Annotated in this window: 92 protein-coding genes, 2 pseudogenes and 1 riboswitch (1 of these 95 cut by a window edge); of the genes and pseudogenes, 47 read left to right on the forward strand and 47 right to left on the reverse strand. The window is 65.4% G+C overall.

Annotated features, from left to right (window positions below; genetic code table 11):
* From B4383_RS03545 to B4383_RS03585, 9 genes and pseudogenes are all read left to right on the forward strand, one after another.
* Positions 1–963 carry the 3' portion of an alpha/beta hydrolase gene (locus B4383_RS03545; RefSeq protein ID WP_078288334.1) on the forward strand. It extends 129 nt beyond the left edge of the window, so only the last 963 of its 1,092 coding nucleotides appear in the window; its start codon lies off the left edge, out of view; it ends in the stop codon at positions 961–963.
* Complete coding sequence (gene tsaE, locus B4383_RS03550) at positions 960–1,427, forward strand: tRNA (adenosine(37)-N6)-threonylcarbamoyltransferase complex ATPase subunit type 1 TsaE (protein ID WP_078288333.1); 468 nt, start codon at positions 960–962, stop codon at positions 1,425–1,427. Before B4383_RS03545 ends, tsaE begins: the two co-directional genes overlap by 4 nt.
* Positions 1,424–2,047, forward strand: a complete 624-nt coding sequence (tsaB, locus tag B4383_RS03555; protein WP_078288332.1) for a tRNA (adenosine(37)-N6)-threonylcarbamoyltransferase complex dimerization subunit type 1 TsaB — start codon at positions 1,424–1,426, stop codon at positions 2,045–2,047. Before tsaE ends, tsaB begins: the two co-directional genes overlap by 4 nt.
* Complete coding sequence (gene rimI, locus B4383_RS03560) at positions 2,044–2,511, forward strand: ribosomal protein S18-alanine N-acetyltransferase (RefSeq protein ID WP_078288331.1); 468 nt, start codon at positions 2,044–2,046, stop codon at positions 2,509–2,511. The genes tsaB and rimI overlap by 4 nt, the downstream gene beginning before the upstream one ends.
* A 12-nt stretch (positions 2,512–2,523) precedes the next feature.
* Positions 2,524–3,558 carry a tRNA (adenosine(37)-N6)-threonylcarbamoyltransferase complex transferase subunit TsaD gene (gene tsaD / locus B4383_RS03565; RefSeq protein ID WP_078288330.1) on the forward strand — a complete coding sequence of 345 codons (1,035 nt, stop codon included), beginning with the start codon at positions 2,524–2,526 and terminating at the stop codon, positions 3,556–3,558.
* Complete coding sequence (locus B4383_RS03570; RefSeq protein WP_078288329.1) at positions 3,555–4,013, forward strand: nuclear transport factor 2 family protein; 459 nt, start codon at positions 3,555–3,557, stop codon at positions 4,011–4,013. Before tsaD ends, B4383_RS03570 begins: the two co-directional genes overlap by 4 nt.
* Before the next feature lie 183 nt (positions 4,014–4,196).
* Positions 4,197–4,496: a co-chaperone GroES gene (gene groES / locus B4383_RS03575; protein WP_070952100.1), complete on the forward strand. Its 300-nt coding sequence runs from the start codon at positions 4,197–4,199 to the stop codon at positions 4,494–4,496.
* 108 nt (positions 4,497–4,604) lie between these two features.
* Entirely contained in the window at positions 4,605–6,224 is a 1,620-nt protein-coding gene (gene groL, locus B4383_RS03580; RefSeq protein WP_078288328.1) for a chaperonin GroEL, read from the forward strand.
* Between the two features lie 90 nt (positions 6,225–6,314).
* Positions 6,315–6,645, forward strand: a pseudogene (locus tag B4383_RS03585) (DUF4333 domain-containing protein).
* A 72-nt stretch (positions 6,646–6,717) separates the two neighbouring features.
* Here B4383_RS03585 and B4383_RS03590 read toward each other — a convergent pair.
* Positions 6,718–7,008, reverse strand: coding sequence for a WhiB family transcriptional regulator (locus B4383_RS03590; protein ID WP_030096777.1), 291 nt, complete (start codon positions 7,006–7,008; stop codon positions 6,718–6,720).
* Between the two features lie 348 nt (positions 7,009–7,356).
* Between B4383_RS03590 and B4383_RS03595 the strand changes: the two genes are divergently transcribed.
* The 3 genes from B4383_RS03595 (at position 7,357) to B4383_RS03605 (ending at position 10,233) form a co-directional block, all read left to right on the forward strand.
* Positions 7,357–8,202, forward strand: a complete 846-nt coding sequence (locus tag B4383_RS03595; protein WP_286143872.1) for a hypothetical protein — start codon at positions 7,357–7,359, stop codon at positions 8,200–8,202.
* A gap of 89 nt (positions 8,203–8,291) precedes the next feature.
* Complete coding sequence (locus tag B4383_RS03600; RefSeq protein WP_078288326.1) at positions 8,292–8,870, forward strand: sigma-70 family RNA polymerase sigma factor; 579 nt, start codon at positions 8,292–8,294, stop codon at positions 8,868–8,870.
* Entirely contained in the window at positions 8,863–10,233 is a 1,371-nt protein-coding gene (locus tag B4383_RS03605) for an anti-sigma-D factor RsdA (RefSeq protein ID WP_078288735.1), read from the forward strand. The genes B4383_RS03600 and B4383_RS03605 overlap by 8 nt, the downstream gene beginning before the upstream one ends.
* A gap of 17 nt (positions 10,234–10,250) precedes the next feature.
* Here B4383_RS03605 and B4383_RS03610 read toward each other — a convergent pair whose 3' ends face one another.
* Positions 10,251–10,655, reverse strand: coding sequence for a DUF5319 domain-containing protein (locus tag B4383_RS03610; RefSeq protein WP_005056069.1), 405 nt, complete (start codon positions 10,653–10,655; stop codon positions 10,251–10,253).
* Between the two features lie 163 nt (positions 10,656–10,818).
* Between B4383_RS03610 and guaB the strand changes: the two genes are divergently transcribed.
* From guaB to guaA, 4 genes are all read left to right on the forward strand, one after another.
* Positions 10,819–12,354 (forward strand): IMP dehydrogenase, encoded by a 1,536-nt coding sequence (gene guaB, locus B4383_RS03615; RefSeq protein ID WP_078288325.1) that lies wholly within the window; start codon positions 10,819–10,821, stop codon positions 12,352–12,354.
* Between the two features lie 26 nt (positions 12,355–12,380).
* Positions 12,381–13,517 carry a GuaB3 family IMP dehydrogenase-related protein gene (locus B4383_RS03620; protein ID WP_078288324.1) on the forward strand — a complete coding sequence of 379 codons (1,137 nt, stop codon included), beginning with the start codon at positions 12,381–12,383 and terminating at the stop codon, positions 13,515–13,517.
* A gap of 93 nt (positions 13,518–13,610) precedes the next feature.
* Positions 13,611–15,368 carry a GMC family oxidoreductase gene (locus B4383_RS03625; protein WP_078288323.1) on the forward strand — a complete coding sequence of 586 codons (1,758 nt, stop codon included), beginning with the start codon at positions 13,611–13,613 and terminating at the stop codon, positions 15,366–15,368.
* 46 nt (positions 15,369–15,414) lie between these two features.
* Positions 15,415–16,983, forward strand: coding sequence for a glutamine-hydrolyzing GMP synthase (guaA, locus tag B4383_RS03630; protein WP_078288322.1), 1,569 nt, complete (start codon positions 15,415–15,417; stop codon positions 16,981–16,983).
* Between the two features lie 89 nt (positions 16,984–17,072).
* Here guaA and B4383_RS03635 read toward each other — a convergent pair whose 3' ends face one another.
* Both B4383_RS03635 and B4383_RS03640 read right to left on the reverse strand, forming a co-directional pair.
* Positions 17,073–17,345: a tetraspanin family protein gene (locus B4383_RS03635; protein ID WP_078288321.1), complete on the reverse strand. Its 273-nt coding sequence runs from the start codon at positions 17,343–17,345 to the stop codon at positions 17,073–17,075.
* Positions 17,338–18,495 (reverse strand): PspC domain-containing protein, encoded by a 1,158-nt coding sequence (locus B4383_RS03640; RefSeq protein ID WP_078288320.1) that lies wholly within the window; start codon positions 18,493–18,495, stop codon positions 17,338–17,340. The genes B4383_RS03635 and B4383_RS03640 overlap by 8 nt, the downstream gene beginning before the upstream one ends.
* 163 nt (positions 18,496–18,658) lie before the next feature.
* Here B4383_RS03640 and B4383_RS03645 point away from each other — a divergent pair, with 163 nt between their 5' ends.
* From B4383_RS03645 to B4383_RS03660, 4 genes are all read left to right on the forward strand, one after another.
* The gene (locus B4383_RS03645; RefSeq protein WP_286143882.1) at positions 18,659–19,864 is read left to right on the forward strand and encodes an ATP-binding protein; all 1,206 of its coding nucleotides are present in this window, start codon (positions 18,659–18,661) and stop codon (positions 19,862–19,864) included.
* Positions 19,864–20,505: a response regulator transcription factor gene (locus tag B4383_RS03650; RefSeq protein ID WP_078288318.1), complete on the forward strand. Its 642-nt coding sequence runs from the start codon at positions 19,864–19,866 to the stop codon at positions 20,503–20,505. The genes B4383_RS03645 and B4383_RS03650 overlap by 1 nt, the downstream gene beginning before the upstream one ends.
* A gap of 191 nt (positions 20,506–20,696) precedes the next feature.
* Positions 20,697–21,401, forward strand: coding sequence for a hypothetical protein (locus B4383_RS03655; protein WP_078288732.1), 705 nt, complete (start codon positions 20,697–20,699; stop codon positions 21,399–21,401).
* Positions 21,402–21,423: 22 nt separating this feature from the next.
* Positions 21,424–22,992 carry a DNA polymerase Y family protein gene (locus B4383_RS03660; protein ID WP_217697273.1) on the forward strand — a complete coding sequence of 523 codons (1,569 nt, stop codon included), beginning with the start codon at positions 21,424–21,426 and terminating at the stop codon, positions 22,990–22,992.
* A gap of 14 nt (positions 22,993–23,006) precedes the next feature.
* Here B4383_RS03660 and B4383_RS03665 read toward each other — a convergent pair whose 3' ends face one another.
* Positions 23,007–24,038, reverse strand: a complete 1,032-nt coding sequence (locus B4383_RS03665) for a nucleoside hydrolase (protein ID WP_078288316.1) — start codon at positions 24,036–24,038, stop codon at positions 23,007–23,009.
* A gap of 68 nt (positions 24,039–24,106) precedes the next feature.
* Complete coding sequence (locus B4383_RS03670) at positions 24,107–26,119, reverse strand: SDR family oxidoreductase (protein WP_078288315.1); 2,013 nt, start codon at positions 26,117–26,119, stop codon at positions 24,107–24,109.
* Positions 26,120–26,248: 129 nt separating this feature from the next.
* On the opposite strand from B4383_RS03670, the gene B4383_RS03675 reads away from it, so the two are divergent.
* Both B4383_RS03675 and B4383_RS03680 read left to right on the forward strand, forming a co-directional pair.
* Positions 26,249–26,710: a hypothetical protein gene (locus tag B4383_RS03675; protein WP_078288314.1), complete on the forward strand. Its 462-nt coding sequence runs from the start codon at positions 26,249–26,251 to the stop codon at positions 26,708–26,710.
* A gap of 26 nt (positions 26,711–26,736) precedes the next feature.
* On the forward strand, positions 26,737–27,234 hold the full coding sequence (locus tag B4383_RS03680) for a PH domain-containing protein (protein WP_078288729.1): 498 nt from the start codon (positions 26,737–26,739) through the stop codon (positions 27,232–27,234).
* Positions 27,235–27,450: 216 nt separating this feature from the next.
* On the opposite strand, the gene B4383_RS03685 is transcribed toward B4383_RS03680, so the two are convergent.
* The gene (locus tag B4383_RS03685) at positions 27,451–27,588 is read right to left on the reverse strand and encodes a hypothetical protein (RefSeq protein WP_286143874.1); all 138 of its coding nucleotides are present in this window, start codon (positions 27,586–27,588) and stop codon (positions 27,451–27,453) included.
* A 118-nt stretch (positions 27,589–27,706) separates the two neighbouring features.
* Here B4383_RS03685 and B4383_RS03690 point away from each other — a divergent pair, with 118 nt between their 5' ends.
* Positions 27,707–30,988 carry an error-prone DNA polymerase gene (locus B4383_RS03690; protein WP_078288313.1) on the forward strand — a complete coding sequence of 1,094 codons (3,282 nt, stop codon included), beginning with the start codon at positions 27,707–27,709 and terminating at the stop codon, positions 30,986–30,988.
* Here B4383_RS03690 and B4383_RS03695 read toward each other — a convergent pair.
* Entirely contained in the window at positions 30,985–31,446 is a 462-nt protein-coding gene (locus tag B4383_RS03695) for a tRNA (cytidine(34)-2'-O)-methyltransferase (protein WP_078288312.1), read from the reverse strand. The genes B4383_RS03690 and B4383_RS03695 overlap by 4 nt on opposite strands.
* 156 nt (positions 31,447–31,602) lie before the next feature.
* Here B4383_RS03695 and B4383_RS03700 point away from each other — a divergent pair, with 156 nt between their 5' ends.
* Together B4383_RS03700 and B4383_RS03705 are read left to right on the forward strand one after the other, a co-directional pair.
* Positions 31,603–31,740 (forward strand): hypothetical protein, encoded by a 138-nt coding sequence (locus tag B4383_RS03700; RefSeq protein WP_286143875.1) that lies wholly within the window; start codon positions 31,603–31,605, stop codon positions 31,738–31,740.
* A 26-nt stretch (positions 31,741–31,766) separates the two neighbouring features.
* Positions 31,767–32,321, forward strand: a complete 555-nt coding sequence (locus B4383_RS03705; protein ID WP_078288725.1) for a pentapeptide repeat-containing protein — start codon at positions 31,767–31,769, stop codon at positions 32,319–32,321.
* An 11-nt stretch (positions 32,322–32,332) separates the two neighbouring features.
* Here the strand turns inward: B4383_RS03705 and B4383_RS03710 are convergent, their stop codons facing one another.
* The 3 genes from B4383_RS03710 to B4383_RS03720 are packed head-to-tail and all read right to left on the reverse strand — an operon-like array spanning position 32,333 to position 36,455.
* Positions 32,333–34,879: an ATP-binding cassette domain-containing protein gene (locus B4383_RS03710; RefSeq protein WP_078288310.1), complete on the reverse strand. Its 2,547-nt coding sequence runs from the start codon at positions 34,877–34,879 to the stop codon at positions 32,333–32,335.
* 56 nt (positions 34,880–34,935) lie between these two features.
* The gene (locus B4383_RS03715; protein ID WP_078288309.1) at positions 34,936–35,253 is read right to left on the reverse strand and encodes a hypothetical protein; all 318 of its coding nucleotides are present in this window, start codon (positions 35,251–35,253) and stop codon (positions 34,936–34,938) included.
* 23 nt (positions 35,254–35,276) lie between these two features.
* Entirely contained in the window at positions 35,277–36,455 is a 1,179-nt protein-coding gene (locus tag B4383_RS03720) for an NADH:flavin oxidoreductase (protein WP_078288308.1), read from the reverse strand.
* An 89-nt stretch (positions 36,456–36,544) separates the two neighbouring features.
* On the opposite strand from B4383_RS03720, the gene B4383_RS03725 reads away from it, so the two are divergent.
* The 3 genes from B4383_RS03725 to B4383_RS03735 are packed head-to-tail and all read left to right on the forward strand — an operon-like array spanning position 36,545 to position 38,386.
* The gene (locus B4383_RS03725) at positions 36,545–37,195 is read left to right on the forward strand and encodes a nitroreductase family protein (RefSeq protein ID WP_078288307.1); all 651 of its coding nucleotides are present in this window, start codon (positions 36,545–36,547) and stop codon (positions 37,193–37,195) included.
* A 19-nt stretch (positions 37,196–37,214) separates the two neighbouring features.
* A complete protein-coding gene (locus B4383_RS03730; RefSeq protein ID WP_078288306.1) occupies positions 37,215–38,060 on the forward strand; it encodes a bifunctional methylenetetrahydrofolate dehydrogenase/methenyltetrahydrofolate cyclohydrolase in 846 nt (281 codons plus the stop codon).
* Positions 38,057–38,386, forward strand: coding sequence for a DUF3017 domain-containing protein (locus B4383_RS03735; RefSeq protein ID WP_078288305.1), 330 nt, complete (start codon positions 38,057–38,059; stop codon positions 38,384–38,386). Before B4383_RS03730 ends, B4383_RS03735 begins: the two co-directional genes overlap by 4 nt.
* 4 nt (positions 38,387–38,390) lie before the next feature.
* Here B4383_RS03735 and B4383_RS03740 read toward each other — a convergent pair whose 3' ends face one another.
* The 4 genes from B4383_RS03740 to B4383_RS03755 form a co-directional block, all read right to left on the reverse strand.
* Complete coding sequence (locus B4383_RS03740; RefSeq protein WP_078288304.1) at positions 38,391–39,059, reverse strand: hypothetical protein; 669 nt, start codon at positions 39,057–39,059, stop codon at positions 38,391–38,393.
* Positions 39,060–39,126: 67 nt separating this feature from the next.
* Positions 39,127–39,861 (reverse strand): class I SAM-dependent methyltransferase, encoded by a 735-nt coding sequence (locus B4383_RS03745; RefSeq protein WP_078288303.1) that lies wholly within the window; start codon positions 39,859–39,861, stop codon positions 39,127–39,129.
* Between the two features lie 19 nt (positions 39,862–39,880).
* Positions 39,881–41,002 carry a homoserine O-acetyltransferase gene (locus tag B4383_RS03750; RefSeq protein WP_078288721.1) on the reverse strand — a complete coding sequence of 374 codons (1,122 nt, stop codon included), beginning with the start codon at positions 41,000–41,002 and terminating at the stop codon, positions 39,881–39,883.
* A gap of 62 nt (positions 41,003–41,064) precedes the next feature.
* Entirely contained in the window at positions 41,065–42,393 is a 1,329-nt protein-coding gene (locus B4383_RS03755; RefSeq protein ID WP_078288302.1) for a bifunctional o-acetylhomoserine/o-acetylserine sulfhydrylase, read from the reverse strand.
* Between the two features lie 140 nt (positions 42,394–42,533).
* Positions 42,534–42,670: riboswitch (SAM riboswitch) on the reverse strand.
* A gap of 214 nt (positions 42,671–42,884) precedes the next feature.
* Between B4383_RS03755 and B4383_RS03760 the strand changes: the two genes are divergently transcribed.
* Positions 42,885–45,122: an NADP-dependent isocitrate dehydrogenase gene (locus B4383_RS03760; RefSeq protein WP_078288301.1), complete on the forward strand. Its 2,238-nt coding sequence runs from the start codon at positions 42,885–42,887 to the stop codon at positions 45,120–45,122.
* Positions 45,123–45,197: 75 nt separating this feature from the next.
* On the opposite strand, the gene B4383_RS03765 is transcribed toward B4383_RS03760, so the two are convergent.
* On the reverse strand, positions 45,198–46,076 hold the full coding sequence (locus B4383_RS03765) for an alpha/beta hydrolase (protein ID WP_078288300.1): 879 nt from the start codon (positions 46,074–46,076) through the stop codon (positions 45,198–45,200).
* Positions 46,077–46,188: 112 nt separating this feature from the next.
* Between B4383_RS03765 and B4383_RS03770 the strand changes: the two genes are divergently transcribed.
* From B4383_RS03770 to yhjD, 3 genes are all read left to right on the forward strand, one after another.
* A complete protein-coding gene (locus B4383_RS03770) occupies positions 46,189–46,998 on the forward strand; it encodes an exodeoxyribonuclease III (protein ID WP_078288718.1) in 810 nt (269 codons plus the stop codon).
* A gap of 63 nt (positions 46,999–47,061) precedes the next feature.
* Positions 47,062–48,084: a tryptophan--tRNA ligase gene (gene trpS, locus B4383_RS03775; protein ID WP_078288299.1), complete on the forward strand. Its 1,023-nt coding sequence runs from the start codon at positions 47,062–47,064 to the stop codon at positions 48,082–48,084.
* Between the two features lie 19 nt (positions 48,085–48,103).
* Positions 48,104–49,132: an inner membrane protein YhjD gene (gene yhjD / locus B4383_RS03780; RefSeq protein WP_078288298.1), complete on the forward strand. Its 1,029-nt coding sequence runs from the start codon at positions 48,104–48,106 to the stop codon at positions 49,130–49,132.
* 29 nt (positions 49,133–49,161) lie between these two features.
* Here the strand turns inward: yhjD and B4383_RS03785 are convergent, their stop codons facing one another.
* Together B4383_RS03785 and B4383_RS03790 are read right to left on the reverse strand one after the other, a co-directional pair.
* Positions 49,162–50,448, reverse strand: coding sequence for a D-alanyl-D-alanine carboxypeptidase family protein (locus tag B4383_RS03785; protein ID WP_078288714.1), 1,287 nt, complete (start codon positions 50,446–50,448; stop codon positions 49,162–49,164).
* A gap of 76 nt (positions 50,449–50,524) precedes the next feature.
* On the reverse strand, positions 50,525–51,535 hold the full coding sequence (locus tag B4383_RS03790; protein WP_078288297.1) for an SMP-30/gluconolactonase/LRE family protein: 1,011 nt from the start codon (positions 51,533–51,535) through the stop codon (positions 50,525–50,527).
* A 33-nt stretch (positions 51,536–51,568) separates the two neighbouring features.
* On the opposite strand from B4383_RS03790, the gene B4383_RS03795 reads away from it, so the two are divergent.
* A complete protein-coding gene (locus B4383_RS03795) occupies positions 51,569–52,477 on the forward strand; it encodes a sigma-70 family RNA polymerase sigma factor (protein WP_078288296.1) in 909 nt (302 codons plus the stop codon).
* On the opposite strand, the gene B4383_RS03800 is transcribed toward B4383_RS03795, so the two are convergent.
* From B4383_RS03800 to sdhC, 5 genes are all read right to left on the reverse strand, one after another.
* Positions 52,474–53,085, reverse strand: a complete 612-nt coding sequence (locus B4383_RS03800) for a carboxymuconolactone decarboxylase family protein (RefSeq protein WP_078288295.1) — start codon at positions 53,083–53,085, stop codon at positions 52,474–52,476. The genes B4383_RS03795 and B4383_RS03800 overlap by 4 nt on opposite strands.
* Positions 53,086–53,146: 61 nt before the next feature.
* The gene (locus B4383_RS03805; protein WP_078288294.1) at positions 53,147–53,929 is read right to left on the reverse strand and encodes a succinate dehydrogenase iron-sulfur subunit; all 783 of its coding nucleotides are present in this window, start codon (positions 53,927–53,929) and stop codon (positions 53,147–53,149) included.
* A 1-nt stretch (position 53,930) separates the two neighbouring features.
* The gene (gene sdhA, locus B4383_RS03810) at positions 53,931–55,685 is read right to left on the reverse strand and encodes a succinate dehydrogenase flavoprotein subunit (RefSeq protein WP_078288709.1); all 1,755 of its coding nucleotides are present in this window, start codon (positions 55,683–55,685) and stop codon (positions 53,931–53,933) included.
* A gap of 25 nt (positions 55,686–55,710) precedes the next feature.
* Positions 55,711–56,130, reverse strand: coding sequence for a succinate dehydrogenase hydrophobic membrane anchor subunit (locus B4383_RS03815; RefSeq protein WP_167668237.1), 420 nt, complete (start codon positions 56,128–56,130; stop codon positions 55,711–55,713).
* A 59-nt stretch (positions 56,131–56,189) separates the two neighbouring features.
* A complete protein-coding gene (sdhC, locus tag B4383_RS03820) occupies positions 56,190–56,612 on the reverse strand; it encodes a succinate dehydrogenase, cytochrome b556 subunit (protein ID WP_078288711.1) in 423 nt (140 codons plus the stop codon).
* A gap of 259 nt (positions 56,613–56,871) precedes the next feature.
* Between sdhC and B4383_RS03825 the strand changes: the two genes are divergently transcribed.
* The 3 genes from B4383_RS03825 to B4383_RS03835 are packed head-to-tail and all read left to right on the forward strand — an operon-like array spanning position 56,872 to position 59,656.
* Entirely contained in the window at positions 56,872–57,270 is a 399-nt protein-coding gene (locus B4383_RS03825; RefSeq protein WP_078288293.1) for a cytidine deaminase, read from the forward strand.
* Positions 57,270–58,571 carry a thymidine phosphorylase gene (locus tag B4383_RS03830; RefSeq protein ID WP_078288292.1) on the forward strand — a complete coding sequence of 434 codons (1,302 nt, stop codon included), beginning with the start codon at positions 57,270–57,272 and terminating at the stop codon, positions 58,569–58,571. The genes B4383_RS03825 and B4383_RS03830 overlap by 1 nt, the downstream gene beginning before the upstream one ends.
* Positions 58,568–59,656, forward strand: a complete 1,089-nt coding sequence (locus tag B4383_RS03835; RefSeq protein ID WP_078288291.1) for an adenosine deaminase — start codon at positions 58,568–58,570, stop codon at positions 59,654–59,656. Before B4383_RS03830 ends, B4383_RS03835 begins: the two co-directional genes overlap by 4 nt.
* A 7-nt stretch (positions 59,657–59,663) precedes the next feature.
* Here B4383_RS03835 and B4383_RS03840 read toward each other — a convergent pair whose 3' ends face one another.
* The 3 genes from B4383_RS03840 to B4383_RS03850 all read right to left on the reverse strand — a co-directional run bounded on the left by B4383_RS03840 (position 59,664) and on the right by B4383_RS03850 (position 63,149).
* Entirely contained in the window at positions 59,664–61,004 is a 1,341-nt protein-coding gene (locus B4383_RS03840; protein ID WP_078288290.1) for a primosomal protein, read from the reverse strand.
* A gap of 95 nt (positions 61,005–61,099) precedes the next feature.
* Positions 61,100–62,098, reverse strand: a complete 999-nt coding sequence (locus B4383_RS03845; protein WP_078288289.1) for a GAF domain-containing protein — start codon at positions 62,096–62,098, stop codon at positions 61,100–61,102.
* 61 nt (positions 62,099–62,159) lie between these two features.
* Positions 62,160–63,149 (reverse strand): GAF domain-containing protein, encoded by a 990-nt coding sequence (locus tag B4383_RS03850; protein ID WP_078288288.1) that lies wholly within the window; start codon positions 63,147–63,149, stop codon positions 62,160–62,162.
* Positions 63,150–63,526: 377 nt separating this feature from the next.
* Here B4383_RS03850 and B4383_RS03855 point away from each other — a divergent pair, with 377 nt between their 5' ends.
* Positions 63,527–64,270, forward strand: coding sequence for an FkbM family methyltransferase (locus tag B4383_RS03855; RefSeq protein ID WP_078288287.1), 744 nt, complete (start codon positions 63,527–63,529; stop codon positions 64,268–64,270).
* 12 nt (positions 64,271–64,282) lie between these two features.
* Here the strand turns inward: B4383_RS03855 and B4383_RS03860 are convergent, their stop codons facing one another.
* The 4 genes from B4383_RS03860 to B4383_RS03875 are packed head-to-tail and all read right to left on the reverse strand — an operon-like array spanning position 64,283 to position 66,630.
* Positions 64,283–64,624, reverse strand: a complete 342-nt coding sequence (locus B4383_RS03860; RefSeq protein WP_078288286.1) for a YbaB/EbfC family nucleoid-associated protein — start codon at positions 64,622–64,624, stop codon at positions 64,283–64,285.
* A complete protein-coding gene (locus B4383_RS03865) occupies positions 64,624–64,977 on the reverse strand; it encodes a hypothetical protein (RefSeq protein ID WP_176126648.1) in 354 nt (117 codons plus the stop codon). The genes B4383_RS03860 and B4383_RS03865 overlap by 1 nt, the downstream gene beginning before the upstream one ends.
* The gene (locus tag B4383_RS03870) at positions 64,952–66,301 is read right to left on the reverse strand and encodes a C40 family peptidase (RefSeq protein WP_078288284.1); all 1,350 of its coding nucleotides are present in this window, start codon (positions 66,299–66,301) and stop codon (positions 64,952–64,954) included. Before B4383_RS03870 ends, B4383_RS03865 begins: the two co-directional genes overlap by 26 nt.
* Positions 66,302–66,303: 2 nt before the next feature.
* Positions 66,304–66,630: a hypothetical protein gene (locus B4383_RS03875; protein WP_078288283.1), complete on the reverse strand. Its 327-nt coding sequence runs from the start codon at positions 66,628–66,630 to the stop codon at positions 66,304–66,306.
* 293 nt (positions 66,631–66,923) lie between these two features.
* Here B4383_RS03875 and upp point away from each other — a divergent pair, with 293 nt between their 5' ends.
* Entirely contained in the window at positions 66,924–67,565 is a 642-nt protein-coding gene (upp, locus tag B4383_RS03880) for a uracil phosphoribosyltransferase (protein WP_078288282.1), read from the forward strand.
* Positions 67,566–67,576: 11 nt separating this feature from the next.
* Here the strand turns inward: upp and B4383_RS03885 are convergent, their stop codons facing one another.
* Entirely contained in the window at positions 67,577–69,199 is a 1,623-nt protein-coding gene (locus tag B4383_RS03885) for a phospho-sugar mutase (protein WP_078288281.1), read from the reverse strand.
* On the reverse strand, positions 69,196–70,035 hold the full coding sequence (locus tag B4383_RS03890) for a purine-nucleoside phosphorylase (RefSeq protein WP_078288280.1): 840 nt from the start codon (positions 70,033–70,035) through the stop codon (positions 69,196–69,198). The genes B4383_RS03885 and B4383_RS03890 overlap by 4 nt, the downstream gene beginning before the upstream one ends.
* A gap of 36 nt (positions 70,036–70,071) precedes the next feature.
* Here B4383_RS03890 and B4383_RS03895 point away from each other — a divergent pair, with 36 nt between their 5' ends.
* Both B4383_RS03895 and B4383_RS03900 read left to right on the forward strand, forming a co-directional pair.
* The gene (locus tag B4383_RS03895) at positions 70,072–71,277 is read left to right on the forward strand and encodes a M20 family metallopeptidase (RefSeq protein WP_078288279.1); all 1,206 of its coding nucleotides are present in this window, start codon (positions 70,072–70,074) and stop codon (positions 71,275–71,277) included.
* A complete protein-coding gene (locus tag B4383_RS03900; protein ID WP_078288278.1) occupies positions 71,274–72,485 on the forward strand; it encodes a M20 family metallopeptidase in 1,212 nt (403 codons plus the stop codon). The genes B4383_RS03895 and B4383_RS03900 overlap by 4 nt, the downstream gene beginning before the upstream one ends.
* On the opposite strand, the gene B4383_RS03905 is transcribed toward B4383_RS03900, so the two are convergent.
* Positions 72,482–72,958, reverse strand: coding sequence for a gamma-glutamylcyclotransferase (locus B4383_RS03905; RefSeq protein ID WP_078288277.1), 477 nt, complete (start codon positions 72,956–72,958; stop codon positions 72,482–72,484). The two genes, B4383_RS03900 and B4383_RS03905, sit on opposite strands and share 4 nt — an antisense overlap.
* A 93-nt stretch (positions 72,959–73,051) precedes the next feature.
* Here B4383_RS03905 and B4383_RS03910 point away from each other — a divergent pair, with 93 nt between their 5' ends.
* The 3 genes from B4383_RS03910 to B4383_RS03920 all read left to right on the forward strand — a co-directional run bounded on the left by B4383_RS03910 (position 73,052) and on the right by B4383_RS03920 (position 77,268).
* Positions 73,052–74,467, forward strand: a complete 1,416-nt coding sequence (locus B4383_RS03910; RefSeq protein WP_078288276.1) for an NAD(P)H-quinone dehydrogenase — start codon at positions 73,052–73,054, stop codon at positions 74,465–74,467.
* Between the two features lie 115 nt (positions 74,468–74,582).
* Complete coding sequence (locus tag B4383_RS03915; protein ID WP_078288275.1) at positions 74,583–76,352, forward strand: glycerol-3-phosphate dehydrogenase/oxidase; 1,770 nt, start codon at positions 74,583–74,585, stop codon at positions 76,350–76,352.
* 22 nt (positions 76,353–76,374) lie between these two features.
* Positions 76,375–77,268 (forward strand): pseudouridine synthase, encoded by an 894-nt coding sequence (locus B4383_RS03920; protein ID WP_078288274.1) that lies wholly within the window; start codon positions 76,375–76,377, stop codon positions 77,266–77,268.
* Here B4383_RS03920 and B4383_RS03925 read toward each other — a convergent pair.
* From B4383_RS03925 to B4383_RS03945, 5 genes are all read right to left on the reverse strand, one after another.
* Complete coding sequence (locus tag B4383_RS03925; protein ID WP_078288273.1) at positions 77,257–77,598, reverse strand: hypothetical protein; 342 nt, start codon at positions 77,596–77,598, stop codon at positions 77,257–77,259. The genes B4383_RS03920 and B4383_RS03925 overlap by 12 nt on opposite strands.
* A gap of 206 nt (positions 77,599–77,804) precedes the next feature.
* Complete coding sequence (locus B4383_RS03930) at positions 77,805–78,407, reverse strand: pyridoxamine 5'-phosphate oxidase family protein (RefSeq protein WP_078288272.1); 603 nt, start codon at positions 78,405–78,407, stop codon at positions 77,805–77,807.
* Positions 78,404–78,817 carry a VOC family protein gene (locus B4383_RS03935; protein ID WP_078288271.1) on the reverse strand — a complete coding sequence of 138 codons (414 nt, stop codon included), beginning with the start codon at positions 78,815–78,817 and terminating at the stop codon, positions 78,404–78,406. Before B4383_RS03935 ends, B4383_RS03930 begins: the two co-directional genes overlap by 4 nt.
* A 36-nt stretch (positions 78,818–78,853) precedes the next feature.
* Entirely contained in the window at positions 78,854–83,455 is a 4,602-nt protein-coding gene (locus tag B4383_RS03940) for an ATP-dependent helicase (RefSeq protein ID WP_078288270.1), read from the reverse strand.
* Between the two features lie 29 nt (positions 83,456–83,484).
* Positions 83,485–84,165 (reverse strand): TetR/AcrR family transcriptional regulator, encoded by a 681-nt coding sequence (locus tag B4383_RS03945; protein WP_078288269.1) that lies wholly within the window; start codon positions 84,163–84,165, stop codon positions 83,485–83,487.
* 150 nt (positions 84,166–84,315) lie between these two features.
* Here B4383_RS03945 and B4383_RS03950 point away from each other — a divergent pair, with 150 nt between their 5' ends.
* Positions 84,316–85,707, forward strand: a complete 1,392-nt coding sequence (locus B4383_RS03950; protein WP_078288706.1) for an SDR family NAD(P)-dependent oxidoreductase — start codon at positions 84,316–84,318, stop codon at positions 85,705–85,707.
* Positions 85,708–85,729: 22 nt separating this feature from the next.
* On the opposite strand, the gene B4383_RS03955 is transcribed toward B4383_RS03950, so the two are convergent.
* Together B4383_RS03955 and B4383_RS03960 are read right to left on the reverse strand one after the other, a co-directional pair.
* Positions 85,730–87,289, reverse strand: coding sequence for an aldehyde dehydrogenase family protein (locus B4383_RS03955; RefSeq protein WP_078288268.1), 1,560 nt, complete (start codon positions 87,287–87,289; stop codon positions 85,730–85,732).
* Entirely contained in the window at positions 87,286–88,593 is a 1,308-nt protein-coding gene (locus B4383_RS03960) for a VOC family protein (RefSeq protein WP_078288267.1), read from the reverse strand. The genes B4383_RS03955 and B4383_RS03960 overlap by 4 nt, the downstream gene beginning before the upstream one ends.
* Before the next feature lie 78 nt (positions 88,594–88,671).
* Between B4383_RS03960 and B4383_RS03965 the strand changes: the two genes are divergently transcribed.
* Complete coding sequence (locus tag B4383_RS03965; protein ID WP_078288266.1) at positions 88,672–89,148, forward strand: Lrp/AsnC family transcriptional regulator; 477 nt, start codon at positions 88,672–88,674, stop codon at positions 89,146–89,148.
* A 124-nt stretch (positions 89,149–89,272) separates the two neighbouring features.
* Positions 89,273–90,571: an L-lysine 6-transaminase gene (lat, locus tag B4383_RS03970; RefSeq protein WP_217697274.1), complete on the forward strand. Its 1,299-nt coding sequence runs from the start codon at positions 89,273–89,275 to the stop codon at positions 90,569–90,571.
* 10 nt (positions 90,572–90,581) lie between these two features.
* On the opposite strand, the gene B4383_RS03975 is transcribed toward lat, so the two are convergent.
* From B4383_RS03975 to B4383_RS03995, 5 genes are all read right to left on the reverse strand, one after another.
* Entirely contained in the window at positions 90,582–91,172 is a 591-nt protein-coding gene (locus B4383_RS03975) for an NAD(P)H-dependent oxidoreductase (RefSeq protein ID WP_030096859.1), read from the reverse strand.
* Positions 91,173–91,222: 50 nt separating this feature from the next.
* A complete protein-coding gene (locus B4383_RS03980) occupies positions 91,223–91,549 on the reverse strand; it encodes a hypothetical protein (protein ID WP_078288264.1) in 327 nt (108 codons plus the stop codon).
* Between the two features lie 84 nt (positions 91,550–91,633).
* The gene (locus B4383_RS03985; protein ID WP_078288263.1) at positions 91,634–93,430 is read right to left on the reverse strand and encodes an acetyl/propionyl/methylcrotonyl-CoA carboxylase subunit alpha; all 1,797 of its coding nucleotides are present in this window, start codon (positions 93,428–93,430) and stop codon (positions 91,634–91,636) included.
* Between the two features lie 121 nt (positions 93,431–93,551).
* Positions 93,552–93,962, reverse strand: a complete 411-nt coding sequence (locus tag B4383_RS03990) for a SufE family protein (protein WP_078288262.1) — start codon at positions 93,960–93,962, stop codon at positions 93,552–93,554.
* A complete protein-coding gene (locus B4383_RS03995; protein ID WP_078288261.1) occupies positions 93,959–94,855 on the reverse strand; it encodes a sulfurtransferase in 897 nt (298 codons plus the stop codon). The genes B4383_RS03990 and B4383_RS03995 overlap by 4 nt, the downstream gene beginning before the upstream one ends.
* Positions 94,856–94,954: 99 nt before the next feature.
* Here B4383_RS03995 and B4383_RS04000 point away from each other — a divergent pair, with 99 nt between their 5' ends.
* A complete protein-coding gene (locus tag B4383_RS04000) occupies positions 94,955–96,472 on the forward strand; it encodes a hypothetical protein (protein ID WP_078288704.1) in 1,518 nt (505 codons plus the stop codon).
* Here the strand turns inward: B4383_RS04000 and B4383_RS26965 are convergent.
* Positions 96,448–97,039 (reverse strand): annotated as a pseudogene (locus B4383_RS26965) (NAD(P)-dependent oxidoreductase); the annotation flags it as partial. The gene B4383_RS04000 and the pseudogene B4383_RS26965 sit on opposite strands and share 25 nt — an antisense overlap.
* Positions 97,040–97,250: 211 nt before the next feature.
* Positions 97,251–97,834, reverse strand: a 584-nt coding sequence (locus B4383_RS04010; RefSeq protein WP_217700186.1) for a hypothetical protein, incomplete at its 5' end; no start/stop codon positions are given.

A 97,834-nucleotide genomic window follows, 5' to 3' on the forward strand; every position in this document is an offset into this window, starting at 1 on the left:
TTCGACCTGTTGGAGACCGATCGCGGCAGCATTGTGATGACCGATGACGGTGTGCCGCTCGCGGTTCGCGAGGTAGGCCCGTCGAATGCGCCACTCACCGTCGTGTTCGTACACGGATTCTGTCTGCAGATGGCGTCCTTTCATTTCCAGCGCCGCGAACTCTCCGGCCGCTGGGGCGACCAGGTTCGGATGGTCTTCTATGACCAACGCGGACATGGGCGTTCGGGCCTTCCTGCTCCGAAATCATGCACCATCAGACAGCTCGGCGATGACCTCGAAACGGTGCTGCGGGTGCTGGTGCCCCGGGGCAATGCGGTTCTGGTGGGGCATTCGATGGGCGGCATGACCATCCTCGCGCACGCCGGTCGCCATCCCGGGCAGTATGGCCGCAGGATTGTCGGAGTGGGGTTGATCGCCAGTGCAGCCGAAGGTCTTTCGCACACAGCGATTGGCGAGGGGTTGCGCAATCCGGCGCTGCGCGTCCTGCGGACGGCCGTTCATTACGCGCCGCGTCCTGCCCACCACGGCCGCGGCGCGGTCAAGTCACTCGTTGGTCCGGTGCTGCAGGCCGCCTCGTACGGCGGCCAGCGGGTGAGCCCCACTCTGGTGAAGTTCAGCGAGCGGATGATCCATCAGACACCCGTCACGACCATCGTGGATTTTCTGCGGGCACTCGAGGAGCACGATGAGACCGCAGCGCTGCCGACCATCGCGCCGCTACCCAGTCTGGTGGTGTGCGGCGATACGGACATGCTGACCCCGCAGGTCCAATCGGAGTCCATGGCAGCGCAATTGGGGACAAGCGGGCTCAGCGAGCTGATCCTGGTACGCGAATCGGGACATCTGGTGCAGCTGGAGCATCCGAGAATCGTCAACGACGGCATCGATCGGCTAGTCAGGCGATCAACCCCAACACTCTTCGCCGCGATCAAACAGCGTCTGCGTGATCGGACCGGGCTGTGATCGACGAGTCGGGAAGCGTCGCCTTACCGACGCTAAAGGACACCTTGGATTTCGGTGCGCGGATCGGACGCGACCTCGCCGCCGGTGATGTCGTGGTTCTCAGCGGGCCTCTCGGGGCCGGAAAGACGGCATTGACCAAGGGGATTGCGCAGGGCATGGATGTCGACGGCCCGGTGACCTCGCCGTCGTATGTGCTTGCGCGGGTTCATGAGGCGCGCCGCCCGGGGGCCCCGGCGCTGGTGCACGTGGACGTCTACCGATTGCTGGAACATCAGAGTGCCGACCTGATCGGCGAACTCGACTCATTGGACCTCGATACCGACCTGGACGATTCGGTGGTCGTCGTCGAATGGGGGGAGGGGCTTGCGGAGCGACTGTCGGAACACCATCTGGACATCCGGCTGGAGCGCGCGGCTGACTCCGATGAGCGCACCGCAACCTGGCATTGGAGCCGTGAGTCATGAGCGTGATACTCGCCGTGGACACGGCCACCCCTGCCATCACGGCGGGCCTCGTCAGGCGCGCGCCAGATGGATCGGTGGACACCCTTTCTGAGCGAATCACCATGGGTGCCAAGGGTCATGCCGAGGCGCTGACGCCCAACATCGGTGCGGCCTGCGTGGACGCCGGCGTACCGGTCGGGGAGCTCGACGCGATCGTGGTGGGTTGCGGCCCGGGTCCGTTCACGGGGCTGCGCGTGGGCATGGCCACCGCATCGGCCATGGGCCTGGCGCTGGATATTCCGGTGTACCCGGTGTGCACGCTCGACGCCATCGGCTACGGCACCAGCGGCGGCGTCCTCGTCGTCACCGACGCGCGCCGGCGTGAGGTGTACTGGGCCGGTTATCGGGATGGCATACGCATCAGCGGCCCGGCCGTCGATGCGCCCGCGGCCGTGTCGTCAGAGGGATTCACCCGGGTGGCCGGATCACCGGACCACACAGCGCTTTTCGACCTCTCGGTGCTCGACCGCCAGTACCCGTCACCGTCCCGGCTGGTGCAGGCGGTGGACTGGAGCCGGCCCCCGGGTGCACTTACCCCCCTGTATCTGCGCCGCCCCGATGCCAAAGAACCGCGTCGATGACGGTCGTGCTCAAGCCGCTGCGGCGGCGCGATGCTCGTCGGTGCGCCGAACTTGAGGCGGTTCTGTTCGCCGGCGATGACCCGTGGCCGGAGTCGGCATTCCGCGCCGAGCTCGCGTCCACCCACATCCACTACCTGGCGGCCAGGGACGGGTACACGGTGGTGGGATACGGCGGCATCTCCCGGTTGGGACATCACGAACCGGAGTACGAGATTCACACCATCGGCGTGGATCCCGCCTATCAGAAGCAGGGGATCGGACGGCGTCTGCTGGATGCGTTGCTCGCGCATGCTGACCGGGACGCGGGGCCGGTGTTCCTGGAGGTGCGCACCGACAACGAGGCCGCGATCGCGCTGTATCACGGCACTGGATTTGAGACCGTCGGCGTGCGCAAGCGGTACTACCCCGGCAGTGGGGCCGATGCCTTCACCATGAAACGCCCTGCACACGGTGCTGTGAAATAGGCTGATGCTGCCATGACAGTCATCCTCGCCATTGAAAGCTCCTGCGATGAAACCGGAGTGGGTATCGCCGAGCTGACTCCGGACGGGTCGGTGGTGCTGTTGGCCGACGAGGTCGCTTCCAGCGTCGACGAGCACGCACGTTTCGGTGGGGTGGTGCCCGAGATCGCATCCCGCGCTCATCTGGAGGCGCTCGGTGCCACCGCCCGGCGTGCGCTGGACATCGCGGGGGTGCAGAAGCCTGACGTGATCGCCGCGACCATCGGGCCGGGATTGGCGGGGGCGCTCCTCGTCGGGGTCTCGGCGGCCAAGGGGCTGGCACTGGCCTGGGGGCTGCCCTTCTACGGCGTCAACCATCTGGGCGGACACATTGCCGCCGATGTCTACGAGAACGGGCCGCTGCCCGAATGTGTGGCGCTGTTGGTCTCGGGCGGACACACCAGCCTGTTGCACGTGCGGTCGCTCGCCGAGCCCATCGAGGAGCTCGGTGCCACGGTCGACGATGCCGCCGGTGAGGCCTACGACAAGGTGGCCCGGCTACTGGGTCTGGGGTACCCGGGCGGCAAGGCGCTTGACGAGCTTGCCCGGCAAGGCGATTCGTCGGCGGCTCCGTTTCCGCGCGGGATGACGGGGCCGCGAGACGACAGGCATAGCTTCAGTTTCTCGGGGCTCAAGACGGCCGTCGCACGCTACGTCGAAAAACACCGTGTAGCACCCGATTTCTCTTCGGCGGATGTGGCCGCGGGATTCCAGGAAGCGGTGGCCGATGTGCTGACCATGAAGGCGGTGCGGGCGGCGACGGATCTGGGGGTGTCGACGCTGCTGATCGCCGGTGGTGTGGCCGCCAACTCGCGGGTGCGTGAACTGGCCGAGCAGCGGTGCGCCGAGGCAGGCCTGACGCTACGTGTGCCGCCGTTGCGGTTGTGCACCGACAACGGCGCCATGATTGCTTCCTTCGCGGCGCACCTGGTGGCGGCGGGGGCGCAGCCGTCCTCGCTACAGGCCGCCGTGGATCCGGGGCTGCCGGTTGTCCGGGGACAGGTGCGGTGACAAGCGTCTCGGACCGGCTTGCCATCACCGATCTGCTGTACCGGTACGCCGAGTTGATGGACGCGGGGGATTTCGACGGGGTCGGTGAGCTCCTTGGCCGCGGCTCCTTCGGCGGGGAACGGGGGAGCGTCTCCGGCGCCTCGGCCATCACCAAGCTTTTCTTCACCACCACCCGCCGCTACCGCGAAACCGGTGGCACGCCCCGCACCAGGCATCTGGTGCTCAACCCGATCGTCGAGATGACCGGCGCCGGCACGGCCTCGGCGAGGTCGACGTTTTGCGTGGTGCAGGCCACCGAGCAGCTGCCGCTGCAGCCGATCGTCGTGGGCCGATATCGGGACACGTTCGCCCGGGACGAGCGGGCTTGGCACTTCAGCTCGCGCCGGGTGGATGTCGAGATGATCGGCGATGTGTCGGCACATCTGCTCGTGGATCCCGGGACGCTGAGCGGGTAACGAGAACCCAGCCTTGAGCGCTAGCACTCTCATGTATAGAGTGCTAGATGGCGATCGGTTGGACGTCGTGTCGGCACCCGCGACGACGGCGCGACACTCATCCGGCCGCCGAAGCATCTGTTGACAATCCAGGCTCATGGGCATCAGGCCCACCGAGCCACCCTGAGAGGGAAAGGGATCACTGTGGCCGTGAACATCAAGCCACTCGAGGACAAGATCCTCGTTCAGGCCAATGAGGCCGAGACCACGACCGCTTCCGGTCTGGTCATCCCGGACACCGCCAAGGAGAAGCCGCAAGAAGGCACCGTCGTCGCAGTTGGCCCCGGCCGCTGGGATGAGGATGGCGACAAGCGGATCCCCCTGGACGTGTCCGAAGGCGACGTCGTCATCTACAGCAAGTACGGCGGCACCGAGATCAAGTACAACGGCGAGGAGTACTTGATCCTGTCGGCTCGCGACGTGCTGGCTGTCGTTAGCAAGTAACACCGTGTGACCGCCCCGGAATTGGCCTGCATCGCAGGCGATTTCCGGGGCGGCACGCGTTTTTACCTATTCCTGTCCGGTACTGAATCAGCCGAATAGAGAGAACACATGAGCAAGCTGATCGAATTCAATGAGACCGCGCGCCGCGCCCTGGAAGCCGGGGTCAACAAGCTGGCCGACGCGGTCAAGGTCACGCTCGGTCCCCGTGGACGGCACGTGGTGCTGGCCAAGGCATTCGGCGGTCCCGTCGTGACCAACGACGGCGTCACCATCGCCCGCGATATCGACCTGGAGGACCCGTTCGAGAATTTGGGCGCCCAGCTCGTCAAGTCGGTGGCGACCAAGACGAATGACGTCGCCGGTGACGGCACTACCACCGCCACGGTGCTGGCCCAGGCGCTGGTCAAGGCCGGCCTGCGCAATGTGGCCGCCGGTGCCAACCCGATCGCGCTCGGCACCGGCATCGCCCGCGCCGCGGACGCGGTGTCCGAGCGTCTGCTGACGGTGGCCGCACCGGTATCCGGCGAGCATGCCATCGCCCAGGTGGCCACGGTTTCCTCGCGTGATGCCGAGATCGGCGAGCTGGTTGGCCAGGCCATGACCAAGGTCGGCCGGGACGGCGTGGTCAGTGTCGAGGAATCGTCGACCATCAACACCGAGCTGGTCATCACCGACGGTGTGCAGTTCGACAAGGGCTACCTGTCGCAGTATTTCGTGACCGACTTCGATGATCAGAAGGCGATCCTGGAAGACGCGCTGGTGCTGTTGCATCGCGACAAGATCAGCTCGCTGCCCGACCTGCTGCCGCTGCTGGAGCTGGTGGCCAAGGAGGGCAAGCCATTGCTGATCGTGGCCGAGGACATCGAGGGCGAGCCGCTGTCGACCCTGGTCGTCAACGCGATCCGCAAGACGCTCAAGGCCGTTGCGGTCAAGGCGCCGTTCTTCGGCGACCGCCGCAAGGCGTTCCTGGAGGACCTGGCCATCGTCACCAACGCCCAGGTGGTCAACCCCGATGTGGGTCTGTCGCTGCGCGAGGCCGGCATCGAGGTGCTCGGCACCGCCCGCCGCATCGTGGTGAGCAAGGACGAGACGGTCATCGTCGAAGGCGGCGGCACCGAGGACGCCATCAAGGCGCGCGTTGCCCAGCTGAAGGCGGAGATCGAAACCACCGACTCGGACTGGGACCGCGAGAAGCTGCAGGAGCGCCTCGCCAAGCTGGCCGGCGGCGTCGCGGTGATCAAGGTGGGCGCTGCCACCGACACCGCGCTCAAGGAGCGCAAGCACCGCGTGGAGGACGCCGTCTCGGCGGCCAAGGCGGCCGTGGAGGAGGGCATCGTCGCCGGCGGCGGTAGTGCGCTGGTGCAGGCTCGTTCGGCGCTGGACGGCCTGCGTGTCGAGCTCAAGGGTGATGAGGCCAAGGGTGTCGACGTGTTCGAGGCCGCGTTGTCCGCGCCGCTGTTCTGGATCGCCACCAATGCGGGGCTGGACGGAGCCGTCGTGGTCAGCAAGGTTGCCGAGCTGGACGCCGGGCACGGCTTCAACGCCGCGACGTTGGAGTACGGCGACCTGATCGCCGACGGCGTCATCGACCCGGTGAAGGTGACCCGTTCGGCCGTTATCAACGCCGCGTCGGCGGCCCGGATGATCCTGACCACGGAGACCGCCATCGTGGAGAAGCCGGCGGAGCAGGCCGACCACGGCCACGGACACCACGGTCACGCTCACTAGATAGCGCTACGAAAACACCCCCGGTCCGTAAGGATCGGGGGTGTTTTCGTCTGTGCCGTGCGGAGGTTTACTGGACGGATGGCCACTTACATGTCGCGACTGACGGCGCTTGTCTTGGCCGGGCTACTGCTCTCGGCGCTGCGAGGCGAACTTCAGCTTGGGATCATCGTCCCCTGAGCTCGCCAAGGCGAAGCTGGAGCAGGGGCTCAAGGACGGAATCAGGGACAGGACCGGGGTCACGCTCAGCAGCGCCACATGCGACGGGCCGTTGAAGGGGGAGAAGGGCGCCACGCAACGGTGTGCGGTTGTCGATGGCGAGGGGAAGGCGATCGGCGTCACCGTCACGGCAACCGATGTCCAGGGATCGCAGGTTTCCTTCAACTGGAAGATCGACGACCAGCCGGCGGGCTCCGCCACCTAGATCGGTCTCCGCAAACGTTGGGCCCCCGCAACCCGATGGATGGTTGCGGGGGCCCAACGCTTGCTGCACGTGTTAGGCGCTGCGGCGTATCCCGCGGCGCAGAATCAGTTCGCGCTCGGACTCGGAGAGTCCGCCCCATATTCCATACGGTTCGGCGACGGCCAGCGCGTGTGCGCGGCACTGCACCAGCACCGGGCATGCCCGGCACATCTCCTTGGCCTTCATCTCGCGTTGTGCGCGGGCACGGCCGCGTTCACCGTCGGGATGGAAGAAAACGGACGAATCGACCCCTCGGCAAAGGCCTTTCATCTGCCAATCCCAAATATCTGCGTTGGGCCCAGGCAATTGCTGTGGCTGCGGCATGTGGTTAACCCTCTCGCTGCGCGCGCAGTCGACCTGCGCGTGAGTGAAGTGCACCAGACGTGTCGCCGATGACAAGCGGTGTACACAAAGTAGGTGCGCGGTCGAAATACAGTCAATAGGCGATGATCATGGCAACATCACACCATTGGGTCCAGAATTAACATCACGTTCATCGTCTTTGCTCTTCGTTGGTACGTAACGCTCGCTCACCTGCGTGGTCAGCAGGTTTTGGCCGTGGGTTTTCCGTTTCCTTAATGCTGCGTTGGGTAAGTGTTTACGACGCCCGTTGACATGGATTTAACGTCCGCTGCATCAACTGTTAACTCCATTTTCGAGGGAATTGGTACCGTGACCGCTCCCATGGTGACTTTTCGAACGTCCACAGCCGCCGAGCTCACCGATGCCGCCTTCGGGCCGCATCCAGCAATCTGGCCACTTCCGCCTGCCTCGGCACCCGAGGATGCCTGGCTGCGCGCTGTGGCGCTGGGGGGAGCGGGACGCTATGCCGCCGCGCACGCCGGCTTGAACGCCTTGGAGGTGCCGAGGGGTCGCGCGGATCGGCTTGCCTCGCTGGCGCTGAGCACACGCGCGTCGCTCCTGCGTCAGCTCGGGTGGCATGCGCTGGCCCGCGGGTTCGACGGCCGAGCGTTGGCGATGGCCCATGTGGACGCGGAGGCGCGCTCTGACGCGCTCGTCGGGTTGGCGGCGGATGCGCTGGGGTTGGGGCGATTCCCGCTTGCTCACGCGTTACTGAAACAGGCGCAGCGGCTATCCGAGCGCGGCGACGTGCGTTGGCCATGGCGCCTGCCCCTGCGGCTGGCCTGGGTGCATGCCGAGCTGGCCATGGTGTCCGGTGACGGCGCGCGATCGCTGCGGTATGCCCGCACCGCCGAACGGCTCGCGCTGGACGTGCCGTCGGTAAGGCACCAGGTCAAGACGGCGATGGTGCTCGCGGCGGCGCTCGGTAGCGCGGGTGATGTCGCAGAATCGGCGGCCGTTGCGGCGCGGGGGCTGCAGGCCGCGACGGCCCACGGGCTGGTACCGCTGCGCTGGGCGCTGGCGGCGATGCTGGCGAGTCTGCCCGCCGCTGAGGAGGTGGGGCAAAGCCGTGAAGACCTCGTTGCTATTCGCCGCGACTGTGCCGCGTGGATAGCCCACGCGGGCGGCCGGTGGCGCCTCGAGGTGGTGGACTAAATGCGTTACCCCTCCGCGTCCGACGCTATTGTCCTAGGTGACAGCACCACCACGGTGCACCACACGTAACGCTGGGGAATGCGCAGTCGATGACAAGTACGGAGAGCGGGCTCGACGACGTCGTTGCTGCTGCCGTCAAGGGCGATCGCGACGCGCTTTCCGAGGTACTTAGTGCCATCCGACCCGTCGTGGTGCGATATTGCCGCGCGCGTGTCGGAACGGCGGAAAGAAGTGGTCTCTCCGCAGACGACGTAGCGCAGGAGGTGTGTCTCGCGGTGATCGCAGCGCTGCCTCGTTATCAGGATCAGGGACGCCCGTTCCTGGCGTTTGTGTACGGCATCGCCGCGCACAAGGTAGCCGATGCGCATCGTGCGATGGCTCGGGACAAGTCCGATCCGGCCGAGAGCCTTCCCGAGCAGTTCGACCGCCACGCCGGGCCCGAGCAGGAGGCGTTGAACTCCGAGTCGGCACGACGGATGCAGGCCCTGCTGGAGGTGCTGCCCGAGAAGCAGCGCGAGATCCTGATCCTGCGGGTGGTCGTCGGCCTGTCGGCGGAGGAGACCGCCGACGCGGTGGGCAGCAGCGCGGGCGCGGTGCGCGTGGCGCAGCACCGGGCATTGCAAAGACTTAAAGCCGAGATGACCCGGGCGGGTGATCACCGTGGCTGATGGACGCGGATGGTTCCCCGGCGGGCAGGGCAGGCAGGGCGACGAGGGGCCCGAGGACCTGGCGGCACTGCGGCGCACCAACCGGATGATCGACGCCATCGCGGCAGATCTGCCGGTGGCCACCTCTGATTCCGACGAGTATGCCGTGGCGATGATGTTGGCGGCGTGGCGCGAGGATGTCGGGCGCGAGCCGATGCCGGCGAAACCCACACTCGGGCAGGCGCGTAACGCCCTACGTGATCGTGGCGGCCGTTCGCGGCTGCTGGCCACCACGGTGGGTTCGGCTGCCGCCGTGACGTTGCTGTTCGGCGGATTTGGTGCGGCGGTATACCAATCGCATCCCGGTGACGCGTTGTACGGGCTGCGTACCTCGTTGTTCGGTGCCGGCCCGACCGTGCGGACCGATCCCGTGGTGCTGTCGGCGCAGACGGAGCTCGCTGAGGTGGAAAAGCTCATTTCCCAAGGTGATTGGGAGGGTGCGCAGCAGCAGCTCGGAGTAGCCGCCGCGCGCGTCAACGAGGTCGGCGACGCCCAGCAGAAGGCCGAACTGGCCAGCCGGGTGCAGCAGGCGGAGGTCAGGATCGACGCCAAGGACCCCGTGGCGACGGTGCCGCCGGAGATGGTGACCGAGACGCCGCGAATCATGCTGTCACCTCCGGTGATTACGACCATCACGAACACGACGACCTCGGTGACTTCGACGTCATCGGAATCCACGGCTACGACGACGACCGTGACCCCTCCGTCGACGCCCTCATCGTCGACGGAGACTTCGACTTCAACCACCGCCTCGTCACCGACAGAGACAACCAGTTCAACGGCGACGAGCACCTCCGGCTCCGCATCGTCGAGCTCCACGTCGACATCCACGGCGACCACCGTGTCGGCCACGTCGACGCCGCCGAGTTCGACACCGACGGCCACCTCGCCGGCGTCCAGTGCGCCGGTGACGACGACCGTGCCCACGCCGTCCACATCCGTGGCGGGGTCGACGGTCATCACCACGGTGCCCTCGACGGCCTCCGTTGTGACCGTCCCCACCACCCCCGACGGGGTGACCATCGTCACCACCCAGCGCGGAGCGGTGGACACACCCGTCATCACCGCGCCGACGACGATCCAGGCGCCGTCCCCGATTACCCGTACCCCCGACAACCCAGTGCCGGTCTATCAGGCGCCCGTCAACAACCCGGGCTCCGGGAACATCCATGGTTTCCCCGGCAGTGGCGGGAGCGCGGGCTCTGACTCCGACAATCCGTCACGGCATATGCCGGTGATGACGTCGGTGCCGGTGGCACCGGCCAACCCTGGGGGTGGATCGTCGAGCCACGGCAGCGGCTCGGGTTCGAGCTCCGGCGAATAGGCTCCAGAGCGGCTAAATCAGCGGAATCCGTCGCGGTCCGTCGCCGCCTCGTTGAGCGAGGCGTCCGCGTACCCGCGGCAGTAATCCCAGGTCACGTAGGCTTCCGGCTCGGGATCGAAGGCGGGCTCGTGCGGTCGCACGGTTCCGTCGACGAGCAGCTGCAGCAGGTTCGCGCGGAGCATGTCCCAGTCGTGATAGTGGTCCTGCTGGCATTCGTCACAGCAAACGACCAACCCGCGAATTCCTTTATGGGCGAGCAACGCCTCATAGACCGCGAGGTCGGCGAGATCCTCCTCGACCGCGATCCGCTCTTGCGGATCGAGCGGCTGACCCGGCTCGATTGCGTCGAGTGCGGCCGACGGATCGTGGGGATCGTCGGCGAACGGATCTGGCGGCAATCCCGGCGGAAAGTGGTCGCGCACACCCCTAGAGTACGCAGTTCGCGGGTTCGCGCGCCAGCTCACGTGGGGCATGTCCGAGCACACGTCCGGGAGATTGCAGCCGAGGCGAGCCGATAGGATGGATCTACTCCTTTCCATCCCACTCCTGGGATGTATACGACGGCTATCTGGCATGGAGGCCTGAATGACCATTGCGGCAGGGTCCGTCCACACCGGCGGCGACGATCCGCACAAGGTCGCCATGCTCGGGTTGACCTTTGATGATGTGCTGTTGCTGCCCGCCGCCTCGGATGTGCTGCCCAACGGCGCCGACACGTCTTCGCAGCTGACGAAGCGGATCAGACTGAACGTTCCGCTCGTCAGCTCGGCGATGGACACCGTGACCGAGGCCCGGATGGCCATCGCGATGGCCCGCGCGGGAGGCATGGGGGTGTTGCATCGCAACCTCTCTCTGGAGGACCAGGCCGGCCAGGTTGAGACCGTCAAGCGGTCCGAGGCCGGGATGGTGACCAACCCGGTGACCTGCTCGCCCGACAACACCCTGGCCGAGGTCGACGCACTGTGTGCTCGATTCCGCATCTCGGGTCTGCCGGTCGTCGACAAGGCAGGTTCGCTCGTCGGCATCATCACCAACCGCGATATGCGGTTCGAGGCGGACCTGTCCAAATCGGTCGCCGAGGTGATGACCAAGCCGCCGCTGATCACCGCGCGCCAGGGCGTGACCGCAGACGCCGCGCTGGGTCTGCTGCGGCGCAACAAGATCGAGAAGCTGCCCATCGTCGACGGGGAGGGCCGCCTGACCGGCCTCATCACGGTGAAGGATTTCGCGAAGACCGAACAGCACCCCAATGCCACCAAGGACAGCGACGGACGGCTTCTGGTCGGCGCGGCTGTCGGTGTGGGTGATGACGCCTGGACGCGGGCCATGGCACTCGCGGATGCCGGTGTGGACGTGCTGATCGTGGACACCGCGCACGCGCATAACCGCAAGGTGCTGGACATGGTCGGCAAGCTCAAGGCCGAGGTGGGCGAGCGCGTCGACGTGGTCGGTGGGAACGTCGCCACCCGGTCGGGCGCCGCGGCGCTCATCGAGGCAGGCGCAGACGCGGTGAAGGTCGGCGTGGGCCCCGGTTCGATCTGCACCACCCGCGTGGTGGCCGGTGTCGGTGCACCGCAGATCACCGCAATCCTTGAGGCGGCGTCGGTCTGCCACCCTGCCGGTGTTCCCGTGATCGCCGACGGCGGCATGCAGTACTCGGGCGATATTGCCAAAGCGCTTGCGGCGGGCGCATCCACCACCATGCTCGGGTCGCTGCTGGCTGGCACCGCGGAGTCGCCCGGTGAGCTGATCTTCGTCAACGGCAAGCAGTTCAAGAGCTACCGCGGCATGGGGTCCATGGGTGCCATGCAGGGCCGCGGTGCGGCCGGGAACACCGGACGAAGCTACTCCAAGGACCGCTACTTCCAGGACGACGTGCTGTCGGAGGACAAGCTGGTGCCCGAGGGCATCGAGGGCCGGGTTCCGTTCCGTGGTCCGTTGTCGACGGTCATGCACCAACTGACGGGCGGCCTGCGCGCTGCCATGGGGTACACCGGGGCGTCGAGCATCGAAGAGTTGCAGCACGCCCAGTTCGTACAGATCACCGCGGCGGGGCTCAAGGAGAGCCATCCGCACGACATCACCATGACGGCCGAAGCGCCGAACTACTACGTGCGTTAACAGTCGGCACCGCAAAGGAACTCAACATGCGTGACCTCGTCGAAATCGGCATGGGCAGAAGCGCCCGCCGTACCTACGAACTCGATGATGTGAACATTGTCCCGTCGCGTCGCACCCGTTCCTCACAGGACGTGTCGACGGCATGGCAGCTCGATGCCTACCGTTTCGAGATTCCGGTGGTGGCGCACCCGACCGATGCGCTGGTTTCGCCGCGCTTCGCGATCGAACTCGGCCGGGCAGGTGGGCTCGGCGTGATCAACGGTGAGGGACTGTGGGGTCGGCACGCCGATGTCGAGGCTCGCATCGCCGAGGTGGTCGAGGTTGCCCAGAAGGAGCCGGAGCCGTCCGCCGCGATTCGTTTGCTGCAGCAATTGCATTCGGCACCAATAGATCCCGAGCTGCTGGCGGCGGCCATCGCCGAGGTGCGCGGTGCCGGGGTGACGACTGCGGTGCGCGTGAGTCCGCAGAACGCGCAGCTGCTCACCCCGCATTTGATCTCTGCCGGTATCGACCTGTTGGTCATCCACGGCACCATCGTCTCGGCCGAGCGGGTGGCTCGCGATGGTGAGCCGCTCAACCTTAAAACCTTTATCTCCGAACTAGATATCCCCGTCGTCGCCGGTGGTGTGATCGACCACCGCACGGCCCTGCACCTGATGCGGACCGGGGCCGCGGGTGTCATCGTCGGGTACGGGCAGACCGCGGGCGCGACGACCAGTGGTGAGGTGTTGGGTATCAGCGTCGCGATGGCCACCGCCATCGCCGATGCCGCCGCTGCCCGCCGTGAGTATCTCGACGAGACCGGCGGCCGGTACGTGCACGTGCTGGCCGACGGCGACATCCACACCTCGGGAGATCTCGCGAAGTCCATCGCCTGTGGTGCCGATGCCGTCGTACTGGGTACACCGCTGGCCGCCGCGCAGGAGTCCGCGGGCGACGGGTGGTTCTGGCCGAATGCCGCCGCACATCCGTCGCTGCCCCGTGGTGCACTGCTGCAGGTGGCGGTCGGGGAGCGGCCGCCGCTGAGCGAGGTGCTCGCCGGCCCGTCCGACGACCCGTTCGGCACGTTGAATCTCGTTGGTGGGCTCCGTCGTTCGATGGCGAAGTCCGGCTACTGCGATCTTAAGGAATTTCAGAAGGTCGGGCTGACCGTCAACTCTTAGACATGTGTCTACTTAGGGTGACCTAATTTACATAACCCCCCTCGTTGTATTCCATACTGGTCGGTAACGTGACCATGCGGAGGTAGGCCAACGATGTCATCACCGGTAGCAGTCCCTGTAAAACCTGAAGCAGATACCGACTTTGACGTACTCATTGTCGGCTCCGGATTCGGCGGAAGCGTCACCGCCATGCGGTTGACCGAAAAGGGTTACCGCGTAGGGGTCCTGGAGGCCGGTCGCCGGTTCTCGGACGAGGAGTTCGCCGAGACATCCTGGAATCTGCGCAAGTTCCTGTGGGCGCCGATGTTCAAGTGCTTCGGGATTCAGCGGATCCATCTGCTGAGTAACTGCATGATCCTGGCGGGCGCCGGGGTGGGCGGTGGCTCGCTGAACTACGCCAACACGCTGTATGTACCGCCGGAGCCTTTCTTCAGCGATCCGCAGTGGAAGGGCATCACCGACTGGCGTTCGGAGCTCTCGCCGCATTACGAGCAGGCGCAGCGGATGCTTGGCGTGGTGAAGAACCCCACCTTCACCGATGCGGACCGGCTCATCAAGGAGGTCGCCGACGACATGGGTGCCGGCGACACCTTCGTCGCCACACCGGTGGGTGTCTACTTCGGGCCCGACGGCGCCAAGGCTCCCGGAATCAAGGTGGCCGATCCCTACTTCGGTGGTGCCGGACCCGACCGGGTGGGCTGCACCGAGTGTGGTTCCTGCATGACCGGCTGCCGGGTCGGCGCCAAGAACACCCTCGTCAAAAACTATCTAGGGCTGGCTGAATCCTCTGGTGCCCAGGTCATTCCGCTCACCACCGTCACCGCGGTCGAACAGGGTACCGACGGGACTTGGCGGGTCTCCACCAAGAGCACGGGCCGCTGGGTGCGTAGGCAGCGCAAGACCTACACGGCCAAGTACGTGGTGCTGGCCGCCGGAACCTGGGGCACACAAAACCTGTTGTTCAAGATGAAGGACAAGGGTCTGCTGCCCAAGCTGTCGCAGCGCCTGGGTGTGCTGACCCGTACTAACTCCGAATCCATCGTCGGTGCGGGCCGTTTGGAGTACAAGGACGATTTGGACCTCACCCATGGTGTAGCCATCACGTCCTCGTTCCACCCGACCAGCGACACGCATATCGAGCCGGTGCGGTACGGCAAGGGCTCCAACGCGATGGGCCTGCTGCAGACCCTGATGACCGACGGCGATGGCGAGAAGTCGCGGTGGCGTCAGCTCATCGAGGCCGCCCGCGCCGATCCACGGGGCACGTTGCGCATGCTCAACGTCACGCAGTGGAGCGAGCGGACGGTCATCGCGCTGGTCATGCAGCACCTGGACAACTCGATCACCACGTTCACCAAGAAGACGTTGTTCTGGCGGCGCCTGGACAGCAAGCAGGGCCACGGCGAGCCCAACCCCACCTGGATTCCCGCGGGCAACGAGGCCACGCGGCGACTCGCCGCCAAGATCGATGGTGTGGCGGGTGGCACCTGGGGCGAGCTGTTCAACATCCCGCTCACCGCGCACTTCCTGGGCGGGGCCGTGATCGGGACCAGTCCGGAGGACGGCGTCATCGACCCGTATCACCGGGTGTACGGGTACCCGACCATGTACGTCGTGGACGGTGCCGCGATCTCGGCGAACCTGGGCGTCAACCCGTCGCTGAGCATCACCGCGCAGGCCGAGCGGGCGGCGTCGTTGTGGCCCAACAAGGGCGAGCTGGACCTGCGCCCGGAGCAGGGTCTGCCGTATCAGCGGATCGCGGCGGTGCCCCCGGCGCACCCCGTCGTCCCGGCGGGTGCCCCCGGCGCATTGCGGAGTCTGCCGATCGAGCCGGTGCGGTCGGTCAGCTAGTCCCCCTGCAAGCGGGAGATGCCCCCAGCGCCACTAAGCTAAGCCGGTGGCGCAAACGGAGCAGCATGGCGACCGACCGGTCCTGGTCATCGACTTCGGGGCACAGTACGCGCAGCTGATCGCACGGCGTGTGCGTGAGGCGCGGGTGTTCTCCGAGGTGATCCCGCATTCGGCGAGCATCGATGAGATCAAGGCCCGCAACCCCCGCGCGATCGTCCTATCGGGTGGCCCGTCGAGTGTCTATGAAGAGGGCGCACCGCAGCTCGACCCCGGTGTATTCGATTTGGATGTTCCCGTTTTCGGCATCTGCTATGGCTTTCAGGCGATGGCGCAGGTGCTTGGCGGAACCGTCTCGCACACCGGCACCAGCGAATACGGCCGCACCGAGCTGAACGTGGTGGGCGGAGACCTGCATGACGGTCTGCCCGGCGTCCAGCCCGTGTGGATGAGCCACGGCGATGCGGTAACCGAAGCGCCCCAAGGCTTTACCGTGGTCGCCACCAGCGAGGGTGCTCCCGTGGCGGCGTTCGAGGATCGGGCGCGGCGGCTGGCCGGGGTGCAGTATCACCCCGAGGTGCTGCACTCGCCGCACGGGCAACAGGTGCTCAGCCGCTTTTTGCACGAGTTCGCCGGCATTGAATCCGCGTGGACGGCGGCCAATATCGCCGAGACTCTGGTCGAGCAGGTGCGCACACAGATCGGTGGCGGCCGCGCATTGTGCGGGCTCTCTGGTGGGGTGGATTCCGCGGTGGCGGCAGCCCTGGTGCAGCGCGCCATCGGCGACAGGCTGACCTGTGTGTTCGTTGATCACGGTCTGCTGCGCAGCGGAGAGCGGGCGCAGGTGGAACACGATTTCGTGGCAGCCACCGGCGCCAAGCTGGTGACTGTTGACGTCGCGGAGAAGTTCCTCGGTGAGCTCGCCGGTGTTAGCGATCCGGAAACCAAACGCAAGATCATTGGCCGTGAGTTCATCCGGGCATTTGAGGGGGCCGTCTCCGATGCGATCGGCAACTCCGAGGACGGGATCGAGTTCTTGGTGCAGGGCACGCTGTACCCGGACGTCGTCGAGTCCGGGGGCGGCAGCGGCACTGCCAATATCAAGAGTCACCACAATGTGGGCGGACTTCCCGAGGACCTGAGCTTCGCCCTGGTAGAACCGCTGCGGCTGTTGTTCAAGGATGAGGTTCGCGCCGTCGGCCGCGAACTGGGCCTACCCGAGGAAATCGTTGGCCGCCAGCCCTTCCCGGGGCCGGGTCTGGCCATCAGGATCGTCGGCGAGGTCACTGCAGACCGGCTGGATACCCTGCGCCGTGCCGATGCCATTGCGCGTGAGGAACTTACCGCCGCCGGCCAGGACCGCAACATCTGGCAGTGCCCGGTAGTGCTGTTGGCCGATGTGCGTTCGGTCGGGGTGCAGGGTGACGGCCGTACCTATGGGCATCCGATTGTGTTGCGGCCGGTGTCCAGTGAGGACGCGATGACTGCGGACTGGACGCGTCTGCCGTATGAGGTGCTGGAGCGGATCTCGACCCGAATCACCAACGAGGTTCCCGAGGTGAACCGGGTGGTGCTGGACATCACCAGCAAGCCGCCCGGCACCATCGAATGGGAGTGAGCTTCGTCCGGCAGGCGGGAGCGTTGGGGGTACGCCCCCACGAGTGGGAGGTGCCCCCACCCGCGTGCGGGTGGCCGACTAGGGGTTGCTCAGGTCCGGTTACGGCGGGTCGGAACTGCCACTAGCGCAACGCCGATGGCGATCGCCACGGCAATCGCGACCCAGCCGAGCAGATTGCTGTGCACCAATGCTCCGAAGTCTTGGCCGGTGAGGGCCCAGCCCCCGACAACCAAGGCGACCAGCCCGGACAGCGCCAACAGGATGGACGGTCTGCCCTTTTCTTCCTCGGTGGTGGCCTCTGGTGAGGATTCCGCTCGATTCTCGGGGCCGGTTACTTTTGGTTCGTCGATGTTCTCAGACACGTTGCACCTCAATGCTTCCTACGTTTGCCGTTGCGTTGATCGTCAATACTGGACCGGTGCCGTTGGGTGAGGGCAGGCAATCGAAGCTGCCGATGTTCACCTCGCATGAGGTGCGCACATTCATCGAGGGCGGAACCAGCACCTGGATATCGCCCATCCCGACGTCGAGGTTCACCGTCTTATCGTGGGTGAGCGTGACCTGCGTGAGGTCAAGAGCGATGGTGCCGATGCCTATCTCGTAATAGTCCTCGATATCGGAAGCCTCTGTAACGCGGTAACTTTGGTCGCCAACATTGAGTGATACCTCCAGCGGGCCGATGGAGGCTGCGACGATGACGAATACGGCCAGCGGTACCGCCAGGAAGAGCAGTGAGTAACCGCTGCGGAGCCATGCCCCCACCAGCATGCCGACCCCGAGGACGACCAGTGCCGCCGCTGTCACCACCACGGGCGTCACCCAGATGCCGCCGAGTAGCCCGATGGCCACGAGCACCGCGCTGATGATGAGCGCCGCGCCGATGGTCACCGGGACCACGCGGGACTTGGGTTTGGCAGGCGGCGCGGGCAGCGGCGCCTGATCGGGTAGGTGCCAGGCGAAAGGGGCTGCCCGCAATGGATCCCAGGTGGGCGGGGGAGGCGGCAGGAGCGGCTCGGTGGTCGCGATGTTGCTGCTCGATTCGCCACTTTCGGTGGTGAGAGGCTCGCCGGCGCTGGACTGCACCGTCGAACTCGCCGGAGGCGCCGGAGTTTCGGTCTGGCGCTGATAGAGCAGATACCAGCTCCCGAGCAGGACAACGGCACTGACCAATCCCCACGGGTCGCGATCGGGATCGATGAACGGCCCCCCGACAAGCAGCAAGACGATGTTCCAGAAGACCATCTTCACCTTGGACTCGTGGTACGGAGTGGTGTAGCGGGCGGTGGGCATCAGCAACCAGCACGCCACGTACATGATGGCGCCCGCGCCGCCGAAAATTGTTGTGACCACGAAAATTACGCGTACCAACAGCGGATCGACGTTGTAGCGGTAGCCGATTCCCGCGGCGACGCCGGCGAGCTTGCCGTGCCCCGGCAGTCGCAACGGCCGCGTCCGCCACATGTCTCCGAGGGTGGAGGACGGCGTCCGTTTGGTCGTGGTATCCGTGTCCATGACAGCTATGTTGCCGAGCCGCGGGCATGTACGCCATCAGGATTCACCCTGATCTTTGCAAGGCGGGGTTCAGGGATAAGCCCGATGCCGTGGAGAGCTTTGCCATGGCAGTATCGCAGAGGTGAGTCCCACGTTCCGGAATGCGTTCGCCGGCGGGAATCGGCTGACTGCCGCCCCGCCGTTGCGTCGGCGTACCGGTGGACGAGTGGTCGCCGGTGTCGCTGGGGGGCTCGCCGACCATCTCGACGTTCCAGTGTTTCGGGTGCGGTTGGCCTTCGCGGTGCTCGGTGCGGCCAGCGGAATGGGTATCGCGGCCTACGGGCTGTTGTGGATGCTGATGCCTCCGGGCGACGACGTCGCCGCCGTCAGCGCGACGGACCGCAGGCGGGCGACAGGGCTCTTGTTGTTGAGTCTTGCCGCGCTGATCATCTTGATGTCGACGGTCAGTGGTTCGACGGCGGCATTGGTCTTCCCGATCGTGCTGGCGCTTGTCGGGCTCGCCGTGGTGTGGCGCGAATTCGATGCGCAGGGGCCAAGTTCGGCGGTGCTGGGCGATTCAGGAAAATCGTCGCTGTTGACCTTGGTTCGGGTGATCGCCGGTGCGGCACTGGTCTTCGGCGGGATCGCGGTGGTGGTCCTGCGCAATGTGGATCTATCCTCGTTGCGCGACTCGCTGGTGGCGATCGCCGCCACTCTGGTGGGTGCGGTGCTGCTGACCGTGCCGTTGTGGTTGCGGTTGTGGCGTGCTCTCGGTGCCGAACGTGCCGCACGTATCCGTACCGAGGAGCGCGAAGAAATCGCCTCGCATCTGCATGATTCGGTGCTCCAGACGCTGGCGCTGATCCAGAAGCGGACAGATAATCCCGGCGAGGTGCTGCGGCTGGCTCGCAGCCAGGAGCGGGAACTGCGCAGCTGGTTGTTCTCCGCAGGGGTGTCCTCGGACTCATCGCTGGCAGAGGAGCTGCGCACCGTGGTAGGAGAGGTCGAGGATGCGCACACCGTGGTGGTCAGTTCGGTGATCGTCGGCGATGCCGATCTGTCCGCGGAACCCGAGACCAGACGAGCGCTGATCGGGGCCATCCGTGAGGCACTGGTCAACGCCGCCAAGCATTCCGGGCAATCGGATATTAACCTGTATGCCGAGGTGGAGCCCGGGCAGATCAGCGTATTCGTCAGGGATCGGGGCAAGGGGTTTGATCTCGAGACGGTGCCACAGGACCGGCAGGGCATCGTGCGCTCGATCAAAGCCAGGGTGATGCGCCGGGGTGGACAGGTTCAGTTCAAATCGGAGATCGGCAAGGGTACCGAGGTACGAATTGCCATGCCGTACAACGATGCCAATCATGACGACGCGCAGAAGGGTGCGTAATGCTGCGGGTGTTCCTGGTCGACGATCACGGGGTGTTCCGGTCCGGGGTGCGGGCCGAGCTGGCTGGCGAATCGGATGTTGAGATCGTGGGCGAGGCGGGGTCGGTTGTTGAGGCGGTCACCGGAATACGTGCCAGCGCACCGGATGTGGTGTTGCTCGATGTGCACATGCCCTCCGGTGGAGGGGTTGCCGTCATCAATGGGGTCGGTGGTTCCGGACCGGTGTTTCTGGCGCTCAGTGTGTCGGATGCTGCCGAGGACGTCATCGCGGTAATCCGTGCGGGAGCCAGGGGCTATGTCACCAAGACGATCTCGGGGAGTGAACTCGCCGACGCCGTGCGCCGGGTGGCAGGCGGGGATGCGGTGTTCAGTCCGCGGCTGGCCGGATTCGTGCTCGATTCGTTCACCGGACGGTCGAATACTCCGGAGCCGGCACTGGATCCGGAGTTGGACTCGTTGACTCCGCGCGAGCTTGAGGTGCTGCGGCTCCTCGCTCGCGGATACACCTACCGGGAGATCGCCGAGGATCTGGTGATCTCCGTCAAGACGGTGGAGACGCATGCCTCCAATGTGCTGCGTAAGACACAGCAGTCCAATCGCAACGCGTTGACTCGTTGGGCGCACACCCGCCAGCTCGACTGACGCTTAGGTCCATCGACACGCCGCCTTATGGCGGACATGTGCGACATGAATCCACCGCAACACGGCGTGTCGGCAGATGAGGTCAGCATGGGGCCCAGCCCCTACCTCCCGTCTTGACGGTTGTCGGTGGCTAGGTGTTTACTCCAGACATCGAACATATGTTCTAGTCGAGTGTGTCTGGAGGTGCGGTTGTGACGGCAGTGACGGCCGCCGATGAGGTGCTGGTCAACCGCGCTGACCAGCTACAAAAGCTGCGGCAGCAGATGGCGTCGATATCGGGAAAGGTCGGTGGAGACAGGTCGTCGGCTGGCCGGTTTCAGGAGGCGCTCCCGGACGCTCAATCTTTGCTGGCAGGGTCCGATGCGCTGGCCAGCTCGATAGGTCACGTGTTGCGGCGCGGCACGGTCGCGGTGGCCAGCGGGGCCCGGTCGTTGCCCCTGGATGTGGTGGCCTCGGTAACCGGGGCAGGCGGGTACGCCGCGATCGTGGGCATGCCGGAGGTGAGCGTGCTGGCGGCGGTGGAGCGGGGAGCGGACCTGAGCCGCCTGGCGTTGATTCCCCGCCCGGGCCTGAGTGCGGTGGAGGTGGCCTCGGTGCTCATGGACGGGATGGATCTGGTGGTGCTGGGTCTGGGTGGCCGACGAGTGACCTCGACGTCGGCGCGCGCGATAGTGGCCCGGGCCCATGGCAACGGATGCACGTTGCTGGCCGTCGATGGGGATTGGGAAGGTGCCGCGGTGCGGTTGCAGGCCCGGATAACCGGCTATGACGGAGTGTCCGCCTGTGGTCTGGGGCGGATTCGTGGGGTGCGGACAGCGGTACGGGCGACGGGGCGCAGGGTGCCCAGAGCTGCCGGGGAGGTGTGTGGCAGTCGTGGCTCGATCAGGTCTGCATAAACGGCAGCGTAAAGCTCCTCGGGTGCTGGCGATTTGGTGCCCGGACTGGCCGGCGGTGGCGGCCGCGGCGATGGCCGATCTTCCTGCCACCCGGCCCGTGGCGGTGACCCTGGCCAACAGGGTGACGGCATGCACTGCCGCCGCACGGGCGCTAGGGGTGCGACGGGGGATGCGGCGGCGCGAGTCCCAAGCCCGTTGTCCGCAACTGCATATCGTGGCGGCCGATGTCGATCGCGATGCGCGGTTCTTCGAGCCGATGATCGCCGCGGTGGATGATCTGGTGCCGGGGGCTGAGATCCTGCGCCCTGGGCTGATGGCGCTGCCGGTGACCGGTGCCGCCCGGTACTTCGGCAGTGAGCAGACCGCGGCGGAACGGCTGGCCGATGCGGTCTCGGTGGCCGGGGCCGAATGCCAGGTGGGCATTGCCGATCAGATGTCCACGGCGGTGTACGCCGCGCGGCATGCGGCATTGGTGTCACCCGGTGGGGATGCCGAGTTCCTGGCTCCACTCTCGATCAAGGAGATGGCCGCCGAACCCAGCCTGTGTCACCCGCAGCGTGAAGACTTGGTGGACCTGTTGTGGCGTATGGGAATTCGTACTATAGGTGCTTTCGCGGAACTAGCGCGGTCGGATGTCGCCTCGCGGTTCGACGATGACGCGGTGCAGGCGCACCGACATGCGCGCGCCGAACCGCAGCGCTCTCCCTCGGGCCATGCGGTCCCGGCCGAGCTGGGAGTGGAGCTGCCGTGCGATCCGCCGATCGAGCGGGTGGATGCGGCGGCTTTCGCAGGGCGAACGCTGGCGGCGAGTCTGCACGAGGCGCTGGCCTCGGCTGGAGTGGCCTGCTCCCGGTTGGCTATTCACGCGGTGACGGTGGACGGCCAGGAGTTGTCGCGGGTGTGGCGGTGTGCCGAACCGCTCACCGAGGAGGCGACCGCCGACCGGGTGCGCTGGCAGCTTGACGGCTGGCTTGCCCGGCGCCGGTCTCTGGACGGGCCGGTGGCGATGTTGCGGTTGGAGCCGGTCGAGGTGGTGGCTGCCGAGGCATTGCAGCTGACGTTGTGGGGAGCGGTGGGCGCCGAGGAACGCCAGCGGGCTCGCCGCGCATTGACACGAGTTCAGGATTTATTGGGAGAGGAATCGGTACAGGTGGGAGTGATCAGTGGTGGGCGTGGTCCGGCCGAGCGAATTACGTTGGTGCCCTTGGGAGATGAGCTGAGGCCACGGGCAGATCCCGATGCCCCGTGGCCCGGGAGGCTGCCCGACCCGGCTCCGGTGGTGCTGCTTGGCGAGGACGGCGAACCGGTGGAGCTGTTAGATATCGATGGAGCGCCGGTGACGGTGACCGGACGGGGAATGTTCTCCGGGGAACCGGCCAGGGTTCGGCGGGGCAATGGCCGGTGGGAGTTGAGTTGGTGGGCGGGACCATGGCCGATCGATGAGCGATGGTGGGAGGAGCAGGAGCCGACTCCCACTCCGGTATCCGTGGCCGCAAGGGCCCAAGTGCTGCTGGAAGACAAGGGCGGCGGTCAGGCGCTGCTCCTGCATTTCCGCAGGCAGCGATGGTACGTGGAGGGTGTTTATGAATGACGGTCCGGCCGGAATCAGCGAGTGCCGTCAACCTTTTGCGCGAAGACGCTTACTCGCTCGATGAATCGCGCGAAGAATGCCTCGGGGTCGGTCTCCACCGCGATCTGTGCATTGGGCTTCTGGCCCCACTGGCCCTTCCAGTCCGCGATGGTCATCGCACGGGTCAGATCGCCGGTCAGCTCCACATCCACGGTCGCGGAACGCGTTTGGACTAATGCTGGGTCCAGCGCCGCCGCGGCGGCGAACGGATCGTGCATATGCGCCAAGAAGCCCTCGTCCTGCTTCATGTGGAATTCGAAATAGAAACGCACCGCGTCTTCGATGAATCGCAGCAGCGAGTTGGTCGCCGCCGAACGGCTCGACGGAAGGTCGAGCACCGACAGCGGCGTGGTGGTGGCACCTGTGGCCTCGGCCAGTTTGACCAGATGCTCCGGTGTCATGGCGATCGTCTCGGTGAGATTCAAACCGCACACGATCGGAAGTTCCTGCACGCCAGCGGCTCCCCAAGCGGCGTACACCTCCGCCGTCGCGCCCGGATCCACCACGACATTCCATTCCGCCACCGGCGTGGTGTTGCCAGGGTAGTCGAAGGAGCCGCCCATGATGACGAGCCGTTTGATGAGTTTGGGCAACTCGGGCTCGGTGCGCAGGGCCAGCGCCAAATTGGTGAGCGGGCCGGTCGCCAGGCCCACCAACTCGCCGGGGTGCGCGTGCGCGGCCCTCACCCAGGCCTCGGCCGCGTCGTAATCGGTGAGTGTGCGCGTGGTCTCCGGCAGTACGGCATATCCGAGCCCGGTGGGTCCGTGTGTGTCTTCCGCGGTCCGTAGCGCCGCGCTCAACGGCTCGGCGACGCCCTTGGACACGGGGATCTGCGGGGCGTTGCACAGCTCCAGCAGGCCCAGATTATTCGCGCACACATGATCCACCGAGACATTGCCCGCCGTAGAGGCGATACCGACGATCTCCACCTCCTCGCTAGCGAGGAGGAAGATCAATCCCAGTGCGTCGTCGACTCCGGTATCAACGTCGGCAAAAATGGAAACCATGGACGTCAATCTACCGTCAGTTAGCTCGCCAATCCGGGCACCGACGCGATGTGGGGCCCGCTTCTAACTCACCAGTGCACCCCGGGGATGAGGCGCACCACCTTCATCACCGGACCGGGAACACGTAATTTCGGCACGGCCGCAACACGCTTGGCGGCCTTGGGGCGACGTCGCGAGGTCGACAGGTCCTGGCGATCGTCGACAGGCTCCAAGCCCCGGGCGGCCCGGGAGTCTGGGTATGCCAGATACATCTGGTGCATGATCCGGCGGGTCAGCTTCGGTGTCATATACCGGCCGATATCGGCGTAGGTACCCATCGGGTGGTCGATCCGGGTCGGCTTCTCGATCAGTCCGCGAACCACCATGGCGGCGGCATGTTCCGGTGTGAGCCCGCGCACCACGTTCAGCTTGTTTGAAGGCTGAATCATCGGTGTCTTCACCAGCGGCATATGGATGTTGGTGAAGGTGATGTGATCCGACACCGTCTCGGTCGCGACCACATCGGAGAAGGCATCCAGTGCCGCCTTGGTGGGGATGTACGACGCGTACTTGGGGTTGCGGGTCTGCACCCCGGCCGTCGACACATTGACGACATGGCCGAATTTCCTTTCCCGCCAATGGGGGAGGAGTGCCAAGACCAGACGCACGGCGCCAAAGTAGTTGATCGCCATGACTCGTTCGTAGTCATGGAATCGGTCGACAGTGTTCACCACCGAGCGGCGAATCGAGCGACCGGCGTTGTTGACCAGGTAGTCCACATGCCCGAACTGGCCGAGGATGCTCTTCACGGTGTCGTCGACGGCCGAGTAGTCGGTCAGATCGCAGGGGAACGAATGTGCCTTACCGCCGTCCTCGCGAATCTCCGCGACGAGGTTGTCGAGCGCCTCGGCGTCGCGCGCTACGGCGAAGACGGTGCCACCGCGCTGGGCGACCGCGATGGCTGCCGCACGTCCGATACCGCTGGACGCACCGGTGATGATGACGTGCCGGCCGACCAGCGGTCCGGCGGGGTCGTCGCGGCGGTACCGCTCCGGGTCCAGGTTCTTGCGCCAGTACTGATACAGCTTGCCCGCGTAGCTGCTAAACGGGGGCACGGTAATGCCGCTGGGACGCAAGGCTTTTTGTGTCGTCTCGGAGACGAAGGTAGGCATGATCTCGGTGATGTCGATGACCTCGGGCGGGATGCCGAGCTGGGTGACCACCATGTTGCGCCAGACCTTGAGTGTGCCGCGTGCCCGCAGAAACGGGGTGGCCATGGCATGGGGAAGCGAGCCACGCACGGGTGGCAGACCGGCAGCGGGGGCAATGCCTGAGTAGATATCGCGCAGGTAGGTCACCTCGGGATTGGTCAGGTGGAAGGCCTGCCCATCACGGCCCTCCTGGTGCATCAGCTCGACGGTCGCGTCGACGACGTAATCGACCGGAACGATGTTGGAGCGCCCGGCCTTTGGCAGCATCATCGGTGTGAACCGGGGCAGGCGGGCAAGCTTGGCGAACACCCCGAAGAAGTAGTACGGGCCGTCGATCTTGTCCATCTCGCCGGTCTTGGAATCGCCGACCACGACGGCAGGCCGGTAAATCCGGAAGTGCAGGCCGGGTTCCGAGCGCACCAGCAACTCTGCCTCGAACTTGGTCTGGTGATATGGCGTCGGCAGATCCTGGTTGACGTCGAAGTCTTCCTCGGTGAACTCGCCCTCGTAACTGCCCGCGACCGCGATGGAAGAGATGTGGTGCAGGGTGGCACCGGTGCGTTTGGCCAGCGCGATGACCGATCGGGTGCCCTCCACGTTCGCGGCGCGCTGTGCCTTGTCGTCCACGGTGATGTCATAGATCGCGGCACAGTGCACGATGTGATCGGCGGTGACCGGATCCCCGTCGGCGGGCAGGCCCAGATCGGGCTGAGTGAGGTCACCCACCAGCGGCTGCACGCGATCGTCCCATTGTTCGGCGAGCTTCTCGAACCGCGAGAGGGATTCACGCCGCACCAGGACGGCGACCTCGGCGCCCGGCTGGGTCTCGAGAATTCGGGACACGATCCGTCGTCCGATGAAGCCGGTGCCGCCGGTAACGATGTATTTCACGTGCTACCTCTGAGACTGTTAGGCCGCTTATCGGCCCGGTTGGAGTCATCGTTGCCGTTTTGGGGTGTTTCGTCAACGCTGTGTGACAAGTTCGTCATTGGGGAGTTAGCCATGGGGGATACTCCAGGAATGTCGCGCATCCAGGTGTTCAGTGCTGCCCGGACCACGGGCAGTGCTGCCTGGTGGACGTGCGTGGTAGCCGTGCTGGTGAACCGGGGGCTCGACCCTCGGGGCTGGGATTTCGGTTGGACCGCGTACACACCGCTGACCGATGGTGCGCCGCGCCGCTATGCCGACTACGTCACGTCGTTCGACCCCACCGTGCAGCTGGTGGGCGTGGTCGTGTTCGCCGCGTTTTCGATCGTGGTGGTCTCGGCCGTCGTCGAGATGGTGATCATTCGGCAGTGGCGGGCCGTGGTGACAGTTGTTATCCCATTCATCTCGATGGGGGTGATTGGCTACGCGTTCGGTGGCATCGACAGTACGGTCATCTGGTCGCCGACTGCGATTCTGGTATTCGTCCTTGCGGCCGTGGCGATACGGCAGGTGTGGATGCGTCGGTTCGCTCCGACGATGGGGGATGAACGGTGATCGATACGGTGTCCACGACGCCTGTGATGCCGATTGTGCCGGTCGGGCGCGGCGCCAGCAGATCGGCGCCTGTGCTCTGGGCCATCCAATACGCAGTGGCCTGCATCCCTCTGGTTGCCGTGGTCGCGGCGGTATGGGCCGTGACGGCGCCGCCCGCGCACGCGAGCACCCCGTTGCAGCATGCGGTGGGCGTGTTGGGGCTGCTGTGCATCGCCGGTGCGGTGGCGTGGGTGATCCTTCGGCCCCTGCAGCGCTATCGCGCATATCGGTGGGGTGTCCTCGACGACGACCTGGTCTATATCGCATCGAAGACGTTGTGGCTCAAATCTTTCTGGGTCATTCCGTTTGCTTTGGTGCGGACTGTGGAACTGCGGCAAGACCCACTGTCGCGATCCTTGGGGCTGGCGATGGTGGTGGTGCGGGCGGACCAGGGGGAGCTGCGGATCGTGGGCCTGGATGTCGAGACCGCGCGCGAGGTCGTCGAGAGGCTGTTCGAGCTGGTGGATGAGGCTTCGGTATATTAATAACGCGACGTTGCTCCCGGCCTACCGCGAGGTCGCGAGTGTTAACATCGCTGCGCTGCCGTGAACTAAATATGTTCTCCGACAATAATTCTGGTTGTTAACTGGGCTCGGAGATGAGGCGGGCTGATGGAGCGGAAACACGATTATCGAGGGCCTGCCCAATGGGGACCTGCTGTTCAATAGTGTGGGCGGCCGGCTCCGCGCGAAGATCTCGCGTTAGCCCACACTTTCGCTGAGCGAGCGGATCTCCTCGACGGCGCTGGTGAGCGCCGCCGGATCGGGCGACAACCCGGCGAGAATCGTGTGCGCGGCCGAAAGCCCGGCCGCGTCGAGCAGCTGCCCTTCGTTGGTCACCCACGCGCCGCGTGCGGCCCGCGCGGCGTGGGCGTACTCCATCGCGGCGACGGCCAGTAGTCCCGCGACGGAGTCACCCCGGATATGTATACGAACATATGTTCGATAAACTGGTGGAATGGGCTGGTCACAAGGTCCCCCGACCTGGGCGGAAATGGAGCGGGTGCTTGATGGGCGCCCCAACCGTCACGCGCCTCCGGGGGATGGCGGGGATGGTCCGGCGTGGAGCCGAAAGCGCCCACCCTATGAGCCGTCCACCCGTGAGCGCGGACGGTCGGCGGTGCGCTACGCAGAGCTGCACGCACATTCGGCGTTCAGCTTTCTCGACGGCGCCAGCCTGCCGGAGGAGATGGCGCAGGAGGCGTCGCGCCTTGATCTCAAGGCGCTGGCCATCACCGACCACGACGGCTTCTACGGGGTTGTGCGTTTCGCGGAAGCTGCCAAGGAGCTCGGCTTGCCCACCGTGTTCGGCGCGGAACTATCCCTTGGCGGGCAGGGCAATACGGAAGACTCGATACACCTGCTGGTGCTGGCTCGTGGCCAGGAGGGGTACCGGAGGTTGTCGCGGCAGATGGCGACCGCGCACCTGTCTGGTGGTACGCCCAAAGATCGAAAGGGTAAGCCGCGCTATGACCTTGATGCGCTTACCGAGGCAGCGGAAGGGCACTGGCACATCCTGACCGGCTGTCGTAAGGGTCATGTGCGACGGGCGCTTGCCGGCGGCGGCCCCGGTGCGGCTGAGACGGCGCTGGCCGATTTGGTCGATCGGTTCGGGTCCGGTCGCGTCAGCATAGAGCTCAGCAGGCATGGGCATCCGGATGAGGATGACCGCAATGCGATGCTCGCCGCGCTCGCTCCAAGATTTGGTATGGGTGTAATAGCGACCACGGCAGCACATTTCGCGAGACCGGACAATGGAAGGCTGGCGATGGCGATGGCGGCGGTGCGGGCGCGTAAGAGCCTTGATGATGCGGCGGGATGGCTGGACCCGGTGGGCGGCGCACATTTGCGTTCCGGAGACGAGATGGCGCGGTTGTTTTCCCATTGTCCGGAGGTGGTGACGGCGGCCGCCGAGCTGGGGGAGTCATGCGCCTTCGATCTACGGCTCATTGCCCCACAATTGCCGCCGTTCGACGTCCCGTCCGGCCACACCGAGGACAGCTGGTTGCGGCACCTGGCCCTCGATGGTGCCGCACGGCGATATGGTCCTAGGGCGGGCGCGGAGAAGGCCTATGCCCAAATCGAGCGTGAGCTGGATGTCATTGCCCAGCTGAATTTCCCGGGCTATTTCCTGGTGGTGCATGACATCACCCAGTTCTGCCGCCGCAGTGACATCCTGTGCCAGGGCCGTGGTTCCGCTGCCAACTCGGCGGTCTGCTACGCGCTCGGGGTCACCAATGTCGACCCGGTAGCCAATGGCCTGCTCTTCGAACGGTTCCTGTCACCGGCCCGCGATGGGCCGCCGGATATCGACGTCGATATCGAATCGGACGAGCGGGAACAAGCCATCCAGTACGTCTACAACAAGTACGGCCGTGAATACGCCGCTCAGGTGGCCAATGTCATCACCTATCGCGGTCGCATGGCAGTGCGGGACATGGCCAAAGCTCTTGGATTTGCGCAGGGGCAACAGGATGCGTGGAGTAAGCAGCTCGGGCACTGGGGCGGCTTGGCGGATGCGGCAGAAGTCGACGGCATCCCGGCGCAGGTGATCAATCTGGCGGGGCAGATCAAGAATTTTCCCCGGCATATGGGCATCCATTCGGGTGGCATGGTCATCTGTGATCGTCCGCTGGCGGATGTGGTGCCCGTCGAATGGGCCCGCATGGAGAACCGCAGCGTGCTGCAGTGGGACAAAGATGATTGCGCGGCAGTGGGTTTGGTGAAGTTTGACCTGCTGGGCCTGGGAATGCTCTCGGCGCTGCACTATTGCATCGATCTGGCGGCGGAACATAAGGGAATCACGGTTGATCTCGCTCATATAGACCTCAAAGAGCAGGCGGTCTACGAGATGCTGGCCCGTGCCGATTCGGTGGGGGTGTTTCAGGTGGAGTCGCGCGCGCAGATGGCCACGCTGCCCCGACTGAAGCCCAAGTGTTTCTACGATTTGGTGGTCGAGGTGGCGCTTATCCGGCCCGGGCCCATTCAGGGTGGCTCGGTGCACCCATACATTCGGCGGTACAACGGTATTGACAAAGACTGGGAGCATGACCATCCCTCAATGGCGGCGGCGTTGGACAAGACTCTTGGGGTGCCGCTGTTCCAGGAACAGCTGATGCAGCTGGCGGTCGATGTGGCCGGTTTCAGCCCCGCCGAATCCGATCAGCTGCGCCGGGCGATGGGCTCCAAACGCTCGCCCGAGCGGATGGAACGGCTGCGTGCCAGGCTCTACGAAGGCATGGCGCGCTTACATGGAATCACCGGAGAGCTGGCCGACCGGATCTACGAAAAGCTTTACGCCTTTGCCAATTTCGGTTTCCCGGAAAGTCACGCGCAGAGCTTCGCCTCGTTGGTGTTCTATTCGTCGTGGTTCAAGCTGCACCATCCGGCCGCGTTCTGCGCGGCGCTGCTGCGCGCGCAGCCCATGGGTTTCTACTCGCCGCAGTCCTTGGTGGCCGATGCCCGTCGCCACGGTGTCACCGTGCACGGCCCCGATGTCAACGCCAGCCTGTCGTATGCGACGTTGGAGAATGCGGGCCTGGAGGTCCGGATGGGCCTGAGCGCCGTCCGTCACATCGGAGATGACCTGGCTCAGGCGATTGTCCAGGAGCGAAAAGCGCACGGCGCGTTTGCTTCTCTGCTTGATCTGACCGGTCGCATCCAGCTGACCACGGCGCAGGTCGAGGCCCTGGCCACGGGAGGCGTGCTGGGCTGCTTCGGTATGTCCCGGCGTGAGGCGCTGTGGGTCGCGGGTGCGGCCGCCGCGCAGCGGCCCGACCGGTTGCCCGGAGTCGGGGTGTCTTCCCGGATTCCGGAGCTACCGCCGATGGGGGAGGTGACTCGTGCCGCCGCCGATGTGTGGGCCACCGGAGTCACCCCCGATGCGTATCCCACACAGTTCCTGCGGGAACAGCTTGACGAGTTGGGTGTCGTTCCGGCTAAGGGACTTTTCGATGTTCCGAACGGGGCGCGGGTGCTGGTGGCGGGAGCTGTCACGCATCGTCAACGGCCGGCCACCGCGGCCGGGGTGACGTTCATCAATCTTGAGGACGAGACGGGCATGGTGAACGTGGTGTGCTCGGTGGGCCTGTGGGCTAGGTACCGCAGGCTGGCGGTGACCGCCCAGGCGTTGATCATTCGTGGCCAGGTTCAGAATGCCAGCGGAGCCATCACCGTGGTGGCCGATCAGCTTCGGCCACTGGATCTGCGGGTCAAATCCACCTCGCGCGACTTCCGTTAGACGGACCCGTGAAAACCGTGCTGACGCCAGGCCTCGTAGGCGACGATGGCTGCGGCATTGGACAGGTTCAGGGATCTGCGGCCGAGTAACAGCGGAATACGCACTTTCTCGGTGATGTGTGGATCGGCCAGGACCTCGGGATCAAGTCCGGTGGGCTCGGGCCCGAACAGCAGCACATCACCCGGCTGGTAGGCGATATCGGTGTACGTGATGCTGGCGTGGGCGGTGAAGGCGTACACCCGTTGCGGTTGCAGTGCTTCCCAAGCAGCGGAAAGGCTCTCGTGGACCGTCACCGACGCCATGTCGTGATAGTCCAGGCCGGCCCGACGTACTTTGGCTTCCGAGAGGTCGAACAGTGGCTGCACCAGATGCAGCTCGCATCCGGTGCCCGCCACCATCCGGATCGCATTCCCGGTATTGGGAGCGATCCGGGGCTCGTGGAAGAGGATGCGGAACACCCAACCATTATGGTTTAGAAGCGATGAAGTCTCATCGGCGGTTTGGGGCTGCTGAAGGTTCGGTTGACTCCTTGACCTGCCCTACGGATCGGTTACCCGTTGTGGTCTGAAGAGTCAATCAGACCTTCAGCAGCCCCAAACCTCTACGCCGAGATCGTGAAACGGCTTTCCTTACGGGGGACACCGCCGGATCACGTCACCATTGTGCTGCGCGAGAGCGTGACAGAGAATTGGGGAATCCGTGGCGGTCAGGTTGCCTGCGATATCGACCTGGGTTTCGATGTGAACGTCTGACGGACCCGCCGGGCATGATGTCCGTCATGGCCGAGCACTGGATTGACCGTGAGATCACCGCGGAGACCTTCTACGACGAAGACTTTCGCGAACTGCGCACCGAGCGTGTGGTCTTCACCGAATGCGATTTCAGCGGAGCCAATCTCACCGAGTCGCTGCATATCGGCACGGCCTTCCGCAACTGCACCTTCCGCCGCACCTCCCTGTGGCATTCGGAGTTCCGCCAGTGCAGCCTGCTGGGCTCCACTCTCACCGACTGCCGGGTGCGTCCGTCGAAGTTCATCGAGACCGATTTCACCCTGTCCTCGCTCGGCGGTCTCGATCTGCGCGAGATGGATTTGTCGGACTGCCGTTTCCGGGAGGCCAACCTGGTGGGCACCGACATGCGCAAGGCCAATCTGCACGGTGCCGACTTCACCGGCGCCCGCACACAGAGTCTCAAGCTCGACGGCGCCGACCTGCGCGGTGCCCGCATCGACCCGACGCTGTGGACCACCGCAAGCCTGGTCGCCGCGAAAGTCGATCTGCCGCAGGCTGTCGCGTATGCCGCAGGGCACGGACTCGATGTGCACGGCGGCTAGCGACAGAGGATCTAGCCCTTGAGGCGGATGCGCCAGCGCACGAACCCCGCCATCACCAGCGCCAGTAGCGCCAGGATGCCCATGTCGAACAGCCATGTTCCGGCATCGTGATTCCACAACTCGTCCTGCGGCCCCACCGGTACCAGCTTGCGCAGGTCGGTGGTCGAGGCCGTTGCCGCGAATCCCCAGCGAGACGGGAACAGGAACGAGAACTGTTCCAGTCCCGCACGTCCCGTCACCGGGATGAGACCGCCGCTGAATACGATCTGCGTCATGGTGGCGATCACCAGCATCGGCATCACCTGCTCAGCGGAGGTGGCCAACGAAGACAGCACCAGGCCCAGCACGGTGGCCGCGCACGCGGTCGCGGCCACGGCGACCCACAGCTCGAAGTTGGCGTTGCCGAGCAGTACCGCACCCTGCGTCGGCCCACCGCGGACAATCACGATGACTGCGGTCATCACCGCGGACTGGACGATGGCGGCACCGCAGTAGGTGATGATCTTGGCCAGCAGATAGGCCGTGGCCGACAGGCCTACTGCCTGTTCACGCCGGTAGATCACTCGTTCACCGATCAAGTCACGGATGGTTAGCGCCAGGCCCAGGAAGCTTGCGCCGAGGTTAGTCAGCGCCAGTAGCAGTCCCGGTTCGTTCGGGTTGTCGGGCAGCGCCACGTTGAAACCGGCGCTGCCGGGTACCGACAGCACCAGTCCGGCAAGAACGAACGGCAGCAGTGCAAGGAAGATGAAGTATCCGCGGTCGGCCAGGATCAGCCGCCCCTGACGCCGCGCCACCGTCGAGACCTGCCGCAGCAGACTGGTCTTGGGTGGCTTCCCGAGGTCGCCGGGTTTCACCGGGGCGGTGACGGGTTTGTTCGCGGCAGGGTGCCGCGTCAGATAGGCCTGGTGCACACCGTCCGGGTCGGCCGCGGCATTGGCGAAAATATCGGCCCAGTCGGTGGTACCCATCTCCTGGTTGATGGTGCGAGGAGGTCCGCAGTAGGCGGTCTTGCCGCCGGGCGCCAGCAGCAGCACCTGGTCGCAGTAGCTCAGATAGGTCAGCGAGTGCGTGACGACCACAACCACGCGGCCGGCATCGGCGAGCTGGCGCATCAGGCTCATCACCTGACGGTCTAGCGCCGGATCCAGACCGGAGGTGGGCTCGTCCAGGATCAGTAGCGACGGACCGGTGAGCAGCTCCATGGCCACCGAGGCGCGCTTGCGCTGTCCACCAGAGAGCTTGTCGACGCGGGTCTCGGCGTGCTTGGTCATCTCGAGTTCCTCGAGAACCCGGGACACCACCTGTTCGCGGTCTTCCTTGCTGGTGTCCGGCGGCAGTCGCAGCTCGGCGGCGTAATGCAGCGCCTGGCTGACGGTCAGCTGCGGGTGCACCACATCGTCCTGCGGCACCATGCCAATGCGGTTTCGCATCACGGCGTACTCGGCGTGCACCCCGTGACCTTCGAAGGACACCATGCCCGCCGACGGTTGGGTGTTGCCGACGATCAGCCGGGCCAGGGTGGACTTGCCGGCGCCCGAGGGGCCGATGACCGCGGTGAGCGAGCCGGGCCCTGCCGAGAAGCTGATGTTGTCGAGCAGCTTCTTGCCACCCTCGACGGTGAAGTCGATGCCCTGCACCTCAAGACCGCCGACGCGGGTGGCGATCGTGGGTTTGACGAGTGTGCCGTCTTGGACGACGAGGTCGACGTTACCGATGGTGACGGTGTCGCCCTCGCGCACCGTTGCCTGCTCCACCTGGACACCGTTGACGAAGGTGCCGTTGATGGTGTGCAGGTCCTGGATTTCCAGGCCACCAGCGGTGGGAAGCAACAAGGCGTGGTGCCGTGAGGCCAGCACGTCGTTGACGACGATGGTGTTGTCGGGGGCACGGCCGACGGTGACGGCACCGGGTGACGGTTTCGGCGCGCCGCCGCCGATGCCCAGCGCCCGCATCGCGCGGGTACCGAACGGCTCTACCGGCTCGGCGGAGTGCGCGGCGGGTATCGGGGTGGGCGCTGACGGGTACTGCTGGCGCGGGCGGGTGGGCCCGGAGGCCCCATAGGTTTGGGGCCCCGAGGGCGGTGCGCTGTACGGGTGCTGCTGGCTAGGCGGCTGCCCGTAGGTCTGCGGACCGGACTGGTATCCGCCGGTCGGGTAGTGCTGCTGAGTGCCGGTGTAGGCAGCCGGCTGCAGGCCCGACACATGACCGCGCATAGTGGGGGGAGCGATCCCCAGCTGTGTCTCGCCGCCGAGACCGCCGAGGGCGAACGTCATCCGAGGTCCGCCCGGGTCACCGAGGTTGATCACCGTGTCATCGCGCACCTCGACCCAACCGACCTGGCGACCGTTGACGAAGATGCCGTTGAGGCTGCGTTGGTCCTCGGCGATCCATTTGCCGTCGACAAACCTGATTATCAGGTGAATACGCGACACCAAGGGGTGCGTGATGCGTACATCGGCGTGGATATCGCGGCCGATATGAATGTCGTGCCCGGGTGCGAACTTTCGTTCGTCACCATCGAATACCACGGTGAGAGTGGGTGCTTCCCGACCAGTCATCGTCACCGACTGTATCGGGTCGCGCGGTGGGACCGTCCTTCCCGCGCCGGGCGCGGCTACAGGGACTGGACCAGATACAAGGTCCGGGCAAGCGCGGCGACGCACAGCGCCGGCCAATACCAAATGTGGCACTGGCGCCAGTGTCCGATGCCCATCGCTACCGGCGACACCATGCACATCAGCACCGTCAGCAACGACCAGACGAATACCTTGCCGGCGTCATCGGCCTGCTCGGGGAAGGCGCCGCCGAACCCGACGGGGAAGATGGCCGCGAATGCGACGACGCACGCCGTGATACTCGCTAACACCCACAACAGCCAGCTGACGACGGCTTCGGCGATACCCGGCCTGCGTGGCTCGGGCGCAGTCGTCATGGGAGCCGATGCTAGGTCAATACTCAGGTAAGGACGCAGTGGGTTCGGCTGAAAATCGTGGCCATGCACTGATTGCAGTGCGTGCACCGCGAATGAGTGGTCCGGTCGGCCGCCACCCGATTCACCAGATCCGGATCGGCCAGCAGCGCGCGGCCCATGGCCACGAACTCAAAGCCTTCCGCCATCGCCAGGTCCATGGTGTCGCCGCCGGCGATACCGCCCAACAGAATCAGTGGCATGTCCAGTTCGGCACGGAACCGGCGGGCGTCGTCGAGCAGGAACGCGTCGCGGTAGGGGTAGGACCGGAAGAACTTCTTTCCCGTGACGCGCACGCCCCATCCGAGGGGTTTGGGGAAGCCCTTGGCGAGTTCGCGGATCGGCACCTCGCCGCGGAACAGATACATGGGGTTGACCAGGGAGCTGCCCGCGGTGAGTTCGAGGGCATCGAGTCCGCCGTCTTCTTGCAGCCACCGCGCGGTCTGCAGGGATTCCTCAAGGGGAATGCCCCCGCGGATGCCGTCGGTCATGGTGAGTTTCGCGGTCACGGCCAGCCGGTTACCGGCCACCTTGCGTACCGCCTGAACCACCGCGCGCGCCACCTTGGCTCGGTTGGCCAGCGATCCGCCGTACTCGTCTCCCCGCCGGTTGAACAGCGGGCTCAGGAAGGAACTCACGAAGTATCCGTGGCCCAAATGGATTTCGACGGCGTCGAAACCGGCCTCGATGGCGAGACGGGCCGCATTCGCATGCGCGGCGATCACGCCCTCGATGTCGGAGGCGCTGGCCCGTCGGGCGAACTTCATGCCCAACGGGTTGAAGAACCGGATCGGGGAGAGGGCACGTGACCCGTTCGATCGTGCGTTGGCCACCGGGCCGGCATGGCCGATCTGCGCCGAGACCGCGGCGCCGGTGTCGTGGATGGCGTCGGTAAGGCGCCGCAACCCCGGCAGCGCCTCCTCGCGCATCCATACCTGGCCGTACTCCGTGCGGCCTTCTGGGGCGACGGCGCAGTACGCGACCGTGGTCATGCCGACTCCGCCCAGTGCGGGCCTGCGGTGGTACTCGATGAGATCGCCGGTGACCAGTGCGTCGGGGGAGGCGGCCTCAAATGTCGCGGCCTTGATCGTCCGATTGCGCAGCGTGATGGGGCCAAGCCGTGCGGGTGCCAGCACATCGGGGATATTGCGAACGTCGGCGGCCACGTTCCGGAGATTACGCCGCGGAAGGGGCTGGCGAATTCTGGATATGCACTCCTACTTTTCGGCTCGGCCACGCGTTGTACGTTCGTCTCATGACCTCCCTGAATCTGTCAGCCGATGAAGTTCTGACCACCACCCGTTCGGTGCGCAAGCGCCTCGATTTCGACAGGCCCGTCGAACGTTCGGTCATCGAGGAATGTCTGAACATCGCGATGCAGGCGCCGACCGGTTCCAACCATCAGGGCTGGCACTTTGTCATCGTCGAGGACGCCGACAAGAAGAAGGCCATCGCCGACATCTACCGCGCGGGCTGGAACAAGTACGCCACCGGCCAGGGCCCCGAGTACGCCGAGGGCGACACCCGGGGGGAGCGACGCGACAAGGTGGTGGACTCGGCCGGCTACCTCGCCGAGAACTTCGAGCGGGCACCGCTGTTCCTGATTCCCTGCATCGAGGGGCGTCTCGACAACCTGCCTGTGGTCGGGGCGGCGTCCACCTGGGGATCGCTGCTGCCCGCGGTGTGGAGCTTCATGCTCGCCGCGCGTAACCGTGGTTTGGGATCGGCCTGGACGACGTTGCACCTGATGGACGACGGTGAGAAGCGCACTGCCGACATCCTGGGCATCCCGTTCGACAAGGTCACCCAGGGCGGGCTGTTCCCCATCGCATACACCGTCGGTACCGACTTCCGGCTGGCCAAGCGTCAGCCGCTCTCGGACGTCCTGCACTGGGACACCTGGTGACAGCTGGAATACTGAGCGTGTGACGGCGACTCGACTTGACGGTAAGGCCACCCGCGACGAGATCTTTGTGGAGCTGGCCACGCGCGCCGCGGCGCTCACTGCGGCGGGCAGGACACCGGGCCTGGGCACCATCCTCGTCGGGGATGACCCGGGCTCGCAGGCCTATGTCCGCGGCAAGCACAACGACTGCGCCAAGGTGGGCATCAACTCGATCCGCCGCGATCTGCCGGCCGATATCGATCAGGCCACGCTGTGCGCGACCATCGACGAGCTGAACGCCAACCCGGACTGCACCGGATACATCGTGCAGTTGCCGCTGCCCAAGCACCTCAACGAGAACGAGGCGCTGGAGCGCATCGACCCCGACAAGGACGCCGATGGTCTGCATCCGACGAACCTGGGCCGGCTGGTGCTGGGCAAGGAAGCACCGCTGCCCTGCACACCGCGCGGAATCGTGTATCTGCTGCGCCGCTACGACGTCAAGCTCGACGGTGCGCATGTCGTGGTGATCGGCCGTGGCGTCACGGTGGGCCGTCCGCTCGGGCTGCTGCTGACCCGGCGTTCGGAAAATGCGACGGTCACGCTGTGTCACACCGGAACTCGCGATCTGGCCGCACTGACCCGGCAGGCCGACATCGTCGTCGCCGCCGCCGGGGTGCCGCATATGGTGACCGCCGACATGATCAAGCCGGGCGCCGCGGTGATGGATGTCGGCGTGAGTCGTGTCGACGACACGTTGACCGGCGATGTGGCGCCGGACGTCTGGGACGTCGCCGGATACGTCTCGCCCAATCCTGGTGGAGTCGGGCCGTTGACCCGAGCCTTCTTGCTCACCAACGTGATCGAGCGGGCGGAACGTTCGTGACGGCCCTGCAGCCCGAGTCACGCGGTCTTCTCCCGGCGATACTTGACGCCATCCGCCGCTTCACCCGTCAGCAGTGGCCGATCCTGGCGGTGTCTGCGGTGTTCCTGGTGGCGCTGGGATTGGTGGTCGCCGACCGTTGGCGGCGCGGCGCGCTGGTCGTGGGAATCGCTGTGGGTGTGGCCGCAGCGCTGCGGCTGGTGCTTACCGACGAGACTGCGGGGTTATTGGCGGTACGCGGTAAGACCTTTGACGTCGGTGCCCTCGGCGCCGTAGCGGCGGTGATGGTTTATCTGGCGCTGACGATCGACCCGCTGGGCACCGGATAGGCGCCTACTTGAGCAGCTGCACCGAGCGTGCAATGGAGTCGGCCTGCTCGCTGAGGAACTGTTCGGACGGCTCTCCGCTGGGACTGCCGGTGTTGCTCGTGGCGATCTGCCAACGCTGATCGCCCTGTCCGACAAACGCCACGTAGATCTTCGGCGTAGTGGCAACCGGCGGCTTGCCCTCTGTGGCAGGGGGCTTCTCCAGTTCCAGGCTGGCCGAGGCTCCGGGCAGGTTGGGGCCGTCCCATGAATCTCTTTTATCCGCAGTGACTTTCGACTTTCGGGTCTTGACGAAGGCGCTCACCGCGTCGGCGTTCGACGATGCCAACCAGTCCTTCACTTCGGGGGCGTCATCCGAAGGCGCCAACTTACGGATGCGCACATACTGCGCGAACTCCGACGACTCCCACTTGGGCCGGACCTGGTAGGTGACCAGTCCCTTGTTGTCGTGCACCCCGTCGGAGAAGGCCACCCAGTCGTGCGGGACGGTGACGTAGATGCCCAGCTCCGGGATGAACTGCCGCGTGTGCCGTTCGGTGGGGGTGCTGCTGGTGGCGGATGCGGACTCATTCTTGGCGTCCGAAGACGATCCGTTGGATCCACAGCCGGCAAGTGTCGGGATCAGCAGTGTGGTGGTGACAAAGAGGGCTGCCAGCAGGCGGCGATCCGTACGCACGGGTACACCGTAGCGGCACCGGGCGGGTTCGTCTCTGTGAACCGGGGCACCCGATCCGGGGGTGCCCCTATTGGTTCAGGTTCGCCCGGATGCTCACGGTGACATAGGGCAGCGCCAGGCCCGTCGATTGTGCCAACGCCGGGTGGGTGGCCAGTAGCTCTCGTACCTGTTGCAGTGTCTTCTTTCGGGCGGCCTCGGGGGCGGTTATGCAGTAGCTGCGCGAGGCCACCATGTCCAGAAGTGCTTGCGGCGTAAGGTAACTCGTCCACTCGACCTGGTGTCGCTCTTGCCCGGTGAACGGTGCGGGCAGGCTGACGGCGTGGTTGAACGGATCGTTCTCGCTGCCGATGATTTTGCCGAGATTGGCGACCCAGCCCAGCCGTTCATCGCGGGTGTTCCACACCAGCCCCAGTCGGCCGCCGGGGCGCAGCACACGAGCGACTTCGGGAATGGCACGTTCGGGATCCACCCAGTGCCAGGCCTGCGCCACCAATACCGCATCCACACTGTTGTCCGGCAGCGGAATCTCCTCGGCGGAACCCAGTAGCGCTGGGGTATCGGGGAGCGAGTTGCTCAGCACCTCAAGCATTTCGGCGAGGGGATCCACCGCGACCACGTTGAGTCCGCGCTCCACCAGGCGGGTGGTCAGCTTCCCGGTGCCGGCACCCAGATCCAGGACGTCGTGTGCTCCGGCCGGCAGTAGCCAGTCGATGGCCTCGGGTGGGTAGGAGGGGCGGCCCCGCTCGTAGGCCGCAGCCTGGGAACCGAACGACAGCGATGGCTCTGCGTGTGCGTCCGGCATTCGCGCTCCTCGGGTTCCGTTACGAAGCCTGTGTTGACTTGGACAGGGCGAGTGTTTCCCGCACCAGCTCGCTCACCGCGTCGAACTCGATGAGGAACGCGTCGTGGCCGTGCACCGATTCCACCACCCGCAAGCCGGTACAACCGGGCAGCAGGTCCGCTAATTCCGCCTGCAGCCGTAGCGGGTACAGCCGGTCGGACGTGATGCCGCCGACGACGACGGGGACAGGGCAGCCGCGCAGCGCCTTCTCCACGCCGCCACGGCTCCGCCCGACGTCGTGCCGGTTGAGTGCCTCGGTCAAGATGACGTAGCTGCCGGCGTCGAAGCGCCGAACGAACTTGTCGCCCTGATGTTCGAGGTAGCTCTGCACCGCGTATCGGCCACCGGCCCACGGATCCTCGGGCCCGTCCGGGCCGACCTGGGGATCGTTGCCAAACCTGGTGTCCAGCTCGACCTCGCCGCGATAGGTCAGATGTGCGATGCGCCGGGCGAGGTTCAGTCCCTTTTCGGGGGCGCGTCCGCTGCCGTGGTAGTCGCCACCCATCCAGTCCGGATCGGACTGGATGGCGGCGATCTGCGTGTTCTGGGTGCCGATCTGATCGCCGGTGGCACGGGCGCCGACTGCCAGCACCAGCGCCGCACGCACCGAATCCGGTTGCATGACAGCCCATTCCAGTGCGCGCGCGCCACCCATCGATCCGCCGACGACGGCGGCGATCTCGGTGATCCCGAATTGTGCGAGTGCGGCGATGTCGGCATTCACCTGATCGCGCACCGACACCTCGGGGAACCGCGAGCCCCAGGGCTTTCCGTCCTCGGCAAGGGAAGTCGGGCCGGTTGTGCCACGGCAGCCGCCCAGCACGTTGGTGGCGACCGCACACCACTGGTCGGTGTCGATCGCTGCACCCGGGCCGATGATTCCTTCCCACCAGCCGCCGGTGATGTGGTCGGGACCGGCGGTTCCGACCACATGTGAGTCGGCGGTGAGCGCATGGCAGACGAAGACGACGTTATCGCGGCGCGGCGAGAGCTCTCCCCAGCTCTGTACCGCCACGGTCACGTCGTCGATGACAGCGCCACTTTCCAGCGTGATCGAACCTATTGGTACATAGGCGATCTCATCGCCCTGGGGCAGGGCGATGCATGACGCGGGAAGCTGCTGGTCGGCGGATGAGCCGCTTGCGCGAAGATCGTCGGTCAAGGTCACGATGATGCCACCGCCGCGGCCTGTTCGAGTCGCCGCACCGCGGCGAATCCGCTGTCCAGATCGGCCAGGATGTCGTCGATGCCCTCGATGCCGACCGCCAAGCGGACCAGTCCCGGCGTAACACCGGAGGCCACCTGTTCGGCGGGTGCGAGCTGCGCGTGCGTCGTCGTCGCGGGGTGGATCACGAGCGATCGCACGTCACCGATGTTGGCGACCTGGCTGTGCAAGGTCAGCGAATCGATGAAGGTGGTGGCCGCCTCAGCGCCGCCGTCCAGCTCGAAGGCGAGTACGGCGCCGGCACCCTTGGGGGCCAGCTCTTTCGCGCGTTCGTGCCAGGGGGAGGTGGGCAGCCCGGCGTAGTTGACGTGGGTGACCCCCGGCTGGGCGACGAGGTAATTAGCGACGCGTTCCGCATTTTCTACATGGCGCTGCACGCGCAGGCTCAACGTCTCCAGGCCCTGGGCGATGAGGAACGCGTTGAACGGCGAGATGGCGGGGCCGAGGTCGCGCAGTAGCTGCACGCGGGCCTTGAGTGCGTAAGCCGGTGCGCCCAGGTCGGCGAAGACCACGCCGTGGTAGCTCGGGTCTGGCGTGGTGAATCCGGGGTGGCGGCCCTGTGTCCAATCGAAGGTGCCGCCGTCGATGATCACCCCGCCGATCGCATTACCGTGTCCACCAAGGTATTTGGTGGCCGAGTGCACCACGATGTCGGCGCCGTGCGTCAGCGGCTGAATCAAATACGGCGTGGCGACGGTGTTATCGACGATGAGGGGGACGCCTGCCGCGTGCGCGATCTCCGAAATGCCGGGAATATCGAGAATGTCGTTCTGCGGGTTGGAGATCGACTCGGCGAAGAGTGCCTTGGTCTGCGGGGTGATGGCCCGGCGCCAGGACTCCAGATCGTCGGGATCCTCGACGAAGGTGGTCGTGACGCCCAGACGCGGCAACGTGTAGTGCAGCAGGTTGTAGGTGCCGCCGTACAGGCGCGGGCTGGACACGATGTTGTCGCCGGCCTGCGCGATGTTGAGGATGGCCAAGGTTGCGGCTGCCTGTCCGGACGCCAGCAGCAGCGCCGCCACACCGCCCTCGAGGGCGGCGATGCGCTGCTCCACGACGTCTTGGGTCGGGTTGCCGATGCGCGTGTAAATGTTGCCCTCTTCGGACAGGCCGAACAGCGCCGCCGCGTGTGCGGTGTCGTTGAAGACGTACGACGTGGTCTGGTAGATCGGCAGAGCCCGGGCGTTGGTTGCCGCATCGGGGGACTGGCCCGCGTGGATCTGCTTGGTCTCAAACGCCCACTGGGCGGTGGGATCGATATCGGTCATGGAAACCTCCTGGTGGTCGGTGCGGGGCTGGCGGTTTAGAGCATGCGACAGCGACAACAACGACAACAGGTATGCAGGGATTCACCCCCGGGGGACAAATACTTCATCGGGCCAACCTGTCTTCTCGGGGCCCGCCATCGGACCCGCGCTTGCCGTGTGGCCGACTGTCCTTTCATAACCCAGTCGGCTACTCAACCTGGTCATCACCCGGGGCACCCCACCGCGGTTGGAGGGTTGCCGACCAGCGAGCCGGGGCTTGACGCTGGTGCTCATGACCAGTGAGAAGCCTATCGCAATTCACCGAATGGTTGCCACCAGGTATGCCAGGCGCCACTCGACGGTGCTGGGGAAGCCGCGATGGGAGCGCAATCACAGGCCGTCCGCCCGCCTAGGCTCGGAGACGACGTGATACTGAATAGGACGAGCCTGGCGACCCACCGGTCGCCAGATCTACCTCAGATTCTGACCGACCAACGACGCCGGGAGTGACCATGAGTGCGCAGCAGCCAACCATCATCTACACGCTGACAGACGAGGCGCCGCTACTCGCGACGTACTCCTTCTTGCCGATCATCCGGGCCTTCGCCGGGCCGGCAGGTATCGACGTCCAAACCACCGATATTTCCGTTGCCGCGCGCATCCTCTCCGAGTTCTCCGACTACCTTCCCGAAGACCAGCGGGTTCCGGACAACCTGGCCGAGCTGGGCCGCCTGACGCAGTTGCCGGAGACGAACATCATCAAGCTGCCGAACGTCAGCGCGTCGGTGCCGCAGCTGCTGGCCGCCATCAAGGAACTGCAGGGCAAGGGCTACAAGCTGCCCGACTACCCAGAAGACCCGCAGAACGACGAAGAGAAGGACATCTTGGCGCGGTACACCAAGTGTCTCGGCAGTGCCGTGAACCCCGTTCTGCGCGAAGGCAACTCGGACCGTCGTGCGCCGCGTGCGGTGAAGGAGTACGCGCGCAAGCACCCGCACAGCATGGGCGAGTGGTCGCAGGCGTCGCGCACCCACGTCGCGACCATGAAGGAAGGCGACTTCTACCACGGTGAGAAGTCGTTGACGCTGGATCGCGCCCGCAAGGTGAAGATGGTGCTCACGACGGCGACGGGCGAGGCCACAGTGCTCAAGGCCGAGGTGAAGCTGGGCGAGGGCGACATCATCGACAGCATGTTCATGAGCAAGAAGGCGCTCTGCGCCTTCTATGAAGAGCAGATCGAGGATGCGTACAAGACCGGCGTGATGCTCTCTCTGCACGTCAAGGCCACCATGATGCGGGTCAGTCACCCCATCGTTTTCGGACACGCGGTGAAGATCTTCTACAAGGATGCCTTCGCCAAGCACCAGGCGCTGTTCGACGAGCTGGGCGTGAACGTCAACAACGGCATGTCCGACCTTTACAGCAAGATCGAGGCGCTGCCCGCCTCGCAGCATGAGGAGATCATCCGCGACCTGCATGCCTGCCACGAGCACCGCCCCGAACTGGCCATGGTGGATTCGGCCAAGGGCATCTCGAACTTCCACTCGCCCAGCGACGTGATCGTGGACGCTTCCATGCCCGCCATGATCCGGGCCGGCGGAAAGATGTACGGCGCGGACGGCAAGCTCAAGGACACCAAGGCCGTCAACCCCGAGTCGACCTTCTCGCGGATTTACCAGGAGATGATCAACTTCTGCAAGACCCACGGCCAGTTCGACCCGACCACCATGGGCACCGTGCCCAATGTCGGTCTCATGGCACAGAAGGCCGAGGAGTACGGCAGTCACGACAAGACGTTCGAGATCACCGAGGCCGGTGTCGCCGACATCGTCGACATCGACACCGGCGAGGTGCTGCTGAGCCAGAACGTGGAGGCTGGCGATATCTGGCGCATGCCGGTCGTCACCGATGCCGCGATCCGGGACTGGGTGAAGCTGGCCGTCACCCGCGCGCGGGAATCCGGAATGACCGTGGTGTTCTGGCTGGACACCGAGCGTCCGCACGAGAACGAGCTGCGCAAGAAGGTCAAGACCTACCTCAAGGATCACGACACCGAGGGCCTCGAGATCCAGATCATGCCGCAGGTGTGGGCCATTCGGTACACCATGGAACGGGTGATCCGCGGGCTGGATACGATCTCGGCGACCGGCAACATCCTGCGCGATTACCTGACCGACCTGTTCCCGATTCTGGAGCTGGGCACCAGCGCCAAGATGCTCTCCATCGTGCCGCTGATGGCCGGTGGCGGGTTGTACGAGACCGGGGCCGGTGGTTCGGCGCCCAAGCACGTCAGCCAGCTGGTCGAGGAGAACCACCTGCGGTGGGATTCACTCGGCGAGTTCCTGGCGTTGGCCGTGAGCCTGGAGGACCTGGGTATCAAGACCGGGAACCCGCGGGCCAAGATCCTGGCCACCACGCTGGATGCCGCGACCGGGAAGCTGCTGGAGAACGACAAGAGCCCGTCACGCAAGGCTGGTGAGCTCGACAACCGCGGCAGCCAGTTCTACCTGGCTCTGTACTGGGCGGCCGAGCTTGCCGCGCAGACCGAGGACGTTGAGCTGGCCGAGCTGTTCGCGCCGCTGGCCAAGCAATTGGTCGAGAACGAGGATGCGATCGTGGCGGAACTTGCCGCGGTGCAGGGCAGCCCTGCCGATATCGGTGGCTACTACCAGCCGGACGCCGCGAAGACCACTGCGGTGATGCGGCCGAGCCAGACCTTCAACGCCGCCTTGGCATCCGTCGAGGTGTAGCTCGATGCGTCGAGTGTGAAACCTGGGCGGTGAATCAGCCGAAACTCCGCCACAGGTTCACACTCGGCGACATGCCTAGCCGACGTCGGAGGCTGTGGCGCGCTTGGCGGCGACCAGCGGGTCGATCAGATCGGTGATCACCTCGGTGACCTGACCCGGGGCCTCGAGCATGGGCACGTGACCCATGCCCGCCAGGGTGATCCGTCGTGCGTCGGCGGGCAGGCCCTGGCTGATGAGCTTCCCGAACCGGCCCGGAGGCACGATCTCGTCCTTCTCACACAGCACCAGCTGGGCCGGTACCGAGATGGTGTTCAGGTTCTGCAGGCCCGGCGCCGGCAGAATCGACGTCAACGACGCGAAGTACGCGGGGCAGTGCGTGATGTCCTCGAAGATGCTGTGGAAGTCAGGAAGGCTCAGCGCCTCGGCCTCTCCGCACAGCGCGCGGGCGGTGGCGAACTTGACGAACGGCAGGCCCGCCGCGCGGCGGCCCAACAGCCGAGAGAACGCCAGCCAGGGGAGCATGGCCGCGAACTTCACCACGATCTCCGCCTTCAGTGGTGAGTACTTGGTCCAGCCGCCCGCCGGCGCGATGGCCGTGACACTGCGGGCACGGCCACGCAATGCCAGGCCCAGAGCGATCCAGCCACCCAGCGAGTTTCCTACCAGATGCGCTGTCTCCCAGCCCTTCTGGTCCATGATCTGTTCGACCTGATCCAGGTACACATCGACCGAGCGCTGCGACAGCGGAGGCAGCGGGGGCATTGGTCCACCGCCGTTGTGTCCGGGGTAGGTGGGCGCGAACACCTCATACCCAGCATCGGCGAGCTGCTCGGCCACGGTCTCCCAGACCGACTGCGACAGCATGAACGGATGCAGCAGCAGAACCGGCTCGCCCTCACCCATCTCGATGGGTGCCCGCCTGCTCGACGGCTTCGACAAAATGGCTTCCAGCATGCGGTCCTCCTAGTGCGCCAACGTCGGCGTTGACATTAGTGTCTGTTGCGTCAACTTACCGTGCCCCGTGGTGCTCATCACTGTCACACCACTCGACTATCGTCGGCGACCGATGATCACCGTCACCACCATCAACGTCAATGGCATTCGTGCCGCCGTCAAGGAGCGATCCGCCGAGAACCGGGGGCTGCTGCCCTGGCTGGAGCAGACGACCGCCGACATCGTGTGCCTGCAGGAGGTACGTGCGGAGGACGAGCAGCTTCACGAGGCGCTGGCCCCGGCACTCGCCGCGGGGTGGCACGTGGTGAACGCCTCGTCGAGCGTGAAGGGGCGCAACGGCGTCGGCATCCTCAGCCGAGTCCCGGCCGCCTCCACCAAGGCGACGCTGGACGCCGACGGCGGCGAATTCGACGAGGCCGGCCGGTACCTGGAGGCCCAGATCGGCGATCTCACGGTGGCGAGCATCTACCTGCCCACTGGAGAAGCCGGTACGGAGCGCCAGGAGGAGAAGGAGCGCTTCATGGCGGCGGTGGGTACCAGAATGGCCACGCTGGCGGGCAGTGGGCGCGACGTGGTGATCTGCGGCGACTGGAACATCGGGCACACCGAGCGAGACATCAAGGCGTGGAAGGCGAACCAAAAGAAGGCGGGCTTCCTGCCCCAGGAGCGGGCCTGGGTCGGCTCGCTGCTGGAGGCCGGATGGGTCGACAGCTTCCGGCAGCTGCATCCCGATGTCGACGGACCGTACAGCTGGTGGTCGTGGCGGGGTAAGGCCTTCGACAATGACGCGGGCTGGCGCATCGACTATCACCTTGCCACTTCCGATCTGGGGCGACGTGCGCACACGGCACGGGTCGAGCGCGCGGACGCCTACGCACTGCGCTGGTCCGACCACGCGCCGGTGACGGTCGAATACCGATGAGCGTCGCGCGCGAAGAGCGGCTGCCAGAATCGCGTTGACCGGTCATGCCAGGATGGATGCACTATGACTGCTGATGCCGCCCTCCGGGGACGCCTGTTCTCCGGTATCCAACCCACCGCCGATTCCCTGCACCTCGGAAATGTGTTGGGCGCGGTGCAGCAGTGGGTGCGGTTGCAGCATGAGTACGAAGCGCTCTTCTGCGTCGTGGACCTGCACGCCATCACGGTGGCGCAGGATCCCGACGAACTGCGCCGACGTACCCGCGCGGTGGTCGCCCAGTATGTAGCGCTTGGCGTCGATCCCGCGGAAAGCGCCATCTTCGTGCAAAGCCATGTTCCGGCGCACACCGAATTGGCTTGGGTGCTGGGATGTTTGACGGGCTACGGCGAGGCGTCGCGGATGACGCAGTTCAAGGACAAGTCCGCCAAGCAGGGCAACGATGCCACCACCGTCGGCCTGTTCACCTATCCCGTGCTGATGGCGGCCGACATCCTGCTGTACCAGACGAATGTGGTGCCGGTGGGGGACGATCAGCGTCAGCACCTCGAACTGACTCGCGATGTGGCGCAGCGGTTCAACGGTCGCTACGGCGAGACCTTCGTGCTGCCGGAGACATTCGTGCCGAAGAACGCGGCGCGGATCTACGACCTGCAGGACCCGACGGTGAAGATGAGCAAGTCGGCCTCGACCTCTGCCGGGTTGATCAACCTGCTCGACGATCCGGCGGTTTCGGCCAAGAAGATCAAGTCGGCGCAGACTGACAGCGACCGAGAGATTCGTTTCGACAGAGAAGCCAAGCCGGGTGTCTCGAACCTGCTGAGCATCCAGTCCGCACTCACCGGTGCCGATATCGACACGCTCGTCGACGGCTACGCCGGGCGCGGTTACGGCGATCTGAAAAAGGACACCGCCGAGGCGCTCGTCGAGTTCGTCACGCCGGTACGTGATCGGACGAATGAGCTGCTCACCGATACCGTGGCGCTTGACGACATCCTGGCGGCAGGCGCGGCGCGCGCCCGGGAGCTGGCGGAGAAGACGCTCACCGAGGTCTACGACCGGATAGGGTTTGTCCGGCCCGCGAGGTAGCGAAGAACAGAGGCGGTGAGTGGTGGCCGAAGACGACAAGCCCGGGATTCTCGACCGCTATCGTGCACGGTTTCCCTGGTTCGATCACATCATGCGCATGCAGGAGCGCTACCAGAAGGTAAACGGCAACTTCTACGCCGCGGGAATCACATATTTCACGGTTTTTGCGCTGTTCCCTCTCATGATGGTCGGCTTCGCGGTCATGGGCTTTGTGTTGTCCAGGCGCCCGGACACGATTGCGGAGCTACGTGGCCGGATCAGCGGGGCGATCTCCGGCGCGGTGGGCAATCAGCTAATCGATCTGATGGATACAGCCATTGCCTCGCGTACCAGCCTGGGTATCGCAGGTCTTGCGACCGCGGCGTGGGCCGGGCTGGGGTGGATGGCCAATGTGCGTGCGGCGCTCAGCGCCATGTGGGAGCAGCCCAACGACTCCGACGGATTCGTGAGGGGCAAGCTGTCGGACTTGGTGGCCTTGGGCTCAACCTTCGTGGCGCTGGCCCTCACCATTGCGGTCACGGTCGTCGGTAACGAGAAAACCATCCTGCGAATACTCGGCTGGGTGGGGCTGCATGACGTCTCCATACCGGCGGTCCTGCTCAAAGTCGTCACGATCGCGATAGCGACGGTGTTGTCGTGGGCGTTGTTCACCTGGATGATCGCGCGGCTGCCGAGGGAGCGGCTGCCGTTTTCGAGTGCTGTGCGGGCCGGGCTCATCGCGGCGATCGGTTTCGAGCTGTTCAAACAGGTCGCCTCGATCTACCTGAGCGTGATCATGCATGGCCCGGCGGGCTCCACGTTTGGTCCGGTGCTCGGCATCATGGTGTTCGCCTACATCACGGCCCGCCTGCTGTTGTATGCCACCGCGTGGGCGGCCACATCCGATGCGAACCGGTCATTCGTGTATGTGCCGCCGCCCAACCCGGTGGTGATCACCACGCGGGTCGAGACCGTCGAGCGGCCCTCGAAGCTGGGGGTTATCGCCGCCTTTGGGGCAGGAGCTCTTGGCGCGCTGGGTATTTCGTGGCTAGGCCGCGGCGGTGACTAAGGCCGTCAACTAAGGCTGGTAAATAGGGCCTAGGCCTGGCGGCGGTTGAGTGATCTCGCCGCGAGGATGAGTCCGAAGACGATCATCGCGCCGATGATGGTCACGCCCACCCGGACGGGGACGCTGTTCACCGCGTCGGCGCTGAGGCCGGCCGCTTGGGGAGTGGCCGCGTTATCGGCATGCGGCTTGGTCAGCAGCGATGGGTCGGGGTCGACGAGCTTGCCGATCGAGGCGTCGCGTGGGGTCGAGAACCCGTAGTCGAGCAGATGGGCCGCCTGCTCCCACGGTGCAATCGGAAGACGCGTGCCGCGCAGCATGGTGACGACCAAGCGCCGGCCGTCGCGTTCGGCTGCGCCGACGAAGGTCTGTTGCGCATCATCGGTGTATCCGGTCTTCCCGCCGAGCGCACCGGGGTAGTTGTAGAGCAACCGGTTGTCGTTCGTCATCTCGTAGGACGGATGGTCGTCGTGCTCGCCGGGTTTCGCAGGGTGGCCCGGGAACGTCGCCTTCGGTGCCGACACCAGATCGGCGAAGGTGGGGTCCGCGAACGCGTACTTGTAGAACAGCCCCAGGTCGTAGGCCGAGGTGCTCATGCCGGGACCATCGAGACCCGAGGGAGTCGCCACCCGGGTGTCTCGCGCGCCGAGTTTCTGCGCCATGTCGTTGAGCTTGGCGACGGTCTCATTCATGCCGCCGAGCTGGACGGCCAGTGCGTGTGCGGCGTCGTTGCCCGAGTTCATGAGCAGACCGGTGAGCAGTTGCCGGACGGTGTAGGTGCCGCCGACGTCGACGCCGACCCTGGTGCCCTCGCTGTTCGCGTCGTCCTGGGTTCCCACTACCGCCTGGTTGAGGTTCAGGTTGTTGATGGCATCCATCGCGATCAGCACCTTGATGACACTGGCGGGTCGGTGCCGGGCGTGGGGGTCCTTGGCGGCCACCACATTTCCTGTGTTCAGGTCGGCGATAAGCCAGGACTCCGCGGAAATATCGTTGGGGATGGGCCCGGCACCGTCCGGGGTAATCACATCGCAGCTCCCGAGCATCTCGCCGCCGATGGGCTTGGCGGGCACCGGGAGCGGTGCGGGTGGATCTCCGCCTGCCTTGGGTACCTCGGAGGTGTCGACCGCCGGAGGCGTGACGACCTTATAGGGGCACCCGCTGGTATCCGGCGGCGTGAATCCGGGTTCGGCGGCGGCAAGCGGTGTGCTTAAAGGGAAGGTGGCGACGATCAGCCCGGCGGCGGTGGCCGCGGCGAGGCGCGTCGCGGCGGTCCGCAGCGACAGGCGGCGATCGGGCGCAGAAATCCAGGTGGTCATCGCCTTGCCACAGTAAGTGAACACCACCCTGAACTGGGGGATGTTACGCCTGTGTCGGATGTGACTTATCGGCCTACTACGTAGACGGTGCGATATCGGCCAGGCTGAGGTGACCGACGGCCGACGACCCAATGCAACCCAACCAGAGACGGCCGCCGGATTCGACGACACCGGTGGTGGTCTGCAGGCCCGGGTTACGGCCGCGGATGTTCGCTACCGCTGCTCCGGTGTCCGGATGGAACGCGACAACCCAGGCATCGGCGGTGACAGCGGGCTGAATCGATTCGGGTAGTTGCCAGATGAGCTTCCGCAGTATCGGTGCGCGCGGCACCAGTGCCTCCAGCGCGGCATTTCGCGGCCCCGCCATCGCCACCCAGATCCGGCCGTCGGAGCCGGTGCTCATGTTGTCGGGCATGCACGGCAGTTCCTCGGCGAGCCGTGATGTCTCGCCCTGCCCGATACCCGACAGTTTGATCGTGCTCAGGCGGCGCCCAATGGTCTCGGCGTACACCAACCGGGATTCGTCGGCGGTCAGGGTGACCCCATTGGTGAAGTACAGGCCGTCGGCGATCGTGGTGACGGTTCCGTCGGTGTCGCGGCGAAACACCCGGCCGGTGCCTCGCCCTTCGATGGCCGCCGCCCGGTACTCCTCGAACGGGAAACGCGCCGTCGACTCGCTGAAATAGATTGTCCCATCGGATGCTTCGGTGACATTCGAGCAGAAGATCAGTGGCGGTCCATCAACCTTGGTGACAAGTGGCTCGATATCCGCAGAGGCCGGATCGAGCGCCAGCAGCTTGTCGCGGCTGCAGATCAGCACGCGTCCATCGCGCGCGATATGCAGGCCCAAGGGTGGGTGCTCAGTGGTTGCGACATGCGTGATCTCGGCACCGTCGGGCGAGATGCGGAGAATCTTTCCATCCACCACACCGGCCCAGATGTTGCCCGCTGCATCGGCCACGACATCCTCGGGACCGTGACCGGGGACCGGCACCACCGTCAGTGAGGGCAGGGGCTGCGGGTTCAGGGATAGCGCCCGTACTCCGGGCGGCTGCCAGCGGACGGGATCGATCGACGGCTTGGCCATGGGCTCACCCTATTGCAGGCATACCCTGAAGTGATGGCAGTTCCGGTTCGTGATCGCACCGACGAATTCGAGGCGCTGCGCCCGAGACTGCAGGCGGTGTCCTATCGGCTCACCGGCAGCGTTGCCGACGCCGAGGACATCGTCCAGGACGCCTGGCTGCGCCTGCACTCCGCGACCGCCGAGATCGAGGACTTGCCGGCGTGGCTGACCACCGTGGTCTCCCGGCTGGGATTGGACCTGCTGCGATCCGCCACCTATCGCAGGGAAACCTATGTGGGGGAGTGGCTTCCGGAGCCGGTGGTCACCGGTCTGGACGGCAATGATCCGCTGGCCGCGCTGGTGGCCAGTGAGGATGCGCGTTTTGCGGCCATGGTGGTGCTAGACCGCCTGGCGCCGGATCAGCGTGTCGCGTTTGTCTTGCACGACGGATTCGCGGTGCCGTTCAAGCAGATTGCCGAGATTCTCGGCATCAGCGACGCGGCGGCGCGGCAACTCGCCTCGCGTGCGCGCCGGGCGGTGACGGCGGCCCCGGAACCGGTGCCCGATGCCGAGCACAACGAGGTGGTCGGCAAGCTGCTCGAGGCCCTCATGTCGGGCAGTCTGGAAGTCGTTGTCCGACTGCTACATCCGGACGTGACGATGACGGGGGATTCCAACGGCAAGGCGCCCACCGCCGTCCGGGTCATCCATGGCCCCGACAAGGTGGCCCGTTTCCTGCTGGGCTTGCTGGACCGTTACGGCCCACAGATGATGCAGGCCATCAATCCGGCGTTGGTGAATGGGCAGTTCGGCATGTATCTGACCGAGACAGACACCGACCCGGACTTCAGGCCAGTGCTGCCCCGTGTCAGCGGCTACACGGTGCAGGACGGCAAGGTGCTGGCAGTCTGGGACGTCAGCAATCCCGACAAATTCACCGGCACACCGCTGCGTAGCGGCTAGGCGTCCAGGGAGTCCTGGGAAGTCGCCCACGGAACCCGGCAGGCATCGCCGGAATTGAAGCCCTGCTCGGTGATTCCGAGCGCCGCGTAGGTGCGGGCACGCATGTTCTCGACGCCGATCTGATAGGTCAGCTCGATCACTCCGGCGTCGCCGAACCGCCGCCGCAGGTCCTCGACCTGTTCGTCGGTGATGTCGTGTGGATTGCCGGTCATCGCGTCGGCGTATGCGATGGCGGCACGCTCGTCGTCGGTGAATAGAGGGGACGTCGCATATCCCTCTACGGCCTTGAGGCGCTCGACGTCCAAGCCGTCGAGCCGCTGCAGCATGGAGCCGAAGTCGACGCACCAGGAGCAGCCCACCGTACGGGCGGTCCAGAACACCGCGAGTTCACGGACGCTCACCGGTAACACACGCGAGGCGCTGCTCAGCATCTGCTCGTGCATCGCGGCCGCGACCATCAGCTTGCGGTGGTGCGCGATGACCGTAAACGGCTCGGGCACTTGGCCGTATCGCCGTTTGGCGACCCGGTACATGATGCGGGTGAGCAGTGAGGCGTGGTGCGGGGCAACGGGCTCGATGCGTGTTGTTGTGCGTGGTGTTTCAGTCATACCCGTAGGACGAGACAGCCCGCAGATGTGTGACAGGGGCCGTGTAGATAGATCGAACCGGCTAGCGCGCGAACATCAGTGCGCGCTTGACTTCCTGGATCGCCTTGGTGACCTCGATACCGCGCGGGCAGGCGTCCGTGCAGTTGAACGTGGTGCGGCAGCGCCACACTCCGTCGACGTCATTGAGGATGTCCAGGCGTTCTGCGGCAGCCTCGTCGCGGCTGTCGAAGATGAACCGGTGCGCGTTGACGATCGCCGCGGGGCCGAAGTAGCTTCCGTCGCTCCAGAACACCGGGCAGCTGGTGGTGCAGCAGGCGCACAGGATGCACTTGGTGGTGTCATCGAAGCGCGCGCGGTCGGTCTGGCTCTGGATGTATTCGCGTGTCGGCTGGTTGCCGCTGGTGATCATGTACGGCTTCACGGCGCGGAACGCATCGAAGAAGGGCTCCATGTTGACCACGAGGTCCTTTTCCACGGGGAGACCGCGGATCGGCTCGATGGTGATGGTGAGCATCTTCTTGGGTTTCTTGGGCAGCAGATCGCGCATCAGGACCTTGCAGGCTAGCCGGTTCACGCCGTTGATCCGCATGGCATCCGAGCCGCACACGCCGTGTGCGCAGGAGCGGCGGAAGGTCAGCGTGCCGTCCAGGTAGCCCTTTACGTACAGCAGCAGATTCAGCAGCCGGTCCGTCGGCAGGCACGGCACGCGGAAGCTCTGCCACCCGGCGGCGTCCGGATCCTCGGGGTTGAAGCGCTGAATCTTGAGTTCCACCATGACCGCGCCCTCGGGGATCGGCGGCAGCGGCGGGTCGCCTGCTTCGGCTTTCTCGATAACCGCAGTCATCTCAGTACTTCCGTTCCATCGGCTCGTACCGGGTCTGGACGACGGGCTTGTAGTCCAGCCGGATGTCGGACAGCAGCTCGGCACCCTGCTTGTACGCCATGGTGTGTCGCATGTAGTTGGTGTCGTCGCGGTTCGGGTAGTCCTCGCGGGCGTGGCCGCCGCGGGATTCCTTGCGGTTGAGCGCGCCGACCACGGTCACCTCGGCGAGTTCGAGCAGGAAGCCCAGCTCGATGGCCTCGAGCAGATCGCTGTTGTAGCGCTTGCCCTTGTCGTGCACCGTGATTCGGCTATACCGCTCCTTGAGGCGGTGAATGTCCTGCAACGCCTGCTTGAGCGTTTCTTCGGTGCGGAACACCGCGGCGTTGTTGTCCATCGACTGCTGCAGCTCGGTACGGATGTCGGCAACCCGCTCGTCGCCGTGCTCGGACAGCACGTCCGCTACCCAGTCGGTGACCATCGTGGCCGGGTTCTCCGGCAGTTCGACGAAGTCGTGGGCTTCGGCGTACTCGGCCGCGGCGATACCCGCCCGGCGACCGAACACGTTGATGTCCAACAGCGAGTTGGTGCCCAACCGGTTGGCGCCATGCACCGATACGCAGGCGCACTCGCCGGCCGCATACAGACCGGGGACAACGTTGTCGTTGTCGCGCAGCACCTGTCCCTTGATGTTGGTCGGGATGCCGCCCATGACGTAGTGACAGGTCGGGTAGACCGGAACCAGTTCGGTGACCGGGTCGACGCCCAGGTACGTGCGGGCGAATTCGGTGATGTCCGGCAGCTTCGCTTCCAGGACGTCGGCGCCGAGGTGACGCACGTCGATGTAGACGTAGTCCTTGTTCGGTCCGGCGCCACGGCCCTCGAGCACCTCGAGAACCATTGACCGCGCGACGATGTCGCGGGGTGCCAGGTCGACGATGGTGGGGGCGTAGCGCTCCATGAAGCGTTCACCGTCGGCGTTGAGCAGACGACCGCCCTCACCGCGCACTGCCTCGGAGATCAGGATGCCCAGACCGGCAAGGCCTGTCGGGTGGAACTGGTGGAACTCCATGTCCTCCAGCGGCAGTCCCTTGCGGAACACGATGCCCAGGCCGTCGCCGGTCAGGGTGTGCGCGTTGGAAGTGGTCTTGTACATGCGGCCCGAACCACCGGTGGCGAAAACGATTGCCTTGGCGTGGAACACATGGATGTCGCCGGTTGCGAGCTCGTAGGCGACGATGCCGGTGGCTACCGGGCCGTTGGGCGTCTCGGTGAGCACGACATCCAGCGCGTAGAACTCGTTGAAGAACTCGACATCATGCTTGACGCAGTTTTGGTACAGCGTCTGCAGGATCATGTGGCCGGTGCGGTCCGCGGCGTAGCAGGCCCGGCGCACCGGCGCCTTACCGTGGTCGCGAGTGTGACCACCGAAGCGGCGCTGGTCGATTCGGCCCTGGGGCGTCCGGTTGAACGGCATGCCCATCTTCTCGAGGTCGAGGACGGCGTCGATGGCCTCCTTGCACATGATCTCCACGGCGTCCTGGTCGGCGAGATAGTCGCCGCCCTTGACGGTGTCGAAGGTGTGCCACTCCCAGTTGTCTTCCTCGACATTGGCGAGCGCGGCGCACATGCCGCCCTGGGCGGCGCCGGTGTGACTACGTGTCGGGTACAGCTTGGTCAATACCGCCGTACGAACGCGAGGTCCGGCCTCCACGGCGGCGCGCATACCCGCGCCGCCCGCGCCGACGATGACGACGTCGTACCGATGTTCCTGAATGATGGGGGAACCCATAGTGAAAAAGCCCCTAACCGATGTTCGGGTTGAAGGTCAGCAGGACGTACGTGCCGAGCACAACCGTGAAGATGATCGACAGCGCCAGCAGGCAATTGAGCCAGAACCGGGTCGAATCCTTGCGGGTGTAATCGGCGATGATCGTGCGCATGCCATTACCGCCGTGCAGCTGCGCGAGCCACAGCATCGTCAGGTCCCAGGTCTGCCAGAACGGGCTTGCCCAGCGCTGCGCCACGAAGTTGAAGTCCAGGCGGTACACGCCGTTGTCCCACATCAGCATGATGAACAGGTGGCCGAGTGCCAGGAAGATCAGGACGACGCCCGACAGACGCATGAAGATCCACGCGTACTTCTCGAAGTTGGGCATGCCCGACCCGCGCCGGGGCGCGCGTGGATTGTCCAGCGCGGCGGGGCGGTCGTAGTTGCGCTCCATCACGGGAGCGAGGCGACCGCTGGCGCGAGTGCTCACATTGGGGCCGGTCTGAGGTGTTGTCACAGGAATCGCTCCGCCATGTGCATGAGAATCCGGGTTACCGCGGGAACCATCACCACAAACCAGGTGGCGCCGATGATCCACAGCATGACCCGCTGATAACGCGGGCCCTTTGACCAGAAATCGACGAGGATGACTCGGACACCATTGAGCGCGTGGTACAGGACCGCCGCTACCAGCCCGAGTTCCATCAGCCCGACGATCGGGGTCTTGTAGGTCTCGATCACCGAGTTGTACACCTCGGGGCTCACCCGTACGAGGGCAGTATCCAAGACGTGAACAAAGAGGAAGAAGAAAATCGTGGCACCGGTAATGCGATGCAGGACCCAGGACCACATTCCTGGATCACCACGGTATAGCGATCGCTTGAGGCGATTACCTTCGCGGCCAGATGTGGCCGTATCGGGCGTCGCAGTCGTCACGTGGGCCTCCAACACCAATGGTGGACTGGGGCCAAATGGCGCGGTCAATGGGGGCGTCCATGACGCGCAACCGATGGCCCAACGGTGGTCGGCGAACCGTCTCCCGAACTCTAAACCCATTCCGAGGTGGCGCCGAAATCGCGTGAGCACAGAAAAGTGCCGAAAAGCACCGTACTCCAAAGTAAGTTAGGTAAACCTTGCACGAGCAAATGATGAGCCGACGCGACTTTCATAGGGCCGACAGGGAGGTTTTCCGATCATGTTGATCAATTGGAAAGAGTTGCGGGACAAGGCATATGCAGTAACGAAACATTCGTATGCGCCGTATTCGAAATACCCGGTGGGTGCCGCCGCGCTCGTCGACGATGGTCGGGTGGTCGTCGGCTGCAATGTGGAGAATGTCTCATATGGCCTGGGTCTCTGTGCGGAGTGTTCTGTCGTGTGCGCCCTGTTCTCCACCGGGGGAGGACGGCTACGGGCACTGTCTTGTGTCGATTCGCGCGGTGAGCCGCTGATGCCCTGCGGCCGGTGCCGACAGCTACTTCTCGAACACGGCGGCCCCGACCTGTTGATTGATCACGCAGATGCGCCGCGACGACTCGCGGAGCTACTCCCGGAGGCCTTCGGCCCCGATGACCTGGACCGGGGCCGGATCTGATGAGCACTTCGGGGCCAAGCGAGTACGCGTTCGATATGCCGTCGATCATCGCTGCCAAGCGCGACGGCGGGGAACTGAGTTCCGGGGCCATCGACTGGCTGATCGGTGAGTACACCCGCGGCGGCATCGGCGAGGAGCAGGTCGCGGCGCTGCTCATGGCGATTTATCTGCGCGGTATGGACACCGCCGAGACGACGGCGTGGACCGCGGCGATATTGGCCTCAGGGGAGCGGCTGGATCTGTCGGGTTTGTCCCGGCCGACCGTCGACAAGCACTCCACCGGAGGAGTGGGCGACAAGATCAGCCTGCCGCTGGTCGCGGTCGTGGCCGCCTGTGGGGCAGCGGTGCCCCAGCTGTCCGGGCGCGGTCTCGGACACACCGGCGGCACCCTGGACAAGCTCGAGTCCATCGCGGGGATCCGTGTTGACCTCACCAACGAGGAGATACGTCACCAGCTTTCCGATGTCGGGGCGGTGATCTGCGCCGCAGGGGCATCATTGGCGCCCGCCGACCGAAAGCTGTACGCGCTGCGCGATATCACCGGCACCGTGGAATCGATACCGCTGATCGCCGGGTCGATCATGAGCAAGAAGCTGGCCGAGGGAACCGCGGCGCTAGTCCTGGATGTCAAGGTGGGTACGGGTGCGTTCATGAAGTCCGAGCGGCAGGCTCGTGAATTGGCTTCGGCGATGGTTGATCTGGGCACCGCACACGGGGTCGCGACCAGCGCTCTGCTGACCGCGATGGATACACCGCTCGGGCTCACCGCCGGAAACGCTGTCGAGGTGCAGGAATCACTCGACGTGCTGGCCGGGGGAGGGCCCGATGACGTTGTCGCACTCACCCTGGCTCTGGCCCGCGAGATGCTTGCCGCGGCCGGTATCGACGGCAAGGACCCGGCCGCGACGTTGACTGACGGCACAGCGATGGACGTGTTCCGGGCGATGATCCGCGCACAAGGCGGTGATCTCTCGGTGCCGCTGCCGGTCGGGCAGTGTCAGGAGACTGTGCTCGCTCCGTCCAGCGGGGTCATGCACCATGTCGACGCGATGCCGGTCGGGCTCGCCGCATGGCGACTCGGAGCCGGACGCAGCCGTCCGGGGGAGACTGTGCAGTACGGCGCCGGGGTGCGTATTCACCGCCGCCCGGGCGACACGGTTGTCGCAGGCGAACCGCTGTTCACGCTGTACACCGACACCCCCGAACGTTTGCCGGCCGCACTCCTCGCCCTGGACGGTGGATGGGGTATCGGTGCGGCGCCCGCCACTACCGCACTCATCATCGATAGACTTTCGGTGTGACGGCCGAACTTGATTTGGTGTCAATCACCCAGGCTCCCAAAGCGCTTCTGCATGATCATCTGGACGGCGGGCTGCGGCCCGGTACCGTCCTGGATCTGGCCCGGGAATCCGGGTACGAGAACCTGCCGGCCGAGGACGAGAGTGCCCTGGCCTCGTGGTTCCGCACCGCCGCCGACAGTGGCTCCCTGGAGCAGTACCTGGAGACCTTCGCGCACACCGTGGGTGTGATGCAGACGGCGGCGTCGCTGCACCGCGTCGCTGCTGAGTGCGTCGAGGACCTCGCGGCCGATGGCGTGGTGTATGCGGAGGTGCGTTTCGCGCCGGAGCTTCACATCGATGCGGGGCTGACTCTCGATGACGTGATGGACGCCGTGTTGGCCGGATTCGCCGACGGGGAGCGGCAGGCGAGCGCGGCTGGGAAGCGCATCAAGGTACGCACGCTGGTCACCGCGATGCGGCATGCCGCACGGTCTCGGGAAATCGCCGAGCTGGCCGTGAAATTCCGTGACCGGGGTGCCGTCGGCTTCGATATCGCCGGGGCCGAGGCGGGTTATCCGCCGAGTCGCCACCTGGACGCCTTCGAATACATGCGGAATGCGAACTCCCGGTTCACCATCCATGCCGGTGAGGGATTCGGATTGCCCTCGATCCACGAGGCGATCGCCTTCTGTGGTGCCGATCGGCTGGGTCATGGGGTGCGGATCGTCGACGATATCGATATCGACCCCGACGGCACGGCCCACCTCGGCCGACTGTCCTCGCTGCTGCGCGACAAGCGGGTGCCTTTAGAGCTGTGTCCGAGCTCGAATGTGCAGACGGGGGCGGTCGACAGCATCGCCGACCACCCCTTCGACCTGCTGGCGCGGCTGAGGTTCCGGGTGACCGTGAACACCGACAACCGGCTGATGAGCGATACCTCGATGAGCCGCGAGATGCTGCGACTCGTCGAGACGTTCGGATACGGCTGGAGTGACCTTCAGCGATTCACCATCAACGCGATGAAATCAGCCTTCATCCCGTTCGACGAACGGTTGGCGATCATCGATGACGTGATCAAACCGGGATACGCCGTCCTGATCGGCTAGGCACGCATCATTCGCGGCGCAGCCGCGCTTCCATCGCGCGCTCCAGCGTCCGCCAGCTCTCGGCCGCGTCCGCGAATGGGCCCTTGGGCTCGTCGTGCTTGTCCGGTTCGAGCAGATGCCCGACCAGCTTGCCCAGTGGGGTATCGCTGTCCAGCTCCGCGTCGACGCTGTCGTCCTCGGAGTACTCGGCGACATCGGTGAGCAGCTCCACCGCCAGCTCAAGCTGATCCCGGTCTACCTCGTCGATGCCGTCTTCGAGGTCATCGGCGAGCCCGGTGAACACGTAGATGTTGTCGTCGGTGATGTCGATCCGCAGTGAGCCATCGGTGGCAGCGGTGCGGATGTCGTCGTAGGTGCTCAGGTCGGCCAGATCGTGATCGTGCTCGTCGGCGAGGTACCGGGCCAATGCCCGCTCGGAACCGAACACGCTGATTCTTCCGTTGCGTCCCAAGAAGATCGGTTCGTCGTTGAGGTAGCAGCGCAGCGTGTAGAAGGTTCCCGAGTTGGTGATCATCTGGATCGGGTCGATACCGACTGCCAGCCAGAAATCCTCGTCACCGCCGAGAATCGGGTCGTCGTCCGCGTCTTCCTCGTCGACATCTTCGTCTTCGTCGGCCGATTCGTCCTCGGCGTCATCCACGGCGTCTTCGTCGTCTTCGGAGCTGTCGGTCTCCGAGTCGGATTCCTCGTCGAGCAGATCCAGTTCGTCGTCATCCTCGAGGTCGTCCTCGTTGTCGACGGCATTCTCCGCGGCCGCAAGCAGCTCGGCATCCGCGGCGGCGGAGAGCTCCTCATCCACGTCCGGCGTCGCGGCAATCTCGTCGATGGCGTCGACCACCGAGTCCCAGGACTTGCCGACGATGGCACCGATCTGGTTCCACCGCTTCAATCCGTCCTTGCCCGTAAAGCTTTCGGCTCCACCCGACAGTGTGGCCAGCACCGGGTTGCCGTTGATGAGCTTGTTGATGGGTGCCAGTTCGCAGACCGCGCCGATGGAGGCCACGATCGCGAGGGTGGCGCGCAGCGTGTCGACGGCGTCCTCGCTCGGCTTGTCGGCAACCAGCTCCGGTACGCCGATCAGGTCGAAGCGATTGTCGTCGTCGGGCTCAAGCTCGTCGGCCGACAGCGCCCCGAGGGTCGACCACGCCGGGTGATCGACCAGATCGTTGTCGTTGTCGGTTCGCACGAAGGCCACCAGATCGGCCACCGACTCGAACACGTACAGATCGTCGTCCTTGCCGAGAAACGCCTCCCACTCGTCCCCGGCGTCGCGCCACCGCGGGGCCCACAGGGTGACCACGTCACCCTCTGTGAGCCCGAGTTCGATGGGAACGATGTCAGCAGCCATGCGGCAAGCCTAGCCAGAACGGCTGGGTTGAGCGAAAGACCCACCGCGAGAACCGGCGGACGCGCGGCGGCGACGGCCGCCCGCGTCCGGGCGATTTACGATTCAGCATTGGCCGATGGCGCGGCCGTTAGGGTGACCAGGGCCGCAAAAGCGTTGTCACGTAATGCGAACTTCGTGGCAGAGGCGTTCAGTCGCAGCCATCCGCCGGAGACTGCTCGCATGCGGAGCACTCCGGCCGTCGATCCCGACCGAAGCTCCTCCCGCATGTTTCGCGCCACGGCCGTGTCCTCGGGATGGATGCTCTCGGGTCGATCGGGGTCATAGCGCCATGCCAGGTCGGGGAACGGCTCGTCGATCCACTTGAGGACGGCGAAGGTGTCGACATTGATCAGCAGCCGATGCGCCCCGGGGGTCGCGACCGCGTCCAGGATCTGCTGTGCCAGCCCCACCCGAGGTTCGGCAGGGCTGTTCTCCACCCGTGTGCAGACGATCCTGTTGATGCGCTCCACGGCGCCTGCCGCATTGATTTCCTTGGATGCCCGTCCGGCATAGTGGACTTGGAGGACGTTTCCTTGGTAGTCGGCGGCTAGACATGTTCCGCAAAAGGTCGCCTCGGGTTCGGGGTTCACGGCATTCGCCATCAATTCGGCGTTGTGAGGACTCGGTAACACAGGTGCCAGGCCTTCGGCGATGGCCTGTTTCTCGGATCTGTTGCGCGGGTCGAAACCCATCACGTCGAAGTACTCCGCGGTGAGCGTCGTGACCGAAGTGTCCAGATCGCCCAGGCAAGCCCCGGCGATGGGCCGACGCGGCGGCTCGAGGTCTGCCGGCCCGAACCACACCTGGACGCCGTGGATATCTCCCTGCCCCATGGATATCGGATGCACGCGCACGACGCGGTCCCCAGCCGGGGTAACAACCACAGCCGGTTCGCCCGTGCGCCGGGATTCGGTGATCGTCGCCTCGATTAACGGGCGGTGCCGGTTGCGGCCCAGCACCAACTCGAGCGGCGTCATATTTCGGGCCTGCAATCCGATGGCTATGACCGTGGGTTCCTCACTCAGGGTCTCTAGCAGCATCCAATCGCGCGACATGCCGGGATGTTAGCAATTTCGGGCGAACTGGCGGACGCCGGAGCTGTCTCCAGATGGGCGACTAGAGAGGCTTCGCGGGCCTGCGCCGGTGCGTGATGAGCGCGACGGTGGCGTCTTCGCTCAACCTGACCACATTGGTCGAGCAGTGCAGCGATTCCCAGCTGTCATCGTGGCAGCGGAACCGGATTACCGCCTCGGTCGCACCGAATACGGCATTGTCGATCATGAAGTTCAGATTCGCTTCGTCGTCCGGGTGAATCTTGGGGCGGCCCAGCGGGTCGAACTCCCAATGCCATTCCGGCGCAGGCGGATCAATCCACTTGATCAGTTTCCGTGAAGCGATCATCACCAGCGCGCGATACGCGCCGGGTTCGGCGGCGGCCTCGAGGACGCGTTGTTCGAGCAGCGGAACCGGTGGCACTGATCGGCCGACTCGCAGGTTGATCGCGCGCCCCAGCCGCTCCGGGACACCTTCGTTGTTGGGTTCCACGACCAGTCGGCTTGCGAAGTGGCACAGGGTGGGATTGCCGTCGCTGTCCACCCCGGGCCAGGTGGCGCAGTAGGTCATGTCTTCCGTCGCGGTCACCATGAGCCCCAGGACGTCCGTCTCGCCGGGATTCGGTGTCAGGTAGCGGTAGAGCTCGGGCATGCTGATCTCGGCATGCGGCTCGGTGGCAGCCATTCCCATGGCCAGGGCCGCACCGTCGCTCATGTGCAGGGCGCCGGTGTCGGCGTTGAGGACTACTGCCCCGCCTTCGGCTGGGGGAGCGGCGGGTGGGGGTGTCGATCCCGTCCACAGCCACACTCCGTGGACCCGACCGTCGAGCATGGCGATCGGTCGGATATCGATGACCGAATCGGAGTCGGGTGGGCCGATGCTGGCGGACCTATTGGCCTTTGTCGCCGCGGTGATGATGCGGCGAATCAGGCCAAGATTTCGATTACGCCGAAGAAAAGCGCTGAGAGGAACCATGTTCCGCGGCTGATTGCCGGAGGCGATGACAGTTGGCTCGTCGCCGAGTGTTTCCAAGAGAAGCCACTCGCGCGCCACATGCGGATGTTATCAGCGGAGCAACCCGCAGCACTCGGTCAGTGCCCCTTCCGGAGCATTGTGGCGAGAATTCCGAAAAGGTTGCGCGGGGCAGGTCAGACGCGATATTTTCTGCTGGCTCCCGCGATCGGCGGGCTAAGTACGGACCCTGTTCCTTCGGGCCGTGCCCGCAGCGTAGATGTGCCATGTTCGCGGCCGCTTAGCCGCAAACAAGCTCATCGTCTTGGTCGCCGCGAGCACCTACCGATGCAGATGCGAGGGGTCGGTAGGTGTGACGGCGACCCTGGATATCCACGTGCCACGTCACGGTGCTGAACCGGGTGCCTGGTCATCGAGCAGGTGCCGGGGTATCGGTCGACTAGTCTGCCCACGTGAGCATGGCGGCGTTGAGAATGGCGCAAACCTATCTACCGTTTCTGCGGCCGCTCAAGTTCGGCGCGTACAACATGGGCACTCGATGGTTCGGGTGGCGCATCGATCCCGAATTCCACCTCCTGGGCCGCCTGGGACCCATCTCCGAGGCGGTCGACATCGGAGGCAACTGGGGTCAGAGTATTTGTGCGCTGCAGCGCACCGCCGCACCAGAGACGATAGTGAGTTTCGAGCCCAATGCCGTTCTTGCTCAGCGGCTTAGCCGCCGATATGAGAGCAGCACCGTGCACGTACATGCCTGCGGACTCTCTGATGCGGACGGCACCTTCGATCTGTTTGTTCCGCGATACCGCAACTTCGTCTACGACGGTCTGGCCTCTCTCGACGAGGGTGAGGCGCGCGGTTGGCTCAACCCCGACACCATGGCGGGATTCGACGAATCAAAACTGACGATCGAACGCCATCCCGTACAGGTTCGCCGACTGGATGATTTCGGCCTAGATCCTCAGGTGATCAAGATCGACGTGCAGGGGATGGAGGCCGCGGTGATTCGTGGTGGGCTCGCCACTATCACCGCTTCGCAGCCGGTGATGATCATCGAGACGCCCTCGGACGAAGTGGTGTCCCTGCTGCAGCCAGCAGGGCTGCGACCGTACGCCTATCGAGGTGACCGACTCAGCCAAGACTGGCGAGACGCCAAAAACACGGTCTTTCTGACCGATTCACACCGAGACCGCGCGGGGCTGTAGGCCCGAAGCCGGTTACGGCTGCGGGTCCTTCAGATCGACCATCAGCTGAGCGAACACCCGCTCGCGGTGATCGAACGCCTGGCCCGCGGCCGCGGCAGCGGTGGCCACCACGATCTGCCCGACGAGGTTGGGAGACAGTTTGGTGACCGAGTCGTCGAGTCTCAGATTGGTCAGCGCGCCGTTGCCGTTGGCTTCCGCCTCCACATGGCCCTGCGCCGAACGCGCCCATCCGCGAAGGTCTTTGAGCTCTTCGACTGCACTGTTCAGGATGTGGCCGCCGGCGCGAGCCTTCGCCATGGTCTCCTGGTACTGCTGTTCGAGCGCCTTGAAGAAGTTGAGGTCTGGCTCCGTCATCAGGATCTCCGTTCCATCTGCTCTTCGGATTGGCGCAATTCCAGGTCGGCGACCTGCGCAGGTGTCGCCAGACCCAGCTTGTCCAGGATGTAATCCGGGATACCGGTCTCGGCGAGTTCTTCGCGGCGGGCCGCTCCGCAGCGCGCGGCACCCAGTTCGCACAGGTTCAAGACCTCCCGTGCGACTGCCGACGCGCCGCGGGCGAGCATGTCGGGTTCGATCTGAACCTCAAGCGGCAGACCGAATTCGGACACCTTGACCCGCAGCGTGCGAGCACGATTTGTCATATCGATGCTCGCACGCGGCTCGGGCCGCGGCACTCCTGAACTAGGAAGTGGGTCGGTAGAATCCATGGAATCCCTGCCCGGCGTTGGTGGTTCGGATCGGGGAGATCTGCACCGGGTCACCGGCTTCGACCATCATGCCGTTGCCGATCACCATGGCGACGTGGCCGTCCCACACCGCCAGGTCACCCGGCATGACAGATCCTTGATCGACCCGGACACCGACGCCCTGCTCCTGTGCGAGGCGGGGGATGTCCACGCCGGACTGTCCGTAGGCCCACTGAGTCAGACCACTGCAGTCCAGACCGACACCGGGCTTGGTGCCGCCCCACTCGTAGGGCACACCCACCTGGCTGAGCGCCTTGCGCACGGCTTCCGCCGCGGCGGCGTTCGGGGCCTGGCTGGTGCTGCCGTCGGGCAGGAACAGCTGTGCACCCTTGCCCATGCTGCGCGGGTCAAGCAGCATCTTGGCCGCACTGGCGTTGGAGCTACCCAATCCGCTGCTGGTTCCACCAGCGGTGGAGGAGGCGTGGCCGCCACCGGCACCGAACGGGTTGGCCAGTGCACCGGCGGCGATACCGCTCATGTTGGCGCCGCCCAGCGCGCTACTGGCGCCACTGGCTCCACCACCGCCGAGCAAGCCGGTAAGAGCCTGCGGGATCTGGCCGAGTCCCTGACCCATCGAGCTCATGGTCTGGGTGACGCCGCTCGCGACGCCGGACATCGCCTGAGTTCCGGCCTGGATGCCGCCCTGCATGGCCGACATGGCGGGCTGGACGCTCCCGGATGCGGGTGTGGCGGGGTTGCCCATGTCGGCGCCCGCCATCCCTGTCAGTTCACCGGCCTGTCCGGTTAGCTCGCCCTCGAGCGTCGCGGTGTACGCCGAGACCTTGGTGGCGCACTCGGATGCTGCCTGAGCGAGCTCAGCAGCGGCGGGAGGGAAGATGCCGATCAGCGGTGTCAGCACCTCAGAGGTGTGCTGGAACTGTTGCAGGGCCTCCGTGATCAGAGCGCTGGCGCGGCCGGTGGACTCGGATGCCTGTCCGACATTGGCGCCCATGGCGCCGCTGCGGGTGGCCATGCTGCTCAACGCCTGGCCGGCCATGCCGGCGAATTGCCCCAGAGCCTGAGCCGCCGCACCGGCGAAGGAGCCGATGAGCTGGCTTCCCGCCTGCATGCCTTGCTGCATGACCTGCTGCATGACCTGCATGCCGCCCTCCAGCATCTTGCTGGGGTCCTGGCCCTCCTTGAACTGGCCGTTACCGACAGTGCCTGCCATGTCCAAGGCTGGCCCGATCAGCCCCGCGGAGAAGGGGTTGTTTTCGAAGCTCGGGTAGTTCGTGTTGGTCGCCTCGGCCAAACGGCTGGGCGAGGTTGGGCCTGTCTCAACCATGATTACGCCTCGATTCCCTCGACAGTGGCGTTGATGTTCTGGCCGACGTTGTCGTCATCGTCGTCGTAGCCCTTGCTCGCCAGGTTGGTGCTGACACCGGACTCGGTGACGCCCATGGCGAGCTGGCCGACGTCCAGCCCCTGCTTGGCGGAGGTTGCGGCGAATGCGCCCAGGTACTGCGCGCCAATCGGACCGAAGATCGGCGCGAGTGCGGCGACCGGGAAAATGCTGACTGCGGTACCCACCGCCGCGAGCGTTCCGCCCATCCCCAGCTGAACTCCGCCCACGCCACGCAGCAGGTCTGTGTCGGCTGCTAATCCGTCTGACATGTCCCCTCCATCTCCTCGGTGGTTCGGCTACCGCCTGTTTTCGGGCAGTTTTCGCCTTGTACTTGGATACGACGGGGGTAGTCGCGATTCGGTTCCATCTTTCTCAAAACTTTTGAAAGATTTTTTTGGCAACGTGGCCACCCCGCTGTATTACCTGCTCAGCATAGCTGTTCGGGCTGCCTCAGGAACGATATCGATGCGAAAGCGTGCGCTGCTTCACGCGTGATGCCCGTCACATTCCCGCAGTGTCCGGGATCGACGGCATCGAAGCTTGCTGTTCTAGGGTCTGGGGCATGCATGTGCACGTAGTTGAGCACCCACTTGCCGCGGCCCGGCTGACCACCCTTCGCGATGCCGGCACCGATAACGCGGCTTTCCGTGCCGCGCTGCGGGATCTGACCCTGATGCTCGTCTATGAGGCGACCCGCTCGGCACCGGTGGAGTCCTCCGCGGTGCGCACACCGGTGGCGGTGACGACGGGGTTCCGTTTGGCGAATCCGCCGTTGCTGGTCCCGGTTCTGCGGGCGGGGTTGGGCATGGTGGATCAGGCCCATGCCCTCATCCCCGAGGCGCGGGTCGGGTTCGTCGGCATGGCGCGCGACGAGGAGACGTGGCAACCCACCCCGTATCTGGAATCTCTGCCGGCCGACTTGTCGCAACAACCGGTATTCGTCCTGGACCCGATGCTGGCGACCGGCGGGTCGATGGTCCATACGCTCGACCTGTTGCATTCCCGCGGCGCCACCGACCTGACGATGTTGTGTGTGGTCGCGGCACCGCAGGGGGTTGAGGCGGTCCGGGAGGGGGTCGCACGCTACGGCCCGTCGACGTCCGCGCGATTGTTCACGGCCACCGTCGACGAGGGTCTCACTGATGCGGCATACATCGTGCCGGGCCTGGGCGATGCCGGCGATCGTCAGTTCGGTCCCAGATAAATTGCGCCTAGTTAGATGTTGCGGGCGTAGGCCTCCAGCTCGGAGACCACCACGCCCGCCCAGATCCGTGCGACGGTCGCATCGGTGATGACGGGCTCGCGGACCTCGATGTAGCACTTGACCTTTGGTTCGGTTCCCGAGGGGCGGATCACCAGCCGGATGGACGAACCCCCGATCTCGCCGGAAAGTATCACCGCGTCGGTGCGCTGTTGACCCCGTCGTTCCAGGAGGTCCTCGACGGTGATCGGGAACCCGGACAGCGCGGCGGGAAGGTTCCCCCGCAGGCGCGCCATCACGGCGGTGATGTCGGCGAGGGAGTCCATGCGCAGCGAGACCTGCGAGGTGACATGGATGCCGTGCCTGATCGCCAGGTTCTCGAGCTTTTCCTCCACACTCGATCCGAGCTCGCGCAGGTGTGTCACGAGGTCGCATGCGAGCACCGCGGCGGAGATACCGTCCTTGTCCCGCACGGTGGCTGGATCCACGCAATGCCCGATGGCTTCCTCATACGCGTAGACAAGGTCGAAATCTGCTGCCCGGACAAGCCATTTGAATCCGGTGAGAGTTTCCACATGCCGAGCGCCGAGAGATGCCGCGATGCGTGCGAGCATGCGGGAGGAGACCACCGTGCTGGCCACTACCGGCGGAGTGGATGAATGTGGTTGCGTGGAGAGGATGTAATCACCGAGTAGCCAACCGGTTTCATCCCCGGAGAGCATGCGCCAACCGGTCGTGGTGGGGATGCCGATGGCGCACCTGTCGGCGTCCGGATCCAGCGCGATGGCCAGGTCGGCGTCGACCTCGGCGGCCCGGGTCAGCACCGCATCGGAGGCCCCCGGTTCCTCGGGATTCGGAAACGCGACTGTAGGAAAGTCCGGATCCGGCTGGAACTGGTTGTCCACCACGTGGATGTCGGTGATACCTGCGGCATTCAGCGTGTCCAGGGCGGTGGCCCCGCCGACTCCGTGCAGTGCGGTGAGTGCGACGCGGACACCGCCGGAGCCCCGGCGCACCGTGGCGGCACGTTGGATGTAGGCATCCACCAAGGTGTCGTCGGTGGGAGTGACGGGGATGCGTGGAATCTGATCGGCGAAAGGTGCTGCGGCTGTTGTCGATTCGATATCACGATCGGTAGGGGAGATGATCTGTGCGCCGCCCGACCAATACACTTTGTAGCCGTTGTCGGTGGGCGGGTTGTGGGATGCGGTGATCTGGATGCCCGCTGCCGCATCCAGGTGGCGTACCGCGAACGCGAGCACCGGTGTGGGCAGCGGGCGGGGCAGGAGCACTACCTTGAACCCCTCGGCCGCGAGCACTTCCGCCGCACCCTGCGCGAACTTCTCCGATCCGTGCCGCGCATCACGACCCACCACCACGGTCGAGCCGCCGAGGCACCGATCCTTGAGAACCTTGGCCAGCGCGTAGGTGGTACGCAGCACGACGGCCAGGTTCATGCCGTTGGGGCCGCCGCGGACGGTGCCGCGCAGGCCAGCCGTGCCGAACACCAGTGGCTCGGAGAATCGCTGCGCCAGCTCCTCATCGGAGCAGGTGCGCAGCTCGGCGGCGGTCTCGGGGTCGGGGTCATGGTCGATCCACTCTTGGATCGCGTGTGCTGCCGGCGGGGACTCCGTCATAACCGACCAATCACCGAGCTGAGAAGTTGGCCCATGCGAGTGGCCGACGCGCGCCCGGCGGCCAGCACCTCCTCATGGTTGAGGGACTCTCCGGTCATTCCGGCCGCGAGGTTGGTTACCAGAGACACGCCCAGCACCTCGGCCCCGGCAGCACGGGCCGCGATGGTCTCGTGCACGGTCGACATGCCCACCAGGTCCGCGCCCAGCGTGCGCAGCATGCGGATCTCCGCGGGGGTCTCGTAATGCGGGCCGGGCAGACCCGTGTACACCCCCTCGGCGAGGCTGTCGTCGATCTCCCGCGCCAGCGCCCGTAATCGCGGCGCATACGCGTCGACAAGGTCGACGAACTGCGCACCCACCAACGGCGAGCGGGCCGTCAGGTTGAGATGGTCGCTGATCAGCACCGGCTGACCCACTGTGTAGTCCTCGCGTAGTCCTCCGGCGGCGTTGGTGAGCACGATGGTCCGGGCGCCCGCGGCGCAGGCGGTGCGCACGGGGTGGACGACGTGACGCAGGTCGTGACCCTCGTAGGCGTGAATCCTGCCCAGCAGTACCAGCATCCGCTGGCCGCTGTCGCCGATGGGGATCGACAGCACCGAACCGCCGTGTCCGGCCGCACTGGGTGGGCTGAATCCGGGTAGGTCGGCCATCGGGATGCTCGTGGCGGGGGTGCCCAGTTCGGCTGCTGCCGGAGCCCAACCCGATCCGAGAACCACCGCGACGGGGTGGGATGCGACGCCGGTGCGCGCCGCGATCTCCGCGGCCGCGAGGGACGCCGCGGCATCCGGAGCCTCATCGGTGCTGTCGCCGCTTCGCGCAGGCCGCTTATCGGTCACAGCTATGGAGCCTAACCATGATGGGATACTGATCTAATGCCCTTGACCACTGGAGCGTCGTCCGCCGCGCATGCCCAGACCGTCAGCACGGTCGTGGACGCCGTGGCGACGGATCTGGTGGCGTTATCGCACGACATTCACGCCGAACCCGAGCTGGCGTTCCATGAGGTTCGCAGCGCCCTGAAAACGCAGCGGCTGCTCGCCGAGCGCGGATTCGAGATTGTCACCGGTCAGGGCGGTATGGACACGGCGTTCCGCGCCACTTATGGAGATGGCCCGCTGGTCATCGGTGTTTGCGCCGAGTACGACGCGCTGCCCGGGATCGGCCACGCATGCGGCCACAACATCATCGCGGCATCCGCCGTCGGCACCGGCTTGGGGCTCGCCGAGGTCGCCGATGCCCTCGGACTCACCGTGGTGGTTATCGGCACGCCGGCCGAGGAGTACGGGGGCGGTAAGGCACTTCTGCTCAAGGCGGGTGCCTTCGACGACATCGCGGCGGCGGTGATGCTGCACCCCGGGCCGATCGATATCGCGGGCGCGCGCTCCCTCGCGCTGACCGACGTGATGGTCGCCTACCACGGCAAGGAATCGCACGCCGCGGTCGCGCCGCACCTCGGAATCAACGCCGCCGACGCGGTCACCGTCGCGCAGGTCTCAATCGGTCTGTTGCGTCAGCATCTGTCACCCGGACAGCTGATCCACGGCATCGTCACCGAGGGCGGGGAGGCGGCCAACATCATCCCGGCCCGCGCCGCGATGCAGTACACAATGCGTGCCGTGGAATCAGCGTCTCTGCGTGAGCTGGAGGAGAAGGTTTACGCATGCTTCGCCGCGGGCGCGATGGCGACGGGATGTAGCCACGAACTCATCGAATCTTCGCCGCCATACCTGGAGCTGACGCCGGATCCATGGCTGGTTGAGGTGTTTCGCGAGGAAATGGAGTCCGTCGGCCGTACGCCGGTGCCCGCGGAATTCGAGGCCAATGTGCCCTTGGGTAGTACCGATATGGGCAACGTGACGCAGATGCTGCCCGGTATTCACCCGGTCATCGGCATCGATTCGGGCGGAGCGGTCATCCACCAACCCGATTTCGAGAAGGCCGCCAGGGAACCAGGTGCTGATCGGGCCGTGGTTGAAGGCGCGAAGATGCTGGCACGCACCGTGGTACGACTGGCCGAGAACGACGCCGAGCGCTCCCGAGTGCTGGATCGGCTGGCGCGCAGGACGGTGACGGTATGAGCGAACATGATGGTCTTCACGCAGGTGGCGCATCCCTGTCTGCCATAGCCGAGCATTGGCTCGCCGAGAACTACGAGGCGCTGGTCCGGTGGCGCCGCCATATCCACGCACATCCCGAGTTGGCGCGCCAGGAGCATGCCACCACTGAATATGTAGCCGCGCGGTTGGCTGAGGCCGGGCTCAATCCCAAGGTGCTGCCCGGAGGTACCGGAATCACCTGCGACTTCGGGCCCGAGGACGGTCCGCGGGTGGCGCTGCGCGCGGACATGGATGCGTTGCCGATGCAGGAACGCACCGGGGCGTCCTACTCCTCGACGGTGCCGAACGTCGCGCACGCCTGTGGGCACGACGCACACACCGCGATCCTGCTGGGTGCGGCCATGGCCCTCAACTCGGCTCCCTCGCTGCCCTCGGGTGTGCGCCTCATCTTCCAGCCCGCCGAGGAGGTCATGCCGGGAGGCGCCATCGACGTGGTGGCCGCCGGGGCGATGGCCGGTGTAGCGAGAATTTTTGCGCTGCACTGCGATCCGCGTCTCGAGGTGGGCAAGGTGGCAGTCCGTGCGGGGGCGATCACCTCGGCCGCGGACACCGTCGAAGTCACGTTGCACTCCCCGGGCGGGCATACCTCGCGGCCACATCTGACGGCCGACTTGGTGTACGGGCTCGGAACTGTCATCACCGGATTGCCGGGGATGCTGAGTCGTCGCATTGATCCGCGGGCCGGCACCGTCATGGTGTGGGGGGCCGTCAACGCGGGCCAGGCGGCCAACGCCATTCCACAGATCGGCTCATTGGCCGGCACGGTGCGCACCGGCAGCCGTGACGTGTGGATCACGCTGGAGAGCACCGTCCGCGATGTGATCGAGGGGCTGTTGGCTCCGCTGCGCATCGATTACACCCTCAACTACCGCCGCGGTGTCCCGCCCGTCATCAACGAGCCCGAGTCCACGCACATCTTCGTGCGGGCAATCGAGGCCATCGGGTTGGACGCGCTCGCGGAGACCACCCAGTCCGGTGGTGGTGAGGACTTCTCCTGGTATTTGGAGGAGGTGCCCGGCGCGATGGCAAGACTGGGCGTGTGGTCGGGATCGGGCCCGCAGCTCGATATCCACCAACCGAACTTCGATATCGATGAACGGGCGCTTGGCGTCGGTGTGCGGACGCTGGTCAATCTCGTCGAACAAAGCGCCGCGCAGGGCTCCGTCTAGCTCGTTCCGGGGCCGATATTGCGCGATGCCCGGGTGCGCAATCCGTGTACGTAATCCTCTGGGGCGCCGGCGATTTCTGCGGCATCGGCCATCACGCCCAGGTACCGTGCGGACGGTAGCCCACCCTCGTAGGCGTTGACGACATAGAGCCAGGCCAGCACCGGGTCGATGGTCGTGTCGGAGGATTCCCGGTCGATCCGGCAACGGATCTTGGTGTGGATGCCAAGCTCCGAACCTTCCCAGCGATCGAGGTTCTTCTCGTCGGCCCCGGTCATGTCGTAGAGCACGACGAAAACCCTCGAGTGGGGGTCTTGCACGACCGTGGCCAGCGCGCCTTCCCAGCCGATGTCCTCACCGCCGAAGGTCAGCCGCCAGCCGTGTAGCCAGCCGGTGCCGGCCATGGGCGAGTGCGGCGCCCGCTGCAACATCTGTTCGGGATGCATGTTGGAGCCATAAGCGGCGTAGAGCGGCACGGGGGCAAGCCTAGTGGTCCTGTGGTGGAGATGACGGCAAGGTTGCCCCACGATGGCAAGCCGGGTCGGGTCTGTACTTGTAGGTTTGATGCCGTGGCAACGCGCATCGTGATCATTGGTGGAGGACCAGCGGGATACGAGGCGGCGCTTGTGGCCGCCGCCCATGAGCGAAGCGCCACCGAGGTCACGGTGATCGACTCGGACGGTATCGGCGGCGCGTGCGTGCTCTTCGATTGCGTGCCGTCCAAGACGTTCATCGCGTCCACCGGTGTGCGCACCGACCTGCGGCGCGCGCCCAACCTGGGCTTTGACATCGACGTGGAGCACGCCAAGATCTCGCTTCCGCAGATCCACCACCGCGTCAAGCGTCTTGCCTCCGAGCAGTCAGCCGATATCGCCGAGCGGCTGCGCAACGCCGGGGTACGTCTGATCTCCGGGCGTGCCGAGCTGGTCGATCATGTGGTCGGGATGGCGTTTCACCGGGTCAAGGCCACCGCCGCGGATGGGACAAGCACCATCCTGGAAGCCGATGTGGTGCTCATTGCCACCGGCGCCAGCCCACGGGTGCTGTCTCATGCCCGCCCCGACGGGGAACGGATCCTCACCTGGCGCCAGCTCTATGACCTGGAGGAGCTGCCCGAGCACCTCATCGTGGTCGGATCGGGTGTGACGGGTGCCGAGTTCGTCCACGCGTACACGGAGCTGGGCGTTCAGGTGACCGTGGTGGCCAGCCGGGACCGCGTGCTGCCGCACGAGGACGAGGATGCGGCCCTGGTCCTGGAGGACACGCTGGCCGAACGCGGTGTGACGCTCGTCAAGAACGCTCGGGCCGATTCGGTGACAAGAACCGATACCGGCGTCCGCGTCGCGATGGCCGACGGCCGGGTGGTCGACGGCAGCCATGTGCTGATGACCGTGGGGTCGATTCCGAACACCGCGGGCCTGGGCCTGGAACGGGTCGGCATCACGCTCGGCCCCGGCGGCTACCTCACCGTCGACCGGGTGTCGCGCACCTCGGTGGCCGGCATTTACGCCGCGGGCGACTGCACGGGCCTGCTGCCGCTGGCCTCGGTGGCGGCCATGCAGGGCCGCATTGCCATGTATCACGCACTCGGTGACGCGGTGCATCCCATCAAGTTGAAAACCGTTGCCGCCGCGGTGTTCACTCGCCCGGAGATCGCCGCCGTGGGGGTGTCCCAGGCGGCCATCGACAACGGTGAGGTGCCGGCGCGGACGGTCACGCTGCCCCTGCATACGAACCCCCGGGCCAAAATGTCGGGCCTCAAGCGTGGTTTCGTCAAGATCTTCTGCCGCCCGGCCACCGGTGTGGTGATCGGTGGCGTCGTGGTGGCCGCGAATGCCTCCGAGCTGATTTTGCCCATCGCCCTCGCGGTGCAGAACTTGCTCTCAGTCAACGATCTCGCGCAGACGCTGTCGGTGTACCCGTCTCTGTCCGGCTCGGTGACGGAGGCGGCACGCCAGCTGATTGCCCACGATGACCTGGACTGACCTCGGGCGACATGCGCTACAGCGGCGTGCATCACAGACGAGAGCACTAGCGGCCGGTAACGTGGCTTTCTGGAAGGACTCCGGGGCCCGATAGTGGGAGTGGAAGGGAGCAGTCGTGAGTGACGCAACCAGCCCATCGGTATCGGGTGGACCGACCTACACGTTCCTGGGACCGCAGGCCCGTTCGCTGAACTGGGAGCGCCTGGGATCCGAGCAGTTCGATGTCATCGTGATCGGCGGTGGTGTGGTCGGTGCCGGATCGGCTCTCGACGCGGCCACGCGCGGGCTGAAGGTCGCGCTGGTCGAGGCGCGTGACTTCGCCGCCGGGACGTCGAGCCGCTCCTCGAAGATGTTCCACGGCGGCCTGCGTTATCTGGAGCAGCTCGAATTCGGTTTGGTCCAGGAGGCATTGCGCGAACGTGAGCTGTCGCTCTCGACGCTGGCGCCACATCTGGTCAAGCCGCTGCCGTTCTTGTTCCCGCTGACCAATCGGTGGTGGGAACGTCCCTACATTGCCGCCGGCATCTTTTTGTACGACCAGATGGGTGGCGCGAAATCTGTTCCCGCCCAAAAACACCTCACCCGCGCCGGTGCACTGCGGCTGGCGCCGGGGCTGAAGCGCAACTCGCTCATCGGCGGTATCCGCTACTACGACACCGTGGTTGACGACGCCCGGCACACCATGAACGTGGCCCGTACGGCGGCGCACTACGGGGCCGTCGTCAGAACATCCACTCAGGTGGTCTCGCTGTTGCGTGAGGGTGATCGCGTCACCGGCGTGGTGGTGCGCGACACCGAGAACGGCGCCGAGACCGAGGTTCGCGGGCATGTCGTCGTCAATGCCACCGGGGTGTGGACCGATGAGATCCAGGCGCTGTCGCGTACCCGCGGCCGGTTCCGGGTGACCGCGTCCAAGGGCGTTCACATCGTGGTGCCACGGGACAGGGTCGTCAGCGAAGTGGCGATCATCCTGCGGACCGAAAAGTCGGTGCTGTTCGTCATCCCGTGGGGCAACCACTGGATCATCGGGACGACCGATACCGAATGGAATCTCGACCTGGCACATCCGGCGGCCACCAAGGTGGATATCGACTACATCCTGAACAAGGTGAACACGGTGCTGGCAACACCGTTGACACACAACGATATCGATGGGGTGTACGCGGGCCTGCGGCCACTGCTGGCCGGTGAGGATGACGACACGTCCAAGCTTTCCCGTGAGCACGCCGTCGCGGTGGCGGCGCCGGGGCTGGTGGCCATCGCGGGCGGCAAGTACACGACCTATCGCGTCATGGCCTCCGATGCCATTGATATGGCCAGCGAATTCGTGCCGGCAAGGGTCGCGCCGTCGATCACCGAGAAGGTGCCGCTGCTCGGTGCCGACGGGTACTTCGCGCTGATCAATCAGACCGAGCATGTGGGGGAGACCTACGGCCTGCATCCCTACCGGGTGCGGCATCTGCTGGACCGGTACGGTTCGCTGATCGGCGAGGTGCTGGCGTGTGCGGGCTCGGATCACACCTTGCTGGAGCCGATTGCCAAGGCGCCGATGTACTTGAAGGTGGAGGCGCTGTACGCGGTGGTGGCCGAAGGTGCCTTGCATCTGGAGGACATTCTCGCCCGGCGCATGCGTATTGCCATCGAGTACCCGCATCGTGGCGTCGATTGCGCCCAAGAGGTCGCCGAGCTGGTGGCTCCGGTCCTCGGCTGGTCTGCGGAAGACATTGTGCGCGAGGTGGATACCTACCGTGCGCGGGTGGATGCCGAGGTGCGCTCGCAGCGTCAGCCCGATGACGCGTCGGCAGATGCGCTACGGGTCGCGGCACCCGAGGCACGCTCGTTCATCGTCGAACCGGTGACCGACGTACTGTCTCCATCCAAGTAAGACTCGGCAGTCAGTCCCGCTGATGAGCCCGAGAAGGAGGGCTCCAGAGCCACCGCTACCGGTCCGGGACGGCTTGGGGCCGGTCCGAATTCGCCTGCGAGAAGACGGGCGGGTGGTTGATGAGCTGGTGTCCCGATTCGGTCCGGCCGCCGCCGGGAAGGTGAGCGGTGGCGAGGTTGTCGACGCCGAGGGTGTGGCCGTCACCGCGGAGACACATCTGCGCGCGGGATCGTCGGTGTACACCTATCGCGAAGTGGCCGCGGAGGTCCCTGTTCCCTTCGCCATCGACATATTGCACTGGGATGATGACGTTCTAGTGGTTGACAAGCCGCATTTCCTCGCCACGATGCCGCGCGGTGGCCATGTCACCGAGACAGCGCTGGTGCGGTTGCGTAAGACACTGGACCTGCCGGAACTGGCACCCGCACACCGCCTCGACCGGCTCACCGCCGGAGTGCTGCTGTTCACGGTGCGCCGCGAGGCCCGCGGCGCATATCAGTCGCTGTTCGCGCAACGCCAGGTGGTCAAGATCTACGAGGCGTTGGCGCCCGTCGACCCGGATGTCTTCCTGCCGGTGACGCTGCGGAGCAGGATCATCAAGCGGCGCAGCATCCTTCAGGCGAGTGAGGAGCCGGGTCCGGTGAACGCCGAGACGCATATCGAGCTGCTCGATCACGATGGTTCGACAGGCAGGTACCGCCTGACTCCGAGCACCGGGCAGACCCATCAGCTGCGGGTGCACATGAACAGCCTGGGAATCCCGATTGTCAACGACTCGCTCTATCCCGAGGTTGTGGCGGTGGCATCGACTGACTTCACCCGGCCGCTGCAACTCGTGGCGCGCTCGCTGGCATTCCGGGACCCGTTCACCGGGACGGAGGTCCGGTACGAATCGGCGAGGGCGCTACGGCAGTGACGCCCGGAGATGTTCGGCGCAGTCCCGCAGGTAGCGTCCCGGTAGATCCGCTGCCTTGTCGAGGTATTCGCGCAGCAGGGTCTCGTCGCCGACATACTCACTGAGACATTGCAGACAGCCGATCTTGTGGTGTTCCTCTTCGACCGAGGTCCAGGACACGTCGATGAGATCGCGAATACCGGAGGCCGCGAATTGGTATCGGGCGTCGTCGTATTCGGTGCCCTGGACGGTGGCGGCCCGCCGGGCCAGGAGCAGGAAGTCTTCTTGCTCAAGGTCGCCGAGATTGGACAAAGTAGTTGTGTTCGACAACCACGCGACCATCCGGCTCATATCCCAGCTCCGGGCGATGAGATAAAGCAGTGCGGTCAGCTCGTCCTGGTCGAGCCGACGGATGCCGCCGGTGGTGACTTGCTCCGAGAAGTGGTCTTCGACGTGCTTCCACTCCGGGCACCCGATTTCGTTGCCGGGATATTCCTCCAGTCAGTCCCTGAACCGTGCCGAGTGGGTGCGTAGCACCCGATTGCCGGCGAGGGGATTCATGGTCGCGTGGCTTCGAGCTCGGCAATGCGGGCGCGGAGCTTATCGATTTCGGCCGTCAGCTCGGCCTCTCGGGCCTGTGCTTTTTCTTGATAGGCCTTGCCGAGATCGGAAAGGTACTGCTGGTCATAGCGGGGAATGATGCTGCGCGAGCAGTTCCAGTCGAATGCCTCTACCGCGATATCGATCTCGCGGCGTTCGCCGTCGTGCACGGCGCCGCGCCCGAACAACTTGAGGCGCTGCTTGCGTGGGTAGTCGACGAAGAACATCGCCAATCGATCGTCGGCCGCGAGGTTCCCCAGCGTCACGAACTGATTGTTGCCCGGAAGATCGATGAACCGCAGTGTGTTGCCGCCGAGGTGACGGACGAATCCCGCAGGGCCGCTGCGATATTGCAGGTATGGCCATCCTGTCGGGGTGACAGTGCCCAGACAGAACTGAGTCGCCTCGGCGATCATCCGTAGCTCCCGTGACCCGAGGCCGTCGGGGCCGTCATCGGGGCGTTCCAGATGTGTGCCGTAGGCGACATAGCTGCCGTTGGCCCGCTGCCGCTCGAGCGCGTCCGCGCCGAAGGCGAGGTGGTGGTAGTGGTTGTTGGTCACGGGTACACCGCGATCTCGATGAGGTTTCCGTCCGGGTCGCGGCAGTAGTGCGATGTCATTTCACCCAGTGCCCCGGTCTTGGTCACCGGGCCCTGCTCGATGTCCACACCGCATGCGCCGAGGTGCTCGCGAACCTCGGCCGGCGAGGAATCGGTGATGAAGCACAGGTCATCCGATCCGGCGGCCGCGGCCCGGCCGGTGAACCACTCGTCCTGGGTCGCCCTGATCGGTCGCAGGTTGATCTTCTGGTTGCCGAATGTCAGGGCCGTACGGCGTGCGGGGCCGAATGTTTCCCGAGTCATGCCGAGGACGCGCTGATACCAGGCCGCGGTCGTCGCCACGTCGGTGCAGTTGATCACGATGTGGTCGAACCGGGTCACCTTCACGTGCACCGTCTCCTCTTCGCGCAGGCGCTCATCGGTACTGTTTCCTCTTCGCGCAGGCGCTCATCGACGTACCCGCAATCCTTTCGGCGTCCGCGCGAAACCGGCCTCCAGCAAGGCTGTGATTACGGCCGACTCCCCGATGTCGAAGACCGATCTGCCATCGGCTCTTTCGATCACCAGACCATCGAGCCCGCCCTCGCGGACCAATTCCATCGTGCCCAATGCGGCGGTGTGCAGCATCGTGGGGTCGGTCACGAAGCTGAGTAGCGACTTGCCGCCCCTTTCGATGTAGAGAACCAGATGGCCGTCAACGAGCGCCACGAGCGCCCCGGCCTTACGGCCCGGTCGATGACCGGAGTCGGACGCTGCCCGCGGCCACACCAGCGCCGCGCCATACGGATTGGCCGGATCGGTCGCCGCCAGCACCGTGGCCCGGCACGGTGCGGGCTCGTCGTCGACGGTGTCGAGATACTCGCGCAACCTGTCCACGGTCGTGGGAGAGGCGAACTGCGCACCCCCGAGCGATTCGACGAAATAGCCTCGGCGGCAGCGTCCGTTGTCCTCGAACGTCGACAACACCTTGTACAGCCACGCGAATCCGCCCGCGACACCCTCGGCGGCGACGCTGCCCTTGGTCACCACGCCATACCGTCCGAGCAGCAATTCGGCCTGCATGTGCGAGCGCTCGGTACCGTCGGCCAGCCTCTCCGGGAGTAATGACCACCGGCCAGCGACCGCGGGATCGACCGGTGCCGCGGTGGGGATTGGCGTGTAGGCGCGCAGTCGGGGAGCTCGCCGGTTTCGGTGCGCGGTACGTGATGTAGTGCTGGTGCCCAGGAGCGCTCGTACGGGTGCGAAGGTGTCTCCCGTCGCCTGCCCCGCCCAGACCAGATCCCACAAAGCCGCTTTGGTCGCACCCTCGCCGAATTGGCGGAAGAAGAATCCGCCGCCGGCGGCAAGGCCGTCAAGGATCGCCCGGTGCGCCTCGTCGAGAACAACGGGATCGGTGGCGGCGAGTGTGGCCGGCGCGACCCCACTCGGGTGCAATGCGATCCAGCCATCCTGTGCGGTGATCGAGCCGTGCCCGGACCAGACCGCCTCCCCGGAGGCCAGTAGTTCATCGAGCATCTGGGGGGAGTAGTCGCGAACCCGGCGCGCCAGAATCAGCGGCTCCCACGCGGATGCGGGTATCGGTACCCCGGCGAGTTGGTCGATGACGGTGGCCACCCCTTCGACCCCGCGCAGGCTGGAATCGAGGTACTGCCAATCGGGCAGGAACCGTGCGAACGACGCTGTGCTGACGGGTTCCACCTGTGCGCGCAGTGCCGCGAGGGACCGTCGACGCAGAATCCGGAGGACCTCCGCATCGCACCACTGCTCAGAATCTGTGGCACCTACGTCATATTGGCTGGTGAATTCGCCGCGCACCAACTGGCCGCGGGTGGCCATCGCCGTCAGTGCGTCGGCGGCAACGCGGACTCCGATGCCGAAGCGTTCGGCCGCCTGCCCGGTGGTGAATGGGCCGTGTGTGCGTGCGTATCGGCCCAGCAGCTCTCCGAGCGGGTCTGCCGTCGCGTCGGTGAAGGCCGCGGGCACACCCGGAGGTACGGGCACCCCGAGTGCGTCACGCAATCGAGCCACATCTTCGACGGCTGCCCACCAGGCACACTGCCCGTAGTGGGTCTCGACCACGCGGCGGGCCGCGACGAGCTCGTGCAGCCAGTCTGTCCCGGTACCGGTGCAACGCGCGCTGACCTCGTCGGTGGTGAGGGGACCGAGGAGACGGAACAGGTCGGCAAGGCCCTCGGGGTCACGGGCCTTGCGCTCGTCGGCAAGATGCTGCAGTTGTCTTTCGGTGGTCTCGATGACGGCCGGGTCGAGCAGCTCTCGCAGTTCCACGCGGCCCATGAGCTCGGCGAGCAGACCGGTGTCCAGGGAGAGCGCCGCGGCCCGTCGCTCGGCCAGTGGGCGATCCTCGTCGTACATGAATCCGCCGACATAGCTGAACAGTTGAGCGGCCGCGAAGGGGGAGGGCGTGTCGGTCTGCACCTCGACGATCCGGATCCGGCGCTGCTCGATACCGGACATCAACCGCACCAAGGTATCGATGTCGTAAACGTCCTGGAGGCATTCGCGCAGCGCCTCCAGCACTATCGGGAAATCGGAATGCTTGCGTGCGACGTCCAGCAGCTGCGCGGCGCGCTGGCGCTGCTGCCATAGCGGCGATCGGCGGCCGGGAGTTCGGCGGGGCAGCAGCAGGGCGCGCGCCGCGCACTCACGGAACCGCGCCGCGAACAGTGCGGACCCGCCCACCTCTCGCGTCACGATGGCCTCGATTTCCGCAGCATCGAAGACGAAAAGACTTGCTCCGGGCGGGTTGTCGTCGGTGTCGGGGAGCCGCACCACGATGCCGTCGTCGGTGGCGGTGGGTGACTCGCTGAGGCCGTAGCGCTGCTGGAGCCGATCGGAGACGGCGAGTGCCAGCGGGCCGTTGACCCGTAGTCCGTACGGTGAATGCAGCACGATGCGCCAGTCGCCGAGCTCGTCACGGAATCTCTCGACGATCAGCGTCGTGTCGGTGGGGACGGAGCCCGTCGACTGCAGCTGGTCGGTGAGTAGCGTGCGGAGATTACCCATGGCAAAGTCATCTAATCCCATAGCAGCGCAACGTATTTCGAATTCTGCATCGCGTGCGGCGGCCAGTTCGCCGGTGAGGTGTCCCAGTGCCATGCCCAGCTCGGCGGGCCGCCCCGCTGCGTCGCCGCGCCAGAACGGCAACCTGCCCGGTTGCCCGAAGGCCGGGACCACCACGACCCGCTCATGGGTGATCTCGGTAATGCGCCAGCTGGTGGCACCCAATGAGATCACGTCGCCCGGCCGTGATTCGTACACCATTTCCTCATCGAGTTCCCCTACCCGTGAGGGCTTCTCGCCTTCGGCGCCGCCATACATGTACACCGTGAACAGGCCGCGATCGGGAATGGCGCCACCGGACGTCACCGCCAGCCGCTGCGCTCCGGGTCGTCCGGTGAGCGTTCCTTCGTCTCTGTCGTAGACGACACGCGGACGCAGCTCGGCGAAGTCGGTGGAGGGGTATTTGCCGCTGAGCAGGTCAAGTACTGCGTCAAACGCGCTGCGCGGCAAGGAGCTGAAGGGGGCGCTGCGCCTGACGACATCGAACCAGGTCTCAACGTCCAGCGGATCCAAGGCGCACGCTGCCACCGTGTGTTGGGCCAGAATGTCCAGCGGATTGGCGGGCACGTGCAGGGTCTCGATATCGCCGTCGAGCATGCGCCGCACCGTGACCGCGCAGCCCAACAGATCGGTGCGGTGCTTCGGGAAGAGCACGCCTCTGGAGACCTCACCCACTTGGTGGCCGGCCCTACCGATGCGTTGCAGTCCACTGGCCACCGACGGCGGCGCCTCCACCTGAACCACCAGATCCACGGCACCCATGTCGATTCCGAGCTCCAGGCTGCTGGTGGCCACCACGCATCTGAGTCGGCCGGTCTTGAGGTCGTCCTCGATGTTCGCGCGCTGTTCCTTGCTCACCGAGCCGTGATGCGCTCGGGCCAGCAGCGGTGCGGCGCCATAGGTCTGCCCGCTGCCCATGATGTGCGCCGGGGGGCCTCCGGGTACACCGGGATTGGGTGCCGGAGTGAGGTCCACGCCGAGGCGTTCGGCGTGAATCTCGTTGAACCTGGCGGTGAGCCGCTCGGCGAGGCGACGTGAATTGGCAAAGACAATGCTCGAGTGGTGTGCCTCGATGAGGTCGACGATGCGCTGCTCCACATGCGGCCACATCGTGTTTCCGCCCGTCCGGGGCGAATCGGCGCCGGATTCCGGATTCGGATAGGTGTCGGGGGCGCTCATATCCGGAACAGGCACCACCACCGACAGGTCGAAGGTCTTAGGACTGGCGGGAGCGACGACGGCGGCCGGAGCGCGACCGGACAGGAAGCGGGCGACCTCGGCTGCGGGTTTCACCGTCGCAGACAGGCCAATTCGCTGTGCCGGCGTGGAAAGCCTGCTGTCCAGCCGTTCAAGGGAGAGCGCGAGATGTGCGCCGCGTTTGGTTCCGGCCACCGCGTGCACCTCGTCCACGATGACGGTGGTGACCGTTCCCAATGTTTCGCGCGCGGCCGAGGTCAGCATCAGGAACAGCGATTCGGGCGTGGTGATGAGAATGTCCGGGGGAGAGGAGATTAACGCGCGGCGGCGCTGCGCTGGCGTGTCGCCTGAGCGCACCCCGATGGTGATCGAGGGCTCGGGCAGGCCCATCCGCTGTGCGGTCCGAGCGATTCCGGCAAGAGGGGCACGCAGATTTCGCTCGACATCGACGGCGAGTGCTTTGAGTGGCGAGATGTACAGGACCCGGGTTCCCGGAGCCGCACTGCCGGCGACATGCAGGCCCGGAGCCGCATTGCCGGCGACATCCGGCCCGCGCCGGTCGGGGTCCGCACTGGCCAGGGTGTCGATGGCCCACAGAAACGCCGCGAGAGTCTTGCCGGATCCGGTGGGGGCGACGACGAGGGTGTTGTCGCCCTTAGCGATGGACTGCCAAGCACCGGACTGAGCCTGCGTGGGAGCCGGGAATGATTCGGCGAACCATTCCCGAGTGGGTGCCGAGAACCGGGCGAGTGGACCGGACTCGCTGCTCATCAGACCATCGTGCCAACAAGGACCGACAATTAATCGGCGCCCATGAGATCGACGACAGCCTTCGGGATATTCGGCACCCGCCGCACCGCGTCGATCATGGCGTGCGCGGAGGTATCGGCGAGCCAGTCGACATCGAGATCCGGGTTGATGGCTCGTTGGCGAGCCAGCTCCTGGTTGAACGTCAGCCATGCTCGGATGACCACCCGCAGGATGGTGACAAGAGCAGGCGTCAATTCGTCGCCGGCGACATGTTCGACGACAGCCATGATGCGGTCGGTCTGCTTGTCGTATTCCTGTTGTTCGATGGCGGCCACGGTGGGATCGGCCGAATCGATCATGCGGAAGACCGTCACCGGCGCATAGGGATGCTCTTCCTGGTAGTGCAGATACACCAGGAGGGTGCGCCGCAGACGCTCGAAACCCGTGAGCGTTGGGTCCATGTCCAGCGAGATCGTGGCGTCGTAGAGCCTGTCGTACTCGGCCTGCATCACCGCGGTGTAGAACGAGCGCTTGTCGGGAAAGTAGCGGTACAGCAGCGCCCGTGAGACACCTGCCTGCTCAGCTACCTCATCCATGCGGACGTCGTCATAGTGACGTTCGCCAAATAGTTGAGTTCCAAACTCGAGGAGCTCGGCGCGCCGATCTTCGGGGGTGAGCCGACGGCGAGGCGATGAGCCGCTCGGGCGAACTGCATCGGAGTCGTCGGTCATCCAGCAGATTTTACTAGGCGGTAGGTCTTCACTTGGCGCGATCGGTGAGCACTCGTCAGGTTCGACCGGTTTCGCCAGATCTGCGATTACGAGAGGTACTGGCCGCCTCATTACACTGCTTCGGTGGCTAAGCACATCGACCCCGAGGACATGGCCATCTTTGGGCGTGTTCTGGATCAGGCCGCCGAGCTTGCGCCCGATCATCCCGAGTCGATTGCTGTGCAGCGCGGGGTCGCGAAACTTTTCAAGATTCTCAAGAGACAGCGCCGTCGCCAGGCGCGCCAAGCGGAGCTGGATGCCGACCGCGCGGTAATCGGTGCGACCGCCACGGGATCGGCGGATCGGATCGACGACGAGACGGCGGGGCTGCCGCTGCGTGGTGGTGATGCTCTGGGGACGCTGCGGCGCCCGCAGCATTGCTACATCTGCAAGGTCAGATACACCGAGATCGATGCGTTCCACCATCAACTGTGCCCGGATTGCGCGCCCGCCAACAGGTCCCGGCGCGATCAGCGTACCGACCTGACCGGGCGGCGGGCCGTGTTAACCGGTGGTCGCGCCAAGATCGGGATGTACATCGCCTTGATGTTGTTGCGCGACGGGGCAAGTCTCACCATTACCACCCGGTTCCCGCGGGATGCGGCCCGCAGATTCGCTCAGCTGCCGGATGCGGCCAGCTGGCTTGACCGGCTGAGCATCGTGGGCATCGACCTGCGCGACCCCGCGCAGGTGGCGCGTTTCGCCGATGAAGTTGCCGCACAGGGCCCGTTGGACATCCTGATCAACAATGCCGCTCAGACGGTCCGTCGCAGCCCGGGCTCCTACACGTCCTTGGTTGACGCAGAACAGGCGCCGCTCAGCGGCGCCGCCGCGCGGGTCCCGATTACCGCGATGGGCGATTCCAGTGAGTTGCATCCGCACACCTTGGCGCTCGGAGAGGGATCCGAGGCCGCCGCGCACTCGCTGGTGTCGTTGGCGTTGACCGCTGGCTCGGCCACGCCGGACCGGGTCGCCGACGGCACGGCTGTCGATGCCGGTGGGCTGCTACCCGATCTCGTCGATACCAACAGCTGGGTGCAGACGGTCGATCAGATTGACCCGCTGGAACTGCTTGAGGTGCAACTGTGTAACAGCGTGGCGCCCTTCATTCTGTTATCGCGGCTGCGTCCCGCGCTGCGTGCCTCCACCGCCAAGCGCAAGTATGTGGTGAACGTATCGGCGATGGAGGGCAATTTCTCGCGCGGCTATAAGGGGCCGGGGCATCCGCACACGAACATGGCCAAGGCCGCGTTGAACATGCTGACCAGGACCAGTGCGGGCGAACTGTTTTCCGAGGGCATCCTGATGACCGCCGTCGATACCGGCTGGATCACCGATGAGCGTCCGCACAGCAGCAAGGTGCGTTTGGCACAAGAGGGATTCCGGGCGCCGTTGGATCTCGTGGACGGTGCCGCCCGGGTGTATGACCCCATTGTTCAGGGTGAGCGCGGCATCGATCTGTACGGCTGCTTCCTGAAGGACTTCCAGCCTCACCCCTGGTAGCGCGTCCGATTAGCCCGTCCGATTAGCCGAAGTGAACGCCCTGGGCCAACGGCAGTTCCGTGGAGTAGTTGACGGTGTTTGTGGCGCGTCGCATGTAGGCCTTCCACGAGTCGGACCCGGACTCGCGGCCGCCACCGGTCTCCTTCTCTCCGCCGAACGCTCCGCCGATCTCGGCCCCTGAGGTGCCGATGTTGACGTTCGCGATTCCGCAGTCGGATCCGTCGGCGGCCAGAAAGCGTTCCGCCTCGCGCATGTCCAGGGTGAAGATCGCGGAGGAAAGGCCCTGAGGTACCGCGTTGTTCAGCGCGATCGCCTCGTCGAGAGTGTCGTAGCCCAGCACGTACAGGATCGGGGCGAAGGTCTCCCGGTGCACGACGTCGCCCTGTTCGGGCATCCGCACGACGGCGGGGGTGACGTAGTAGGCGCCATCACCCAGCTCCCGATGTTCACCGCCGATGACGGTCCCGCCTTGCGCGCGAGCAGTTTCCAGGGCGTCCTGCATATCGCGGAACGATTTCTCGTTGATCAGTGGGCCGATCAACGTGCGCTCGTCGAATGGATCGCCCACCGGAAGCTGGCCGTAGGCGTTGACGATGCGTTCGACCAGTGCATCGGCGACAGAGTGGTGAACAATCAACCGCCGCAAGGTGGTACAGCGCTGACCGGCGGTACCCGCAGCAGAGAACACGATGCCGCGCACCGCCAGATCCAGGTCTGCCGAGGGAGTCACGATCGCCGCGTTGTTACCGCCCAACTCGAGCAGTGATCTGCCGAAGCGCGCGGCTACCCGCGGGCCGACCTGCTGGCCCATCCGCACCGATCCGGTCGCACTCACCAACGCGACGCGGGGATCGTCGACGAGTTGTTCGCCGACCTCGCGGCCGCCCTGGATCAATCGGCTGACTTCCGGGGGCGCCCCGACGTCGGCGGCTGCTCGGTCCAGAAGTGCCTGGCAGGCAACGGCAGTCAATGGCGTCAGCTCAGACGGCTTCCACACCACGGTGTCGCCGCAGACCAGGGCAATCGCGGTGTTCCACGACCACACGGCGACCGGAAAGTTGAACGCCGAGATGACCCCGACGACGCCGAGCGGATGCCAGGATTCCATCAGGCGATGCCCCGCGCGCTCGGACGCCATCGTCTTGCCGTACAGCTGCCGGGACAGTCCGACCGCGAATTGGCAGATGTCGATCATCTCCTGCACCTCGCCGAGGGCCTCGGAGACAATCTTTCCGGCCTCGATGGTCACCAACTCGGCCAGATCTTTCTTGTGGTCTGTCAGCAGCTCGCCGAGACGGGCCACCAACGCCCCGCGGACGGGTGCGGGGGTGGTGCGCCATTGTGAAAATGCTTGGGCAGCTTCGGCGATGGCGTTGTCGACATCCTCCGTGGAGCTCGCCGCGAGCGTGAAAAGCGTGTCACCGGTAATGGGGGTGCGGACCGCAACGCCGCCATGCTTGCCCGACTCCGTGCTCAGTTCTAGATCAGCGCCGATCCAGCGCAGTGCGTTCCGGGCCCGTGCGCGCAACTCCTCGGCGGACGGCAGCACCTCGGGGGATGAGGTAGGCAGGGTGGTGGTCATCGGTCGGCTCCTATCGTGAGGTCAGATTGTGCGGCGATGGTGGCGTAGAGCGCATATGGATCGTGAATGTCCCGGCCGATGGCGCCGGACATCCAATCCTTCGAATAGTCGGCGGTGCCACGATCGGCGCCGTCCCCGTAGGAACCGTCGTCATCAAGATTGGATCGGAAGATCCCGGCGGCCGAGCGCGGCAGGAAGTCCTCGTACACGATGGGGCTGCGCACGATCTCACCTTCGGGGCCGGTGTCCGTACGGAAGTACGCGAGTTCCTGCTCGGCCAACCCGGCTTCGGTATCGGGAAAGTGATCGGCCCATATGGACGCGGCCCGTTCGGGATCTGCGTGCGCGGCATCGATGGCGGCCATGGCGTCGTCGTAGCGGGTGCGGCCGGCGGGGGTCAGGGCTATGCCTCTGGCCTCGACTTCGCCGAACCGGACCCGCAGCGTGTCGCTGGCCACGGAACCGTCACTCATGCGGAAACGACGTGGCTCGGCCAGCGCCCGGAATGAGGTCTGCCGTAGGAGAACATCGGGCCCAGGCCACCGGGGCGGACCTTGAATCGCGTCGATCATGGTGATGCCACGTGCCGTCATCCGCCGGTACAGGTCGTCGATATCGAGCACGCGCGGTGTCAGATGGTTGATATGGGTGCCGCCCACGCCGGCGATATCGGCGGCAACGGGTGAGACCGCGGAAAGTTCGTCATACCAGGCACGGTCGATGGGGGCGCTGGACAGCGCGAAGGACCTGACGGCCTCGTGAATGAAGTCCCCGGCCTGTGCCGGAGTGGCTCCGCCGGCAGCGCTGATCATGCGCGCGTGTGCCAGTAGCGCCGGATCGAACAGCTCTCGCTGCTCGACAAAATTCTCTACGCGGGTACGCAGGCCCGTGTCGAAGAATCGGCGGTCGGCGGTTGCGAGCATCGAGGTGAACACGCGGAAGGGGTTGAGCGCCAGTTCTTTTTCGTCGATCGGCCGGAACGCCGTGGATACCACGGGCACCGGGGACGCGGCGTCACGCAGGTCGTAGAAGTCGACGGGATACATCCCGAATGCTTCGAACAGGTCGGCAACGGCGGCGAGTTCCCGCGGGTTGCCCACGCGGATCGCACCATGGCGTTCGGCGGTCACCCGCTCGATCGATCCGAGCCGTTCGGCGTCCGGATGTGCTGTGGCGTAAGTCTGGTTCACCTCGGTGCTGACATCGACCAATGTGTTGTATGCGGGAACCTCAGTCCCATACATCCGTGAGAGTGCCGCCGCGAAACCTGCCCGGAGTTCCCAGCATGGGATGAGTGCCGTCATCGTATTCGTCTCAGAGTTGAGGTGATTGGCCTGCGCAAGTCCGTTCCTTGTGGTCTCTGGTCGCGGTACTCTGCCCCCGTGACTGCGGATTCCGAGAGAGCACCCGAGCGTCCGCTCGATGACGTCGATCGAATTCTGGTGCGCGAGTTGGCTCGCGATGGCCGGGCGACCCTTGCGCATTTGGCGGCTAAGGCCGGGCTGTCGATCTCGGCGGTGCAGACTCGCGTGCGACGGCTGGAATCTCGCGGTGTTCTCACCGGGTACGCGGCCCGGGTCAATCCCGAGTCGGTGGGCCAAATGCTGTCGGCGTTCGTGGCAATCACCCCTCTCGATCCTTCACAACCCGATGATGCTCCGGCACGGCTTGAGCACATCGACGCCATCGAGTCGTGCCACTCGGTGGCGGGCGAGGAAAGTTACGTCCTCCTGGTGCGGGTGCCCTCGCCGCGTGCGCTCGAAGAGCTGCTGCAGCTGATTCGCACCACAGCCAACGTTCGCACGCGAAGCACCATCATCTTACAAACTTTTTACGATGGTCGCCAGCTTGTGCCGTAAAAATTCTTGTCTTGATGTAGAGAAGTCGTAAATACTGCGTTATTGTGGGTCTATGACCGCACTAATGTTTCCGGGGTCCCAGGCTGGTTCCACGGTCGATGGCGAGGTAGCGCGTCCGGAATCGGTGACACCGGACCGAGTGCATGAGGTGCTGCGGCGCAGCATTCTGGCCGACGGCATGGACCTCGTCCTCGACCTGGAGCGTTCGCGTGGGGCGTACCTGGTGGATGCGCGCGACGGGACCACCTATCTCGACATGTTCACGTTCTTCGCCTCGTCGGCGCTGGGTATGAATCACCCGATGCTTGCCGAGGATGCTGAGTTTCGTGCCGAACTGACCCGGGCCGCCATCAACAAGCCGAGCAATTCGGATATCTACACCGTCGAGATGGCCCGGTTCGTGGACACATTCGCGCGCGCGCTCGGTGATCCGGCGCTTCCGCACCTGTTCTTCGTCGACGGCGGCGCACTGGCCGTCGAGAACGCGCTGAAGGTCGCCTTCGACTGGAAGAGCCGCTGGAACGAGGCGCACGGAATCGATCCGGCCTTGGGTACCAAGGTGTTACATCTGCGGGAGGCCTTCCACGGTCGCAGCGGATACACCATGTCGTTGACGAACACCGACCCCAACAAGGTGGCACGGTTCCCCAAGTTCGACTGGCCGCGAATCGACGCACCGTACCTGCGTCCGGATGCCGATATCGATGAGCTGGAGACGGCGGCGCTGGCGCAGGCGCGCCGCGCATTCGCCGAAAATCCGCACGACATAGCATGTTTCATCGCCGAGCCGATTCAGGGAGAGGGCGGAGATCACCATTTCCGTCCGGAGTTCTTCCACGCCATGCGTGCGCTATGCCATGAAAATGACGCCCTGTTCGTCTTCGACGAGGTGCAAACCGGGTGCGGACTTACCGGAACGGCCTGGGCCTTCCAGCAGCTGGGCGTGATCCCCGACGTCATCGCCTTTGGGAAGAAGACGCAGGTGTGTGGGGTCATGGCGGGTGGTCGCGTTGACGAGGTGGCCGACAATGTTTTCGCCGTCAGCTCGCGTATCAACTCCACCTGGGGTGGAAACCTGGTCGACATGGTGCGCTCCCGCCGCATTCTGGAAGTGATTGAGTCGCAGCGGCTTTTCGGCAACGCGGCGCGGATGGGCGAGTATCTGCTCGACCGCCTGCAGACCCTTGCGCTGCGGCACGGTGAGGTGAGCGATGTGCGGGGCCGCGGGTTGATGTGCGCGTTCAGTCTGCCGAGCTCCGAGGAGCGCGATCGCCTGGTGCAGCGCCTATGGTCGCAGGAGCACGTGATCCTGTTGCCCAGCGGCGAGAACAGCGTGCGGTTCCGTCCACCGCTGATTGTCAGCGCCGAGGAGATCGACGCTGCGGTGGCCGCGGTATCGAGGGTGCTCGCACAGTCTCACTAGGCATCGGGTCTTACCAGGCATAGGGGGAGTGCTCACGCGCTGTCCGCAGCGCGGAGCCCCACCACGCCAGCTCGTCGAGCATTGTCTTGGCGGCGGTTTCGGCATCGCGGCTATCGACGAGTCGGCCGGCATCGTCGAACTGGCTCCACACACCATGGAAACTCACCACATCCCGGGTGGTCACGGCGTGCAGTTCGGCGAATACCAGCCGCAGCTGCTCGATGGCGCGTAGTCCGCCCGACATGCCGCCGTACGACGTGAATCCGACCGGTTTGGCCTGCCATTCGCTGTGATGCCAGTCGATCAGGTTCTTCAGCGGGGCGGGGAAGCTGTGGTTGTACTCGGGAGTGACCACGAGGAAGGCGTCGGCGATACGCAACCGTGCCGTCACCTTGGCCAGCTGGGCGGTGCCTTCAGCGCCCTCTCTCCGGGAAAGGTGAAGGGGCAGTGGATACTCCGCGAGGTCGATGTATCCCGCCTGGAACGACGGATGATGCCGGGCCTTTTCTGCGATCCAATTGGCCACGGTGGGACCGAACCGACCATCACGCGTACTGGCGCAGATCACGGCGAGGCGCAGTGGGGTGGTTGACGTGTTCACGCGCCCATCGTCGTACCTAAAGTGCACTCGAGGTCAAGTGGATTCTTCCGTCACGCGAGCATCGCGTCGGCGAAGCGCCGTACCGCCGCGACGGCTTCCTGCTCTGCGCCCGGTGAGCCGGGATAGTCGGTGCGCGCCCTCGACTCGATGGTGCCGGTGGCGGGGTCGAGCAGAACCTCGGCGACCATCTCGGCAGTGGTGGGTTCGCAGACGGCCCAGCTGTAGAGGCGATCGGAGTCCCAGTCGGCCGTGCGCGCGGACACGTACTCGGAGTCGTCGACACCGAGTGAGGTCAATGCCGGACGGTCGTCCAAGCGTTCGTCGGCACGCAGGGCGCGCAAGTACCATGCGCCCGCGTTGATCTCGATGGGTTCCATGAGTCTAGAAATGCGTCGAGCGTGAAACCATGGCGGCAATTCGGTGCGAATCCCGCCACAGCTTCACGCTCGGCGACAAAAGTCCTACTTGATCTCTGCGATGACCGTGCCCTGGGTGATGGCGGCACCGGCCTCGACGCTCAGCCCGGTGACGGTGCCGGCCTTGTGCGCGGTGACGGGGTTTTCCATCTTCATGGCTTCCAGCACCACGATCAGCTCGCCGGCCTCGACCTCCTGGCCCTCTTCGACGGCGACCTTCACGACGGTGCCCTGCATCGGAGCCGTCACCGAGTCGCCGGTGGCGGCGCCGCCGCCGTGGCCACCACGCTTGCGGGCCTTGGGCTTCTTGCGGATGACACCGTTCGCGGCGCCACCGCCACCACCAAGCGAGATGTCACCGGGCAGCGACACCTCGAGACGACGGCCGCCAACCTCTACGACCAGCTTCTGGCGGGGCAGAACCTCGTCCGCGTCGGCCTCAGCGGCGTCGGCCGTGAACGGCTCGACGGTGTTGTCCCACTCGGTCTCGATCCAGCGGGTGTGCACGGTGAAGCCGTCCTCGTCGCCGATGAAGGCGGGATCGGAGACCACGGCGCGGTGGAACGGGATGACGGTGGCCAGGCCCTCAACGTTGAACTCGGCCAGGGCGCGACGCGAGCGTGCCAGCGCCTCATTGCGGTCGCGACCGGTGACGATCAGCTTGGCCAGCATCGAGTCGAACTGTCCGCCGATCACCGAACCGGCCTGCACACCCGAGTCCAGGCGCACGCCGGGGCCGGTAGGGGTGTTGTAGACCTTGACCGGGCCGGGAGCGGGCAGGAAGTTGCGGCCGGCGTCCTCGCCGTTGATGCGGAATTCGATCGAGTGGCCGCGCGGCGCGGGGTCCTCGGTGAACTCAAGTGCCTCGCCGTTGGCGATCTTGAACTGTTCGAGCACCAGGTCGACGCCGGCGGTCTCCTCGGTGACCGGGTGTTCCACCTGAAGGCGGGTGTTGACCTCGAGGAACGAGATCAGGCCGTCCTGGCCCACCAGGTATTCGACGGTGCCGGCGCCGTAGTAACCGGCCTCCTTGCAGATGCGCTTGGCGGACTCGTGGATCTCCTTGCGCTGCGCGTCGGTGAGGAACGGCGCGGGCGCCTCCTCGACAAGCTTCTGGAAGCGGCGCTGCAGCGAGCAGTCGCGGGTACCGGCGACGATGACGTTGCCGTGCTGGTCGGCGATGACCTGGGCCTCGACGTGGCGCGGCTTGTCCAGGTAGCGCTCCACGAAGCACTCACCACGACCGAAGGCGGCGACGGCCTCACGGGTGGCGGACTCGAACAGCTCGGGTACCTCTTCAAGGGTGCGGGCCACCTTCATGCCGCGGCCACCGCCACCGAATGCCGCCTTGATGGCGATCGGCAGACCGTGCTCCTTGGCGAAGGCGACGACCTCGTCGGCGTCTTTGACGGGGTCGGCGGTGCCGGGGACCAGCGGGGCCTGCGCCCGGGCGGCGATGTGGCGGGCGGTCACCTTGTCGCCGAGGTCGCGGATGGACTGCGGGCTGGGCCCGATCCAGATCAACCCGGCGTCGATGACGGCCTGGGCGAAGTCGGCGTTCTCGGAGAGGAAGCCGTAACCGGGGTGGATGGCGTTGGCGCCGGACTTCTCGGCGGCTTCCAGGATCTTGCCGAAGTCCAGGTAGGACTCGGCGGCGGTGTTACCGCCGATACCGAAGGCCTCATCGGCCAGGTGGACGTGGGGTGCGTCGGCGTCGGGCTCTGCGTAGATCGCGACGCTGCCCAGTCCAGCATCCTTCGCCGCGCGGATAACCCGGACCGCAATCTCACCGCGGTTGGCGACGAGTACCTTGCTGATCTTCGAGCTGGCGTGATTGGGCACCTGGCCTCCTGGTTTTAGTGCTTTCTTAGAGTCTCGGCAGTGAGTTTATGCATCCGGGGCATCAAACACACATCCGGGATGGGGTGTGCCGCCCCAAGTTTTTACCTACTGACGAGTAGGTTCAGGACAGTCGTCGCTTGATGCGTGCCAGCATCGCCGACATTCCCCGCAGTCGCAGCGGGCTGATCAGCGCTGCCAATCCGAGGTCCGCATAGAAGTCGTCGGGGACCGCCAGGATTGCGTCTGCGGACTGGCCGTCCAGACCCTGATGCAGGATCGAGGCGAACCCGCGCGTCGTTGGAGCTTCGGCGGGCGCACTGAAATAGAGCCGCACGCCGTCGCGGTCACTGGCGTCGACGTCCAGGAACAGCGGTGACTGGCATTCCGGCACCGGCTCCATCGCTGCCTGTTCCAAATGCGATGGCAACTCAGGTAATTCGGCCGAGAATTCCAGTAGCAGGCGAAGCTTGTCCTGTCCCTCGACGGCCTTGAAATCGGCGACGATCTCGGCGAGTTCGGCGGGGAGGCTCATGCTGCAGGGGGCGCGCCTGGTTTGTCGCCCTTGACGATCGGGGTACGGACCCGGTTGCCCCATTCGGTCCACGAGCCGTCGTAGTTGCGCACGCCCTCGACGCCCAGCAGGTGGGTGAGGACGAACCAGGTGTGGCTGGAGCGCTCGCCGATGCGGCAGTAGGCGACGATGTCGCCGTCCGCGGCGATGACATCGCCGTAGATGTCATCGAGTTCGGCGCGGCGCCGGAACCTGCTGTCGTCCGCGGCGGCCTTGGCCCAGGGGATCGAGACTGCGGTGGGGATGTGTCCACCCCGCAACGCGCCCTCTTCCGGGTAATCGGGCATGTGGGTGCGTTCGCCGGTGTATTCCGCGGGGGAACGCACATCGATCAGCGGTCCATGTCCGAGGTGGGCCAGCACGTCGTCGGCGTACGCGCGAATCGGTGCGTCGTCGCGGTCCACCACGGGGTAGCCCTCGGTGTACTTGGCTGGAACGTCGAGTGTGGTGTCGCGTCCCTCGGAGATCCACAGATCCCGCCCACCGTCGAGGAGCCGGACGTCGGGGTGGCCGAACAACGTGAACACCCAGAGTGCGTAGGCGGCCCACCAGTTGGACTTGTCGCCGTAGATGACAACCGTGTCCTCGCGACGGATCCCCTTGCGGTTCATGAGCTCTGCGAACTGCACGCCGTCGATGTAGTCGCGGACGGTGCCGTCATTCAGGTCGACGTGCCAGTCGATCTTCACCGCGCCGGGAACGTGCCCAATGTCGTAGAGCAGAACGTCTTCGTCGGACTCCACGATGGACAGTCCGGGGGTGCCGAGGTGCCCGGAAAGCCAGTCGGCGGAGACGAGGCGTTCGGGGTGGGCGTAGGCGGCGAATTCAGGTGCGGGGTCGGCCGGAAGGGTCACGTTGTGAGCCTAGTCGCGTTCGAGGGTGGTCGGCTCATCGAGTTGGATACCGAGTTCAGATCCGCGGTGCGTTGCTGGTCGGGGTGCGAGAATTCGCCAATGCCGGACTGGACATACCACCCGCTGAGCCCGATCGCGTCGTCCGTTCTCGGTGAACGCAGGACACGAGTGTGGGCGATGAAGGTCCTGGCGGCGGTGGTGACGCGCGCCGGCGGGCGGCGCTGGATTTCCTGGGTGTTCGACCATCCGCCTGCTCCGCCGCAATGGCACGGCCGGTTCGGGGCGACGGTTCCGCCGTCGATCGCGCGCGAGGCCGTCGCGGTGTTGCCGGTGCAGGGGGCCAGTGTCGTCGAGATCGGACCGGTGGGCACCGCCGACGTGGACACGGTGCGGCGCGCGGCCGCCGACCGCAGATGCCGGGTTGTCGCGCTCGTCGCTACTACCGAGCTGGCCGATGCGGTGGCGCCCTTCGTCGACGCGGTGTCCTTGCCCGGGGATGCCGGGACGGTGCGACTGACCGAACCCTCGATGGACGCCGCGGTGCGCGCGCTGGCGGATCCGTCGGCGACGGTGCTCGCCACACCGGCGGTCTTGATTGATGCCGGGCCGGGCTGGTTCAGCCGGGTGATCGAGGCCGCTACGCCGACTTCGCCGCCAAAGGCATTGCGCGATATCGGGTTCGATCCGCGCGGATGGCCCGCGTGGATATGGGGTGTGCTGGTTGGGCTCGGTCTGATTGTCGCGGGTATCGGGGCGGCCGCCATCTCTTTGGGCCCCGTGCTGCTGTGGTACGACCGCGACTACCTCGGACTTTCAGTCGACGGCCTGCACGGCGTGAACCATCATCTGGTCGGGTTTCTGCAGCATGACCGGCTCACCATGGCAGGCAACATGATTGGCATCGGTGTTCTGTATCTGGGGTTGGCCTGGGGTGGGATCAGGGAAGGGCACCGCTGGGCACGTAACGCGCTGTTGATTTCGGGGCTGGTCGCGTTCCTGACGTACTTCTACTTCCTGGTGACGGGTTTCCTCGAGCCACTGCACACACTCGTCGTTGTCGGGTTGTTCCCCCTGCTGATCCTCGCCGTGTGGCGTGAGCCCGTGACCCCGCAGTGGCCGCCGATCGTTGAGGGGCCCGAATCGGAGCGGCGGCGCGCGCTGTGGGGACAGCTGCTCATGATCGGTGTTGGCGGTGGGTTGTTCGTTGCCGGGGCGGTGATTTCGACGGTCGGGCTGACATCGGTTTTCGTACCCACCGATCTCGATTTCCTGGGCACCAGCGCTGAGGCGCTGCGGGCCGCCAACCAGCACTTGCCATCCTTCATCGCGCATGACCGTGCGGGTTTCGGCGGTGCGTTGGTGGGTGCCGGATTCGCGGTACTTCTGATCAGCCTGTGGGGCTGGCGCCGCGGTGAGCGCTGGGTGTGGTGGTCGTTGTTGATCGGGTGCGTGTTCGGCACCGTGCCGGTCCTGGGCATCCATTTCGCCATTGGGTATACGCATTTCGAGCACCTGTTGCCGGTGTACGTGTTGGTCGTCGTGGTGGTGGTCGCCCTCACGTTGTCGAGGGCGTACCTCACCGCGCCGCCCGATCAGTCGCCGCGTATCAGCCGGTAACTGGTGACGGCCTCACCGCGTTCGTCGCTCGCGTCGATGGCGCGTCGCCGATCTTGGCTGCCTCGGCGAATTGCACCAGAAGTTCCTTCAGGGAGTCCATGAATTTCACCGCGTAGCCGACGTAAGGCTCGGTTTCGCCGTCGGAACGTTAGACCATCGCCCACGCCTGCTCGAAGGACAGCATGACGGGGTACAGCAAGGTGAGCCCCGCTTGGTAGTACACCTGTGAGAAGCCGTGGTCGGGGCCGACCTAGTTGCACCGGGCTGAGCACGTTGAGTAGTTCCTCGTGTGCCGTCACGAGATCTTGGGGACCGCTGACGATGAGATACGACAGCGGGTGCAAGATGTCGTCCCCCTGAGACATGTACCCGGCGGATACGAATGCCGCACCTCGATCAGTGACCCAAGCGGCGCTCTTCCGGGCCTGCCCGGGGGAGTCGGAGGAGAGGTTGACGATCGTCTTGCCCGGTGAGCTCGGTCTAGCCCAGCACGTCGTACATTGCGGCGTAGTGGGTCAGGCTGGCCTTGCCGGAGCTGCGATTCCGGACGGTGACCGCGTATCCGGCATTCAATGCAGTGGCGCAGGATTGCCGTGGTGCGCATGGGCGCGCGCGATATGTTGACTGATTAATGTTGTCGCAGAAAGCCACTACCGCTTCGGCCCGTGGCGGCACGCGAAGCGTGTGCGTCCAGCTGAATCCTGGCCCGTCTGGTTGCATCGCGTCCCTTCAAACAAATTCCGGCAGCTGAGAGATCCGGGACGTCTTGACCGTACGGCTAAGGCCCGGGGCGTGAATAGATGCGGAAGCCGAATTGCTTCAATGGTTGCAGTACTACGGACTCGGTAAAGCCGGTGTCATACACGGCCGCAACTTCGGAGAAGGTCGCGAAAACGACCATCGCGCCGTCGTCGTAGGAGAACGCATACCACTTGTAACTGCTATTGAAAAGATCGGCCTGCATGGGCAATTCAGCCGGGAAACGCGCAACCGTGATATCGGCCGACTCGCCATCCGGCCGAACACGTGCCGTACATATAGAACTCACGATCGCATGAGGGAATCGTTCATTTGGGGTCCGCAAGTGGTACACCGGCTGCTCGCATACCGCGGCAATCCAATCAGGCGGCCAGTACGTCACGCGGTTGATCTCTGCAAATTCATCCCCAGGTGGAAGATTATGCAATCGCACAGCCATCCGTTCACCGCCGCGCACGAGCCCCGTTGTGCTACTCGCCAGCACTACTAGCGTTGTTATTGACGCGACCGCCCCGACAAGGACGGCGGCAATCGCGCCAGCAGGTAACAGAAGTCGGCCTCGCGGTCTCCATGCACGCAGTGGAATCACCGGTGATGATTTGC

It is taken from the genome of Mycobacterium sp. D16R24 (assembly GCF_002013385.1).
Lineage (GTDB): Bacteria > Actinomycetota > Actinomycetes > Mycobacteriales > Mycobacteriaceae > Mycobacterium.

What these genes read in the sequence shown, in the direction of transcription:
- tsaB (WP_078288332.1), top strand. Translation starts at nt 1,424, where the DNA reads ATGAGCGTGATACTCGCCGTGGACACGGCCACCCCTGCCATCACGGCG.
- rimI (WP_078288331.1), top strand. Translation starts at nt 2,044, where the DNA reads ATGACGGTCGTGCTCAAGCCGCTGCGGCGGCGCGATGCTCGTCGGTGC.
- tsaD (WP_078288330.1), top strand. Translation starts at nt 2,524, where the DNA reads ATGACAGTCATCCTCGCCATTGAAAGCTCCTGCGATGAAACCGGAGTG.
- groL (WP_078288328.1), top strand. Translation starts at nt 4,605, where the DNA reads ATGAGCAAGCTGATCGAATTCAATGAGACCGCGCGCCGCGCCCTGGAA.
- B4383_RS03590 (WP_030096777.1), bottom strand. Translation starts at nt 7,008, where the DNA reads ATGCCGCAGCCACAGCAATTGCCTGGGCCCAACGCAGATATTTGGGAT.
- B4383_RS03600 (WP_078288326.1), top strand. Translation starts at nt 8,292, where the DNA reads ATGACAAGTACGGAGAGCGGGCTCGACGACGTCGTTGCTGCTGCCGTC.
- guaB (WP_078288325.1), top strand. Translation starts at nt 10,819, where the DNA reads ATGACCATTGCGGCAGGGTCCGTCCACACCGGCGGCGACGATCCGCAC.
- B4383_RS03620 (WP_078288324.1), top strand. Translation starts at nt 12,381, where the DNA reads ATGCGTGACCTCGTCGAAATCGGCATGGGCAGAAGCGCCCGCCGTACC.
- B4383_RS03625 (WP_078288323.1), top strand. Translation starts at nt 13,611, where the DNA reads ATGTCATCACCGGTAGCAGTCCCTGTAAAACCTGAAGCAGATACCGAC.
- B4383_RS03640 (WP_078288320.1), bottom strand. Translation starts at nt 18,495, where the DNA reads ATGGACACGGATACCACGACCAAACGGACGCCGTCCTCCACCCTCGGA.
- B4383_RS03650 (WP_078288318.1), top strand. Translation starts at nt 19,864, where the DNA reads ATGCTGCGGGTGTTCCTGGTCGACGATCACGGGGTGTTCCGGTCCGGG.
- B4383_RS03665 (WP_078288316.1), bottom strand. Translation starts at nt 24,038, where the DNA reads ATGGTTTCCATTTTTGCCGACGTTGATACCGGAGTCGACGACGCACTG.
- B4383_RS03675 (WP_078288314.1), top strand. Translation starts at nt 26,249, where the DNA reads ATGTCGCGCATCCAGGTGTTCAGTGCTGCCCGGACCACGGGCAGTGCT.
- B4383_RS03680 (WP_078288729.1), top strand. Translation starts at nt 26,737, where the DNA reads ATGCCGATTGTGCCGGTCGGGCGCGGCGCCAGCAGATCGGCGCCTGTG.
- B4383_RS03690 (WP_078288313.1), top strand. Translation starts at nt 27,707, where the DNA reads ATGGGCTGGTCACAAGGTCCCCCGACCTGGGCGGAAATGGAGCGGGTG.
- B4383_RS03705 (WP_078288725.1), top strand. Translation starts at nt 31,767, where the DNA reads ATGGCCGAGCACTGGATTGACCGTGAGATCACCGCGGAGACCTTCTAC.
- B4383_RS03710 (WP_078288310.1), bottom strand. Translation starts at nt 34,879, where the DNA reads ATGACTGGTCGGGAAGCACCCACTCTCACCGTGGTATTCGATGGTGAC.
- B4383_RS03715 (WP_078288309.1), bottom strand. Translation starts at nt 35,253, where the DNA reads ATGACGACTGCGCCCGAGCCACGCAGGCCGGGTATCGCCGAAGCCGTC.
- B4383_RS03725 (WP_078288307.1), top strand. Translation starts at nt 36,545, where the DNA reads ATGACCTCCCTGAATCTGTCAGCCGATGAAGTTCTGACCACCACCCGT.
- B4383_RS03745 (WP_078288303.1), bottom strand. Translation starts at nt 39,861, where the DNA reads ATGCCGGACGCACACGCAGAGCCATCGCTGTCGTTCGGTTCCCAGGCT.
- B4383_RS03755 (WP_078288302.1), bottom strand. Translation starts at nt 42,393, where the DNA reads ATGACCGATATCGATCCCACCGCCCAGTGGGCGTTTGAGACCAAGCAG.
- B4383_RS03760 (WP_078288301.1), top strand. Translation starts at nt 42,885, where the DNA reads ATGAGTGCGCAGCAGCCAACCATCATCTACACGCTGACAGACGAGGCG.
- B4383_RS03765 (WP_078288300.1), bottom strand. Translation starts at nt 46,076, where the DNA reads ATGCTGGAAGCCATTTTGTCGAAGCCGTCGAGCAGGCGGGCACCCATC.
- B4383_RS03770 (WP_078288718.1), top strand. Translation starts at nt 46,189, where the DNA reads ATGATCACCGTCACCACCATCAACGTCAATGGCATTCGTGCCGCCGTC.
- trpS (WP_078288299.1), top strand. Translation starts at nt 47,062, where the DNA reads ATGACTGCTGATGCCGCCCTCCGGGGACGCCTGTTCTCCGGTATCCAA.
- B4383_RS03785 (WP_078288714.1), bottom strand. Translation starts at nt 50,448, where the DNA reads ATGACCACCTGGATTTCTGCGCCCGATCGCCGCCTGTCGCTGCGGACC.
- B4383_RS03790 (WP_078288297.1), bottom strand. Translation starts at nt 51,535, where the DNA reads ATGGCCAAGCCGTCGATCGATCCCGTCCGCTGGCAGCCGCCCGGAGTA.
- B4383_RS03795 (WP_078288296.1), top strand. Translation starts at nt 51,569, where the DNA reads ATGGCAGTTCCGGTTCGTGATCGCACCGACGAATTCGAGGCGCTGCGC.
- B4383_RS03800 (WP_078288295.1), bottom strand. Translation starts at nt 53,085, where the DNA reads ATGACTGAAACACCACGCACAACAACACGCATCGAGCCCGTTGCCCCG.
- B4383_RS03805 (WP_078288294.1), bottom strand. Translation starts at nt 53,929, where the DNA reads ATGACTGCGGTTATCGAGAAAGCCGAAGCAGGCGACCCGCCGCTGCCG.
- B4383_RS03815 (WP_167668237.1), bottom strand. Translation starts at nt 56,130, where the DNA reads ATGGAGCGCAACTACGACCGCCCCGCCGCGCTGGACAATCCACGCGCG.
- B4383_RS03825 (WP_078288293.1), top strand. Translation starts at nt 56,872, where the DNA reads ATGTTGATCAATTGGAAAGAGTTGCGGGACAAGGCATATGCAGTAACG.
- B4383_RS03830 (WP_078288292.1), top strand. Translation starts at nt 57,270, where the DNA reads ATGAGCACTTCGGGGCCAAGCGAGTACGCGTTCGATATGCCGTCGATC.
- B4383_RS03840 (WP_078288290.1), bottom strand. Translation starts at nt 61,004, where the DNA reads ATGGCTGCTGACATCGTTCCCATCGAACTCGGGCTCACAGAGGGTGAC.
- B4383_RS03845 (WP_078288289.1), bottom strand. Translation starts at nt 62,098, where the DNA reads ATGTCGCGCGATTGGATGCTGCTAGAGACCCTGAGTGAGGAACCCACG.
- B4383_RS03855 (WP_078288287.1), top strand. Translation starts at nt 63,527, where the DNA reads ATGGCGGCGTTGAGAATGGCGCAAACCTATCTACCGTTTCTGCGGCCG.
- B4383_RS03860 (WP_078288286.1), bottom strand. Translation starts at nt 64,624, where the DNA reads ATGACGGAGCCAGACCTCAACTTCTTCAAGGCGCTCGAACAGCAGTAC.
- B4383_RS03865 (WP_176126648.1), bottom strand. Translation starts at nt 64,977, where the DNA reads ATGGATTCTACCGACCCACTTCCTAGTTCAGGAGTGCCGCGGCCCGAG.
- B4383_RS03870 (WP_078288284.1), bottom strand. Translation starts at nt 66,301, where the DNA reads ATGGTTGAGACAGGCCCAACCTCGCCCAGCCGTTTGGCCGAGGCGACC.
- B4383_RS03875 (WP_078288283.1), bottom strand. Translation starts at nt 66,630, where the DNA reads ATGTCAGACGGATTAGCAGCCGACACAGACCTGCTGCGTGGCGTGGGC.
- upp (WP_078288282.1), top strand. Translation starts at nt 66,924, where the DNA reads ATGCATGTGCACGTAGTTGAGCACCCACTTGCCGCGGCCCGGCTGACC.
- B4383_RS03885 (WP_078288281.1), bottom strand. Translation starts at nt 69,199, where the DNA reads ATGACGGAGTCCCCGCCGGCAGCACACGCGATCCAAGAGTGGATCGAC.
- B4383_RS03895 (WP_078288279.1), top strand. Translation starts at nt 70,072, where the DNA reads ATGCCCTTGACCACTGGAGCGTCGTCCGCCGCGCATGCCCAGACCGTC.
- B4383_RS03900 (WP_078288278.1), top strand. Translation starts at nt 71,274, where the DNA reads ATGAGCGAACATGATGGTCTTCACGCAGGTGGCGCATCCCTGTCTGCC.
- B4383_RS03920 (WP_078288274.1), top strand. Translation starts at nt 76,375, where the DNA reads ATGAGCCCGAGAAGGAGGGCTCCAGAGCCACCGCTACCGGTCCGGGAC.
- B4383_RS03925 (WP_078288273.1), bottom strand. Translation starts at nt 77,598, where the DNA reads ATGAGCCGGATGGTCGCGTGGTTGTCGAACACAACTACTTTGTCCAAT.
- B4383_RS03940 (WP_078288270.1), bottom strand. Translation starts at nt 83,455, where the DNA reads ATGAGCAGCGAGTCCGGTCCACTCGCCCGGTTCTCGGCACCCACTCGG.
- B4383_RS03945 (WP_078288269.1), bottom strand. Translation starts at nt 84,165, where the DNA reads ATGACCGACGACTCCGATGCAGTTCGCCCGAGCGGCTCATCGCCTCGC.
- B4383_RS03950 (WP_078288706.1), top strand. Translation starts at nt 84,316, where the DNA reads ATGGCCATCTTTGGGCGTGTTCTGGATCAGGCCGCCGAGCTTGCGCCC.
- B4383_RS03955 (WP_078288268.1), bottom strand. Translation starts at nt 87,289, where the DNA reads ATGACCACCACCCTGCCTACCTCATCCCCCGAGGTGCTGCCGTCCGCC.
- B4383_RS03960 (WP_078288267.1), bottom strand. Translation starts at nt 88,593, where the DNA reads ATGACGGCACTCATCCCATGCTGGGAACTCCGGGCAGGTTTCGCGGCG.
- B4383_RS03980 (WP_078288264.1), bottom strand. Translation starts at nt 91,549, where the DNA reads ATGGAACCCATCGAGATCAACGCGGGCGCATGGTACTTGCGCGCCCTG.
- B4383_RS03990 (WP_078288262.1), bottom strand. Translation starts at nt 93,962, where the DNA reads ATGAGCCTCCCCGCCGAACTCGCCGAGATCGTCGCCGATTTCAAGGCC.
- B4383_RS04000 (WP_078288704.1), top strand. Translation starts at nt 94,955, where the DNA reads ATGCCGGACTGGACATACCACCCGCTGAGCCCGATCGCGTCGTCCGTT.